The sequence below is a fragment of the Occallatibacter gabretensis genome (assembly GCF_001449115.1).
GTDB lineage: Bacteria > Acidobacteriota > Terriglobia > Terriglobales > Acidobacteriaceae > Telmatobacter > Telmatobacter gabretensis.
The window spans coordinates 806,642-921,984 of sequence record NZ_LAIJ01000009.1; the positions used below are offsets into that span (position 1 = coordinate 806,642).

Sequence of the window (115,343 nt, forward strand, 5' to 3'; positions counted from 1 at the left end):
GCCATGCTGCACCAGCCCCGGCTTCTCGTGCTTGACGAACCGACAAATGGCCTCGACGTGGAATCGACTCATCTCTTTTACAGCCTCATCCATGACACCGCCGCGCAGGGCGTGACTGTACTCTTTTCCACGCATCTCATGGACCACGTAGCGCGGCTCTGCACCCACGCCGTCGTCATTCAGGGTGGTCAACTGGCCGCAAAGGGAACCCTCGACGAGCTGCGCGCGCTCACCGGCAAAGACGACCTCGAAGAGATCTTCCTCGCACTCACCGCAAGGCCCGCGCAGGCATGAGCGCATCCGGCAAAACGCAGCCGAGTTGGTGGGGCACGGTCGGATTGCTGCTGCGCAACGCGCGAAGCCGCGCCGTAGGCCGTCGGCTGCGCGCGCAGCAGCTCCTGAATCAGCGCACCGGCAAATCAGCAACCAACTGGGGCGGGTTCGGCTACTTTTTCGCAGTTGTGCTCTATCTTTTCGTGAACGGTCTTAGCGCATTCATGATGATTACGGCTGTCGAAAGCGGGCAGCGCGCCGAAGTCGAGCAGCAGGGAAAGATCGTCGTCAGCAGCGGTTTCTATAGCTACGTGCGGGAGATGAGCACGCGCGGCCGCGACAACAATGCTGAAGTCTTCGGACAGCCACTCAATTCCGCTGCCCCGAACCAGCGAGTGGTTTCCAGCGAAGCCAAAGAAATATCAGAAAAGGAAGGCGGCTCGCAACCCGAGATTGAAGCGCATTTGCGCAGCGTGATAGCAGAAAAAGGAATCACAGGTCTGGTGGAACGGCAAGCCGCCGCTCCCGGCATCCGCTCTCTCGCCTTCACCGGCCGTCTCCCGCAAATGCTCGGCTCACTCGCCCTACTCTTCTGGCTCATGATGCTCATCTTTCAGGGCGAAGGCATGGAGGTCGATGTCCAGCGCCGCCGTTACCCCATGTGGGAGTGGCTCTTCAGCCATCCCGTCCAGCCCGGCGCGGTCTTCCTCGCGGAAATGCTCGCTCCCATCGCGGCCAATCCCATCTACTGGGCCGCGCCGCTCTTCGTCGCATTTGCCTATGGTTTCGTGTACGGCATTCCCGGCGGCATCATCTCGGCCTTTGCCGTCGGCCTGCCCGCAGCCGTCGCCTGTGCCTGCATGGGCAAAGCGCTCGAAGTAGGCGTGCTGCTGAGGTTTTCGCCTCGCACCCGCGGAGCGGTCATCGGCCTTATGGGATGGATCGGTTACACCGCCATGATGCTGCCGATTATCGGCATCTACATCGTTCCCCGCTTCGTGCATGCCGCAGCCGGCCTGCTGCAGATCTTCACCGTCATTCCCTGGCCGTGGCTGGGCCTGTTCCTCGGCTTGCTGCCGGACGGCAAGTTCTCCTTCATCACCGGCATAATCACATGCGATGTGCTCGCGGTAGCGGCCACCGCCCTCGCCGTATGGATCAGTGTGTGGGGCACGCAGCGCGGACTAGCCGGCAACTCCTCAATGGAGCGCCCAAAATCGGCAGCCGCCGCCAACCGCGCCGCGCGCTTCAGCAATACAGGAGTCTTCAAAGACCCGCTCTATCGCAAGGAGTTCCTCTGGTTCACGCGCGACCGCAGCGCCATCGTGCAATCGCTGCTCGTGCCCCTCACCGTGGCCGGCTTTCAGCTCGTCAATCTGCGTGGCCTGCTGGCCAAAGCCGACGGAAGCTGGAACTACCTCTGCGGCGTAGCCATCTTCTTCGGTACATATTTTCTCTGGATTCTGGGCCCCAAATCGCTGCAGTCCGAAGGTCAGGCGCTGTGGATTACGCTCACATGGCCGCGCGGCCTTGAAAGCCTACTCAAGGCCAAGGCCTGGCTCTGGTCCATGATCTCCACCGGCCTCGTAGCGCTGATCCTCGCCTATGCCGCGCTGGAATTTCATGCCGACATCTGGAAGATCGCTCTCGTGGGCATCGGATGGTACTTCTTCGCGCGTAGCATGGCCGAGAAATCCGTCACGCTGGTCACCGTTACATCGGAGTCCGGCGAAACCCAGAGGCCCCCTAAGGGGAGAATGTGGGCCGCGCAGCTCGGCATGCTCACCTTCGCGATAGGCATCGTCACGCAGCAGTGGCATCTGGCCGTCATCGGCATCGTGTATTCGTTTGTCACCGCCGCAGCCATGTGGCAGAACTTCCGCGCGCGTCTTCCCTATCTCTACGATCCCTGGTCAGAGCAGCTTCCACCCGCGCCCACGCTCATGCACGCCATGATCTCCATCAGCATTCTCGTGGAGCTGGCTGCAGTACTCACTCTTCCAGTGCTGGCCATCGGCGGGCGTGACAGCCTGGGACCAGCGCGCGCCTTTGGATATGGGGTTTCGGCCATCGTAGTCTCCCTCTTCGTTGCAAACTTTATGGGCAATCGCAACGTGCGCCCGCAGGAGATATGGAACTGGGTTCCAGCCGGCGCAATCGAAGAGAACGAGCCGCTTTTGAAGCGTTACGGCATCGGCGACCTCGGCATCATAGTCCCGCTGCTCATGGGCGCATGCGGCGGCCTCGCCCTCGGCCTGGGTGCCAAGGGCTATGAGGCATTGCTGCTCCACATTCCCTCCACCGCCGATCTCATCCGCCAGGCACAGCAGCAGATGACCTCCGTTCCAAACCTGCACTTCTGGTACATGGTCACGGCCGTCGGCTTTGCGCCCTTCGCAGAGGAGTATCTCTTTCGCGGCTTGCTCTTCCGCGCGCTGGACCGTGAATGGGGAGGCTGGAAAGCCGTCCTCGGCGCAGCCGCCTTCTTTGCCGTTTACCACCCTTTGCTTTCCTGGCCGCCCGTCTTTCTCCTCGGCGCAATCAACTGCCTGCTCTTCCGCAAAACGGGCCGCCTCGCTCCCGCCGTGCTCCTCCACATGATCTATAACGCCGTGGTGCTTAATTAGGCCTGACCATCCCGAATCTTCATTACACGCCATGGGAGATTGTGGTATTCCTCCTGTGGGCATACAAACGTGATTTCCATGCAGTAAAGATCTGGGGGAAGATATTGCACGCCTGTATTTTCCGCAAGCGGTCTTCGCATAACTGGTTTTCAAGTAACCGGTTCAATGCGTCGCGTCCTTGTTTTACTCTTTCGCATCTGGCGTGCCTGCTTGTCTTCGCGCTCGCAGCGCTGGCCTCGGCTCAGACCACCATCCACGTCCCCGCCGACCAGCTCACCATCCAGGCCGGAATCAACGCCGCCAACAACGGCGACACAGTCCTCGTAGCCCCCGGCACTTATTTCGAAAATATCGACTTCAAAGGCAAGGCCATCACCGTCATCAGCGCCGCCGGCTCAACCCAAACCATCATCGACGGCAGCAAGGGCAACACCCAGACGGTCTCCTTCATCAGCAAAGAACCGCGAACAGCTATATTGAGCGGCTTCACCATTCAAGGCGGGGGCGCGGAGCCGTACATAGGCAACAACGACGGCGGCATTGTCATTCTGAACAACTCGCAGCCCAGCTTGGTGAATAACATCATCACGCACAACCACTGCGACAGCATTTATGTAGATAACAGTTCGCCACTCATTCAGAACAACAACATCAACAACACTCTGGACAACAAGGGCGATTGCTCGTTTGGCGGCGGCGCTGCCATCTATCTAGCGGGCTCGGCTGAAGACAGCAGCGGTAACCAGATCCCCATCATTATCAGCGGCAACACCATTGAGGACAACACGCAATCAGGCCTGGAAGACGCTGGCGGCAATGGCGGCGCAGGGATTGCCATTTGGGGTGGCAATCCCATTATCGAAAACAACATTATCCGCAACAACCTCACGGGCGGCGCAGGCGGCGCCATTAACTTTGCGAGCTATGACCCGGTCAACAATAAAATTTTGATCGTTCAGAACCTGATTTATGGCAATCAGGCCGCAGGTGGCGGTGGCGCGATCGGATTGAATGCATTCAGTTATCTGGTCAACATCTACATCGCCAATAACACCATCGTAGATAACACTCCTTATTCTCAGGACGGCGGAGGAGGCTCTGCTCAGATCTACGCAGCTGCCAGTGGCCAGGATGGCCCGAATGTAGCCTTCGTAAATAACATCATCGCCGGAAACACAACCCAGCCATCTATCCAATGCGACTGGCAGACGAATCCGCCGATTGTTCCAGACGAGTCGATCCAGCCCATTTTCGACCACAATCTATTCCTGAACAGGGGCGGAGCCGTCCTCGACTCGTCCTGCGTTGATGTCACTGCAAAATACGGAAACATCGTCGCCGACCCCATGTTTGTGAACTGGACCGGGATGGATTACCACCTTCAGACCGGTTCGCCAGCCATCGATGCCGGCAACACCAGCGTTCTGCAATCATTGGCCGACAACGCTCTGAACCTGACTACTGACTATGACGGCAATCCACGAGTGGCAGACACGACAGCAGTGGGGTACCCCATCATCGACATGGGCGCATACGAATTCGCCGGGGCACAGGATGCTCAGCCGACAACAATTGTCCTCACACCATCGGAATTTGTCGTTCAGGGAGAAACCAATTTCACGCTGACCGCGCAGGTTGTCTCTGCCGCCGGTACGCCCACTGGCTCAGTCGCGTTTCTTGAGGATGGAACCCAGATCGGAACAGCACCAATTGATTCATCCGGCCAGGCCGTGTTTCCTTCGCCGCCGCTCGTTACGGGCACACATAACTTCATTGCCATCTATCCCGCTCCGGGCGTTACAAATTCCACGCTGCCCCCCGCCAGATCCGTGGTCGCGATCGTCGTCGCACAGGCAGATTCGTCCGTCTTGACGTTGAGCTCCACACCAAACCCGTCGCAGGCTGCGGCAAACGTAACGTTCACGCTCAATCTTTCTGCTCCGAACGGCCTCCCATCCGGACAAATCACACTAGCGGATCAATTGACAAACACCACTCTCGCCACTCTCACGCCAGACGCAAAAGGCAACGCCAGCTTTGCCACCGCAGCGCTGGCAGCCGGAATTCACAACATCACAGCGTCATATCCGGGCGATTCGACTCATACAAGTGCGTCGGCATCAGTGGAGCAACAAGTCGGCAATGGTATTGCCACCACCATCTCACTCACCTCTTTACTCAACCCTTCCAATGTCGGTCAGACCGTTACCATCAATGCAATCGTCTCCTCCTCAAATGGAACTCCGACTGGCTCGCTGCAATTTCTGGACGGGTCAACCAACGTAGGGATCATCACTCTAATTGATGCCAGCGCCTCGTTGGTCACCTCAATCCTCACCCCCGGCAAGCACAACATCTCGGCAATCTTCACGCCAAGCGGAAACTACCTGGCAAGTTCCGCGTCTATCACGCAAATAGTCAACGGCCTCACCACCGCCACCGCCCTCACTGCTTCGCCTAACCCCGCTTACGCGCTTCAGACCGTCACACTCGCCGCAAAGATAACCACCACCGCAAACGGCACGCCCACCGGCACAGTCACCTTCAATGACGGCGCCATACTTCTCGGCACTGCAAATCTGGCCGCAAACGGCACAGCCATGCTGCCCGCAACATTCCCCGCCGTATCCGCAACCCCGCACCAGCTCACAGCCACCTACAGCGGTGACTCGACTTTCAGCTCCGGCACATCCGCTCCATACCCGGAAACAATCCAGTTCAACCCAACCACCACTCTGATCACCACAATGCTGCCGAACCCGGTAAGCGCGTACAGTACTGTGACGCTCTCGGCCACAGTCAGCTCGTCGACCAGCACCGGCAATTTCCCCACCGGCTCCGTCACCTTCACCACCGCTGGAATGACGCTCGGCACGGGTGTTCTGGTCAACGGCTCAGTCTCCATTCCGGTCATCGCGCCTGCTGTACCTGGTGGTTACCGGATCGTCGCCAACTACAGCGGCGATACTGCATTCTTCCCTAGCGCCTCACCCTCCCAAGTCCTCCAGGTGATCCGCTCCACGGCCTCGGTAACGATCACCAGCAGCGAAAACCCCTCCGTCTTTGGCGATTCCGTCACTTTTGCGGGCGTGGTCTCTTCTGCCAATCCCGCACCGATCTCAGGCCACCTGCAATTCTTTGACGGCACAAAGGCCATCGGTCCTAACTTCACCCTAGACGAAACCGGCACGGCAGCCTTCAGCATCAGCACCCTCGCCGTGGGCAGGCACTCCATCACCGCGGTCTACTCAGGCAACCCCTACATCCTCAATACCACCTCGTCTGTGTTGAGTCAGGTCGTGACGCCCTACTTAGGCGACTTCACGCTGAACATCACTCCAGACAACGGGATCGTCTACACCGGCGGTGCGGCGCACTTCACCCTGGTCGCAACGCCCGTGAACGGATTCGACCTCGCGCTGCTGCTGACCTGCTCAGGATTGCCGGCAAACTCGAGATGCGGCGCCTCACCGGCCAGGATCCTCGCCAACCCAGAGCCGGGCACTGAATTCTTCGTGCCCTACACCTCTCTGATGACGATTCAAACCTCCTCTCCCAGGCCAGAGTCCGCGGCGCACTTGAAACAAGCCAGCTGGACCGGCGGAGCTGCCGCGCTTGCCTGCCTCTGCGGGATTCTCATCATCCCGCGACGCATCCGCCGCGCGCTCTCTATCCGATCCCTTCTCATCGGAGCCATTCTCGTCGGAACCTTTGCTGCCATCTCCGGCTGCGGCAATCACGGCTCGCTCACCGGAGCCACGCCGATCGGAACTTATGAAGTCACCATCACCGCAAAAACCCCTTCCGGCGGCCCGCAGGTAAGTCATTCCATCCAGTTCAAACTCGTAGTGAAATCGCTTTTTTAATTGATTGAGACAAAGGAATGCGACAAATCTTGACTCATCTCGGAAAGAAGCTGGTCTGGCTTAGCCTTTGCCTTACGCTGCCCATCATGGCCGCCATGTGCACAAAGCCGCTCCGCGCGCAGGCCGTCTACGCTGGCCACCTGAGCCACACTGCCCTGTGGGCTGGCGGCGAGTGCAGCGGCTTCTCCGCGTCCTTTCCATATCAGAGCGGAGAGCGTATCTACGGATGTGGCCTCACAGCCAATCTCCGCTGGGCATTTCACTGGGACGTTGAAGGCAGCGCACGCTGGCTCTCTTTTAATACCTACGCTGGCGCCACGGAACGCACATTGCTCATCGGACCGCGCTACACGATTGTTCGCTACCACGGAATTGAGCCTTACGGAAAGTTCCTCGTAGGCGACGGCACAATCCACTATCCGTATTCCGTTGGCACCGACAGCTACCTCACGCTCGCTCCAGGCGGCGGCGTCAAACTTCGCTTCTCGCCGTGGCTCAACGTACACGCGGAGTACGAGTATCAGTTCTGGCTCAACTCGCCCGGCTTTACCAATGAGCCCAAGCACTCGCTGCATCCCAACGGCATAAACATCGGCGTCACCTTCAAAGTCTGGCCAATTAAGTCCGAGTAGCGCGCTGAGTGCCTTCTGCGGAAGCAGAACTTTGCGAGTTCCAAAAGCGGCAAGCAAAGCATGCTTCCATATCTCAAGCTTCTCACCGCGCTTCCCCTCGTAGGGTGCCAGCCCTTATTCTCCATCCGAGGTCACCTCACATGAAAATGCGTCCCGGCGCTCAGACCGGCTTTCTGCTCTGCGGCAAGGAATGGAGCGATGGTGAAGCGCTCGAAGTACGCTCGCCCTGGGATCAGGGTCTCGTAGGCCGCACAACTCAAGCCACTCGTGCTGACGCGCGCCAGGCCGTGCAACATGCCGTTGCCTCCATACGTCGCACCCGCGCGCTGCCCCGCTGGAAGCGCCGCGAAATTCTTGAGGACGTGGCCTCCTCACTCATCGAGCAGAAGGAGCGCTTCGCGCAGCTCATCGCCGCTGAAGCCGGCAAACCCATCCGTCAGGCGCGTACGGAAGTCGATCGCTCCATCCTCACCTTCAAAACCGCATCGGAAGAAGCCACACGCATCGGCGGCGAAACCATCCCCCTCGACCTGACCGAAGGCAATGAAGGCCGCTGGGGCCTTGTACAACGCTTTCCAGTGGGCCCGGTTCTCGCTATCACGCCATTCAATTTTCCGCTCAATCTCGTCGCCCACAAGGCTGCTCCGGCTCTCGCCGCCGGCTGCCCGCTGATTCTCAAGCCCGCGCCGCAAACGCCCTTTACAGCGCTCGCGCTGGGCGAAGTGATCCTCAAAGCCGGATGGCCTGAAGAAGCCCTCGCCGTGCTTCCGCTCTCGAACGCTGACACCGCATGGCTCGCCGAAAAAGAAGACCGCATCAAGCTCATCAGCTTTACCGGCTCGGCAAAAGTCGGTTGGGATCTCAAGGCGCGCTCCAGCCGCAAGAAGGTGCTCCTGGAACTCGGCGGCAACTCCGCGCTCATCGTCCACAATGACTGGCCTGACCTCGAAGAAGCAGCGCAGCGTACCGCAGCCGCGGCCTTCTCCTACGCCGGCCAGTCCTGCATCAGCGTGCAGCGTGTCTATGTACACCGCGCCGTCTTCCAGACCTTTCTCTGGAAGGTCGTCGACGCCGCAAAAAAGCTCGTCGTCGGTAATCCGCTCGACGAAAAAACCGACATCGGCCCCATCATCCGTCTCTCGGATGCCGAGCGCATCGAGAGCTGGATTCAGGAGGCCGTTACCGCCGGCGCAAAACTGCTTGAAGGCGGCCAGCGCACAGGATCGATGATCACCCCGACCATCCTCACCGGCACCAAACCCGGCATGAAACTCCGCGATGAAGAGGTCTTCGGCCCGGTGGTAGCCATTGAGCCCTATGACGACTTCGAGGACGCGCTCGCAGAAGTGAATCACTCAAAATACGGCCTGCAGGCCGGCCTGCTCACCCGCGACGCTGGACGCATTCTCACCGCCTACCGCGAGCTCGAAGTCGGCGCGCTCATCGTCGGCGACACGCCCAGCTGGCGGCTCGATCCCATGCCCTACGGCGGCGTCAAAGACTCCGGCCTCGGCCGCGAGGGTCTCCGCTATGCCATCGAAGAGATGACCGAACCTCGCATGCTCGTCATGGCCGGTTTGCACTAGAGCGGGAGCGTCGAATGAGAGAAGATCATTCGATATGACCTCGCCCCAACCATCGGAAATTCCGGAAAGCGCGCGGATACCTTCTACCCTCCGCCATCCGCGCGCGCTCCACTTTTGGTTGGCCGTCGTCCTCACCGGCGTTGCCACAGGCATCGGAGCTGCTCTGCTCACCAAGCTCCTTGAGCTCGTGCAACACCTCGTATGGCGTGGCTCGCCAACAGACATTCTCAGCGCCGCTCAGCACGCCGGGCTGCCGCGGCATGTGCTCATCCTCCTCGGAGCGGCCCTGCTCATCGGCGCAGGCCAGTTGCTGCTCAACCGGCTTTCCAGCGGCAACGGCATCGACACCACCCAGGCGATATGGTTCAATGCTGGCCGTATGCCCACGCTGCGAACGCTAGGGAGCGCGGTGCTCTCGGTCCTCATCGTCGGCATGGGAGTCTCCCTCGGACGAGAAGGCGCTCCAAAGCAAGCCGGAGCCGTCTTCGCAAATCTCTTCTCGGATAAGGAACGGCTCTCCGACGAGCAGCGGCAGTTACTCGTCGCCTGCGGAGCCGGAGCCGGCATGGGAGCAGCCTACGGAGTTCCGCTCGGAGGAGCCCTCTTTGCCATCGAAGTCATGCGCGGCAAGCTTGCCCTTCGCTACGTGCTGCCCGCGCTCGTCACATCGCTCATCGCCACGGCAGTCTCCTGGCTGTTCCTGCCGGATGCGCCAACCTACGTCATCCCTTCATTCACCGTGACCGCATCCGTCCTGGTATGGACCCTCGTTGCCGGTCCTCTTCTCGGCCTGGCCTCGGTCGGCTATGTCCGCATGATCACCTGGGCAGATCGCAACCGGCCACAGGGCTGGAGGCGTTTCACAGCCCCGCTGATTGTCATGGGGCTTCTGGGATTTACCTCGTATTGGTTCCCACAGATTCTCGGAAACGGAAAAGACCTCTCGCAACTTCTCTTCAGCAGCCAGGTAGCACCCCTGCTGATGCTGGCGCTTCTCTTTCTCAAGCCAGCAGCAGTCGCACTCTGCATGCGCTCCGGCGCACCCGGCGGAATGTTCACGCCGTCCCTCACGGCAGGCGCATTACTTGGCGGCGTCCTGGGGATTGCATGGTCCGCCATCTGGCCCGGCACTCCGCCGGGACTCTTCGCCCTGCTCGGCGCCGGCGCAATGATCGCCGCAACCACGCAAGGGCCAATCTCGGCCATCGTGCTCCTGATCGAACTCACCGGCCAGGACCGTGCCTTCATTCTTCCCTTACTGCTGATCGTCTGCAGCGCCACGCTCATAGCCCGCACCATCGAGCCACGATCCATCTACGACGCCCGCCTGACCAACGAACAAATCGCCGAGCGCCAACGCCTCCGAGACCTGCCTTCCCAATGACATTTAGGTGCCCCACCCTCGCGGCGCAGTTGTTTTTGCCGTTAGGGTGGGAAAGCACTCCCGCCCACACATTTCAGGCATGCGGCCAACTCGTCCCAACGGTTGAAATTGAGTCGGAGTGGACGTCGCGGCTCTGTGCCCAACTCATCGCGATAAAGCTGCATGAATGGGGCACAGATTTAGTTCTGGCGTCAGGAATAGATGGATGGCAGTATCCATGAATGGGCCACCTGCCGGAGTTTTTGTCGAGGGAGTTGAAGCCTTAGATTTAATTAAATATTTGAAAATAAAATAATTAGCATTGATTTATGATGTTTACTGTTTCGACAATAGGTTTCCCAAAAGTGGTTACTTTCTATAAAAAAAGCAAATTCTTTCCTTTTTTCTGTCACGGGAGGAAATGCGAAGGCCCGAATCCAGCTTGGATTCGGGCCTTTTTGCTGCTGATTATGAGTGTGGCATAAACGGTGGTTATTTTGTGCAAACTTTCTGAAAGCGGCATACGGTACGAAAGGACAATGGACGAAAGTAATGGGGCCACGGGACAAAAGGACAGCCTGCCGTGAATTTCAAATAAGATTTGCTTGGTAGGCTGCCGTTCGTGGATGACGCGGGCATTCCATATGTATTGGCAGGAAGTGCGATGAAGCTTTTAAGACCTGTGCCACCTGCCACCGTCTCATGGAACAATCAGCCTTTAGGTTTCTTTGGATAAAGCAACGCGATCTGAAGACGCATACCCCAGGAGGATGCCCCCGGAGGGTGCACCGCATTTCCGTAGAAGTTTGCCGAGAGATTCACAGGTTGAGGACCGAGACGCATCACGCGCCCGACGCCACCCCCGAAGGGTATTGTCCACCTGCCTCCCGGTGGCGTGTCGTCGCCATCAGCTGCATCGCCGCTCGCCTGATTGTGCCAGTTCGCCGTCATGAGCGGACCACTGTTGATGTTCCAACCCCTTTTCAGGTTGTAAGTGATGAAGTATTGGAGGAGCAGCTGGTTTACCGACGGGCGATGAGAAGAACCGACAACCGACCAGACGTTGTTGGTCAGGAACCCGAAGGTCCAATGGCCGGGTTGTACGAGAGCGACCATGGATGGGCCGAAGCTCAATTTGCCTTGGCCAAGCACGGCACTTGTAGCTGTTGGAATTACGATCGCGGGGCCGACACCCCAGATCAATTTCCCCGGCTTCGCGGGCGAGAGGAAGAATGTTGGATTCATATCTCCGAACCCATATTGGCCGCCAGTGTTAGCAGTAGTGGTTGGTTGCCAGATAATGGGTTGAATGATGCGTGAGATAAGCATCCAGTTTTCGCTGATGCGAGCTGGAATTACGGGCTGAATATTGAGTACATCCTGGGTTCGGTTGTAAGGTCCGACGGCAAAATTCGAGTTGTTCTGGATGGGAACGCTGATCAAGCTGGCGACGGGGTTTTGAGTGGCCTTAGCCAGGTCATCAGCGCTCTGACCTGCCTGCGCGCTGACTGCTGCAACACCGATCATGCACGCCACGATAGGACAAAGAACGACCGAGTACCTTCTCATACGATCCTCCGATTCGTGATCTATTGAACGAAAATGCAGTGGCCGATGATGCCGAAGCAGATGAAGATTCCGAAGATCAGCAATCCCAATCCCCAGCGGATAAACTTCACCCCAATCTGCACACCTGCATCTCCGCTGTTCATCAGTCCTCCTTTTGCACCGTCATGATTGTTCAAACAAACTTACGGGTGAAGCGACAGATCTCTCCTAGTTGGTTTTTTCGAAATCTCCGGGTTTCCAACTCTCAATTGATGGCGGCTTCGGTTGGACCGTATAGCCGAAGGATGGCGAAGAACCCTCTGCCCGGCAGTTCCATGAGGGATTGCAACTCAGATTGCAAATCTTAGCTACTGGCAGAAGTAACAGCAGCGAAGTGAAATGCTTTTGAAAAACGGCACGTAGGGAATTAAGCGGCTTCGATTGGAATATAGATAGAGGTACTGGCAAATCTTACAGTCTCTAAAGTAGCTGGCCTGCCCGATAATTCCGTTCTACCGGGCGTGAGAAGGTTCACGCCGGTCTGCTTCCCGTTTTTGAGATAGGCGTCTCTTGCGCAGAAAGCAAAGGGGGCTGGCCACGATGTGCTGCGTGCGCAGAGCCGCTGATGACCGGGGAAGCGTGCCGGCGTGGTTATGTGCCGTGGCCGGTTCGCATTACCTAGGAGTCAGGATGAGAGCGTTCATTGTATGCCTGATGTGGATGGTTGCGGCTGGGCAGGCATACGGTCAGCAGACGGGATCTGATTGGAACGCGCCGACTGCGGTGACTTCGCCCCATATTTTCCACGGACCCTGGTTCAACTCAACGATGCACCCGATGCCCGAATCTCGGATCATTCTCCTATAACGGTGGATCTGCCTCTGGACGTTCCGGCGCAATGACTTGTTTTAGTGGTCACAGAATCCAAAAGGAACGTGTGACAATGAGTCCTTTCGTCCTGTCATCACGCATTGTCTTTATAGGACTAAGTTGCCTTTCTCTGTCGGCCATATCTGCAGCTGGACAAGATTTGGAGCGAAGGGCATATTCAGCTTCACCCGTTGGGACCTCGTTTGCGGGGATAGGCAGGTGACCCACTCATCCCGATATATGGGGCTGTGCCCCGTGGCTGTTTTGAGGGACGGTACGGTACCCCTCCCCCACCCTTGCTGCACCATTAACAGTGCAAAATCGCAGCTGGAAAGAAATCAAGATCCGTGACTGTGTGGAATAAGGTGCATTTAGGCGACAATAAAGTGCCATTAAGGCACCCTCGATTTTCAATATAAGCTATTTAATATGAATTATTTAACGAGGAAAAATCGAAAACGTAAACTCCTCGGTACAGAATATTTATTTCTGTACTTCTGTACGCGGCAATACGTCGGCTTCAAGGATGACGTTTCCTGCCGAAGAGTGCCGATGTTCCCGCAATTTGCCCGCCTCAGCTTTGCCGTGCTTCACTGGTTGCCGAAAGCGGACTGACCCTAATGACCTTCATCCTGGCACTCGATCAGGGCACCACCAGCTCCCGCGCCATCGTTTTTAACCACGTCGGCGAAATCGCCGCCGTTGCTCAGCGCGAGTTTCAGCAGTTCTACCCGCAACCGGGCTGGGTCGAGCATGACCCGGAAGAAATCCTCGCCAGCCAGTTCGCCTGCGCCAAAGAAGCACTGACGAAGGCCGGCATCAGTGCAAAAGATATTGCCGCCATCGGCATCACCAACCAGCGCGAAACCGCCATCGTCTGGGACCGCGCCACCGGCAAAGCGATTCATCCCGCCATCGTCTGGCAGGACCGCCGCACAGCTTCGCTGTGTAACTCTTTGGAGGAGAGTGGTGCTGGGGAAGAAGTCGCCAACCGAACCGGCCTCGTAATCGACTCGTATTTCTCCGGCACCAAGGTCAAGTGGATCCTGGACAACGTGCCTGGAGCCCGCGACCGCGCCAACCGCGGCGAGCTCGCCTTCGGCACCGTGGATACCTGGCTCATCTGGCACCTCACCGGCGGCAAGCGTCACGTAACCGACGTGACAAACGCCTCCCGCACGCTGCTCTATAACGTCGTCGAAGGCAAATGGGATTCAGAGCTGCTCAAGCTGCTCGATGTCCCCGAATCGCTCCTGCCGGAGGTCGTGTGGTCCAGCGAGCGCATCGCGGAAACCACCGCCGACGGTCTCAGCGGCATTCCCATCGCAGGCATCGCCGGCGATCAGCAGGCCGCACTCTTCGGCCAGATGTGCTGGTCTCCTGGCGAAGCCAAGAACACCTACGGCACCGGCTGCTTCCTGCTTCAGAACATCGGCACAAAATTCGCCCGTTCCAAACACAAACTGGTCACAACCATCGCCGCCAGCCCGCGCAAGCGCCTGGAATACGCCCTGGAAGGCAGCATCTTCATCGGCGGCGCAGTGGTGCAGTGGCTGCGTGACAACCTCCGTCTCATCGGCTCATCCGCCGACGTGGAAGCTCTCGCCCGTGGCGTTCCTGATGCAGGCGGCGTAGTCTTCGTCCCCGCCTTCGTCGGCCTCGGCGCGCCATACTGGGACCCGCACGCAGGCGGCCTGCTCATCGGCCTGCGCCGCGATACCCGCACCGGCCACATCGCCCGCGCCGCGCTTGAAAGCATCGCCTTCCAGGTAGCCGACGTATTGGAAGCTGTAAAAAGCGAGACCTCCACGCCGCTAAGCGCGCTCCGTGTAGACGGCGGCGCAGCCGTCAATGATCTGCTGATGCAGTTCCAGGCTGATCTGCTCGGCGTTCCTGTCGTTCGCCCGCACGTAACCGAAACTACAGCCCTCGGCGCAGCGTATCTCGCAGGCCTGGCCGTAGGCTTTTGGGAAAGCCCCGAAGCTCTCCGCGCAGGCCAGCAAAACGACACGCACTTTGAGCCAAAGATGGACGCCGCTGACGCTTCCGCCCGCAGGGCACAATGGCACCGGGCAGTCGAGCGGTCCAGAAGCTGGACGGAGTAAGCGCATGAAACGCGAGGAAATGCTCCAAAAATTACGCAGCACGAAGTGCTTCGACATCGCCATCATCGGCGGCGGAGCCACCGGCATGGGAGTAGCCGTCGATGCCGCCGCACGCGGCTTTTCCGTCGCGCTCGTTGAAGCGTATGACTTCGGCAAAGGCACCAGTAGTCGCTCCACCAAGCTCGTCCACGGCGGCGTCCGTTATCTCGAACAGGGCAACGTGCCGCTGGTCATGTCCGCACTCAAGGAGCGCGGTTTGCTCCGCCGCAACGCGCCGCACCTCGTCCACGATCTAGCCTTCGTTGTGCCCAACTATTCCTGGTGGGAAGCGCCGTTCTACGGCATCGGCCTCAAGCTCTATGACCTGCTCGCCGGCAAATACGGCTTCGGCGCATCCAAGCTCCTCTCGCGCGAAGAAACGCTGGAGCGGCTGCCAAACCTGGAATCGGAAGGCCTCACCGGCGGCGTTGTCTATTACGACGGCCAGTTCGACGACGCCCGGTTGCTCATCCATCTCGCCATGACAGCAGCCGAACACGGCGCAGCCCTCGTCAACTACTGCCCCGCCACCGGCTTCACGCGCGACTTCGAAGGCTTCGTCAGCGGCCTCACCGCCCGCGACGCCGAAACCGGCGAAGAGTTCACCATCCCCGCGCGCATAGTCGTCAATGCCACCGGCGTCTTCACGGACACCGTCCGCCGCATGGCCGAACCCGACGCCGAAGATTTGCTCGTCACCAGCCAGGGAATTCATCTCGTCTTTGACCGCAGCTTCCTCAAAGCGGAGAGCGCACTCATGGTCCCCCGCACCAGCGATGGCCGCGTCCTCTTCGTCATCCCGTGGCACGGCCACGCCGTAGCCGGCACCACCGACACACCCGTCGAAAGTCCCTCTCTCGAACCACACGCACTCGAAGAAGAGATCGAATTCATTCTGGAGACCGCCGGGCGCTACCTCACCCGCCAGCCCACGCGCGCCGACGTCCTCAGCGTCTACGTCGGCCTGCGGCCACTGGTCAAGAGCGACGGCAAAACCTCCGCACTCTCCCGCGACCACCTCATCCACGTCGACCCCACCGGCCTGCTTACCATCACCGGCGGCAAATGGACCACCTATCGCCATATGGCCGAGGACTGCGTAGACCACGCCATTACCCTCGGCCGGCTGGACGAGCATCCATGCCCCACGAAGGCTCTTCACATCCACGGCTACATGGAAAACGCAGAGTCCCTTGGTGATTTGCAGGTCTACGGCGCAGACGCCGCAGCCATTCAGGCGCTCGCGGCAAGCGATGCAACACTGGCCAGCCAGTTGCATCCCAGTCTTCCTGTGATCGGCGCAGAAATTGTCTGGGCCGCACGCGAAGAAATGGCACGCACCGTGGAAGACTCACTCGCCCGCCGCACGCGAGCACTCTTCCTAAATTCGAAAGCAGCAATCGTGATGGCCCCTCGCGCAGCGGAATTACTGGCCCGCGAGCTGGGCCGCAATGAAGCATGGGCTCAGGAGCAGGCAGTTGTATTCTGCAAGCTGGCGGCTCAATATCAAGTCCAGTGAGAATCAGGAGACGAATCGATGGCAACCCAATGTACACACGTTGCGGATCATGTAAAGAAGGTCAAACCGAACACCAAGGGCTGCGAAGAATGCCTGAAGACCGGCGACACGTGGGTCCATCTCCGCATGTGCCTTGAGTGCGGGCACGTCGGCTGCTGCGACTCATCCAATGGCCGCCACGCGCGTGCGCACTTTCATGCCACGCAGCATCCCATCATCCAGTCCGCCGAACGAGGCGAAGACTGGCGCTGGTGCTACATTGACGACACCTACATCTAGGGAAAGTTGATCACCTTCGGCGTATTCCGCGGCTTGGTCGACGTCGGTCCGCCGGCGTCGTCAATCACATTCGAAATCTCACCCAGGTTGTCGAGCGCCACAGTAATCATGTCGTGAAACCGCACCTCCGGCGTGCGGGGAACTTCAATCGCGCGGGTGAGCGTCACATTCGGATGCCGGAAGACCGAATACACGCCCAGCCCCCACGCCTCATGCGATTTCACGTCATCGGCAACCTTATAGGAAGCCCACCCGTTCACGCCCGCACCCGAAGTAAAGCTCGCCTGGTCCGGCGGATCGTACGGAATTTCCGACTGATAGAAATACGTGCGCCCCGCTTCACCCTTCCACAGAACCTGAAACTGCTGATGATGTTCCACAAACAGACCGTATGCCGTCACGCGATCGCCATTCACCACCAGGCCATTCGCGCTCGTGTTCTGCGTCCATCCCGCGCCCTTGCCGTGATCCGCACGCCAGATCCACGTGTGATCAATCAGCGTGTCATTCGCATTCACCCGCAGATTCACCTGCGCACGCCCCAAACCTGCCCCGCCCACACGAAAGAAAATATCACTCAGCGTAATCGGATTCCGAGCATGATTAGTCTTTGAGCCCGGAACACCAACCTCCATCAACACCGGCGACTCCTTCTCGCCCGCATCAATCAGCAACCCGGCAACAATGACGCCATCTTCATCGGCCACCGTCACAGCCGCCGTGCCGTTCACAGGCTTCAGCGTCGCAAAGCCCAGCCCCAGCACAACGGCGTTGGCGCGCGTCACGCGCAGCGGTTCCGTCAGCTCGTAAATCCCGGGCGTCAACAACAGGTTCTTTCCTTTCGCAAGCTCCACATTCATCGCGGCCGCCGAGTCCGCAGGCTTCGCAATATAAAACTTGTCCAGCGGAATCACCTTACCCGGCGTTTGCCCACCATGCCAGGTAATGCCGCTCGTATTCATCTGCAACTCAGGCACGCGTACACCCCACCGCCCGCGCCCATCCACTTCCAGAAACGGCTTCTCCCGCGTCACCGGCGCACGCCCGATCGTCGTGTAAGGAGGCTGCGGCCATTGCCCCACCGGCGGATGGTCAATGCCAACAAAAACCATGTTCCAGTTCGAGCCTGTCCACGATTTCCATTCGGAATTCCTTGAAATCCATTGCTGCTGCGTCCCCGAATCCACATTTCCGTCAATCACCGAGTCCGCCATCCATCCGCCGCTTGCCCATCCGTGCTGCTGGTGCAGCACCAGGTTGCCAAGGATGTGCATCCGTCGGAAGGGCGCGGCCTGCGAAACAGCCCACTGCATGGTGCCTCCGGCCGGGACAACTGAAAAACCCTCCACTCCGCGCCAAAAGGTGCATGTCGCATTGTTGTGGGCCAAGCTAGCATCCGCATGCACATTACCGGTAATCCGTACGGCGTCTGGAGTCTCCCCCACACCCACCACCTGGGTATAAAACCCGATCGGAATATCTACGTGATACTCGCCCGGCAAAAACAGGAACGCATTTCGCTGCGCCCCAAACTCGCTATGCTGCTGCACCGAATACACTGCGTCGATCTTCTTCTGCATCTCCGCTGCATCGCTCTTCGAGCTGAAGACCTCAACATTCGGTCCGAAATCCGGAGCCTTAGCCTGCGCCATCGCCACTACGCCACACACGCCAAGCAACGCACTCACAATCCAACCGCGCATGGAAATCCCCTTAAACTAAGCTCTAAATCGAACTCATATACACGCAAAAGTCCCGCAAAAGAATCGCGCGCCTATCCTACCTATCCATACCTCTCTACGGCAACGCAATCCTTCTTGCGCAACTCCACCACCGCGCGTAAAAATGGCCTGCACGCAAATCGACAAGATCATCGAGGCCCAAATGACAGCATCCATTTCCCGCAGGCAGTTTGTGCAGCTCGGCGCAGCCGCTGCGGTTGCAACAGCAGGCGCACCATACCTTCATGCCGCTGAAATCAAGGCCCCGCTGGGCCTGCAGCTTTATTCCGTGCGTGCGCTGCTGCCCAAGGATTTCGACGGCACGCTAGCCAAAGTCGCATCTCTCGGATACAAAAACGTCGAGGCCGCCGGCTATTACAACAAGACTGCAGCCGAGTGGCGCAGCTCCATGGACAAGGCCGGTCTGCATTGCACCAGCGCGCACCACGCCCTGCCGCAGCTCAAGCAACATGAGGACGAGTACATCGACTTTGCCCACGCTGCCGGCCTCAGCTATCTCATTTGCTCCTCGCCCATGAAAAGGGACCCAGCCGTCCCGGGCCCTATGACACTCGACGACTGGCACTGGGTCGCCGATGAGTTCAATCGCATCGGCGCCAAGACAAAAGCCGCCGGAATCACTTTCGGTTATCACAATCACGTCGAAGTCTTCACTACCATCGACGGCACCATGGTCTACAACGAGCTAATCAGCCGCACAGACCCCAAGCTCCTCGTCTTCGAGATGGACTGCGGATGGGTCAAGGCTGCCGGCCAAGATCCACTGACATGGCTCACGAAGACCCCCGAGCGCTTTCCGCTTCTGCATGTAAAAGACATGGTGAAGGAAGCAAATGGCCAGTCGCACTCAACGATCATGGGCAAAGGCTACATCGACTACCGTCCGATCCTGCGCGCCGCAAAGGGGCTCAAGCAGTATTTCGTGGAACAAGAGGAGTTTCAGGGCGACATCTTCGACGAACTGCGACAGGACGCTGAGTACATGAAAAACTTCCGCTTTTGAGCGCTCGACGGGAGCATCCTTTACGCTGGAAGCATGACAATCTTTGACGAAAAGCGCCAGGAGCTGGAGCACCATGAGTTCATGATGGGCCGCGAGCGCGGGCGTCTCGCCGTGGCCCTCGACATGCTCACCGATTCGCTCATCCTTGTGGGCCAGCACGGCGTCTACTGCGCCTCCACCCGTAACCCATCCAAGCCCGCACTCGACCTGCAGGCCGTCCTCGCCGGCATGGAAGGCGCAAAAGAGCTCATCAAATCGGTCATGGAAGAGATTCGTAAGAACAGGGAAGAGGGACAAGGGAAAAGGGAATAGATATTCAGTTACCGCGCATCGAGCCAGGTCTTCTCAAAGCTCGTCACACAGGTTACACCGGCCTTTTTCTTGGAATCGTCGGTTTTCGTGCTGTAAAACGGCGTTTCCGATCCCTTCAAGTAGGCGCGCATATGCACCTCGGACGAAAAGCTCATCGTCGTCGACCATGAGGTACTACCTTTGTCGTCCGTCGACTGTTTGTTTTGCTTCTCGTGGTCCGTTTTTTTATCGAAGCGAAGAACAATATCCGCGCTGTCGGAATCGTCCACGACAGTAAAACGGCCCCAGCGCTTCAACTGCTCCAGCGCACCGTCCGAAACTTCGCCCGTCTTCGTGTCGTTGAGAATGGCGACGGTCTTCGCAGTAAAAGCAGCCCGCGGCATAGGCTCCTGTGCCGAGGCTGCAACCATGGCGAAGAAGGCGAGCGGGAACAGGAGAGCGCGGAGGAATAGCTTCAAGTGTGTCTCCTTAGAATTGCGAAGATTTCTCTCGACTGCGTCAGCATATCATCGGTATCGGGCACCATCCGTGGCATTGCTTCTCTTTGTGCCATGGGTGAGCTATCGAAGGACCTCTTGCGTTTCTGGGTTTTTGCCTTTTATTGATAAACCCGACTCCGTTTTCCCTCTGTCCATGCTTTTGCGGTATCCTTGATAGAGCGCGCCCGTAGCTCAGCTGGATAGAGCGAATGCCTCCGGAGCATTAGGTCGGGAGTTCGAATCTCTCCGGGCGCACCATCCCTTCTACAAATCTCGTCTAAAAGTTAAAGAATGAAATTCCATCTTCCTTTTTCCGCAAATGAAATTCTCTGGGCACTCACCTTTGCCGGCTACCTTGTACTGCTGGTAGTGCTCATGGGCCGCGACCGCGTGCGCCGTTTCCCCTGGTTTACGGCAAGCTCGGTATTGATCGCTTTCCGCCTGCTCACAGCCAAGATGCTTTACGGCCGCCTCGCGCAGATTCCCATGGCGGAGTTCTTCATCGGCCTCGCGCTGCTTGGCTCGCTGGTAAACGTGGGCATGCTGCTGGAGCTGGCGCGCAAGGGCTTTGCGGGAATCAAGCGTAACGCATGGGTTGCAGGCGCGCTCACGCTCATGGTCCTCGGTGCGATCGTGATGTACTTTTGGGGCGAGTGGCCCGCCCTGCAAACCATCACGGCCGGCGGTGGCCTCATCGGCAGCCTTCAATTGCTCCAGTTCATTGCGCTTAAGGCGAGCCTGTTACTCGATGTCGAAACTGTTCTGCTCGGCCTCGCGATTATTTTCTTCGGCTCGCGTTTCCATGCTGGATGGAAGACACATATCCAGCGCATCATGGTCGGCCTCTCCACCGTTTCACTGGCGCAGCTTGCCTCCGAAGCCATCGCACAGATTCTCGGGCGCAATGCTCATCCGAAGACGATGGCGGAAGCCCAGCACATCCTTGATCTGCGCGACCGTATCTTCTATGCGAACAGTGCCGTGCTCGTCTTGGCGCTCGTTTGGTGGATCTGGTGCCTATGGAAGAACGAACCTGGACAAGATGAACCTGTCGCATCCAGTCCAAATCCAGTCTCTTCCGGCCCTGGCGCTATCGTTTTGCACCCTGAGTAGTCCTACAATAGCCTTATGAAGCGGCTCTGGCTTGCGCTCACACTTGTTCTGCTGATGCTCGGCACACTCGTGCCTTGCGATGCGCTGTGCACCAGCGCGCATCAGCCGTCCACGCATGCCTGCTGCCGTCAAATCAGCCGCACGCCGGAAGTCAAAACCTGCTGCGCGCCGCGGCCTGCGCAGCAATCCGCGATTCCACAAGTGAGCCAGTTAGCCCCTGTGGCGGTCCATCTGCATGACTGCGCGCCGTCTATAGTCACGGCACTTCTTTCGCCCATCGTGCACCCCCGCCCACTCATGTTCCCCCCGGACGCCGCACCCGCACCACCTCTTGTTCTCCGAACCTGATACTCCGCAAACAGCACTCGAACTGCGCGGCCCATAGAGGTCCGTGCATGCGCTCATGTGCACGTTTCTCCGGAGGATTCCCTTGCGTTTGTTCTGTATTGCCGCACTTCTTGCAGCCTCGGTCTGCGTCCAAGGCCAGAATCAAGACCAGATGGGCATGAGCATGCCCATGAATATGCCTATGAACATGGGCGGACCTGCCAAATCTTTTACCGAAAATCTCCTGCGCCGCAACGCCGCCGGCACGGATCTTGAACCAGCGTCTTACTCGCCGCCCATGGTCATGCGCATGTCCGGCAACTGGATGCAGATGCTGCATGGCGAAGTCTCCGTCGTCGAACAGCAGCAGACAGGCCCGCGCGGCCATGACAAGCTCTTCAGCGTCAACTGGGCCATGCCCATGCTGCAACGCTCCTATGAGCACAGCGAGTTGACCCTGCGCGCCATGTTCAGCCTCGAACCAGCCACCATTAGCGGACGCTATTATCCAGAGCTCTTTCAGCAAGGGGAAACAGCCTTCGGCAAGCCGATCGTTGACGGCCAACACCCGCACAATCTCTTCATGGAGCTTGCCGCGTTGTACGACGCAAAGGCTGGCTCACACACCTTGCTCAGCCTGTACGGCGGCCCTGTTGGCGATCCAGCCCTCGGACCCGAGGCCTACCCGCATCGCGCCTCCATCGGCGACAATCCCCTAGCTCCTCTCGGTCACCACATGCAAGACTCCACGCACATTGCCTGGGATGTTCTCACGGGAGGCATCGCCATCGGCTCAGGATCCCGCGGCATCCGCATTGAAGCCAGCGGCTTTCATGGACGCGAACCAGGCGAAAATCGCTGGACCATCTATCAAGGCGCGCTCGACTCCTGGTCCACGCGGCTCAGTATCGCTCCGCACCGCGACTGGGCAGCACAATACTCCGTCGGCCATCTCCATTCGCCGGAGGCTGTTCATCCGGACGAAGACGTGCTGCGCCAGACCGCTTCCATCGCATGGCATCACACGCTCGGTCAGAACAATCTCAATGCAACCGCGGTCTGGGGACGTAATCACACCATCGGCACTCCCACAAACGAGAACAGTTATCTCCTCGAAGGCGCACTCAGCCTACGCGCAAAGCAAACCATCTGGATGCGCATCGAAAACGCCGACCGCACCTCTGACCTGCTTGGCGCAGATGCCCCATCTGAAGAGACCGTCATCGGTCGCGTGCAGGCCTATACCGGTGGATATGCGCATAGCATCTGGCACAATCACTGGAGCGCGGCTGAGCTTGGAGCACAAGGCACTGCATACGGCGTACCATCTTCGCTCACACCGATCTATAGCGCCCATCCCTTCGGCGTTGCCGCCGTGCTGCACTGGCGTATCGGCCATTAGCGGCCAGCCCTCCACCTTTCGATGGATATTGAGCAATAACAAATGGAATTTATACTTGCCGCCATGTTCAAGGGCACAACTCCAGCCGCATTGATGGCATTCCTTGGTCTGCTCACAGTCAGCCTCGCCGCCGCACAGTCAGAGGGCGCACAAGCCCCCGCCAAAAGCGGCCAGGAGACTGGCTCGCCGCACCCCGTGCAACTGGACGCGCAGCATCGGCCTATCACAGCAGGCGGTTTCGTCAAAGACGGCCCCGTCGTATTCGAAGACACCTCGGAAAAATCCGGCCTGACCAAATGGACCCATAAGATGGGTACGCCTGCAAAAGACTACATCGTCGAAACCAAAGGCTCCGGCGTGGCCCTGCTGGATTACGACAACGACGGCTGGATGGACATCTACATCGTGAATGGCTCGACATTTAAGGCCCTCGATGGCAAGGAGTCCGCACCTCACGCCGCGCTCTTCCACAACAATCACGACGGCACATTTACTGACGTTGCCTCCAAGGCCGGTGTAACCAATGACCGCTGGGGCTTTGGCGTAGCCATTGCCGACTATGACAACGACGGCTGGCCCGACATCTTTGTATCCAACTGGGGCGCTAACCGGCTCTTCCACAATAACCACAACGGAACATTTACCGACGTGGCAGGCAAGGCCGGCGTCGCGCTCAACGATCCTGCCGCGTGGCACTCAGGCGCAACCTGGGGCGATTATGACGGCGATGGTCGGCTCGACCTCTTCGTCGCCGGCTACCTTCACTACGACAAAAACAACCTGCCCGCCGCTGGCGGCGCAGGCGCGCCTAATGCATTCTGCACCTTCCGCGGCGAGCAGGTAAGCTGCGGCCCTCGCGGCCTCAAGGGCGAGGGCGATCATCTCTTCCATAACAACGGCGACGGCACATTCACAGACGTGAGTGAGAAAGCTGGCGTCTCTGACAAGCCCGGCTACTATGGCCTCGGCGCAGTCTTTGCCGATATCAACAATGACGGCAAACCCGACCTGCTCGTCGGCAACGACTCTACTCCGAACTATCTCTACCTCAACAAAGGCGACGACACATTTGAAGACGTAAGCTACGCCTCAGGCTTCGCTCTCAACTCAGCTGGCCGCGAAGTCGCATCCATGGGAATCGCCGTAGGCGACTACGAAAACAACGGCATGCTCGATGTCTTCGATACCTCATTTAGCGATGACTACAAGCCGCTTTATCACAATGAAGGCGACGCCAACCTCACTGACATCAGCTATCAGCTGGGCTTGGCCGAAATCTCCGTGCCTTTCCTTGGCTGGGGTGACGCTTTCTTCGACTACGACAATGACGGCTGGAAGGACCTGCTTTGGGCCAACGGTCACGTCTATCCGCAGGCCGATAAATACGCCTGGGGAACCACATGGGCGCAGCGGCCTATGCTCTTCCGCAACATCGGCGGAAAGAAGTTTGAGCCTGTGGCCGCCGTTGAAGGTTCTGGCCTTGCGCTCGTTATAGCCGGACGCGGCATGGCAGTAGGCGATCTCTTCAATGACGGCAAGATCGACGCCGTCATCAACGTGATGGATGGCCACCCAGTGCTGCTGCGCAACGTAAGCGCGGACAAAAATCACTGGATCGAGTTCAAGCTCATCGGTGGATCCAAAAGCCCACGCGATGCGGTCGGCGCAACCATCTACGTCAGCACGAGCGGTATCAAGCAGCGTAGCGATGTCATCAGCGGCGGAAGCTACCTTTCATCGAACGATCCGCGCCCGCACTTCGGCCTTGGCTCGGCCACCAGCATCGACTCCATCGAAGTTCACTGGCCCAGCAGTAAGGTCGAGCAGTTCTCCTCACCCAGCGTGGACCGCATTATCACACTGACTGAGGGTGGCGGCAAATAATCCCGTTTACTGCGATGAATGACTGTTTTCAGGGCTTTGATTTATCGAGCGGCTCTTCACCTTTTCATGCATAGAAAATGCTGCGTTGTTATATCCGCCGCGGACTCCGCAATCGGTCAGCCTGCAAGCTCCAGTAGGGTCGCCGAGTTGCACACCCTTGCTGCTGGGAATGATCTCAAAGACACATAGCTTGCCTTCATCGCCCTTCTCTTGTTCGGCGAAGAGCCCTGCGCGGCGATAGATTGCCGTACCCTCGCGATTGCATTCGTGTCCGTTATAAAACTCCAAGTGAACATCGAAATGGATGGATGTATCGGAGATGCGGCGGATATCGAGTGTGTCGGTCGATTGGTATTTATCGCCGGAAACATCGCCATTTTGAAATGTGTGTTCGTAACTTCCTTGAATCGCATCTATCGCTCGCTTTGCTTCTTCTGAATCCCCCGGTTCCGTAACAGAAGCGATCCAGGCATTCTTGCGCGCCAGTAAGTTCGCGGTGGATTGCGAAAAAGTTGTTCCGATGCATGCTCCAATATCCGACGCTGCATCGCAGGATTTTAGAATCTTCTGTTCTTCCACGCTCTTATCCAGGCGCGGTTCCCCAAGGTCTGCCACCTCCCAAACCAGTGCCCCCCACGTGTGCTCCTGCTCAGACAAGGTCTTGCTCGCGCACAGCGCTTCGGCAGCGCGGCTGTCGCCCACAAAACAGCGCGGAATATCATCGCCCCAAAAAGTTGCCTTTGATCGCAAGGCATAACTGTGTTCGAAGCTGGCTCCCGGCGTTTCGAAATAGGAACAATCCCCAGACCTTAGGCTCACGTTGATTTCCGAGACACTTGCGCTTGTCTTTTTCAAGGTTAGGGTGCATTTCTCTTCTTCTTTGTAGCCAAGGCGGACAATCGCCTGGGTTTCGCCTTCAATCAGAAGATCGCCTTTTGCATCACCATGAAATGTCCTGCCAAGCACTTCAAATGAGGCCTGGCATTGTGATCCTGCACAATCCGTCACGCTCAGCCCCGCACCCTCATAGCGCTCAGCGACACGTAGAGTAGGTGGCATTCGAACAAATCTTCCCCACTCGCCAGCCTATCCGCTGCTGGGCTCCTGCCCTGCCGCGGAAATGGACCATAGAATCACGCACGCGAGTCCAGCCGCTAAGCGATTCGTAAGAATCATGGGGTTGCCTCTACCAAACTTTCGGTAATCTTAGAAAATACTATCGAACCAGCATCGAACTGCCTTCTATTCTCGCCTTTGCCGAAGCACAAGTTCGCAAAAATAAGACACCCTATTTGCCCTCCGCCCACAAAAGTGTTTCAATCTTGTTATTGAAACAGGGGTGCTTCGCTATGAGCGGGGCTGAGAAATACCCTAGAACCCGATCCGGATAATACCGGCGTGGGAAGTTTCGGCCAAGCCTTTCAGGCAAGTCCACCGTTCCTTCTTAGCGGCATTCCAGCATGGGCGCTCTTGTTTCAGCAGAAACAAGAGGTGTCCACATGGGACGAAATCAGACCCGTAACCAGACCCAGGCCGCTCTCCGGCATACAATTCGTGGACTCGTCCTTGCCGCGCTCGCCGTTTGCCTTGCCCCGTCGCAAACTCCCGCTCCGCCACAGCAGCCCCAACAGCAAAAGCCACTGCCCCCCGTCACCACCACCGTTGAAGTCCACGCCGAAATCAAGGAAACCTACCGCCCCGACGCCGTCACCGTCGGCACGCTCAACGGAGCGCCTCTGCGCGAAACACCCCTCTCAGCCCTTATCGTCACGCAGCAGCTTCTCGCCGACCAGGACGCGCGCCTGCTCTCGGACGTGATCAAGAATGACGCTTCCATCGGCGAGGATTACGCGCCCGTCGGTTACTACGGCGATTATGAGATTCGCGGCTTCCCCATCGATCTAGCCACCGGCCTCCAGATCAATGGAATGACCATCGCTGGCGAACAGGATGTGCCGCTTGAAAACAAGGAACGCGTCGAGTTCCTCAAAGGCATCGCAGGCGTAGAGAGCGGCGTCACCACCGCAGGCGGCCTCATCAACTTTGTCACCAAGCGCCCCTCGCCCATCAAAGCCATAGACCTCGCCACGGATCATCGCGGCAGCGCCTTCGGAGACACCGATCTCGGCTGGCTCTTCGGCAGCGCTAAGCAAGTCGGCACGCGCTTCAATCTCGCTGGGGAGCGCATCGCCAGCTACGTCAACGGCGCCAACGGCTGGCGCGGCATGGGCGCGGGTGCGGCGGACTGGCATATCACTCCACTCATGAGCCTCAAGTCTGACTTTGAATATCAGCACAAGGTCGAGCGCTCCGTCTGCGGCTATCAGCTTCTCGGCGGCGACACCGTTCCCGACATCGACAACATTTCTCCATCGACGATGCTCGGCTATCAGCCCTGGGCCAAGCCCAACACCTTTGACACTTACAACACCAGCGTCCGGCTCGACCGCGATCTACCCCGCACCTGGCACGCCTTTGGTCAGGCCAGCTTCAGCCACTCGCTCATCGATGACAACGTGATCTATGCTTACGGCTGCGCTTATGAGACCGCTTGCTACTCGAGCGGCGGCAACTCGCCCGACTACTTCTTTGCGCCCGACGGCGGCTACGACATCTACGATTACCGCGATCCCGGTGAGCTCCGCATCGACGCACAGGCCGAGGGATTAGCCGTCGGCAAAGTACGCACCGGCCCCGTCACAAATGATCTCGCCTTCGGCGGCGAAATCTTCCGTCGCAGCGTACAGCAGCCCGGCTATTTCACACCGCAGAATCTCTCCTCGCCCGATGGCATCATTCAGGATGGCTCAGTCTACTCTTACATCGGCTCGGAAAATATCTATCAGCCTCTTGCATCGTTTCCAATCGAATCACCTGTGCAATCCGCCGGCCCGCGTCGCCTGTGGGAGGATGACCACCAGTCCGCACTCATCTTGCAGGATCGTCTTCATCTCCCCGGACACATCGATCTTCTCGCCGGAGGCCGCCTCGACTCTCTTCGCGATAACAACTATTCGCTCAACGCCACCGATCCCATCGACTATCCAACTCCCATCATCACCAATAAGCTCCTCTGGCTGCCCATTTACGCCGTCACATACACGCCAGTCAGCAGCCTCATGCTTTACGGCAACTACAGCGTCATGCTTTCGCTTGGCCCGCAGGCACCCTGGTGGGCCGGCAATTATTTTCTCGGGCCATACTTCACGCGCCAGGCGGAAATCGGCGCAAAATATGAGGCCGGCCAACGCCTGCTGCTTACCGGCGCACTCTTCCGCATGCGCGCGCCATTCTTTTATCCCAAAGGTAGCGACAACGGCGATGACCTCACCTTCGTCTCAGAAGGCCATGAAACGCACAGCGGTATCGAGGTCAACGCACAGGGCCGCGCCACGCGCTGGCTGCAGCTTACTGCATCCGCAGCCGCCATGCATGCCATGTCCAGTGACACCGGAACGCCCACCTTCGACAACAAGCAGGTCATTAATGCGCCGCGCGTTCGCACCGCGATCTTTGCTGACATGCTCATTCCACATATGAGGAATCTCCATCTAATGCCAGGTTGGAGTTATACCGCGCGCAAGGAGGCCACGCGAGACGATCTGGTCAGCGTGCCCGGCTATAACCTCTTCAACCTGGGCGCGCGCTACACACCCCATGGAGAGCAAGGCCATGTTACCCTTCGGCTTTATGCTGACAACATCACGGATAAACGCTACTGGAAGGACACTGGCGCAAGCCTCGGAGACACCTTCATCCATCTCGGCGCGCCAACAACCGTGCGCCTCTCCGCGCATTACACCTTTTAAGGAGCGCAATCGACATACATGAGCGCCACTGCAAATGCGCACGGACTTGACGGCAAGCTTGTTGCTCCCGACTGGCCTCCGCTCACACGCGATGAGGTACGCGATGTGCTGCGCCGTTTTGATTCGCTTGCCGGATCTGTGGAGCTGCTCAGCGTCAGCCCGCGCCCCTTCTCCGCCGCCAGCGTCGTACGTGTAGGCTCGCGTCGTGTCTTCGTAAAGCGCCATGCGCGCCAGGTGCGTGACGCCGCCTCTCTCGGCGTTGAGCATGCCTTCATGGCGCATCTCCGTGCCCAGAGAGCCAGCGTGCCGCTTGTGCTCGCAGATCGCAATGGCACAACCGCAATCGAGATCGATAACTGGACTTATGAAGTCCACGAGCTTCCCCGCGGCATCGATCTCTACGAGGAAGCCATCTCCTGGACTCCCTTCTTTTACACCGGTCATGCCCATTCCGCGGGTCGCGCGCTCGCGCAGTTGCACCTGGCCTCAGAGGGCTTTAGCGCGCCAGCTCGCGTGCACAGCCCACTCGTTGCAGGCTTCAGCATCTTCGCCGCTCACAATCCACTCACTGCATTGCAGTCGTACTTATCCACGCGACCCACTCTGAACGCATACCTGCAACACACATCCTGGATTGCCGAAGCAATGGATCTGCTCGCGCCCTTCTACTCCGAATTGCTGCCGCTGTTACCCGCGCTCACACCACTCTGGACGCATAACGATCTTCACCCCTCAAACCTCTTCTGGTCCGGACCCAGCTCAACCGCGCGCGCTACCGCCATTATTGATTTCGGCCTCTCCGATCGCACCACCGCTGTGCACGACCTGGCTCATGCCATCGAACGCAGCATGATTGGGTGGCTCGCACTTCTGCAGTCGCCCCACGTACCGCACCGCGTGCCCGTTCATCTCGATGATCTCTCCGCGCTGCTCGATGGATACAACTCCGTGCGGCCTCTCAGTCACGAGGAGCGCGCCGCACTTGCGCCACTCACCGCGCTCTGTCATGTCGAGTTCGCACTTTCAGAAGCCGATTATTTCCTCACCGTTCTGTACTCGGAAGATAAGGCCCGAATCGCCTGCGAGAGCTACCTGCTTGGCCACGCTCGCTGGTGGCGAGAAGCCGGCACAGCTCTACTGAACAAAATTCGTGCATGGGCTGAGGCTAAATCCGCATGATCGCTTATCTTCTCGCACACTGGCTTGAGTGGTTAGGCGTCATTACCACATGCCTCGGAATCTGGCTCACCACGCGACGCAATCTTCTCTGCTGGCCCATCACGCTTGCCGCGGACATCATTTATCTCGTCGTTTACTACCGTACCTTCCTCTTATCGGACACACTGCTGCAGGTTTTCTTCGTCGCCTTCACACTTTACGGGTGGTGGAACTGGCGTCGCGGAGTTCGCACCGATGGCGAAGTCCGCATCCAAAAGCTCATGCCATCCAGCGCCGTCATTGCCATCATTGTCGGAGCCATTGGCAGCGTTGTGCTCGGCTTCATCACGCAGCATCTGCACGCGGCCCTGCCCTGGCTCGACGCCCCCCTCGCCAGCTATAGCCTCGTCGCCAGCTATTGGCAGGCGCGCAAATATATCGCTAACTGGTGGCTCTGGATTGTGATTGATGTTCTTTACGTCGGCGAATACATCTACAAGAATCTGTGGCCCACAGCGCTGCTTTACGCACTTCTCGTCGCACTCGCTATCTTCGGCCTGCGCAGCTGGCGTCAGGCTCCCATCGCAGGAGCAGCTTAAATCGCCGCCTGCACCACGTTCTCGAGCGGCTCTCCCTGGATGTAGCGTTCCAGCTCCCCTGCAACCACCTTCAGAGCCCGCTGCATAAACCGCGGGCTCGACCCGCCAATATGCGGCGTAATGTACAGGTTTGGGCACTTCCATAGCGGATGTCCCTCAGGCAACGGCTCCGGATCAGTCACATCGATCGCCGCACGAATCCTGCCCGCATTCAGCGCCCCGACTAAAGCATCTGTCTGTACCACCGGTCCGCGCGCCGCATTCACCAGCAGCGCTCCCTGCTTCATCAGGCTCATCTCCCGCGCACCAATCAAACCATGCGACTCCGGAGTCAGCGGCAGAATCAGAATCACAATATCGGCATCCGGCAGAAGCGCGTCCAGCTCACTCACAGATTGCACCATCGGTTCCGTTCGCGCCGTCCGCGCCACACGCATCAGCTCTACATCGAACGGTGCGAGCATCCGCTCAATATCTTTGCCAATGGACCCATATCCAACCATCAGCACTTTTCTGCCCGCCAGTTCTTCCTGCATCACCGGCGGATAGATCGCTCCTTCGTCCGGATGCAGCCGCGCAAATAGCTCAGCCGCCTCTTTCCGCCGTTTCCAATTGCCGGAGGCCTGAATCTCGCAGTACAGCGGAACATACTTCAGCGATGTAAAGATCGCCGCTACCGTCCACTCGGCGGTTGCAACATTATGCGCTCCGCGTGCATTGCAGATCGTAACGTGTGGCCCAACAGTCTCCGGAATCCATTCCGTTCCCGCCATTAGCGAGAGCACCAGCTTCACACCGCGCAGATGCTGCCATATCTCCTTCGCGCGCGGTGTCAGCGCATCGGGAATCCACACATCTAGATTCACGTCGTGGTCCAGCCCCGCTTCAAGCGGAACCATCTCCGCGCCCACTGGCATCCCACTCAGCAGGCTCGCATCAATTCTCGCTGGATAGCCAACTCTCACCATCGATCCGTGCAGCTCCCTCTGCGGGTCTATCGAAGAAACTTCCGAAGCACATCCACGCACGCTTCAATCTCCGTCACCGGAATTGCATAGCCGAACCGCAAGTGCCCTTCGCCTTGTGCGCCAAAGACTGATCCCGGAATAGTGGCGATGTGCGCCTTTTCAAGCAGTATCTGCGCGGCCACTCGGCTATTCTTGTCAATCTTTTCCGCACTCGGAAAAGCATAAAAAGCCCCTGCCGGTGGCGCGCACTCAAGGCCTACTTCATTCAGCGCTCCCACCAGCAGATCGCGCCGCTTACGATATTCTTCGCGCGTCGCTGCAATTCTTTCCTCTGGCGTCTTCAGCGCCTCTACCATTGCGTACTGAACAAACGTCGTCACGCCATTCGTAGAATAAAGCACGATCTTCTTGAGCGCCGACATGAACGGTTCCTTCGCAACCGCGTATCCGCCACGCCAGCCCGTCATGCCATACGATTTCGAAAATGTGTAACAGGTAATCGTGCGCTCGGCCATGCCTGGCAGCGACGCAATCGAAAAATGCTCGCCATCGTACACCAGGTCCTCGTATGCCTCGTCTGCAATCACAACCAGATCGCGCTCAATGGCAAACGCTGCAACTTCTTCCGCCTCCGCACGCGTAAACACCAGCCCGCTCGGATTCTGCGGCGTGTTGTAGTAAACCGCCCGCGTCTTCTCCGTGGCAAACTGCTCCAGCGTCTCGCGAATCCCATTGCGCCGCGCCGTCACGGAAGGCACAAGCAGAGGCCGCGCCTGCGTTCCTGTGATCAGATCAGCGATCGGCGTCCAGTACGGCGAAAACACAAGACAGTCGTCGCCGGGGTCCAGCACGCTCTGAAATGTTGCATACAGCGCCTGTGATCCGCCCACCGTGGCAATCACTTCATCTTCCGTCGCCTGAATTTTGTTCTTGCGCGACAGCTTTTCCACCAGCGCGCGTCGCAGCGGCGCAATCCCGGAAGATGGCGCATAATGCGTCTGATTCTCTACCAGCGCGCGTACCGCAGCAAACTTGATCTCGTCCGGCGTTTCAAAGAAAGGCTCGCCTCCGTGCAGCGAATACACCGTTTGTCCTTCAGCGCGTATCGCTATCACCTTGTTGCGAATTTGCACAATATCCGAGAAACCCACTTCATCCAGCCGGCGTGCAAGCCGAATTCCGCTTTGCCTGGTAGTAGTCATCGCCCCGCCTTTCTATCTATTTCTTGTACTTTCAGAATAGCCGACAGATCGTCTTCACACGCACTCGCCGTGGTGCACGCTGTCACACCGCAAGCAGCTCTGTGTATACCGCCATGCCCACCACCGCGTCCACTCCCAATGCATCCAGCGCATCCACTTCCTGCTGCGACCGGATTCCACCCGCTACAATCAGCTGCCGCTCAGTCAGCTTACGCAGCCGCTCTGCCACATCGTACGGGAAGCCTTGCATCATCCCTTCGCCATCCACATGCGTATACAGAAACGCCGACGCATATTTCTCGAGTGCGGGAATCGCCGCATCCGGCGTCAGATCCACATTTGCCTTCCAGCCCTTCACCGCAATGCGCCCATTCTTCGTGTCAATGCCTGCCACAATTCGCTCCGCACCCAGCACATCTGCCAATTCCGCGCCAAACGCTGCATTCACAGATCCCTCCTCTGTGAACAGCGCCGATCCTACGATGACGCGTCTTGCGCCTGCATTGAGAAGCTGCTTCCCGCGCTCTGCACTTCGCACTCCGCCGCCCACCTGGCACGGCAGCCGCTTGCATATCTGCTCAACCAGCTCCGCATTCTCGCCCTGCCGCATCGCTGCATCCAGATCGATGAGCTGCACCAGTGGAAAGCGCGAAAATTTCTCGATCCAATATTCAAAATCATCAAAGGCAAGGCGCAACTTTTCGCCCCGCACAAGCTGAACAATGCGCCCACCCAGCAAATCAATCGAAGGAATCAGCATGGCAGCCTCATGGAAATCCCCGCCTGTGCAAGCTCTTCTTTAAGCGATCGCGCACTCTTGACACCAAAGTGAAAGATGCTCGCAGCCAGTGCCGCATCCGCTTTGCCATGTGTAAACACATCCGCAAAGTGCCCAACGGTTCCCGCTCCGCCTGAAGCGATCACGGGAATCCGCACCGCCTCGCTCACTGCGGCTGTCAGCTCACAGTCAAAGCCTGCGCGCGTGCCGTCTGAATCCATTGAGGTCAGCAGAATCTCGCCTGCTCCGCGCGCCTCGGCCTCGCGCGCCCACTCCACAACCTTGCGCCCGGCAGCCTTGCGGCCGCCCTGCACATACACCTGGGCTTCGCGCACAGGATCAGCAGCCTCTGGATCACGCCTGGCGTCAATCGCCACAACCACCGCCTGTGATCCAAAGCTGCGCCCAATCGCCGTAATCAACTCAGGGTTTGCCAGAGCCGCGGAGTTGATACTGACCTTGTCCGCGCCCGCCTCAAAAACCTGTTCCGCATCCTGCACAGTGCGGATACCCCCGCCAACGGTGAACGGAACAAATAACTCTCGCGCAGTACGGCTCACCGTATCGAGCAATGTCTGCCGTCCCTCATGCGTCGCCGTAATATCCAGCAGCACAATCTCGTCTGCACCCTCACGCGCATGGCGCGCGGCAAGCTGCGCTGGATCACCCGCGTCCACCAGATCCACAAACTGCACACCCTTCACCACGCGGCCCGCGTGCACATCGAGACACGCAATAATGCGCCTCGTAATCATCGCGCTATCTCCAGGAAATTACGCAAAATTTTCAACCCCGCCTCGCCTGATTTCTCCGGATGAAACTGCACACCCATCACACTGCCGCGTTCCACCGCCGCAGCAAACGGCTCCATATATTCCGTCGTAGCTGCGGTATTCGCAGTTACAGGTGCTTTGTACGCATGTGTAAAGTACACAAACTCGCCCGGCGTGATTCCCTCCAGAAGACGTGACCCCACTCGCGGAACAATTGAGTTCCATCCAACGTGCGGCACCTTCTCAGCGCCATCCGAAAACCGCGTGCACGATTCCGAAAAGTGCCCCAGACCCGCATGGTCCGGCGCTTCCGTCGACCCCGCATAAAGCCACTGCATTCCCACACAGATGCCAAGAAATGGTATGCCGCGCGCAATCGCCGCGCGAACAGCATCTGTCATTCCCATCGCATCCAGCCGCTCCGTCGCCGCAAAGTGCCCCACGCCTGGCATCACAATTCGTTCCGCATTTTCGATCGAGGCCGTGTCGCCATCAGTAATAATCACTTCTGCGCCGAGGTGCTTAAGCGCCTTCAGCGCAGAGGTCAGATTTCCCGCCTTGTAATCAATAACCGTTGCGCGCATCACAGCAAACCCTTCGTGCTCGGCAGCATCTCGCCTAACTGCTTGTCCCTGCTGCACGCTACGCGCAGCGCTCGCGCAAAAGCCTTGAAGATCGCCTCGATCTTGTGATGATTCGATCGCCCGTACATTGTCTTCACATGCACATTCGCACGAGCGCCCCGCGCAAAGCCTTCAAAGAAATCCGTCACCAGCTCGCTCTGCAGATCTCCCACCATACGCGTCCGAACCTTCGTATCAACGGCAAATGCGGTTCGCCCGCTCAGATCGACAGCCGCAATCGCCAGCGTTTCATCCATCGGCATCACAAAGTAGCCCGCGCGCAGAATTCCGCGCTTGTCACCCAGCGCGCGGTCAAATGCCTCGCCCAGTGCAATACCCACATCTTCCACCGTGTGATGCTGATCCACATCCAGATCGCCGTCACACTTCAGGTCGAGATCGAACGCTCCATGCCGTGTAAACAGCTCCATCATGTGATCGAAGAAGCGAATCCCCGTAGCCACCTTGTATTGCCCTGAACCTTCAATCACCAGCCGGATCGCTATCTTCGTCTCTGTCGTGTTGCGCGCAAACTCCGCAGTGCGCTTCTTATCGCTCATCGCGTCACTCCACCCAATTTGATCGTCTCCTTTGCTTCTTCGATCGCTACAACTGCACGCCGCATCTGCTCGCGCGTGCCCATCGTAATGCGCACGCATCCATCGCATCCCGGATCGCTTGACCTGTCACGCACCAGAACGCCTTCTGCATTCATGCGTTGCACAAACTCCTCATGCCGCGCGCCAATCTCAACCAGAACAAAATTTGCCCAACTCGGCCAGCGCCGAACCCCCATCGCATCCAGCACGGCTTCGAACTCAGCACGCGCTGCCAGAACTTCTGCAACGTAGTTATCGAGATATTCCCTATCATCCAATGCAGCAGGCAGGCACGCCAGCGCCACCTGATTCACGCTGTAGGGCGAAAGCACCCGTCGAATCCAGCGCATATTCTCCACACCGCTCGCCAGCAACCCCACGCGCAGCCCGGCCAACCCGTAGGCCTTCGAAAATGTGCGTGCCACCACCAGATTCGGCAGCTCACCAAGCATATCCATCACCGTCTCGCCATAGAAGTGGAAATAGGCTTCATCCACAAGCACGATTGCATGCCGCGCGCGCTCGGCGATCGCCACAATCTGTTCGCGCGTCGCCACCGATCCAGCTGGACTATTCGGATTCGCAATGGCGATCATCTTCGTCCGCGGCGTAATCGCCGCAACCAGCCGTTCGAATGGAAATGCAAGATCACCTTCCGCCTGCACCGCCACAATCTTCGCGTCAGTCGCGGATGCGTACACCTCATACATCGTGTACGTCGGCACAGGAAGCAGCAATTCGTCTCCGGCATCGAGGAACGCCTCAAAGAGCACATGAATCGCCTCATCCACGCCATTCGTCAGCGCAACATTTTCCGGATCCAAACCAAGGTGCCCCGCAACAATCGCCTCAACCGGCCCACGCTCCGGATACCGGGTCAGATTCTCAGTCGAGATGCGCGCCAGCACCTCACGCACAGCAGGCGAACAGGCCACCGTGTTCTCGTTGAAATCCAACCGCAGCCTGTCACGGCTGCCCAGCGGCGGATGATACTCCTTCATCGCCTGCACACGCGCACGCGCCTTCGGAAATACATGCGCCTCTGCGGATATAGAAGCAGGGAACTCAGCCATTCGTCTTCCTCCCGCGCGACACGTTCTTCAATCTCACCCGCACAGCCTCAGCATGCGCCGTCAATCCCTCAGCCTCCGCCAGCAACACAGCCTTAGGTCCCAGTTCGCGAATCGCATCACCGTCGTACTCCTGCACCGTGATCAACTTCACAAAATCATTCACGCTCAGTCCACCACGCACACGCGCCTGCCCGCCGGTAGGCAGCGTATGGTTCGGTCCGGAGATGTAATCTCCCATCGGCTGCGCACTCCATCGCCCCACAAACACTGATCCAGCATTCCGCACCCAAGCAAGATCTTCCACCGAATCCACGGTCAGGTGCTCCGGCGCAATGCGATTCGTAAGCCCACGTGCTTCTTCAAGCGACGCGGCAACAATCACCACACCATTCCGCTTCAGTGCCTCACGCGCAACTGTATTCGTTCGCGTCCGCACCTTCGTCTCCGCAATCACGTCTTTTGCAAGAGCCTTGCGCGTTGTAATAAAAACCGCCAACGCCTCCGGATCATGCTCCGCCTGCGCCACAAGATCGGAAGCAATCTCCACCGCCGTCCCGTGTTCGCTTGTCACCAAAATCTCTGTGGGCCCCGCAAGCATATCAATCGCGCAATCAAACGCAACCTCACGCTTGGCCGCGGTGACATACAAATTTCCAGGCCCCACAATCTTGTCGACACGCGCAATGCTTTCCGTACCATATGCAAGCGAAGCAATCGCATGTGCGCCGCCCACGCGATAGAATTCGGTGATACCCAGCAGATGTGCCGCAGCCAGCGTCTCTCGCGCAGGCTTCGCCGATACCGCCACAATCCGCGTCACACCCGCCACCTGTGCCGGAATTGCCGTCATCAGCAAAGTGGACGGCAGCGGATGCCTTCCGCTCGGCACATAACATCCCACCGCTTCCAGCGGACGCACAAGCTGCCCGGTCGTCAGCCCTGCAATTGACGTGTTCTTCCACGACTGCGGCATCTGTCTCTCTGCAAATCCGCGAATCTGCCCCGCAGCCGTAGTCAACGCCGCACGCATTTCCGCGTCGCAAGCCTCCCACGCAGCAGCCATCTCATCCTGGCCGATGCGGAGCTCGTCAGCATCGACAAGCCCATCCAATTTCTTCGCATATCGCAGCAGCGCGTGGTCGCCATCGCGCCGTACATCAGCCACAATGCGGCGCACCGCGGGCAAGACACCATCCAGCGATGTCCCGCCCCGCCTCTCAAGCGCCGCAATCGTATCCCCGGCCTTGCGTGCGCCGCGCCCGGTTGTTTGTATCAGCTTCATCACAGCACAACCCCTAAAGCACAACTTTATTCAGCGGATACTCTACAATCCCCGTAGCCTGCGCCGCCTTCAATCGCGGAATCACATCGCGCGCCACGCGGTCTTCCAGAATCGTGTTCACCGCCACCCACTCCGCATCGTTCAACTGCGAAACCGTCGGAGAGTTTAACGATGGCAGCACTGCAAGTACCGCGTTCAGGTTGTCCTTCTTTACATTCAGCATCAGGCCCACCTGCGACTGAGCATCAATTGCCCCGCGCAGCATCAGCGCCAGCGACTCTAGCTTTTCCTTCTTCCACGCATCGGTCAGCGCTGCCTTGCTCGCAATGAAATGCGTTTCGCTCTCCATCACCGTATCAATAATCTTTAGATGGTTTGCCTTGAGCGAGCTGCCCGTCTCCGTCACTTCCACAATCGCATCAGCCAGCATGGGCGGCTTCACTTCCGTCGCGCCCCAGCTGAACTCTACCTTCACATTTACGCCCTTGCTTGCAAAGTACCGCTTGCTCACTTCGACCAGTTCTGTCGCAATGATCTTGCCTTCCAGGTCTTCAGCCTTTTCAAAGCCTGAGTTCTCTGGAACCGCCAGCACCCAGCGCACCTTGCGCCTGCTCTGCTTCGCATAAGTCAGCGTGGTCACGCTCGTTACATTCAGGCCGCTCTCCACCACCCAGTCAATACCCGTCAGCCCCGCATCCAGTACGCCGTGATCCACATAGCGCGCCATCTCCTGCGCGCGAATCAACATGCACTCAATCTCGCTGTCGTCAATCGTAGGAAAATACGACCGCCCATCCGCATAGATATTCCAGCCCGCGCGCTTGAACAGCGCAATCGTCGCATCCTGCAAGCTTCCCTTGGGAATTCCGAGTCTCAGCTTATTTGCCACTTGCGGCCTCCGTCTTCTCTGCATCCAGTGCAATCGATCGTGTAAAGCAGCTCACCGTGCCCTCGTGGCACACAAGGCCGTCGCCTTCCACCTCCACGCGAAAAAGCAGCGTGTCGTTGTCGCAATCGGTCGAAGCCGAGATGATCCGCAGCCTGTTCCCGCTCGTCTCACCCTTCATCCACAGCTTCTGGCGCGTCCTGCTCCAGAAGGTTACAAAACCTGTCTCCAGTGTCTTTGCATAACTTGTGGGATTCAGAAATCCCAGCATAAGCACTTCACCCGTCTGCGCGTCCTGCACAATGCCGGGCGCCAGTCCATCCATCTTCTCGAAATCGATCATGACCCTGTCTCTATCGTGGTTTGAGTTGCGTGGACAAAAGAAAAAGCCCGTCGGCGTTTTGCCGGCGGGCTTGCTGGTCTTACTTGAATCTCTGGCGCTTTACTTCAGGCCATAGCAGTCCGCCGACATGGAGTGTCCATGATGATGATGGCGGTGATGGTTGAAGCTCTGCATCTGTCAGTTACAGTACGATGGGTTCGCGGGGCATGTCAACTCATCTGGCCCGCTTTACCAAATCTTCAAACTACTGCGGAGGCCCCTGCGCGGGCGGGCCGCCTGCTGGCCCCGGCCCACCGCCTGGCCCCTGACCCATGACAGACACTGCCGTGGCCACAAACGCGCCGCCCTTCACAGCACCTTCCACGCGGACTGTGTCGCCCACCTGCACATCGGCCAGCGTAATCGGATCGCGCCGTTTGCGGAAAGTCGTGTTCTCATCGGCCATAAACGCATGTGAGGCATGGTCCACGCCACTCTCAATCGTCACCTTCGTCTCATTCACTGCGGTCACGCGCCCCGCCAACCATGTCTTGCCAAAGTTGGCTTCCATCTCGCGCATCTGCTTCACGCGCTCCGGGTCCAGCTGCATCACCATCACGGCGCCCACGGATTTGGCCGCGTCATCAATCTCGCCGCCGGCCACAATAATGTCGCCTACCTTGATGTCCGTAGCTTTGATCGCAATCGGTGGATCCATCTGCCGTCCACCCGAGCCGTCGCGTCCGCCATTGCCGCCGCCGCGTGTAGCTCCTGCGCCTGGCTGCCCATCACTCGCCGCGCCAGCGGGTCGCGGAACACTCTTCACGATCCGCGTATTTGCGCTGAAATGTACGGTATAAATCTCGCCCGCTTCGTTCTTCACCAGGAAATGGTCAGCCGCAACTCCCGTGACGGTTCCCGTCACGCCGCGGCCCATCTGGCCCATGCCTCTGCCACGCCCCTGCCCATAGCCCCCACCCTGACCTTGCTGGGGGGAAGCGCCCGCATCCTGCTGAGCCACTGCAGCAGCGCCGGTAGCAAGCGCCAACGCCACTATTCCAAACGCAAAAACGGGCACACTACACAAACGGAATCTCATCGTCTTTCTCCTACATGAGAATAGACGCGCAAATCCGATTCGCAGACGACGCCTACCTCTGGCTTTGGTTCTGTTCCATCATCATTGCCTGAAAAGCCGGCATGTCGCGCAACCCAGTAAACTGTTCATCCTCAGAAATCTTCTTCGGGTTTGTGAATCCCTCGTTCAGGGCCATCCGCAGATACTCAATCGCCTGCACCTTCGCGCCCGTCAACATGCAGCCTCTGGCCATGTAGTAGTTCATCGCCCCACGATCCTGCGTAGCGGTCGGATTCTCAATCCGCACTCCCGCCGCGTGAGAAAAGACCGTCGGATCGATCGCCAGCGCGGCCCGGTATTCCTCCCACCCCTTCTTGTACTTATGGTCGGAAAGATACGCCGTTCCCAGATTTTTATGGAAGAGCGGCGAGGTCGGATCCAGCTTCACCGCCTTGCGGTACTCCTTTTCCGCATCGTTAAACCGCCGTGCCGATACCGCTATGGATCCGATGTTATTTACAACGGAAGCATTCTTCGGCTCCAGATGGTGCGCAACGTCATAGCAGCGCAGCGCCTCCGCGTTGATGTAAAGCAACTGATAGGCGATTCCCATCTTGTTCCACACCGCGGCTGAGTCCTGCGGCGCATGCTTAAATGCCTCAATCGCCGCTTGATACCGCTGATGTGCCATCAGCGCGTCGCCCTCGCTCTCAGCCGGGCTCTGCACCGGCGTGGCCGCGCGCGCGGCCACACCAGTGCCGCTGCTCTGCTGCGTTGAGGTTGCGTAGGAAATGGTAGCCATCGCAGCGCCCGCGCCGCTCGCCGTCTCTTCTTCTGGCGGCTGGCTCCAGGCCGTCAGGGACACCACACCAAGCACTGCCAACGCCGGCAGCGCCACCCTGCAAAGAAAAACCCGTGATTTTGCCATGGCTTCCTCCTGGCTTCTGAAGGAACGCGAGAAATTATAGTCCTATTCACATTCCATTCGCACGGAGCATCTGAATATTTCCTTCGATAGCAGAATTCACAATTTGGTGAGCCAAATCCATAAATCAGCATCTAAACGGTGGGTACATTTGTTTTCGGTTATGCCGATGTACTTAATTAGCAGGGGAGACGCACTGCCATCGCCACCGTTATTGACACCTCCGCCGCGCCTCACACGGCATTTGCCGACTCCTTGCGTGACCGCTTCCGCGTTACACGTCGCCGCACTTTGGATCTGACCGCACCTCTCACTCCGGAAGACATGATGGTGCAATCCTGTCCGGAGGCTTCGCCCGTTAAGTGGCACTTGGCCCACACCGCCTGGTTCTTTGAATCCTTCATCCTGCGCGAATTTCTTCCTGGCTACAAAGCCTTTCATCCCGACTTCGTCTGGCTCTTCAATAGCTACTACCAGACATTCGCCGCATTTCCCGAAAAGCGCCTACGTTCCTCCTTTTCCCGCCCTGCACTCAATGAAATCCTTCGCTTCCGCGCTTACGTGGACGAACACATCCTCCGGCTCCTAGAAAGCAATCCGCCCGCGGAAGTTCTCGCCCGCATTGAGCTCGGCCTCTACCACGAAGAGCAGCATCAGGAGCTGATCCTCACCGACATCCTCCACGCCTTCTTCACCAATCCGCTGCGGCCCGTCTATCTGCCCACACCGCATGAACTGGCTCAGCAGTCTGCTGAGCTACATACAGATCCAATCCGCTTCATCCCGCACAAAGGCGGTCTGCACGACATCGGCCACTCCGGCGCGGGCTTCTGCTTCGATAACGAACTGCCCCGTCATCGCGTATGGCTTGAACCGTACGCTCTCGCCGATCGCCTCGTCACTTGTACAGAATTTGCGGAATTCATCGCCGACGGAGGCTACAGCCGTCCCGAACTCTGGCTCTCGGACGGCTGGAACGCCGTACAGGAGCAGAAATGGCGCGCCCCGCTCTACTGGGATAGAAACGATAGCGGCGCGAGCGCCACAACGGAATGGAGCGTCTTTACCCTGCACGGTGCCATGAGCTTTCACGAAGTTGCCAACTCGCCCGTCAGCCACATCAGCTTCTATGAAGCCGATGCCTACGCCCGCTGGGCCGGCTACCGTCTGCCCACGGAATTCGAGTGGGAGGCCGCCGTCGAATCTTCCACCTCGCTAGCCCAGGACGAGAACAGCGCGAAGCTCCGGTGGGAGTGGACCGCAAGTGCCTATTTGCCGTATCCCGGCTTTCACCCTCTTCCCGGCTCGCTAGGCGAATATAACGGCAAGTTCATGAGCGGGCAGATGGTTCTCCGTGGAGGTTCCTGTTGTACCCCGCCTGGACACACCCGCTCCAGTTACCGAAATTTTTTTACCCCTGCAACGCGCTGGCAATTTTCCGGAATCAGGCTGGCCCGAAAGAGTGAATAGCTTGTGCGTCTCTTTTGCTATCGTCTCCGCTGCACCACCTGTTGTAGGATGCGATGGCTCGAAGTCTGAAGTTTGTATTGTGGCATTTTTTAACGTCAATGCGATCATCCCTAACCGGAAAATTCGCATCACATAGGTCGGCATGACAACTCTTTCGCTTCCTCTCAACTCAGTTGCCGCACAGCATGTTTTCGCGGCCGTAAACGAAGGCCTTCTTTCCTCCCCCAAAGCCCTCCCCGCGTGGCTCTTCTACGACGAAACCGGTTCTCGTCTCTTTGACCGCATCACAGAATTGCCCGAGTACTACCCCACCCGCACCGAGCGCGCCATCTTCGCTGCCAATGCTGCTGAAATCATCGCCCTTGCTGCTGACTCCCATGCTCTCCAGATCATCGAGCTTGGCGCCGGGTCGTGCGACAAAACACGCATCCTGCTTCAGGCCGCGGTCGAGCGTCAGGACACTGTTCTCTACGAACCCGTCGACGTCTCCCCTGCGCCCCTCGAAGAGGCCCGGGAGCGGATCGAGCGCGAAATTCCCGGCGTCCTCGTATCGCCTCGCGTGCAGGACTACACTCGCTCGCTCGCTCTCGATCCGCCACTTAGTGGCGAGCGCCGTCTCGTCCTCTACATTGGTTCCAGCATCGGCAACTTCGAACCCGCAGAGGCTCACGCCCTGCTCGCGGAGATTCGCTCCACTCTCGATCCTGGCGATACTCTCCTCGTCGGTGTGGATCTCGTCAAAGAGGAAGCGCTCTTGCACGCCGCCTACAATGACGAAGCCGGCGTCACTGAAGCCTTTAATCGCAACCTCCTTCACCGGCTCAATCGCGAGCTGGGAGCAAACTTCAAGCCCGATCTCTTCGCCCATCGTGCCATCTGGAACCCTCAGCACTCGCGCATCGAAATGCATCTAGAAAGCTTGCTCCGCCAGATCGTCACCATACCCGGCTGTCACACAGAATCCGGGACGGGTCGGGACATGCAAATCGAGTTCGCTCGCGGCGAGACCATCCATACCGAAAACAGCTACAAATATCGCCCCGGTCAGACAGAATCCATGCTGGAGTCCGTCGGCTTCACCCCGCTGAAGACCTGGACCGACAAGCGCGGTTGGTTTGCAGTCTCCCTCGCTCGCGCCGCATAACCTTTTTACCGCTCATGTCTCACCTTTGCGCCTTTTCACGGGTGCAAGGGTGGACATCATTTTTTCGCCCTCATAATTACAAACACCGCCACCAGCACCAACACAGCCCCAGCCACCGTGCGAATCGTAATCGCCTCCCCGGCGAGAAAATATCCCAGCACCACGGCCACAATCGGATTCACATACGCATAGCTTGCCACGCGCGTCGCCGGCATATGCCCCAGCAGCCATACATATGCAGTAAAAGCCAGCAGCGACCCAACCACGATCAGGTAAACAATCGCAGTCAGCCCACGCAGGCTTATATGCGGCAGCGGATTCAGCTCGCCACACACCGCCGAGACACCCAGAAGCATGGCTCCGCCCAGCATCATCGTGCAGGCCGAGGTCATCGTCCTGCTCGTAGGCAATTTCATGGACCGGCTCAGGACCCCGCCCACCGCCCAAGTGCTGCTTCCGGCAAGAATCGCGACCGCAGGCCATAACGGAACAGCTGCAGGAATGCCCAACCCACTCGCAGGAAGCATCAGCGCCGCAACGCCGCCAAAGCCAATCATCGTAGCTGCCGCAATCGCTGCGCTCCATCGCTGTTGTCGAAGGACAACAATCTCCGCAAGGAAGGTAAAGATTGGAATCGTCGCCGCCAGCACCGCCGCAATCCCCGAAGGAACATACTTCTCCGCCCAGAACAATGCCGCATACTCGGCGGTAAACATCAGCAGTCCCAGCACAAACAGGTTCCGCCACTCCACCTGCGCCGGCATAGGCTCGCCCTTCGCGCGCATAAAGAGAAACAGAATCACCCCTGCAGTAAAGAAGCGCGCAAACGCCGCAAAAACCGGCGGCATCTCTTCGACCGCCACGCGAATGCCGAGAAATGTCGTCCCCCACAAGATGTAAATCGCAAAAAATGAGGCCAGCACGCGCAGCCGGTAGCCTGCCGTATGCGGATTCTGTTCTGTGGTCGGCGCTGTGCTCATGGATGCTTCTACTTTATCCCCTGCGTGAATGCAGTCCGGTAGACTGAAAAGCGATGAATCGCATAGCGCGATGGCTTATCGGCTCAGTGGCGTTTTGCGCCCTCGGGGCTTCTATCTCGAATCTCGCCGGTTGCGGCATGGAAGCCGCGCCGCAGCCGCCTTCACTCAAGCTGCCGGACCGTGTAACGGATCTCGCCGCTGTCCGCGCGGGTAATCAGGTCACGCTCACCTGGACCACTCCAAAACACGACACCGACAAGGTCATCCTCAACGGCGATGTGACCGTTGCCATCTGCCGCCAGGAGAACGGTAACGGCTGCCTTCCCGCCGGAACCATCCAGATTGCTCCCGGCACAAAGGGCACATTTACAGAAGCGCTTCCGCCTCAGCTCATCAGCGGGCCGCCGCGCAGCCTCGCTTATTTCGTCGAGCTTAAAAACCACCGCGGCCGTTCCGCCGGTCCATCCAACGCAACCATCGTTCTCGCCGGACAAGCCCCAGCCCCGGTCGCAGAACTCGCCGCTGTGCTTCACAAGCAAGGCGTCGCGCTTCACTGGACCCCAGGCTCAAGCAGCCAGTCCATCCGCCTCTACCGCAAACTGCTTTCGGTCCCGCAGAAAAAACAGGACAACGGTCCGCTCGCTGCACCAAAGCAAGCCGCGGAAATCACCCTGCTCGTCGATTCCGACTCTGGCCGCGCCCTCGACTCAGCCGTCGAATTCACTTCAGACTATGAGTACCGTGCCCAGCGCGTCGCCCGCCTCGAGATCGGTGGTCAAACTCTGGAGCTAAGCGGCGAAATCTCCGCCCCCGTTCGCATCACTGTCGAAGACACATTCCCGCCCACCGTCCCCACCGGGCTCGCAGCCGTCGCCACAGCAGCAAATGCTGCCACGCCCACATCCCCCGCAACCCCGGCTGCAGTCGACCTGAGCTGGCTTCCCGTCACCGATCGCAATCTCGCCGACTATATCGTCTACCGCCGCGAGGGCGAAGGCGCCTGGCAGCGCATCTCTCCCGCGCAGCCGCCGGTCATCGGCCCTGCCTTCCACGATGCCCAGGTCCAGCCCGGCCATACCTACCGTTATGCTGTTGCGTCCATCAGCCCAACCGGCCATGAAAGCGCCCGCAGCGCCGAAGCCGAAGAGACCGTTCCCTCGCAATAAAAGGACCATCCATGCGCTATTCCCGCTTCCGCCTCAACAACACCACCCTCTACGGCGCCGTTGAAGACCGCAATAACGAGCCTTGGATTACTCACCTCATCGACGCTCCAGAAGAAGATCTCGCCTTCCGCCTCGAGCACGGCAGCCGAACCCCCTCCGCACCGCTCTTCGCTCCTCTTCCGCTACGCGAAGCCGAACTCCTCCCGCCTGTCACGCCCTCCAAAATCATCTGCGTCGGCCGCAATTACCGCGACCACGCCAAAGAGCTGGGCAATGAAGTCCCCGCCGAGCCGCTTCTCTTCTTCAAGCCGCCGTCATCTCTGCTCGCTCCCGGTGGCGTAGTCCGCATGCCCCGCGTCGCCGAGCGCATCGACTTCGAAGGCGAGCTCGCCTTCATCCTGGCTCGCCGTGTCCACAAGCTCCATGCCGGCCTGCACCCCGGTGAAGACTGGCGCTCCTGCATCCGTGGTTACCTCCTCGCCAACGACGTTACCGCCCGCGATCTGCAGAAAAAAGACGGCCAATGGACCCGCGCCAAGGGCTTCGACACTTTCTGCCCGGTCGGTCCCTGGGTCTCGGATGAAATCGACCCTCATGTGGGCGTCACCCTCGAAACTCGCGTCAACGGCGAGGTGCGCCAGCACGGCTCTACCAGCGACTTCATCTTCTCCATCCCCCATCTGCTCATCTACATCTCCGCCGTCATCACGCTTGAGCCCGGCGATCTCATCCTCACCGGAACTCCCTCCGGCGTCGGCCCGCTCCAGCCCGGCGACCGCGTCGAAGTCTCCGTCCCCGGCCTCGGCGTCCTCTCGAACACCTTCGCCGCCGAAGTGGATTAATGCTTTCGCAAGCATCCGTCCGCAATGCTATGCTTTCCCTCCGTAAGCGTTTTCAATTCAGGAGAACCTTCCCAATGCGCCGTCTCGCTCTGTCCGTGCTCGCACTTGCCTCCTTCATCCTTCCTGCCACAACCCCCGCGCAATCCCCTGTCGCTCAAACGCCACCCATGGGCTGGAACTCCTGGAACTACTTCTTCGGCAAAGTCACCGACAAGGACATCCGCGACTCCGCCGACCAGATCGTCTCCACCGGCATGAAAGACGCCGGCTACGTCTACGTGAACATCGACGACACCTGGGAAGGCAAGCGTGACGCCAACGGCGTCCTCCAAACCAACGAGAAATTCCCCGACATGAAGGCTCTCGCCGACTATGTCCACTCCAAAGGCCTTAAGATCGGCATCTACTCTTCGCCTGGACCCAAGACCTGCGCCGGTTACGAAGGCTCTCTCGGTCACGAAGAACAGGACGCCAAAATGTACGCCGGATGGGGCATCGACTATCTCAAGTACGACCTCTGCAGCTTCATTCCGGCCGTCATGCAAAAGCAGGCGCCAAACGACAAGGCCGCGCAGATGCGCCTCATGATTGCCGCCTACGACAAGATGTCCAAAGCCCTCAAAGCCACAGGTCGCCCCATCGTCTTCTCACTCTGCCAGTACGGCTGGGATGCCGTCTGGGAGTGGGCTCCCGCACTCGGCGGCAACCTATGGCGCACCACCGGTGACATCCAGTCCAACTGGAACAGCATCTACACCATCCTCAGCCAGCAGGAAGGCCTGCAAAAGTACGCCGGACCGAATGGCCCCTACGGCGGCCACTGGAACGACCCCGACATGCTTGAAGTGGGCAACGGCAAGCTCTCACTCGCTGAAAACCGCTCTCATTTTTCCATGTGGGCCATGCTCTCTGCGGCTCTTCTCGCCGGCAATGACCTTCCTCACATGAAGCCGGAAATCAATGCCATCCTCACCAACCGTGACGTCATCGCCATCGATCAGGATCCTCTCGGCAAACAAGCTGATCGCGTCTACAGCGAAGGCGAAGTCGATGTGTGGAAGAAGCAGCTCTCCGGCGGAGCCATCGCCATCGCCGTCCTGAACGCCGGCAGTGATCGCCAGTCCACCCATCCCTTCCATCTCGACACCAAAAAGCTAGGCCTGCGCGGCACAGTCAAAGGAAAAGACCTCTGGACCGGCAAAGAAATCGAGATCAAGGACAACATGCCCATCGAGCTCAACAGCCGGGACATCCTCCTCGTCCGCATCGAGAAGCCCAAATAGCCCGTGATAACCGGATGTCCCAGGTCCCTGTTGTTGGGACCTGGGATAGCACTCCAGCTCGTTTTCCGACAGCTACGCTAAAAGCTAATTCCTGATCACTGATACAAGCCGTTCTTATGGATGTATCCAGCCACCGCCTCCGGCAGCGGCGAAGGCGCGCCTGCTCGCGTCTGCGCCCGAATCTGCGATGCGCTGATCGGCACATCGAGGCCTGGCAGTAGGTAAAACTCCGCCGTCTTCCCCGAGCCATTCCTCAGCGTATAGGCACGCAGCTCCCCGCGGATCGTCGCCTCAGAGAGGCTCAGGCCGGGCGGCAGAAACGCCGTCAGGTCGCCGATATCCTGTCCGGGCCGCGAAGCCACCACCAGCGAAGCCATAAACGGAATCTTCGCTGCGCCGCGCCAGTTCCTGAGCAGCGCAAATGAATCCGCCCCTAGCAGCAGAAACAGCTCCGCGCCGGGCAGATGCTCGCACAGCGCATGCATCGTGTCCAGCGTGTAATTCGGCGCTCCGTCGGCGTGCGGCGCATCCAGCAGGGAAATCTCAAACCCGCGATCGCCGGCAATCGCCAGCCGCGTCATCTCCAGCCGGTGCGCAAAGGATGCCGTCGCGCCCTTAGGCTTCAGCGGCTGCGAGCCTACCGGTGCAAACAGCACATGATCCAGCCGCAACGCCTCTTGTGCCGCTCGCGCGACAGCAAGGTGGCCAAGGTGCGGCGGATCGAAACTGCCTCCAAAAAATGCTATACGGGGGGAGGAAGGCATAGTTTAATCGTATCGTGATCCAGTGAAATGGTTGCTTTCATGGGCGCAAATGATGGCACTGATAAACTTGATTCAGAAGCATGTTAAGCAAATGGTACGCGCGCTGGATGTATCAGTGGGAAACGCGCCTCACAACCCGCGATGAGAACCGCGTAGTTCGTCCACTCGAATGGGGATTCGACTGGATCGCTCCCTTTCTCGAGTCACACGGCCTCGCTTCCGCTGAGCTTCGTCTCACGGAGACCGATCCCGAAGCCGCAATGACTCGCATCAGTGAACTCCTCATCCGCCATAGCGATCAGTTCTTCGGTTATCAGCGGCCCACTGACTTCCGTCTCGAAGAGCGCTATCCTCAGCTCTTTCCCACAAACGTTCGCCCTGAAACACTCGCCCAGGATGCCGAGCTCCGGCGCAAGGCCGAGAACGGCGAAATCCCGCGCGCGCAGTTCCTTCGCTTCACATCCCCGGAGCGCACGCCCTACCCGGAAAACGATCTCGTCAACGCCCGCTGGTATCCTGCTCCCGCGCACAAAGACCCCACGCGTCCCAAACAAGCCATCGTCATCCTGCCCCAGTGGAACGCCGACGCCTTCAGTCATAACGCCCTCGCCGGCATCTTCAATCGCATGGGCATCTCAGCCCTCCGGCTTTCAAAGCCCTATCACGATATCCGCCGGCCCACCGAGCTCGAACGCTCTGATTACGCCGTTTCTTCTAATGTCGGCCGCACGCTATCCGCCTGCCGCCAGGCCGTCGTCGATATCCGATGCTGCCTCGACTGGCTTGAAGATCAGGGCTATGAGCACTTCGGCGTTCTCGGCACCAGCCTCGGCTCCTGCTACGCATTCCTGGCCTCAGCCCACGATCCGCGCCTGCGCGTCAACGCCTTTAACCACGCCTCCACGTCCTTCGGCGACGTCGTATGGGCGGGCCAAAGCACACGCCACATCCGTCAGGGTCTTGCAAACGCCGGCCTCACGCAGGAGCGCCTGCGCAATCTTTGGGCCGCCGTCAGCCCTATCCACTACTACGACAAGTTCATGAGTAAAGGGTCCGCCGGTCCAGACAAAAAAGCCTTGCTGGTCTACGCCGACTACGATCTGACATTCCCTCGCGAATATTCGCTCCAGGTCGTCGACGCCTTTGAGCGTCACGGAGTCAACTTCGAGCCCCGCGTCCTTCCCTGTGGCCACTACACCACCGGCGAAACGCCCTTCAAATACATCGACGGCTGGTATATGGGCTCATTCGTCTATCGCGCCTTCAAACAACTACGCGAACAAGGACCTGCCGTCCAGGCACCCGCACCAACGGCGCAAAAGGCACACGAAGAAGCTCTCACTCGGTAAACGCCTTTGCCACCCGCAACACCGCCGCCTCGTTATACGGCGCCCCAATCACCTGCACCCCCAGCGGCAGCTTGCCGGGCTCCTTCACCGGAACCGTCACCACCGGCAGCCCCACATACGAGATCGGCTGCGTATACATCCCCAGGTTCGCCCGCGCCGGAATCTCCTGCCCACCAAACTCAATCGTTTTCTGCCCGATCCTGATCGCCGCGCACGGAGTCGCCGGAGCCAGCAGCACATCAAACCGTTCAAAAACCTTCCGCACCCGCTCCTGAAAAACCCTCCTGTACCGCTGCGCCTGCACGTACCACGCAGCCGGCACAAGCGCACCCGCCATCAGCCGCTCCACCACCGCCGGATCGAAATCCCCCGGCCTCGTCCGCAACCGGTCAAGGTGCAGATTCCCGCCCTCTACCGCCGTAATCAGAAATGCAGCCGTCCGCGCCAGCTCCACTCCATCCAATTCCACAATCCCGCTCGCACCAACAACCTTTGCCACCCGCTCTACCGCAGCAAATATCTCCGGCACACCACCCCGCGCAAAGTACCCGCCCAGCACGCCAATCCTGAGCCCCTTCACACCACGCTCCAACTCACCAAAAACCGGCTCTGCCACTCGTTTCGAACAAACCGGATCTCGCGGGTCATACCCCTGAAGTACATCGAAAGCCAGGGAAACATCTCTTACCGATCTCGCAAACGGCCCCACATGATCCAGGCTCGCCGCAAACAAAAACGCCCCCGCCCGCGACACGCGCCCATACGTCGGCTTCAATCCATACACTCCGCAAAACGCCGCCGGAACCCGAATCGACCCATTCGTATCCGATCCCAGCGCAAGCGGAACCATCCCCGCCGCAACCGCAGCAGCCGAACCACCCGATGAGCCTCCCGCCACGCGCTCCGTATCGTGCGGATTCCGCGTCACCCCGTAGTGCGCATTCTCCGTCACAAACCCATAGGCAAACTCATCCATGTTGGTCGCACCCACTAGCACCGCACCCGCGCGCCGCAGCCTCGCCACTACCGTCGCATCCCGCTCCGCAGGCGTATTGCCGGCCAGAATCTTCGATCCCGCCAGCGTCGTCACTTCCGCAATATCAAACAGATTTTTTGCTGCAAACGGAACCCCCGCCAGCGGCCCCGCATCCTCACCCGCCGCCACACGCCTGTCCACCGCATCGGCGTCAGCCAAAGCCTCAGCCTCCAGCACCTTCGTGAAGCAGTTCAACTCCCCATCCCGCGTTCGAATCGCAGCCAGCGAAGCCTCCACCGCCTCACGCGCGCGCAGTTTTCCATCGCGCACCGCCCCGGCAATCCCAACCGCATCCAGCGCCAGAATCTCTTCCCGCGTCATGGCTCAAACACCTTGGCCTCAAACACCTCAGGCTCAAAAACAGGCGCAGACTCCACATCATCCGGAATCACAACAGCCATCAGCGGCCTCGCCATCTCCCGCATCCGCTCCAGATGCGCCCGCACTCCCTCGATATTCTCCTCCGGAATCGCCAACCCCACCATCTCTGCCGCATGCTCCGCAAATGCGCTCATATCCAAATTTTCACCGCCCTTCGCAACGAGCCATCCTCATCGAATTTTGCCATTTTGGGTAATAAGACCTACATCGAGCCCGCAAGTGCCACGCTCAGACTCTGCCAATTGAGCGTTATGACTGTAATGTCGTCTTCCTGGCCAAACTGGCGTGCTCTCGCGGCGATTTCCGAGGCCGGTAGGCGGCTGATTTCACAGGTACGCTCAAAACCAAATAGCTCGCCGTCGGATGAGCGTGCTTCCACAACGCCATCCGATAGCAGAGTCAGGCGCGCCTGTTCAGGCAGGACAATGGTTTGCTGGGTATAGCTGACGCCGGAGACCAGGCCGAGCGGCAGGCCATCCTCAACATCGACCTCGACGCCATCCAGATACGGGGCCGGGTGCCCGGCATCGGCGATGACAGCTTCGCCACTCTCCTTGATCACAAGGCAAAGGCAAGTAACAAAGCCAGGGTGTTCTGTGCGGAGCAGCACCTGATTGAGGCGTTCGAGCGCGGCGGCTGGCTCAATGCCTTCGTCGGCCAGGGAGCGCAACGCACCCACCGCAACCGCTCCGAGCATCGCCGCTTGCAGTCCTTTTCCGCTTACATCGCCAATGGCAACGAAGATGGAGCCATCGGGCCGGGGAAGAATCTGGCAGAAGTCGCCTCCCACTTCTTCGGCGGCATGGTAGGCGATCTCCGTGTGCACTCCGCCAAGGGTGGGCACATGGGTTGGAACCAGACGGTTCTGGATGTCGTGCGCGGCCTTGAGCGCAGCCGCGAGCCGCTGCTGTTCCCGACTGGTGCGGGCAAAACGATAAACGAGCACTGCCAGCAGTCCAAACAGCGAGATTACATGGCCGATTTCCTGCAGGTTTACTTGAAAAGGCTGATGAAGGATGACGTAGTGTCGCGGAATGATCTTGAGAGCAAAGGGAACGTCCAGATCGTAGAGCGCGGCGCCGAGGTTGTTCAAAACCGTGGATAGACCGTCGATGATGAAAGGAAAGAAGAGAAGTCTTGCATAGAGATTTCCGGCGCGCCATCCGCGAATTAAATACGCGGCAAGGATCAGCGACAGCGTAATGTTCGAGAGGCAATAGCCGATATCGCCCCACTTCAGTGAAATGTGGTGCGTCAAAACCAGGATGATGGAGAGATCGGCCAGCATCACCATTGCGACTGGCGCGATGGTGAGCTTCCATCTGCGCGGGTAGATAGCGGCCACAATAAAAAATGCGTAGCTAACCCCTGTAAGCACATCTAGCAGAATCGAGAAATAGGTATAGAAGTAGAGGTCCCATGCCTGGTGCGCGGAGATGAGATCAAGAGGAAAGAAACAAGCATCCACAAGGAGAAAACAAGCGAACCAGAGATAGAAACGCTCACGCGTGAGCCAGAAGAGCAGAGCCGCTGCCGCGCCCACTATGAGAATCACGATGTCGGCTGTATAGAGATTGCCGGACGACAACAGATCGGCAGCTTTCCTGGTTTCAAAATGATTCAGCACCACCTCCGGAGTTCCGGCGTAGACCTCTCCATACAGAATGCTCGCGCGGGTGCCGGCAGTCGCCGGGTCCTGCCATAAGCGAATGGCAACGGAGATCTCTTTCGGGTTGGCGCCAGAATTAACTGGAAGAGTGAAGACGCGGGGTGCACCGATCACATTGCGAGCCGGGCCCGGCGGCAAAGTGCCCAGCTGAGCGACCTGTACTCCGTCACAGAAAAGCTGGAAGCTCTTTTCAACATCTGGAAGCTCCAGAACCAGCGATTGAGTATGAGCAGGAGCGACGAGATGAAAACGAAACCACGCGAGTTCTGCCCTCGCGGGGTAACCCTGCTTCGTCCAACCCTCTCCGGGGTGCAGGATCGGCCAACTTGAATCGTCCAGGCCCGGCTGCGCCCATTGTGGATCGTCACCCAGGTGGAAACGCCAGGCTGAATCAACTCTGGCGATCGGGAGCCGCGAAGCATCCAGATCGAATCTCTGCGCAAGCGCTTCTCGAGCGTATGCCCCTGTAAAGATGAAAACCGCAGCGAGCAAAAAAATGCCTGGCATACGGATTGCAATGCGCATGGCGATCTCCGGTCTTGGGAATCTCAGAATTGTAGCTGTCCGACGCGGTCACCTCTCAGTCAAATCGACAGACAAACAAGGCCACGCACTCTTCCAGTGAGCTCTGAGCGCATCGAGCAGTAAATTGGAGAGCTAGATGGTCTATCGGAGAATCTTACGAAGCGCGCTCGCCCGCGTGAAGCTGGCGCAGGCGCGTTTACAATCATGAAAGTGCAGGGGCGCCCGAGCATCGCCGGGCCTGTAGCTCAACGGTTAGAGCAGGGGACTCATAATCCCTTGGTTGGGGGTTCAAATCCCTCCGGGCCCACCAATTTCCGCAGAATCAACCAGCATAAAAGCAAGAGGGCGAGGCCAAAGCCTCGCCCTCTTTCACTGCCTCTGCTTTTCCCTACTTAGCCAATGGCGCAGGCGTATCAATGCGCGGCAGCATCTCTGCGCGCGTAGCAGCGTTGTAAGCAAACCATGCTTCAATCAAAGCTCCCTGCATCACATCACCCTTCTGTACGCGGTCATACAGGTCCATGTTGGAATGATGCGTCCGCGTCCCATACTCCAACGGATCCTGCATGAAGCCAATGCCATTCAGTCCGATGTAAGAAAAGCTGGTAGAGTCCGTGCCTCCGGGTTGCAAGGTAGGCCCAGCCGTCAGGCCCACCACCCCGTCGATGCCTAGATCCTTGATCGGCGCAATCCACGACTGGAAGATCGCCGCCATCTGTGCATTACCCAGCGCCGACACAGCCCGAAACTTTCCCGAGCCCGAATCATCATTGAAGTACACATCCAGCTTGTCGTACTCCGGAGTCTTCTTCATCGTGTCGCGCGGAGCAAAATGCTGCTGCACATACGCCAGTGAGCCGTAAAGTCCCTCTTCTTCGCCGCCCCACAGGGCCACGCGAACAGTGCGAGCCATCGGCTTATGCAGCGTGGCCAGAACGCGCACCGCTTCCATCGCCACAGCCGAGCCCGTGCCATTATCCGTAGCTCCCGTGCCGCCCTGCCAGCTGTCAAAGTGGCCACCAACCATCACAACCTCATCCGCTTTGCTCGTGCCGGGAATCTCACCCACCACATTGAATCCCATCTCGTCATCCTTCTGATATTCCGTTTCGATATCAAAAGTCAGCTTCGGCGTAATACCGTGTTGCAACAAGCGGCAAATGCGGTTGTACTGCTCTGGCGTAATCGCTGCCATCGGCGGCCCAACCGGATCCTTAGGGTCCTGTGATCCCCCAAAACTCGCAAAGACCGTACCGCCGTCGCCGTTGTAGCCCGGTGTCAGCGCCACTGCAACACCCTCTTCTTTCAAAAACGCATTCACCTTATTGCGCAGAATGCGCCCACTGGGTGCCGCAGTGGTAAGTGTCATCGGCGTAAACTCACCCGGCAGCGGCGCAGGCGCAGCCCCCGGCCTGGGACCAAATCCCATACGCGACGGATCAGGCGTCTTGGCGCGTTCTTCAATCTCCGCATCCGTCAGCCGATGCGCCTCTGCTTCCGTATGCATCGCAAGCTCGCGCGGATCAAATATCAGCACAATCTTGCCCTTCAACTTGCCCTTGTATTTCGCAAAGTCCGCCTCAGAGTGCAGCGGCGCCAGCACAGCCTCAGCCGTGACAGGTCCATTCGTCCCCGGCGTCCAGGCCAGCGGAAACCCAATCAGCGAAGCATAGGCAGGCGATTCCAGCGCACCATAGTATTTCTTGATCTGCCACCCATCGCCAAACGGACCCCACTTCTCCAGATGCACATTCTGCAACCCCCACGTCTTCAACTGCTGCATGGCCCATTCCGCCGCAGCACGATGATTCCGGCTGCTGGTGATGCGCGGCCCATACACCTCAGAGATATAGAAGAGATTCTCCATCACCTGCGAATGCTGGAAAGCCTCATTCTTTATCTGTGTCAGCGCGCCAAGATCGACCTTGTCGCCATCCTGTTGCTGTGCAGTCACGGCGGAGGTAAATAAAAGGCTCATAGCGCAAGCGGCAGCAGCCAGCCTGAAGTGGAGCAGATTCACGATATTCTCCCTCTCAAAATAAAGTTGGATCGGAAACTCATTGCAGATAAGCAACGACCTGACCAGCTCTTCGCAGAGCAGGCGATTCAAAGACACTTTCAATCTGCGAGATGGAACAACACTATTGAAATCGCGTTCCCAGCGCAACTCGAAGTATAGGAAGCCGTGATAATTACGCCCTTAAGCTAAACTATTTTTAAATCAGCAGATATGTTTCAGGCTGATTTCGGCTGATTTTTCTCGCCAGCCAACCAACGCTTCACATCTCACACATGACCCAACTCGACGCCATCCTCGCCACCACCCGCACCACAGTCGCCGCCGCCAAAGAGCGCGTCCCGGTCTCTAAGCTCGAGCGCCTCGCCGGTCTTCACACCCCGCGCGGCTGGGCCGCCGCACTACGCCGCGCCGCTGCCGAGAAACCAGCCGTCATCGCTGAAATCAAAAAAGCATCTCCCTCACGCGGCCTCATCCAGCCGGACTTCGACGTCGCCCGCATCGCCCGCCAGTATCTCGCCGGCGGCGCGGCGGCACTCTCCGTCCTCACCGACGAGCCATATTTCCAGGGCAGCCTCAGCAATCTCGAGATCGCCTCTGAAACCGTCCCGCTCCCCTGCCTCCGCAAGGACTTCACCGTAGACGAGTACCAGATCGTCGAGGCCCGCGCGCACCTCGCTGACGCCATCCTCCTCATCGCCGCCGCACTCACCGATTCCGAGCTGAAGCAGTTCGCCCACACCGCGCACTCGCTCTCCCTCGACGTCCTCGTCGAAGTCCACACCTCGGAAGAGCTCGACCGCGTCCTCCAATCGCTCGGTGAAAACGGTGCAGACGCTATCGGCGTCAACAACCGCAACCTCAAGACCTTCGAAGTGAGCCTGGAAACCTCTCTCGCCCTCATCGCAAACATTCCCGCAAGTACCATCCGCGTCGCCGAAAGCGGTATCAGCACGCCAGAGGACATCGCCCGCCTCCGCACCGCAGGCTTCGACGCCTTCCTCATCGGCGAAAGCCTGATGCGCCAACCCGACCCCGGCGCAGCCCTCGTGCAGCTGCTGGCGGGCTCTCCTGCCCATCACAAAACCGCAATCGAGATACAATAGACTTCACACCACACCGGTTCAGGAGGCGCCAATGGCTACCAATCCCATCAAATCCGACAAGCCGCAGCGCTCCGACTCCTTCAACCAAATCGGCCCCAACGTCTCACCCAAACACCGCGCCATCCTCGAAGCCGCTCTGGCAATGAATGATGAAGCTGAATTTCGCGAGCTCCTGATGGCTATGCCAAACGTCGGCGAAGACTCCGATTTTGCTCCGGGCCGTGACTGACGGTGTATCTGATCGATACCAATGTCGCGAGTGAATTGCGCCGGGACGTAAAAGCTGATACGGGTGTCATTCGCTTCTTCAAAGAGGCACATGGAAGTCTCTACATTCCTGTACAAGTTGTCGGTGAGCTGCGATACGGTGTCGAGAGCCTCCGCAGAAAGGGCGATCTGCTGCAGGCAGGCCGGTTAGACGCGTGGCTGAAGACAACTCTAAAAATCTTTGCTGGAAAAATCCTTAACTTTGATCTCGAATGCGCACAGATATGGGGGACAATGTCTGCTGCCACGCATCAAAGCGCAATCGATAAGCAGATTGCAGCAGTCGCGCTTTCTTACGGCTTAACCATTGCCACGCGAAACACAAACGATTTCGCCGGCACAGGTGCCCAGGTCCTGAACCCTTTTGAAGCCGACGCGCCCCAAACTGAATCCCTTCTCTGACATGAGCCTCTGGATCAAAATCTGCGGCAACACCAGCCTCGAAGACGCGCTCCTCGCCGTCAATGCGGGAGCCGACGCCGTCGGTTTCGTCTTCGCGCCTAGCCCCCGCCGCGTCACAGTGGATCAAGTCGCAGAAATCACCCCACACCTACCCACCACGCTGGAGAAGATCGGCGTATTCGTCGATGCCTCAATCGACGAGATCGTCTCCACCATCCGCGCCAGCTCGCTCACCGGAGTCCAGCTTCATTCGCGATCCGGACCACAAACACCCGCACAGCTCCGCGCAGAATTCGGCCCCGCCCTTCGCATTCTCCGCGTCGTCCACTTCGGCCCGCAAGCCGCCGAGCAGTCCTCAGCCTTCGCCTCCGACCCCAACACCGACGCCATCCTCGTCGATTCCCGCACCGCCACAGCCGTAGGCGGCACCGGCATCACCTTCGACTGGACCGAAGCCGCCACCACCCTCTTCCAAAACGCAAGGGACCGTAAGGTCGTCGTAGCCGGCGGCCTCAACCCCGCCAACGTGACCGAAGCCATCGCCACCCTCCGCCCCTGGGGCGTAGATGTGGTCAGCGGCGTAGAATCCGCACCCGGTCGCAAAGACCCCGCCAAAGTCCGCGACTTCATCACCAACGCCCGCGCAGCGAAATCGCATTGAGAGCATCGCTATCCCGCCCCTCGCATGACCTAAAATAGCTCGATGCTCGAAGTTCAGCGCGTGGATCTGGTCGGTGTGGGCCTCAATGCAACCGACACACTCATCCCATTGAAGCAATTCCCCGTCAGCGGCTCCAAGGTTGAGTACGAATGCGCAACCGTAATGGCTGGCGGCCAGGCTGCCACAACGGTAGCTGCATGCCAGACATGGGGCCTTCCCTCGCGGTACGTAGGAAAACTTGGCCGCGATGATGCCGCCCGCTTACACGAAAGAGAGTTTGAGCGGCTTGGAGTAGATGCCCGGCTGGTATATGCGCAGGAGGGAGCAAGCCCGCGCTCGATGATTCTCGTGGACGCTTCCGGAGAGCGCACGGTGATCTGTCAGCGTGACCCGCGTCTACGCCTGCAACCGCATGAGATCAAGCGCGAGTGGGTGACCGCTGCGCGCCTGCTCCACATCGACGGCTTCGATACAGAAGCCGCAATCCAGGCAGCCCGCTGGGCACATGAAGCAGGCGTTCTCGTCGTGGCCGACCTCGATGAGGATTACGAAGGAATCTATGACCTTCTACCTCTCATCGACTACCTGATCGTAAGCCGCGACTTCCCACTCAAGATCACCGGCGATCACGATCTGCACCGTTCACTAAAAGAGTTGCACACCCGGTTCAACTGTAAGTTGACCGCTGCAACTCTTGGGCCGGATGGCGTGCTCGCCTGGGATGGCAATGAGATCCATGACCGACGCGCCTACTGCGTTCCCACAGTGGATACAACAGGCGCGGGCGATATCTTTCACGCCGGATTCATCTACGGCCTGCTGAGCGGCTGGGAGCTCGATCGCGAGCTCGATTTTGCATGTGCAGCAGCCGCCATCAACTGCAAGTTTGCCGGCGCACGCGGAGGCATTCAAGACGTGGAAGCAATCGAACAGTTGATGCAAAGCGGCGAACGATACCGCTGATCCAGGCCATGATCCACAGTAGAGAATCTTAGTTTATGCAAAAGTAGGTAGCACCCTGCGATGGAAGCGGGAATCGCTCATCATGGCTGAATGATTGAGGAAATGATTAAGCTGCTGGATGCGCGGTCGATTCTCTATGGGTTAAGGTAAATAGCCTAATTAAGTATCGCATTATACACATTTTTCATCGCGGAATTGTGGAAAAGGTAGGCATAAAGTAGTAAACTATGCATACAGCGAGTTCGCCAAATGTTCGCCAATCGAGGTTATCCATGTCCTATCCGGCAACCGTAATTGCGAATGAAGTTGTCGTGCTTGCATTGCAGCGCAAGATCAGCCTCACTCCACTTAAGTTGCAAAAGCTTGTCTACTTCGCCCACGGTTGGTGCCTTGCCCTAACCGAAAAGCCGCTTGTTTCTGACTCGGTCGAGGCATGGCAATACGGACCCGTGATTCCGTCGATCTACCATGAATTCAAGAATTGTGGGAATAACCAAATTGAAGCACCGGCTGGCGGGGAGTTTCGCTACATTGGCAGGGGAAAATTTGTTAAGACCGCAAATACGTTGGAGCATTATCCCGACACTGAAGAACGGCAAGAAGCTAGAGAGATCATTACCAAGATTCTCGAAACCTACGGGCAATTCTCGGGAGCTAAGCTTTCTAATGCCACGCACATGGCCGACTCCCCATGGCAACAGGTTTATACCGAAGGAAGCCGACACCAGGTTATCTCAAACGACTTAATCAAAGAATATTTCAAGAGGCTTGCGAGTGCCTGAGAAAAATCAATCGCAAGCCCTTTTTAAACTCAAACTAGACACAATAAGTGCCTCCTCCCTTGAGCACGTTCCTGAAGACCCAGACGATTGTACGACCCAAGAGCAGCTCGAGATTTTAAGGCAAAGAGAAGTAGTGAAGTAGTAAGGAGCTTCGCTCAAGATACCGGGGAACGGAAAAAATACGCTAAGCGAATTTTCGGCTTAACTTGCATTTGGGTTGTCGGAATCTATGCTCTGCTTCTCTTACAAGGTTTTGGATATAAAGGGTTTCATTTATCTGACCAAATATTATTAGCAGCCATCGGAAGCACTACCGCAAATATCATTGGCGTTTTCCTGATTGTCACTCGCTACTTCTTCCCAAAGAAATAATTCCTTATGTATTCAAACTGACCCACTACCCAAAAGTGCGCCAAGAATAAGGCACCAGCCTCCGGCGATACACTGGAGATTCGTTCCCTTCGGGCAGAAGCGAGGAGGCGCAGCTCATGGCATCGGTTATTCTTCCATCCGCACCATCCGAATCGCGCCCCGGCCGCTTCGGCATCTACGGCGGCCGCTACGTGCCGGAGACGCTCATGGCCGCACTCGTCGAACTTGAGCGCGAATACGAATCCGCCAAAGCCGACGCCGCCTTCCAAACCGAGCTAGCCGACCTGCTCCGCGACTTCGCCGGCCGCCCCACGCCGCTTTATTTCTGCAAGCGCCTCACGGAACAGCTCGGCGGCGCAAAAATCTACCTTAAGCGCGAAGACCTGCTCCACACCGGCGCGCACAAAATCAACAACTCGCTCGCCCAGGGCCTACTCGCCAAACGCATGGGCAAGCAGCGCATTATCGCGGAAACCGGCGCAGGCCAGCACGGCGTCGCCACAGCCTCCGTCTGCGCGCATCTTGGCCTCGAATGCATCATCTACATGGGCGAAGTCGACATGGAGCGCCAACACCTCAACGTGCTCCGCATGAAGCTCCTCGGCGCGGAAGTCCGCGGCGTCTCCTCCGGATCAAAGACCCTCAAGGACGCCATCAGTGAAGCCATGCGCGACTGGGTCACCAACGTCCGCACCACGTACTATATTCTCGGCTCGGCCCTGGGCGCGCACCCTTACCCCACCATGGTCCGCGACTTCCAGCGCTGCATCAGCCGCGAAATGAAGCAGCAGATCATCGAGAAGGAAGGCCGCCTGCCCACCGCCATCATCGCCTGCGTCGGCGGCGGCTCCAACGCCATCGGCGCATTCTACGAGTTCATCCCGGACCGCGACGTCCGCCTCATCGGCGTAGAAGCCGGCGGCCGCGGCTCGGCTCTCGGCGAACACGCCGCCCGCTTCTCCGGCGGCAATCCCGGCGTATTGCAAGGAACCTTCTCCTACGTCCTCCAGGATGAAAACGGCCAGATCGCGCTGACCCATTCCGTCTCCGCCGGCCTCGATTACGCCTCTATCGGCCCGGAGCACGCCATGCTCCATGACACCAAACGCGCCGAGTACACCTCCCGCACCGACGCAGAAGCTCTCGACGCCCTCGTCAAGCTCTCTCGCACAGAAGGCATCCTGCCCGCACTCGAATCCGCCCACGCCGTGGCCGAAGCTCTCGTGCTAGCTCCCAGGCTCACCCCGCGTGACATACTGGTGGTGAACCTCTCCGGACGCGGCGACAAGGACATGGGCATCATCGCTCAGGAACTGCATCTGGACTCGCACCCGGGGGAGGCCTAGTTCTCAGCCGATGCCGATCAAGTTCCAATCTAAGCCGGGCCTCGTCATCTATCTCACCGCTGGCGACCCATCGTTAGAAGCCACCCACGCCATTGCTCTCGAAGCCATTGACGCCGGCGCTGACGTCATCGAGCTCGGCGTCCCTTTCAGCGATCCTCTCGCCGACGGCCCCGTAATTCAGCGTGCTTCTGAGCGCGCCCTCGCACGTGGCACCACGCTTAAAGATGTCCTCGTCCTGGCCAAACAAATCCGCACCGCCCGCCCGCAAGCTGGCCTCGTCATCTTCACGTATCTCAATCCCATCCTGCGCTACGGCCTCGCGAAATTCGCGGACGATGCCAAAGCCGCCGGAGCTGACGGCGTCCTCGTCACCGACATCATCGTGGAAGAAGCCTCAGACGCAACCTCGAATCTGCTCGCCGAGCTCGACCGCGTCTCGCTCGCGCCCATCTTTCTCGCCGCGCCCACCAGCCCCGACGACCGCCTCGAAGCTATCGCCGCACACAGCAAGGGTTTCATCTACGCCATCTCCCGCACCGGCATCACCGGCAAGCAACAGAGTCTCACCGGCGACGCGCAGTCTCTCGTCGCCCGTATCCGTCGATGGAGCACGCTGCCTGTGGCCGTAGGATTTGGCATCTCAAACGCCACGCATGTGGCGCAGGTAGCAGAGTTCGCCGATGCGGCGGTCATTGGCAGCGCGATTGTGGAGCTGATCGAGCGGTCCGCTCCGGAAGATAAATCCGGCCACGCGCAAGCAGCTGCCGTTGCCCGATTTATCAAGGGTCTGCGCCAACCCGAAGCGGCGCTGACCCGGTAAAAACAATCAACGCTCACGCTGAACTGTATTTCAACTTCCGTTCCGCGCCTATGTGCGAAGCATCGCGCATAGGCGCTTATTGAGGACAAGCATGACGCTCGAAGAACTGCGGAAACGCATCGATGAACTGGATCAGCAACTCGTAGCCGCGCTCAATGAGCGCGCCAAGGCCGCCATTCTCGTTGGCCATCTCAAAGCCGCCACTTCGCTGCCGGTCTATGAGCCGGCACGCGAGAAACTGGTCCTCCAGAATGTGCGTTCGCACAACAACGGCCCGTTACCGGACGTTGAGCTCACGCACATCTACGAGCGCATCATCGACGTTATGCGCGCCCTCCAGCGGAACGAGTTGGCTTCCGAAAGAAATGCCCAGGCACAAAAGGGAACTGGGCCCGCCACCGGCGCACAGGCGCCTGAGACAGGGAACAAGCAATGATCGTAGCAATGCAGGAAAGCGCAACCGAAGAGCAGATCGACAATGTCATCGAGGTTATGACAGAAGCCGGCGTGGGCGTCCATCGCACCACCGGCTCCTCGCAAACCATCCTCGCCGGCGTCGGCCCCACCGCCAAGGTCGATCTCGCCCAGTTTGAAAACATGCCGGGCGTCGAGCACGTCCATCGCATCAGCTCGCCTTACAAGCTCGCTGGCCGCGGCTTCCGCCCGGAAGGCACCATCGTCGAGTTCCGCAACGGCGTCAAAATCGGCGGCGAGCAGGTCGCCGTCATGGCCGGGCCTTGCTCGATTGAAAATAGGGACCAGATATTCGAAACCGCCCGCCGCGTCAAACTCGCCGGCGGCAGCTTCCTTCGCGGCGGAGCCTTCAAGCCCCGCTCCTCACCCTATGCCTTCCAGGGCCTCGGCATCCCCGGCCTTCGGCTCATGCGCGAAGCCGCAGACGCGCACGGCCTGCTCGTCGTCAGTGAAGTCATGGAAATCTCGCAGATCGAACCCATGTTTTCACTCGTCGATCTCTTCCAGGTCGGCGCGCGCAACATGCAGAACTTCAATCTGCTCCGCGAACTCGGCCAGTTCCGCAAGCCTGTTCTGCTCAAGCGTGGCCACGCCGCCACCATCGAAGAGCTTCTCCTCGCCAGCGAGTACATTCTCTCCGGCGGCAACTACGACGTGATCCTCTGCGAGCGCGGCATCCGCACCTTCGAGACAGCCACGCGCAACACCATGGACATCTCAGCCATTCCCGTCGTCAAAAAGCTCTCGCACCTGCCCATGGTCGGCGACCCCTCGCACGGCACAGGCCGCCGCGATATGGTGGCTCCACTGGCACGCGCCGCCGTAGCCGCTGGGGCCGACGCCATCATCGTTGAAGTCCACCCCAACGCCGACAAGGCCGCATCCGACGCCGCACAAACGCTCTTCCCCGATCAGTTCGACAAGCTCATGAGTGAGCTCAAGATCATCGCAGCCGCCGTCGGCCGCACGATGTAAACAAAATCCAGGTACCCCACCCTCGGCGCGTCCTTGTTTTTGCGCCCAGGGTGGGATTTCTTATCTTCCGTTCTTCTTCATTCGCCTTCCGCTATCATTAACCCACCCATGATCTCCCGCATAGCCATCCTTGGCACCGGCCTTTTAGGCGCATCCACAGGCCTCGCCCTGCGCGCCTCCGGCTTTTCCGGCTCCATCACCGGCTGGAACCGCAGCAAAGAAGGCGGACAAACAGCACTCGATCTCGGCGCCATCGACTCCATCGCGTCTGACGCCATCGCCGCCGCGCTTGAGGCGCAGGTCATCGTCCTCGCCCCGCCCATCTTCGCCACGCTCGATCTCATGGAACAGCTCGCCCCCGCGCTCACACCCGACCATCTCATCACCGATGTCGGCAGCACCAAAGCGCAGATCGCAGCAGCCGCAGCCCGCCTCTATAACGCACCCGGCAAACCGGCATTCCTTCCCGGTCATCCCATGGCCGGCAAAGAGCGAGGCGGAGCCGAGTACGCCGACGGCGCTCTCTTCCGCAATGCCGTCTGGATCTTCACCGACGACCCAGCCGCGCAGCGCACACCACAGGCCACCGAGCATGTTGAAGACTGGCGCAACCTCGTGGTCGCCATGGGCTCACGCATCCTCGATCTCGACCCCGTCCGCCACGACGATCTCGTCGCCTGGGTCAGCCATCTGCCGCAATTCACAGCCACGGCTCTCAGCGCATTGCTGGAAGAGGAAGTCGGCGACGCACCCGAGCTCAAAGACGTCGGCGGCCGCGGCCTGCGTGAGATGACGCGTCTCGGCGCAAGTCCCTTCTCCATGTGGCGCGACATCGCTCACACAAACTCCGCCGCCATCGAGCGCGCCCTCCTCAAGCTCGAGCAGCACCTCGCCCACATCCGCGAAAATCTCCGCACTCCCGGACTCCGCGACGAATTCGACCAGGCCAACAACTTCCGCAGAGAGTAATTCCAGCTGCAATGTTTTCGTTTTTAGACGAATATGACTATGTACGAAATCCAACGCTACCAAACTGAAGAGGGGAAAATCCTCTTCACGGAGTGGCTTCGCAATTTACGCAATTTTGTCGCACGAGCAGCCATTGACCGTCGAATCCTACGCACGCGCCGTGCAATGTTGGCGCGATTGGCAAAGGAGGAAAGCAGAATGAGAAGTCAGAGTAATGACGACGCCATGGCCGAAATCTTTATAAAAGAACCCGAATATGCTCTGTATCTCCTCAATGACATCCTCAAGGACGGCGATCAGGCCGAGTTGCTTATCATGCTTCGCATCATGGCCAAGGCCTTCGGCGGCATCCAGAAAATCGCCGAAGAGACCGGCTTGAACCCGACTCAGCTCTATCGCACGCTTTCCAGCCACGGCAATCCGGAGTTTCGCAGCCTCGCGGCCATTCTCAAAGCCATGGGTCTGCGGCTCGCTGTGGAGCGCGTAGAAGCCGCCTGACGCAACCATCATCGCGTCTACCCCTTCTGCGCCTGCAGCTCCAGCAGAATCGCCGCCCCATGCGGATCCAGGTTCACCGCGGAAGCCCGCCCGTTGTTTTCCTTCAGAATCGAGGCACACAGGCTCAGTCCAAGACTCGCTGCATCCCCGTTCTGCCCCAGCATCGGGCGCATATCCGCAAAGGGATCAAAAGCCCGCGCCGGATCCTCAAAGCTCGCGCCGCTATGCGCCACCAGAATCTGCACATGGCTGCCTTCCGCCGTCGCTTCCAGCCGAACGCTGCGTCCGTTGTTTGTGCTTGCCTCCACCGCCGCAATGGCAAACTGCAGGCTATGCAGCACCACCTGCCGCAGCGGCTGCGGCTGGCACATCACGCGTGGCAAATCTGCCGCCACATCACACCGGAACTCGATCGACCGCCGCTGAAACTCCGGTCGATACAGCCGCTCCATATCGGTCAGCAACTCCGTCACGGAAACCGCCGCAAGCTGCGCGCCCGGCGGACGAACCACCCGCTGCAGGCTTTCAAGCGTTGAGCGCATCGTCCGCGCCCCGGAGAGAATCGCATCCATGCCCTTCCGCTCCGATTGATCCAGATGCTTCGAATCCGCAAGCAGCGAGGCATAGCCAAGAATCACCGTCAGTGGATTGTGCAGCTGCTGTGACACGCTTCCGGCAAGCTGTCCCACCACGGCAAACTTCTCCGCATCAATCAGTTGCTCCTGCATGTTCGTCATTCCACGCACCGCCTGCAGCCGTGCTGTCAACAGCTCCACAGGTAGCAGATCATCGGCTGCCAGGGGCTCGCCGCGCCGCATCCCGGCCAGCAGCAGCGCGCCCTCTGCGCCGGAAGATCCCCGCATCGGAACAGCCAGGGCAGAAGTAAAGTGCAGGCGGCGAAGTTCGTCGCCGGGGCTGAGCAACGGCCCCAGATCCAGCTGAACCGTCTGTGCGCCTTCTACCGCCAGGGGATTCGCTCCAACAGCCAGAAAACCATCTGGCGGAATCCGCCGCGCCAACGCATCCAGTGCCGCTATAGTCGCTCGGTCCAGGCCCACTGAGCCATTGATCCGGTAGGCTCCGCTCGGCTGCTGCCACAGCATAGCCACCTGGGCAAACCGGCTGTTTTCGGCCACCTGCTCGCAGATGAGTACAGCATCGTGATCCAGCTCCTCCACCCGCCTGCGCGAGAACGCCAGCGTGGAGTAGGCCTCCATCTCTCGCCTTGCGCGCCGCTCGCGTTCCGCAGCAGTACGATTCATCGCGAGCTGATCCTCCAGCGCCAGCAGAATCAAGCCCAGCGCGGCCACTACCTTACCCATCACCACGCATTGGTTAATCACCAGCACCAGCTCCGGATGCCGGGCAATGAACGGATAATGAATCGTCAGGCTCAGCGACCAGGCCGCGAAACCCAGTGCGCCAAGCACCACGCTGGGAGAAAACCGCCGGCCCAGCAGAATCAGCAGCAGCGCGGTCATGAAGTGCGCCGCGCACTCAGAAAAGGTCAGCAGCGTCCCCGGCCCAAGTTGGACGTAAATGAAGGCGGCGCGCACGACCATAAAGCCACAGATCAGCGGAATAACCGCGCGTGGAACCGGGCGTTTCTCGTCCAGTTTTAGAGCCCACACCAGCGCAATCGCAGAGGAACACACCGCAAGTGCTGGAAGTACGAATATGTAGGAGCCATACGGTGGCTGCTGGCGCAGTACCCCGTCATAGATCACCGCATAAATCACCACCGGCAGCAGGAACAGAATCGCCAGTGGCAGCCGAAAGCGGCCTATGTATACATGTGCCGGAGCCAGGGACATGACAAAGAGCACCGCGCCCACCTGGATCGACACCATTCCCGCTGCCGCCAGCCACGGATGCAGGTGCTCGTTCGAGAAGTTCCAGAGAATAAGCCCGTCGTAATGCTGAGCCATGCGCACCAGTGCCAGCAAAAACCCGAAAAACCATAGCAGCGTGCGCCGGTCATGAAAGCGCGCTGCAAGGTACGCGAGGCTCGGCAGGAGCAGAAGCGTCAGTGCAAATGCCGGGATCTGGTAATGTTCGTGCATGGGGACGAGAACAACTCCATTGTGTCATCCGAGGGGCTTGAATCACGCGATCTTCCATGGACGCGGTCCCGTGCGTCTAACAATATAGGGACAGACTGCAACTGCTCCCGAAATGAGGAATCAGCCAGGAATGACTCAGATCAAATCATGGTCGGCAGCAATGCTCGCTGGCATGCTGATGATCGGCGCATCTTCGGTGCGCTGTGCCGCACAGGAAAAAGACAGCTTTACACCCATGGCGCTCGATGCCGGCTTTGGCCCCATGGACATCACGGCGCCCACCACGCCTGCCGACGAAATCATTAAAAAATTCGCCGCCAGGGAATCCGAGTTCCAGCAGGCTCTCAATCACTATACCTATCGCCGCGTCGCCCGCGTACAGGAGGTCGATGACGACAACAAGGTCTCCGGCGAATACTACCAGGTAGATGACGTCATCTTCACCGACGATGGACGCCGTACCGAGCACACCATCTTCGCGCCCGAGAGCTCCCTCAAGCAGGTCATCATGTCCCCCTCTGACATGCAGGACATCCAGAAGGGCTATCCCTTCGTCCTCACCGCTGAGGAGATCGGCCAATACGACATCAAGTACGTCGGCCGCCAGAAGGTCGACGACATCAGCTGTTACGTCTTTGAAGTGAGCCCGAAGCAGATCGTCAAAGGTCACCGCTACCTGCTCGGCCGCATCTGGGTCGACGCCGATGAACTTCAGATCGTCGTCACCAACGGCCGCATGGTTCCCGACGACACCCGCAAGGGCAGCGAAGACTTACACCCGCCCTTCATGACCTGGCGTCAGCAAATCGACGGCCATTACTGGTTCCCCGTTTATACCCGGGCTGAAGGCATCCTGCACTTCGCCGGGGGTCACGGCGCCATGGCTCAGGACGTCCACATCCGCGACATCATCAAATACACCGACTACAAGCGCTTCGGCTCAACCATCCGTATCATCTCAGGCGGCGAAGCCCCCGACCCCAACCAGAACCAGCAGCAACAGCAACCGAAAAAGCCGCAATAAATATTGCCACGCATTTGTGAACGTGTTGGCACGTGGCTGCGTCCTTTTTCCTGTTGGGATCAATTTCGACACTGGAATGTAAAGAAACCATGCGCCAGATTCTTCTTTCCGCCTGCCTTCTGCTGACATTCGCGGCTCCGGCTGCGATTGCAGCGCAAAGCCCTCCGCCTGCCTCGCAACTGCTCAACAAAATACCGCAGAATATTCTCGACGGCCTCGATGCCTTGCGGCATGACCAGCCCGATCAAGTGGAATCATCGTGGAAGAAGGGAGCACTGGCGAATCTGGACGGGATCAGCTTTAGCTTACGCAATACCAAAGATGAGCTTGGGGAATATCACGGCTTTGATTTGGTTTCCCTGCAGGACATTTCTCCGCGCATTCGTGTGATTTACATTGCGCTGAACTATGAGCGCGGACCGCAGTTCAAGAAATTTGTGACGTACAGAAACAGCACAGGTTGGGTTGTGCTGGAGCCAATAATCAATTTGAACACTGCAGACATGGCATCCGTGCTCGCAGCCAGGCCGACGAACTGACGCCTGTCTAGCCGTTTGCTCCTAATAAAACAAATACTTCCTCCACCGGTCATCCCCGCGCCCCAGCATCCGCATAATCTGCCTGCTCGTGTGCAGTGAAAACGCCCTGGGCTCTCGCATCAGCTTCATATCGTCCAACTCATGCAGCATCCGGTTGCCCTTGCGCCGATTACATCCATGGCAGCACGCCACCAGATTCTCCCAGGTCGAATTCCCCCCGCGCGAACGCGGAATCACATGATCCAGCGTCAATTCATTCGACGGCAGCACCACGGCGCAGTACTGGCATGCATTGCGATCCCGCAGCAGAATATTCTTCCGTGAAAGCGCCCGTGTCTGGTGCGGAATCCGGCGATATTCAAGCAGGCGAATCACGGATGGCATCGCCACGCGGCTGCGCTGCGCATGCAGCATGAGCCCGTGTTCCTCTTCCGTGCGCGCAATACCCTTCAGCACCAGCACCAGCGCGCGCCGTGCCCCACAAATATTGATCGGCTCATACGATGCATTCAGCACCAGCACCGGCATCTGCAGCATGTGGTTGGACTGCGCGGAGGTCACAACCTCGCCTACATGCGCCGCAGCCGCCACTCTGGCGATCGACTTCTGCTTCCGTGCATGAATCATGGCTTTTCCCAGCGACATCGGATGGCCCCTTCTCAGGTGGTGGATGAGGTACTGGATAAGAACATGTCGTCGGTGCGCAGCGGCTCACCCTCATCTCGCAAAACGGGTTCGCCGGTTAAACGGTTTGCTTCCTGGGGATAATGAATCAAATCTTTCGCATCACGCCGCGCGCGAGCCAGCGTGGCAATCCACACCGTCTCCGCTCCGGCTTCCTTCAACGCCAGCGCCGCCGCGCGCGCCGTCGCGCCGGTGGTCAAAATATCGTCCACCACCAGCACATGCCTGCCGCGCACCGCCTCTGGCTCTGATACGCCAAACGCGCCCTTCAAATTCACGCGCCGCTCATCCGCTGTAAGCCCCGCCTGGCTCTCAGTATTGCGCGTCCGCAGCAGCGACCTCTCGGCCAGCGCCAGCTTCCAATCCGGCCTTCTCCTGCCAAGCTCTTTCAGCGCCTGCCGCGCCAGCAGCCGCGTCTGATTAAACCCGCGCGTAGCGGCCCTGCGCCTGTGCAGCGGAACTGGAACCACCAGCATCTCCCGCGGCGCAACCCCATAAAGCTCTTCAATCGCCGCGGCCAGCATCTTCCCCAGCCCACGCGCTGCCGGAGTCAGCCGTTCGTACTTCAGCTTGTGAATCGCCTCTCGCATCCGCTTGCGGTAAAGGCCATAAAAAACGGCCTTCTCAAAGGCCGGCTTCTCACGCAAACACGCACTGCAATGAGCCTGCTCCGGACTTTGGCTCTCAATTTCCGCATGGTCGCCGCACCGCACGCACAGGTCCGTGCATGGATCACTCGCATCAGCGGCAATCTCCACCCAGCAGACATCACAAATTGGCGCGTAAGAATACTGCGGCATAGGGTTGCCGCATAAAGAACAGGAGGTGGGATAAATCGTGGTAAGAACAATATCCAGAGGACTTCGCAGCACACGAGCCACTGCGCGCCACCGGGTCGTCTCCGATGGGGGAACGTCGATCGTCAGTGAACCGTAGTTCCTGCTGAAGACGCACCTCACTCTCTGGGCAGCGTGTCATACTGCCCCTTCCCCTTCATCCTACACCTGCTGCTGCCCTTCAACACAAGCCTCACCGCCCCCTGGCGGAACCCTTTCCATCACCTCTTTCACAAAAATTTACGCAGTTTCGCCTTTGAGCGATACACTTCCCCAGTGATTTGTAAGATCAAGATCCGCAAGACCTCATCCCTCGCGCGCTGCCTGGTAGCAGCATCTCTCGCATACACCCTCTCCGCCGCATCGCAGACCCCGCAACCACCCACTCAGGGTCAGTCATCCGGCGTTTCCGGCGGCCTCGGCGCCGCAGCCATCTATGACAGCAACCACCGCCCCATCACCGCCGGCGGATTCGTCGATTCCGGCCCCATCGTCTTTCAGGACGTCGCCAAAGCCGCCGGTCTCTCCACCTGGACACACAAGATGGGCACGCCCGAGAAGAGCTTCATCGTCGAAACCAACGGCTCCGGCGTCGCCCTCTTCGATTACGACAACGACGGCTGGCTCGACATCTATCTCGTCAACGGCGCAACCTTTGATTCTCTCGACGGCAAGGAAACCCCACCCCACGCCGCGCTCTTCCACAACAATCACGACGGCACATTCACGGACGTCGCAGAAAAAGCCGGCGTCACCAATGACCGCTGGGGCTTCGGCGTCAGCATCGCCGACTTCGACAACGACGGCTGGCCCGACATCTACGTCGGTAACTACGGCAAAAACCGCCTCTATCGCAATAACCACGACGGCACATTCACCGATGTCGCAGACAAAGCCGGCGTCACCCTCGGCAACTGGTCCCCCGGCTCCTCATGGGGCGACTACGACGGTGACGGCCTCCTCGATCTCTACGTCACCGGCTACATACACTTCGATCGCAACAACCTTCCCGTCGGCGGCTCCAAAGCCACCAACTACACGCCATGCCTCTATCGCGGCATCACCGTCAACTGCGGCCCGCGCGGCCTCCAGGGCGAGCCCGACCACCTCTTTCACAACAACGGCGACGGCACATTTACAGACGTCACCCAGAAAGCCGGCGTCGAAGACAAAGGCAGGGCCTACGGCTTTACCGCCATATTCGTTTCACTCAACGCCAACGGACGCCCCGATCTCCTCGTCGGCAACGACTCCACCCCAAACTTCCTCTACGTCAACAAAGGCGACGGTACCTTCGACGACCAGGGCTATCCCTCCGGCTTCGCGCTCAATGACGCCGGCCGCGAAATCGCCTCCATGGGCATCGCAGCAGGCGACTACGAGAACAACGGCCAGGTCGACTTCTTCGTCTCCGATTTCGGCGACGACTACAAAGTCCTCTATCGCAACGACGGCAACGCCAGTTTTACTGACGTCAGCTACCGCACCGGCGTCGCCCAGCCCGCCATTCCCTTCGTCGGCTGGGGAACCGGCTTCCTCGACTACGACAACGACGGCTGGCTCGACCTCTTCATGGTCAACGGCCACGTCTACCCGCAAGTCGATCAGCACGAGTGGGGCACCAGCTGGGCCGAGCGCCCACTGCTCTTCCACAACATCCCCGGAAAATCAGCCCCCGGCTCGAAGACTTCCGCAGGCCGCCGCTTTGAGCTCATTCCTCCCGTCAAAAACACCGGCCTCGCCATGGTTTTACCCGCCCGCGGCGCAGCATTCGGCGATCTATTCAACGACGGCAAAATCGACGTCGTCATCAACCCCGTAGATGGCCCTCCCGTCCTGCTCAAAAACGTCAACCCAGACCGTCACCACTGGGTCGAGATGAACCTCATTGGCGGCACAGACCCCAAAACCGGCAAAAAGAGCCCCCGCGACGCCACCTGCGCCACCGTCTTCCTCACCGCCTACGGCATGAAGCAACGCCAGGACGTGCTCTCCAGCGGCAGCTACATCAGCGCCAATGACCGCCGTCCGCACTTCGGCCTCGGCGATGCCACCGACCCCGGCTCCGCAGAAATCCACTGGCCCAATGGCCACATCGAAACCCTCAAGCTCCCCGCCATCGACCGCATTTACACCATCGAAGAAAACAAAGGCATCACCAGCTCCCTCTGCACCGGCAAACCCTGCCCAGCCCAATAAAAACTCAACTAAATTGGTAAATGTCTGATGAGCAACTAAGAACGGAATCGGAGGGAGCAGGGGCCTTCAGGCCCCTGAAAAATAAGCGAGAAGAACAGGGGCTTTAGCCCCGGATCTCTTGGTCCATGCAGAAAGGCCGCTTGCTTGCTTTTGGACAAAATTGGCACAAACTTTTCCAGGTCAGAAACAGGACACAATCGCTTTTTTCATCCTCTCGGCTTCTCCTGCATCTCTTAAATGGAGACACCTTGCCGAAGACTGAGAACCCATCTTTGTCCGCTGTTGCTAGTACGCAAAAACGCACCACCCATCCAAATCTGATTCTCGCCATCTGCTGCACCAGCCTGCTCATCGTCGGCATGGACGTGACCATCGTCAACGTCGCTCTGCCCGCAATCCAGACTGATCTGCATGCGCGCCTCGCCGGCCTGCAATGGATCCTCGACGCCTACACCCTCGTAGTAGCCAGCTTCCTCATGCTCTCCGGTTCAATCTCTGACCGCTTCGGTCGCCGCAGAGTCTTCCAGATCGGCCTCGCTGTCTTCATCCTCGGCTCGCTGCTCTGCAGCCGCGCAGCCACCATCGAGCAGCTCATCGCCTTTCGCGCACTCCAGGGCTTCGGCGCATCCATGCTCAACCCGGTCGCGCTCTCCATCATCGCAAACGCCTTTCCGGCACCGAAGGACCGCGCTCGCGCAGTCGGCGTCTGGGGCGCAGTAGCAGGCTTGTCGCTCGGCATCGGCCCACTCATCGGCGGCGCGTTGACAGAGACCATCGGCTGGCGCGCCATCTTCTGGATAAACATCCCCATCGGAATCACCGCAGCAATCCTCGCCGCACTGTTCGTTCCGGAATCCAAAGCCGCCCGAGCCCGCGCCTTCGATCCCGTAGGACAATCCCTCGTTCTCACCGGCCTCGCGACCCTCACCTATGGCGTCATCGAAGGGCCACACGCAGGCTGGACATCACCGGAAATCCTGGGAATCTTCGCCGTCACAGCAGCAGCGTTTCTATCCTTCGTCCTCTACGAGCCACGCCGCCGCGATCCATTACTCGACCTGCGCTTCTTCCGCAGCATCCCATTCTCCAGCGCCACAGGCTTAGCCCTGTGCGCCTTCTCATGCTTCGCAGGCTTTCTATTTCTCAATGCGCTTTACCTGCAACAAGTGCGCGGCTTTTCGGCCTTTCACACAGGCTTGTTCACACTCCCACTGGCGCTCACCATGATCGTAGCCTCGCCTTTATCAGGCCGCCTCGTCGCAAGCCACGGAACCCGGCCTTCGCTGCTCATTGCAGGCATAGCATTCCTGGCAAGCACATTCATACTCACCCAGCTGGACCGGCAGACGCCCATAGTCTGGCTCCTGGCCGTTTACGCCTTCTTCGGCATTGGTCTCGGAATGGTCAATCCCGCCATTACCAACAGCGCAGTAGCCGGAATGCCCTTGTCGCAGGCCGGCGTAGCCGCCGCCATCGCATCCACCAGCCGCCAGGTCGGCGCAGCTTTAGGAGTAGCCATCTCCGGAACCGTCGTCGCATCCAGCCGCGCCCTCGGCGGCGATTTCACCTCTGCCACGCACGCCATCTGGTGGACCATGACAGGCTGCGCCGCAGCCATGCTTATCATCGGCTTCGCATCAAGCACCGCCTGGGCCCGCGCCAGCACAGAACAGGTAGCTCACCTGCTCGAAGAGCGGCATTAACCTTCCGCAAACGAAATCGTCCGTCGCTCAGCACAAAATGGAACCCCACCCGCCCGCTGAATTAGATTGGTTTCGGCAATCTCGGAGGCTATCTCATGCGCCGGAACAACAGAATCATCTCGCAGTCGATCCGGATTCTTCTCGCGGCTGCGGTCCTCTGCGCCATCAGCGCCTTCTTCGCCTGCCGCCCCGGCCCTTCGGCAGCGGCTGCGGCTGCCACTGACGACTCCAACTGGTCCACCTACGCCAACTCGCGCTTCGCATACTCCATCTGCTACCCGAAGAATCTGTTCGAGCCGCAGGGAGAATCTCCCAATGGCGATGGCCAGAAGTTCCTTGCAAAGGACGGAGCGCAGCTCCTCGTCTACGGCAGCAACAACGCGCTCAACGAATCCATCAACGATGTTTTCAACCGCACAGCATCACGTCTCGCAGGTGCATCCGGAAAAGTCAGCTACAAAGCCGTCAAACCGGCCTGGTTCGTCCTCTCAGGCCAGCACGGCAGCACCATCTTTTACGCAAAAACCCTCTACGCAAAAGACCTCATCGTATCTTTTGAATTGACCTACGATAGCGCGCAATCAAACGTCTACAATCCCGTCGCAGCCAAGCTTGCCTCCTGCTTCGCAAAAGCGCCGTAGATCCCGCAGTGCATCGCCTTATCGAGATAATCAGGGCAGCCGTATCGGCTTCCCATCCGATGCATTGTCATATTTGTAGAGATCATGCGCCTTCATTGTCCGCTTCAGCTTCCCGCCGTAATCAGGGTCAGTCGCATACACACCTGTCAACGCATCGGCAAAGGCATTCGGATCGTCCAGATGCTCGCGGGCATTCGCGTAAGCCTTCTTCGTCGCCAGCAGTTGCCCATGCTCGTCAAAGGCGTCATCCAGCGAATCAAACTTCCGAAACTTCGCCTGAATCGTAATCCACTTTCCGCCTTCAAATTCCTTGGTCGACGCCGTGACAGACGGCTGATTGCCCACGGCTTTAATTCCGAATGGATTATTGCTTCCCGTAGGCATCGATCTTCCCCAGTTGCTTTCAAGCGCCCACTGGGAAATCGTCACAGCCGCCGGAATCTTCCATGCCTTCTCTGCTGCCTGCGCCGCCGAAATCACACTCTCGGGGATTTGTACCGATACTCCATGCTTTTTCCCGGCCTGAGGCTTCAGAAACTTCCACGTCGCGCCACCCGGATCGATGCGCCCATCGGGATGAGCCAGATGCAGAAATCGCGCCTGCACCTGCATAATTGCGTTGATCGTCATCTGACCGCAGGAGCCGTCCTCGGTCAGAGGCCGAAGCGGAATGGGCAGCTTCTGATTAATCAGCTGTTGTACTAACCGAACATCTTTGGTGAGATTCGTCCCACCCTGACCCACGGAAGACGAAAGAGAATTGCCGGCCATCGATCATACCCCTGACTCCTGCAAGCGTTTGTCTAGCATTTTCTGCTTCGATCAACACTATAACGCGACACAGAATCGGACGGAAATTTGTTGGCCGGCCCTCTCTTAGGAATCGGAATTTTATTTCTTTCTGACTGCCTTATAAAACACGCCTTCGAAAGAGATCAATATCTCGTTTTTGCTCTTGATGTAAACATCCTGTCCGGGAAGGGGAAAAACCTGGAAACAGCTTCCGGCCTGCCGATTGTTCATAATCACTTCCGTGACACTGGGCGAATGAATCTCCACTTCGCTGAAACGCGCCCGCGTATTTGTCAGGAACTCGTCAGACGATACTTGATGCACTTCAATCGACTTGATGGGTACGGACTGACCGCAGGCATGGAGAGATTGAGCACTGACTGCCACTTGAGTTCCCACCAGCTTTTTTTGTTGAGATGGATCTGGGCCTTCAACATTTTGAGTCGTATATATGGACTTGATCACCCATGATCCTTGGATGATATGTTTTGCGTCGCCTGAAGAGCTTTGGCTGTGACAAGCAGATGATATCGGCGCGATCAGCAACAGGAAAGCACACGGTCCTATCCATCTCCACCGTGGTTGTCCAAAGTCCGTGCCTCGCATCGTAAATCCCTTCATTAAATATCTTCCATTCGGTAGTTTTGGGGCGTTCAAGCTATTTCATTTTCCTAACCAGACCAACACTATAACGCGAAGACCCCGCAGCCGAGGTTTTCGAGCTGCGAGGTCTTCAATCGTAGTTTGCGGAGTCTAGAAATCCTCGTGGAAGCCAACCTCTCCCTGCACCGCGCTCTGATACGCCGAGACCCGCCGCTCAAAAAAGTTCGTCAGCTCCTGCACATCTTGCAGGTCCATAAACGAAAAGGGATTCTTCGAGTGAAATGCCGGAGCAATCCCCAGCCGCCCCAACCGCTGATCCGCAACATAGCCCAGGTACTGCCGCATATCGCGCACGGAAAGACCCGCCACGCCGCCGCTCAGCAGGTCCTCGGCAAACTGCGTCTCCGCATCCACCGCCTCATGCAGCATCGTCACAATCTCGCGCTCCAGCTCCGCATCCCACAGGTCCGGCTCCTGGCTGCGAACCACCTTCACCACCTCAAACGCAAACTCCAGGTGGCAGCTCTCATCGCGAAAGACCCAGTTCGTCCCCGCCGCAAGCCCATGCAGCAATCCCTTCGAGCGCAGAAAGTACACATATGCAAACGCCGCAAAGAAGAACAGTCCCTCAATGCACGCCGCAAAGCAGATCAGGTTCAGCAGAAACTGTCTGCGATGATCGCGCGTCGTCAGATGATCCAGCTCCTGAATCGAATCCATCCACTTCATGCAGAAGTCGGCCTTCTTTGAAATCGAAGGAATATTCTCAACCGCCGCAAACGCCGCCGCCCGCTCGTCGGGATCAGTCACATAGTTATCCAGCAGCGTCAGGTAGAACTGCACATGCACAGCCTCTTCGAACAACTGCCGCGAAAGATACAGCCGCGCTTCCGGCGAGTTCACATGCTTGTACAAATTCAGCACCAGATTGTTCGACACAATCGAGTCGCCCGTAGCAAAAAACGCCACCAGCCGCTGAATCAGATGAACTTCAGCAGGGCTCAGCCGCTGCTTCAGGTCCGTAAGATCAGTTTGGAAATCAACCTCTTCCACCGTCCATGTGTTCTTGATTCCATCGCGGAACATATCGTAGAAAACGGGATAACGCATTGGCCTCAGCGTGAGGCAAAGACCCGGATCAAGAATGGCTTCAGGCGCCTGAACAGATGACATATATAACTCCTTCGCTAACTTGCGAACTCGCCATCGCGCGAAGCGCAGCTAACTCGCCAAAAAACAAACTAAACTCTCAATGCACCTACGGAAACACAGTCTTGCACCCACGAACCATCGAAGGAGTTATGCCTCTATTATTGGCAAGCTTCGCACGAGCCCGGATTCTCAAGCGAGCAAGCCACAGCCGAAGCCGCCGAAACAGCAGGCACACTCGCCTGAGCCGGCGAAGCATTCACCGTAGTCTTGGCAATCTTCGTAGCCGGCCGCGAGCGCAGATAATACGTAGTCTTCAGCCCGCTCTTCCACGCATACATATACATCGAGCTCAGCTTCCCGATATTCGGCGACTCCATAAACAAATTCAGCGACTGGCTCTGATCGATATAAGCATTCCGTCCGCGCGCCATGTCGATCAGCGACCGCATCGGAACCTCCCACACCGTCCGGAACCGCGCCTTCAGCTCCGCCGGCAGCTCATCCATATGCTGTACCGAGCCCTCCGACAGCTTCAGCCGCATCCGCATCTCTTCATTCCACAGCCCGCGCTCCTTCAACTCCGTCACCAGGTAGCGATTCACCTGCAGAAACTCGCCGCTCAGCGTCTCGCGCTTGAACAAATTCGAAATCTGCGGCTCAATGCACTCATAGCAGCCCACAATCGAAGCAATCGTCGCCGTCGGCGCAATCGCAATCAGCAGCGAGTTCCTCACGCCGCACTTCGCAATCCGCTCCCGCAACGCATTCCACCGCTCCGCATCCGCAGGCGTCACTCCCCACAAATCAAACTGCAGCTTCCCATCCGCCAACCGCGTCTCCGCAAACGACGGATGCGCCCCACTCTTCTCCGCAAGTTCGCAGCTCGCCACCAGCGCGCTGTAATAAATCTCTTCCTGAATCTTCGCCGACAAATACATCGCCTCAGGCGAATCAAACGGCATCCTCAGCTGAAAGAACACATCCTGCAGCCCCATGATGCCCAGCCCCACCGGCCGCCAGCGCTCGTTAGCGCTCGCCGCCTGCGCAATCGGGTAGTAATTAATGTCAATCACGCGATCCAGCATGGGCACCGCAACCTTCACCGTTGCGGCAAGCTTCGCAAAATCAAACGCGCCATCCGTCACATGCTTCGCCAGGTTGATCGACCCCAGATTGCACACCGCCGTCTCTGAGCGCGAAGTCACCTCCGTGATCTCCGTGCACAAATTCGACAGATGCACCACATTGCCATCCTTGCCCGTCTGGTTGCACTTCAGGTTGCACGCGTCCTTGAACGTCATCCAACCGTTGCCCGTCTCCGCCAGGCTTCTCATCATGCGCGCATACAGCTCCCGCGCCTTCACCTGCCCCGAGTACAGCTTCTCTTCCTCAGCCTTCTCATACGCCGCGGCAAACTCGTCGCCATACAGGTCCGGCAAATGCGGAACATTCTTCGGATCAAACAGCGACCACACGCCATCCGCATCCACGCGCTTCATAAACAAATCCGGAATCCAGTTCGCCAGATTCAGGTTGTACGTTCTCCGCGAAAGATCGCCCGTATTCTCCCGCAGCTCCAGAAACTGCTCCACATCCGCATGCCACGGCTCGAGATAAACGCAGCACGCGCCCTTCCTCTTGCCACCCTGGTTCACGGCAGCCACAGAGCTATCCAGCGTCCGCAGCCACGGCACAATCCCATTCGACAACCCATTCGTCGCCCGAATCAGCGATCCCTCAGACCGCACGCGATGAAACGCCAGCCCAATGCCGCCTGAAAACTTCGACAGCAGTGCCACATCCTTATACGTGTCGTAAATCGACTCCAGCGAATCCCCCGGCGAGTCATGCAGATAGCACGACGACATCTGCGGATGCTTCGTCCCTGAGTTAAACAGCGTCGGCGAGCTCGGCATGTAATCATGCGCCGCAATCATGCGATAAAACTCAATCGCCTCATGCGGCGTCCCCGCCAGCCCGCACGCCACGCGCAAAAAAAAGTACTGTGGCGTCTCCATCACCTTGCGCGAAATAGGATCGCGCAGCAGGTACCGGTCATACACCGTCCTCAGCCCAAAGTACTCAAAGTTGTCTGAGAACTCCTCATCAATCGCATGGTTCAGCTTGCGCGCATGAACCTTCACAAACTCCGCCGTCGCGCCATTCACCACGCCTTCCTGAAAGGCATGCTCCACTGACTGCGAAAACGAATGCAGGTTCTGGTTCGCCACTTCCTTCAGAATCGTGGCCAGCAGCAGCCTCGCCGCCAGCTTCGAGTACTGCGGCTCCTCGGCAATCAGCGACGCCGCCGTATCAATCGACATCGCATCCAGCTCGCGCGTCGTCGCCCCGTCATACAGCCCGCCAATCGTCTTGCTCGCCACGCGAATCGCGTCCACCGCGCCAAGCCCATGCGCGCACCGCTGCACCGCGCGCACAATCTTGTTCACATCCACCGGCTCCAGCACCCCATTGCGCTTGTACACATGCATCGTCGGCGTCTCATCCGGAACCGGAAATCCCGGCAGCACCGGCGTCTGCCCCGCATAGGAGCCTGCATTCAATCCCGCGCTCAATGTGGTGGAAAGATTTTTCTGCGTCTCAATCGTGGCCATCGGCTGCTCTCCCTAATCGCTCGGCCCGTTCTCTTGAAAGGAAAGGAAGCAACAGCAGCGCCGAAAAAAGCTCCATCCCCAAATATCGGAGCTAGAGCCGACACTACCATCACCTCGCCTTCCCCTCGGAGGCGTAGCAAATGTCTTCGTGGCAGGTCTTCGGACTCACAGGCCGCCTACTGGCTCCAGCTTCCCAGTCCGTCTTCAGACTTGCGCCTGTCCAGACCAGTGCCTTGCGTTCAGAGCGTTCGTTCCTGTTCACCGCTGCGGGGCAGTTCCGGCCTCACACCGGATTCCCTTTTCACCCGAAATTGATCTCTCGGGAACCGCGAAGTAAAGTAACTATCGCATGGGGGCACAATCGAGTCAACGTCCACATCTTGTGGTTCCTGTGCAAAAGCCTACCAGTACCTAAACGGGCAACAGCCAACCCAAAACGACCCAGACACTTACCAATTTGCCTCAAAATCAGCACAAAAAATATTCCCACCATTTGAGAATTGAGGGAGATGCCCCACGTCTAGAAATGCCAGTTCTACCACAACAAGTGGGTGCCCCAGGTCTCGCTTCTGAGACCTGGGAATGTACGATGTCACCATGCCAAAAGGGCTTGTCCGTTTTCAAAACACAGACTCCTTTCACTTCATCACCTTCAGTTGTTTTCATCGTCTTCCGTATCTAAACACCCCATCCGCCCGCAGGCTTTTCGAGCACTCCCTTGAGACCATGCGTGCCCGGTACGATTTTGTCGTTTCCGGCTACGTCGTCATGCCTGAACACGTTCATCTGCTTGTCAGCGAGCCCAGGATTGGAATCCTTTCCAAAGCGATTCAGGCCTTGAAGCTGTCCGTATCCGTTCAGCAGCGCCAACGCCCATTCTGGCAGGCGCGCTACTACGATTTCAATGTCCACAATGAGTTGAAACGCACTGAGAAGCTGCGGTATATGCACCGCAACCCGGTCAAACGTGGTTTGGCGTTAAAACCAGAAGATTGGGAATGGTCAAGCTTTCGTCACTATGCCAAAGGGAAATCGGCATTGTGGAAATCGAATCATTCTGCACCGCTACACGGAAAGAAGCCCTGCAAAATCCCAGGTCTCAAAAGCGAGACCTGGGCACCTATCCATATGGCAGACGATTGAGATATGGGCCACCCGCCCAAAATACGCAAGATTACTTTAGTCCATCGTAACATTGCATACGACACTATCTAGGTGCATATTTAGCTCCTGTACTGAGATTTACCACTGGGCCGCCACGCTTATTTCTGGCGTCAATGATTGGAGATTACGCCACAAATCTCGGTAGCGATTCCCAATGCAACGTAGGCGCTGAGGCTAGAAATTGACCGGTGAATCCTAGACTCTTACCCAACCTATGCAGATTGTATCTGCTGAAGGAGTTGACCTATGCGAAGAATTCCAAACATTGCCCTGATGATGGGTATGGCCTTGATGCTGAGTTCATCCAGCCTTTCCGCACAATGTGGAAGCTCAGTTAAAGGATCAACTGTCTACTGTTGCGGTACAGCAGTATACGTGAGCGATGAATGGATGCCCGGTGGGGGTTCGAAAATGCAAACGCTTGTAAACTGCGCCTATGCCGTGAATAACTGCCAGGAGTACATAGTATTCGCAGACGGAAATTGTGCCATCGCTTCGCTTTCAACTCCTGAAATACGTAAGCAACTGGACCAAATCTCTCAGCAAATGCCATTATTGATTGCTTCGTGTACAAGTGGCCTCGTACCGTATCAACCTCATCTAGCCGAAGTTTCGGGTCACAAGGAACTCACTTTGCGAACGCCCAAGCTGGACTTAACCTGGAAAAGTAGCGAATGAAGCCATTACAGAATCCTGTGATTTTCTGTCTCTTCTATGCATCGGTATTCTGTGCGCTCGCGCAGAATGCCGATAAAACCGCATCCAAAGCGGAAACACCAATCCCCAGCTACACCCTGGAATTTGGTAAACCCCAGAAAACCGCGTTGGGTGGAAGCGGCACAGTGATGAGTGCAATGCATACCTGTGGGGAAGACGGCACTATTTTTCTGGAGGTCAGAGACAACCAGAGCGATGGCATGGGGTTGATGGCATTGCATTCACTTGATAGTACAGGTCAGTCGATCCGATTCAGCCCAGGTCATCTGCAGGGCTACACAGACACCATCAGCCAGCCCGTCCGCTTCTTCGCCAGTGAGGCGCGGGTTGTGGCGCTGGTATACGCCACTCCGGTCAAAACACATATCTCAGATTCAACGCCTGATCAGGTCAAGCTCGCATTGATCTATGACCGCAAAGGCACGCTCCAAAAGGCTGTGCGTCTACCCGAAGAAGACCTGGAAGTGATCACAGTGGGCCTTTATGACTCCGGAAATCTGCTGGCTATTGGCGCTGATAATCGTGATCATTCTGCGCGGCTGCTGGTCGTCGACGAAAATGGAGAGACGATACGCGAGATTAGGCTCTTCGATGAAGACTATAACCTTCGCAAGAACGCCAAAGAAGATCAGATGTTATCCACGGTCATACAGAATAAGTCTGGGGCGTTGCAAATGATCCAGATAATTCCTCACGGGCAAAATTTACTGCTCATTCCAGTTTATACCAGGCAGCCGATCATTGAAGTCAACGAGCATGGCATTGTGCGCACATATCCGTTGCAGATGCCCGACGGCTTTTTCCTGGGTGAGCCGCTCTCCATCGGCAGGCAAGGCTGGAGTTTCGAAACATCGGGAGGCGGCTTCAAGGAGCCTAAAGAAAACGAGCCGCCACCGAAAATGTTTGCCATCAAGCCCGGACCGGTTCTGGTTTTCAATCCGTACGATGGCGTTGTCTTGCGCAAAATTGATAAGCCAGCGGACAGCCCCAAGGCGGTGTTGGTTTGCGAACAAGACGGGGAATACACGGCGGTAACCACCGACCATACAGATGGCAGTCTAGAGCTACTGAAGGCGAGCATTCCGCGATGACCTCCGGATGCATAACTTGAACGCTGGCTCAACGTATCCTGTCAACAGAGGTGGTCCAGGTCTTGAGGAAGCAGGTTCTTCCACCGAAATTGGGTGCCCCATGTCCCCCTTTTTGGGAGACATGGGATACCGCAACCGCCGACTTCATTTCTGTAACCCGTCACCTCTCCTATTACTAAAGTCCACTGTCCTTTCGTACCGTCCCACCCCTTCAGATAGTTTGCATACAATTAACCCCAAATATGCTTTACTCATAATGAGCAGAAAAAAACGGCCCGAACCTTAACCGGTTCGGGCCGTGGCTGTTTCGGGGAGGGGAGGGGACCCCTCCCCCATCCCCTCCGCACCAGAATCAGTGCAATCTCGTCGTCGAGGATATCTATGGCTTCTATGCTTTTTATTTTTATCTATAACCCTTGTCCCCTTTGTCCCTCATCCCTCGAAACTGCAGCATGCACAGTTTCGCCATAAAGATCGCATGAAGATTTCACGCACAAATCCGGCCACTTTCCGCAACCCGCAGAAACAGAACCACTTCCAAACCATGCAGCTTGCACAGTCTCAGAATGAAGATCGCATAAAGATTTCTATAGGGACTGTGCCTTTCGCCCCAACCCGCACAATCCAAACCACTTCAAAAACTGTGCAGCACAGGATAACTAAAAATCAATCTACGGCCCTTCCATCGCCCGCATCTTCGGCTCAATGCAAGGATGCTCATCCGGATTCCCAATCGCCTCCTGCAGCGCCTCAGCCCCCGCAGCCGGAGGTATATAGCCAGGGCCAAATTTCTGCACGCACGCTGCATATTCCTTCTGCTTTCGCGCGAACTCCACATCCGCAGCCTCAAAAAGACGAATGGAATACGTAACCCGCTTGGACACCTTCAGTTTGTCCGTCTTGTTGAACTTCTCATCGAGCTCCGTCACGTCATTATTCGAAAGCTTCAAATCGATAAACTTCACGTCTTCAAGATAAAGCGGAAGATCTCTCGAATCATCCGCCACCACCTTGTAATCCAGCTCCACCGTCACGTTGCTGTAAAGAGTTGTCTCAGGCGCATTGTCAATCATCTTTTGAATCGTCGGGTCCAGCTTGTTCAGTCGATCCTGAATCGGCGGATAGAGCTTCTTCTCGCTTAACTCCTCCAGCTTCTCGTTGTGAGCATTGACACCCGGAAAAACCACAAGCATGATCGCCACCTGCAGCAACTCAAATGGAACCTCCCTGGCAAGAAATCGTCCCGCGGCTCTGAGTCCAGCGCCTTCAATTTTGGAGCCCGCCGCAATCCCGCCAGCAACCTCTTCTCCCAGCTTGGCCCCAGTTCCAACCTTGGCGGCATCGCCGAGTCCGGTAGTAGTCCTGGCAGCGTCGCCCACAGCAGGAGCAGCCGCAACATCGGCTGCCGGAGCACTGGCAACATCCCCCGCAGCCGGCGCGTTCGCAACATCACCAGCAGCAGGTGTATTCGCCGCATCGGGCGCAGCAGGTTGGTTCGCAGTATTAGCTCCCGCGGGTTGGTTCGCAGCATTGCCCCCAGCAGCCTGATTCGCACGGGCCTGAGCCATGGCAGCATCCCGGTCGTAAGTAATATTACCGGCCTTTTCGATGTACCATTTCGGCTTGCCACGCCTCGACGACCGGCGCCACATCGATAGCTTAGCTTCCACCTGCCCCGGGGTCATCAGGTCTACTGGGATGCTGCTCGACGGCGTTTCAATGCGCCAGTCCGGCTTGCCTACGCCTCTCGCAACGCGGCCAGTAGGCCCTCTCACCACATGTTGGTTCAGGAGCGGATTGGCCCGAATAGCTGCCTCAAGTGAAGTCTCCGCCGCATTTCCAAACGTCATCGAGAATTGCGCGTCATGATTCAGCAGGCTGGTCACCTGCTTGGAGCTCAATCCCAGCCCGCTCAGATATGCCTGATCCCCGCGAACAATCGCATCTGCCAGATCAGCAACCGCAGTTCTCTTAGCCGCCTCAAGCGTGTCCATGATACTTACCCGTAGCGAGGCCTCACTTGGCGGAGGAGGAGGTGTGCCCCCCGCAGGCGCGCGTCGCAGTGTAGCGCCACCCGTCCCGCCTCCGGCCTGGACCACATGAGCCAGCTCATGCGCCAGCAGTTGCGTCCCCGCCCCGCTTCGTGGTGCGAACAGCCCGCCGGCAAAAACCAGGTGATCGCCCACCGCATAGGCTCGTGCGTTCACCTGTTCAGCAGATCGCGCCGCCTCGGCGTCGGTATGCACGCGCACCCGGCTAAAGTCATATCCGAAACGTGGCTCCATGAAAGCGCGCGTCGTTCTATCTAGCGGCTGGCCGGGCGAGCTCAGTACCTGATGCACACTGGCAGGCGCTTCCATGCTTCCCGCGATAGAACTTTCCGGCCCCGCCGCTTTTCTCCTGAGGGAAGCGGATTCGCCATCCTCAGTCCTTTTTCTGCATTCGGAGCATGTGCCCCCACAAGAGCATTTGCGCCGAAGAACGCCGCTTCCCCCACGCGTGCCGGCAGAATTTAGAGCCGATGGAGAGTGGATACTGATGCGGTTGAAATCATGCCCCGGACCGGACGAAGGTGGAGTCGAGCCAACACTCCCCACGCGCATGATCTGCGCAGCCATGCGGTCGGCCTCCCGCTCGTACGCATCGTCAGGCCGGTTAACCTCAAGCTTCCGCTCAGGAGCAGGAGACGGACGAGCTGTGCGAAGAGCTTGATGCATTGCCGTTCCGATCTCTGGGGCAGAGCGGTAGAAATAGAGCAACAGACTAGCACTAAATAAGAAAAGACGAGCGTATTTCTCGTCCCATCTCTGACGCTCTATCGCAGTTAGTGCGTCTGGCCAGCTATCTGTTTCGCCACTCACTCAAGAAATTTGCGCTCTTAAGCCGCGTTGCTTTTCCATCGGTCTAGTGCGATTCATTCCAGTGATCCGCGAAAATCTTCGCAATCGTATAGATGCTCTGCATCGGATTCGCACCCACAGAAGTGGGGAAAATGCTCCCGTCGACCACGTAGAGCCCCTTCGTGCCCCAGACATGGAAGTCCTGACCAACCACACTGTTCTGTGGAGTCGCGCCCATCTTGTCCGTCGCTTGCATATGCGCAGAGGTCACAATCGACTGGTTTGCGATAAAACGTAGGCGCTTCTCTACCAATGACGCCTGCTCCAGCGACGTAAATACCTGCGGCTGCATACCGCTCTTAGCGCTGGCCTGCATCTCTCTCGATCCATCGCCCAGAATATCTTCCGTAGTTGGCAAATAAACCTCTTTCGCTCCAGCCTTGAACATCACGCGAACCGCCTCGGCAAGGCCCTTTGCAAATCGCTTCTTATCCGCGTCAGAAAGTGTGTAATCAATCAGCGGCGATCCGCTTGCATCCAGCACAACACGGTTGTTTGCCTGCGGAGTATCGATCAACATCACTCCAAACCCGGCTAGATCTCGAAAAGACTCGATCATCTCAAGTGAATGCAGCGCCGGTCCCGGACTCATCAACGCAGCATAGAGAGGCTGATCCGCCATCGACTCCATCGCATATCCGCGATCAACCAGCCGGTCATCGACATACACCGAAGCCTCCGTCCCCGTCAGGGCGTCGATGTGATGATCAAAGCGTCCCATAATCGGCATCGAAGGATGCAGCACCACTCCGCGTCCAATCTGGTCATTCTTCACTCCGCTCCGCAACAACACAGTAGGCGACCCCAGAGCTCCCGCGGATAGAATCACGGTCTTCGCACGCACAGTGAAGGTTGTGCCAGGCGGCAGCTTCAGCCCATTCGGGTCCGCAATCACGCCATCTCCCGACATAGCCGCCCTCATCTGCACTTCCACTCCGACAGCGCGTTGCTCGCTCCCATTTTGCTCAAACAGTACGCGCCGCACATCCGCATCCGGAATCATGCCCAACGGATTGGTTGTATCTTCAAGAGCCGCAATTAGAAGCTGGCTCTCAGCCGAGCGCTTATCGGTCACCGGTGAAGGAGACAATCCCGGCCCATACGTATTCAGGCTGTATAGCTTCGGATGCAATCCCGACAATCTGGCCCCATCCCACAGCGCGCGATTGTTGAAATTGATCTCACTTTCGCTCAGCGTACGTGTCCCAATCGAACGCTTCACCCACTCGTACTCGCGTGCCAGTTCCGTCTGCGTAAATTGATCTGACCCAATCTGACCTGCGCTGCGCCATCCTTCAATCTTCGTGCGGATGGCCTCCGTCGTAGGCGCAAAGCACAAGTCCACGTTCACCTGCGAACCTCCTCCCACCGCCATCCCATTCCGTATGCGAATCGTCCCATCCATTGAAGTACGCGTGTCGATCAAGTCATCAATCAACCGTGTCTCCATCGCGCCCGGAACAACAAACGATCCACGCTCCACCAATAAAACTCGCGCTCCGTTTTTCCGCAACTCATGCGCAAGCACCGATCCCGCTGGACCGCTCCCTACAATCACCACATCAATTGCATGTCCGTCTTTCTCTGTAATCTCTTTCTTACTGCTGTCGTACGCCAATCGCGTCGGTGCAAGATGCGGCGTATGTGATGCCAGGTAGTCAGGCGGCGCATACAAGTTAACCTTCACGCCCGTGAGCGGCTCCTGAATCGCGCCATAGCCTTTAACGATGTAGAAATTCCGCGCCATCGCCGCCAGCCGTCGAGGCGCATCCTGTGGGCAGCGCTGCATCAAAAAAAGCACTTTCTGCTGTTCGTTTGCATTGAGCGCGGCAAACGACTTTTCGGCACTTCCTTGAATTTCCTGCGCTATCCCGCAAGCGTTCCCAAAACTGCTTAAGTCTGCAAAGGGCTGCAGCAGTCCCCGGAATGCCGGCGAGTTCTTCGCTTCCTGCCATATCCCGTCTCGGGCCGCCATCAGCAGTTGCGTCGTCTTGAGATCGTTTGGCAGTTCGTTGACCGGAAGAAACGAAGCAAATAACGCATCATGCACAGAGCGCAACGCAGTCTCGGGGGAATCACTCTGTCCCGCCTGCGCTCGGATATTGGAAGCGCCTGGCGCGCCGCATATCATCACAAACGCACATGAAATTACAAGCGAAATTCGATAAAGCTGACAGCAAATCTTCTGCATGTGGGGAAGTATATCCCCGCGGTTATATGTTCCTGCGTTAAGATGTGAGCCATGTCCCGACGCTTTACCACAATCCAGAAATGCAGCTTCGGTTTCGCCCTGCTCTTTCTGTTCGTGTACTCGCTGGACTATGTGCCGGGCGTCATGGACGCCAATGGCAAGATGTTCGGCCTCTTTTCCATGACAACTTTCGTCGACATCGGTCACCTGGGCCTCGGGCTGCTTGCGCTCATCTCCGGATTCATCGGCCCGCGAGCCTCACGTGTCTACTTCTGGTTCCTCGGTCTCTTCTATGCGGCAGATGTCATCATCTACGTCATCAGCCACCTGCATCTGATATCACCCGTGACTAACCTGCTGGTGAACCTGCCGCACGCGGTCATTTCTCTCGCGGCATTTCTAATCGCAATCAATGTAGGCAAAAACGTTGGGAACAAACCCGTCGCGCATGCGTAAGTTGATTCGCTGGGCAGTGCGCCTGCTAGCGTGCGTCTTCCTCTTTGCACTGACAGTGACCGTCATTTTCATCGTTCACTGCCGTCCCACAAGGCTGTCCTTCAGCCCCACTCCAGAAACGCTGCGCCATCCCGCCCAGGCCGCAGGCATTGATAATTACGCGCGCCCAGAGGTCGATACTTTCTATACCTATCCCGAGTGGTACATCGTATGGAGCTACCAGTCAAAGGCAGACTTTCAGCGCAATCATCTTCCCTCCGGCTACTCATACTTCGGCGACATAGGCCAGTTCTGGCAGGCATACTGCTGCGTCTATGCCGCCAGCCGCACCAGCTATCCATTCCCCGCAGGCGATCACATCATGCTCGCCGTCATCGGCTCATCCTTCTCAGTGGAGTACTTCCTCAAAGGTCTGTATGAGGAAACGATAGGACGGCTTAGCGAAATGACCAGCCATCATCAGCAAGTGGCGGAGGATATTTACGCAGCCCAGGTTGCAGAGAACTATGCCGAGTTCGTTCACATCCGCCCGTTCTATGAGTTTTCCTTCGCTCATGCGCTGCACGGTCTGTGGAAGGAAACGCCATTCCTCACCACCCACCTTGCGCGCACCATCGAACGCCGCGCATGGCTCACTCTCGACTACTCAGTAGAAGCTTTTTACTGCGAAATCATTGAGCTCGGAACCCATGCAACATACGGCTTCGAAGATACAACCACCGATGCGTGGATCGAGTTTCCACCTTCAGACACCCCACTGACCTCCACATCGCCGGCTTCTTTTAAGCTTCTCCGCGATCTCGGAAACCGTCAGGCGATCGTTCAGATTCCCCGCTACCAGGAGTTCACCTCCGTGGCGCAGAATCTCATCCATAATGGAGTTCGCTTCCATCAGATCGCAGGTAACGAGCTCATCGTCATCTCAGCCATCGCTCCGGCTTCCTGGGCAAACCACGTTCTCAATCTTCAGCTGCTGATCTCTCAGCCACTGATCGTTAACCCAGACAACACGCGTAGTGTTCTTCTGTGCAGAGTCTCTGACCTCCCCACCATTCTGCCCCTGCTGGAAAGCCAGGGACTCAAGATAGAGCACTTGTACGATTACTGACGCGGATCTCCATTACGAAAGTCCATTGTCCTTTCGTGCAAAATCCCTTTCAGATAATTTGCGTGCAATTAACCCCAAATATGCTTTACTCATAATGAGCAGAAAAAAGCCACGGCCCGAACCTTTACCGGTTCGGGCCGTTCTCTTTTCCGCACTATCATGCCGCGATGCACGAAGGGTAGGCCGGGGATTTATCCCCGGCAATAAATTCAGCTGAATGGCTGGGGGCTTTAGCCCCTGAGGTATGCTTTTCCTCCTCGAGGTCGAATATAAATTTTGTCGAACTTCGGTAACCAAGTCACATAAATATATAAAAATAATTGAGTTAAACCCATGAAACATGTTACATTCACTTTTCCAAACCCGACCGTTCTGCCTCAATACCGGTGCGAAACCGCCTTTCATTCACCCCAAAACCACCCCGCTACGCAGCAGCACAGTCCAGGAATAAAGATCGCATGAAGATTTCAGACCCAAATCGGGCCACTCCCCGCAACCCGCAGAAACAGAACCACTTCCAAACCATGCAGCCTGCACAGTCTCAGAATGAAGATCGCATAAAGATTTCTATAAAGACTGTGCTCTTCGCCCCAACCCGCACAATCCAAACCACTTCGGAATCAAGCCTGCACAGGGTAGCTCGAATCTCGCCAACTCAAACTAAGCCAGCTCAAATCACCCCAGCCAGATATGTCTCCGTCAGCTCAACCACCCTGGCCCCGCCAGTTTCGAGCACCGCCGGCGAGAGCGCCAGCACCGGGCATTGCGCCTCAGCCATCACGCGATACACCACCCCATGCCGTGAAATCGCAGAAAAAGCCGACGCCCCATACGCCCCCATCACGATCAGGTCCGCATTCAGCGCCCGGCTCTGGTCAATCAGCTTCTGAGCCGGCTCACCCGGCGTCACCACCGGCTGTGGATGCACCTTCTGCCTCAGCCGCATCGGCACCATATCCAGCATCAGGGCTTCGATCTCTCCAACGCACCGGTTCGCCAGCACATCCTTGCACTCCTGTGCACGAATCACATGCTGCAGTATCAACCGCGCATGCAGCCGATCAGCAATCTCAGCAGCAAACGCCACCACCGGCGCCCCTGTCGCCACATGGCTCACCGCGCACAGCACCATCCGCGGCCCAAACCCCTGCGGCGGATGACCCGTAACCTCGGGCCCGACAATCAAAACCGGGACATGCGCCCGCCGCAGCACGGACTCCGCCACCGAACCAATCAGCAGCTTTCCAATATGTCCCGGCGCATGAGTCCCAACAACAATCCGCCCCGCACCAGTCTCCCGCGCCGCCTCAAGAATTTCATCCGCAGCATTGCCCTGCCGCACCACCACACGGCAAGAAACTCCAGCAGCCCGCGCCCGACGCGCCAGTGGAGCCAATGCCCGAGCCTCAGCCCGCTGCACCGAGCCCGGCTCAATATATCCAAGGCTAGCCACCAAATCCGCGCCCACGCCACCATCCCCTCCGGCGCTCAAAGCCCCAGGAATCGACGGTGCCTCCCACGCATGGAAAAGGATCAAAGAAGCGCGGCTATCCACAGCCTGAGCTAAGGCATAAGAAAACGCTTCTTCGTTAGCTGGAACTTCTGCTGCAAAGAGAATGACGCCGGGCTTACTCCACTCCGGCCTGAGGATAGCTGCCATGGAGAACCTCCTCGCAATGCGAGTAGTTGGCTGAATTGTGAAAGTGAACACTGACGGGCGGCTTTGGGGGAAACCGCTCCCGGCAAATCACGCTTATCTGCGCGATAGGACGCAAACTGCAGAAAAAGGTTGCCTGAAAATAGAAATAAAGCGCAGCGGCAAAAGCAAAGCGAGTCCTAATCCCCGCTTCGTATAATCGGAGAACAGATTTTTCCCTGCATTTTCACTGGAGGTTTGCTGCGTGTTTTCTTTCCGCTCTATATGTGTGTCTGCGGCGCTGGTATGCGCTGCTTTGTCCCTGCCCGCTCCGGCCGCTGCGCAGACGCCAGACCTGCACAGCCAGCTAGACGCGCTGTTTAACAAAGGTGGTTACGGCCCCCATGGCGTGCAAATGGAGTGGCAGGCGGATGGAGAAAGCTACGCCATTCTGGAGCCGGCAGCGAACGGCAAGGGAATCGATATCGCCGCCTATGACCCGGCCACAGGTAAAAGGAGCGTGCTCGTTTCCGCCGCGCAGCTTATACCGCAGGGGGCAAGCGCACCGCTACAGATTCACGGCTACTCATGGTCAGCAGACCGCAAGAAGATGCTCATCTTTACCAACTCCAAGCGCGTGTGGCGGCAAAACACTCGCGGCGACTATTGGGTTTACGACCCCGGCGCAGGGAAACTTTTTAAGCTGGGCGGTGATGCGCCCGAGTCTTCATTGATGTTTGCCACCTTCTCCCCAGATGGCTCGAAAGTAGCCTGGGTGCAGAAAAGCAATCTGTACGTGGAGGACCTGGCCACGGAGAAGATCACGCAGCTCACGACCGATGGCTCGGAGGACATCATCAACGGCACCTCCGATTGGGTAAGCGAAGAAGAGCTGGACCTGCGCAACTGCTTCCGCTGGAGCCCCGATGGGCAGTCGATCGCGTACTGGCAATTCGACCAGAGCGGCGTAGGCGAATACACGTTAATCAACGACACCGCAGCCGAGTACCCGTCGACCTTCAAGTACAAGTATCCGCAGCCGGGAACCACAAACTCCGCGGTACGCGCGGGCGTAGTAAGCGTAGGCGGCGGCCCAACAACATGGATCAAGCTCGAAGGCGACCCACGCCAGAATTACATCGTTCGCATGGAGTGGGCCGGCAACTCGCAGCAGGTCATGCTGGAATACCTCAACCGCCTGCAGCAGGACGGAAAAGTCATGCTGGCTGAAGCAAAGACGGGCACAGCAAAGCTCTTCTTTGAAGATACAGACAAGGCATGGGTTGATATTGTTCCGCTGGATTGGATTCATAACGGCTCCGGCAAGGAAGCGGACCTGCTGTGGATCAGCGAGCGCGATGGCTGGCGGCACGCGTGGCGCGTGGATCGCAAAACCGGCCAGGCAAAAAAGATCACGAACTTTGATGGCGACGTGATCTCTGTGCAGGCCATCGATAATGCCGGCGGGTGGCTTTACTTCATGGCCTCACCGGATGATCCGATTCGCGAGTACCTGTACCGCGCCAAACTGGACGGGACAGGCAAACCGGAGCGCGTAACCCCAGCAGATCAGCCGGGTGCGCACAGGTACGAAATCTCGCCGAATGCCAAGTGGGCGGTGCATACCTACAGCACCTTCACGCAGCCCAATCGGATTGAGATTGTGAGCCTGCCCGACCACAAATCTGCCCGCGTGCTGGAGTCGAACGAGGCGCTGGCAAAGAAGGTCAAGCCGCTGCTGCCCAATCCGCCAGAGTTCTTCAAGGTTCCCGTGGCGAACGGCGTGGTGCTGGACGGCTACATGCTCAAACCGCCGGACTTTGACCCCACAAAGAAGTACCCCGTGCTGACCTATATTTACGGTGAACCGGCGGGAGCCACAGTGCGCGACGGCTGGCAGGGAACGCGCGGACTCTTTCATGCAGCGCTCGCGCAGCAGGGCTACATCATCGTAAGTTTTGACAACGAGGGCACACCTTCTCCCAAAGGTAGAGAGTGGCGCAAGTCGATCTACGGTGCGGTAGGCGTGCTGGCTTCCGCACAGCAGGCAGAAGCGATTCAGTGGCTGGCGAAGCAGCACAGCTATATCGACTCGTCCCGGATGGCAATCTGGGGCTGGAGCGGCGGCGGATCGCAAACCCTCGGGATCATGTTCCGCAACCCTGGCGTCTACGCAGCAGGCATCGCCGTCGCACCGGTGGCCGATGAAGCTCATTACGACACGATTTATCAGGAGCGCTACATGGGCCTGCCGGAGCAGAATGTGAAGGGCTACCATGATGGCTCACCCATCAACTTTGCCGACGGACTCCAGGGACATTTGCTGGTGATACACGGCTCCGGCGATGACAACGTTCATTACCAGGGTACGGAGCTGCTCATCAATAAATTCATCGAGCTGGGCAAACCCTTCGACTTCATGGATTATCCCAACCGCTCACATGGGATCTTTGAGGGACGCGGCACCAGCTACCACCTCATGAGCCTGATTGCGCGCTACCTCGAAGACCACGTACCTCCCGGACCCAGATAAGGAGCAAGATAAGATGACAGCCTCACGACGGGAATTTCTTGCACTCAGCTCCATGGGAGCGCTCGTAGCGGCGCTTCCTGAGAGCCTTGCCGCGCAAGCGGCTGGACAGGTTCCAGGCCAGCAACCACAGAATCAGGTCACACCCGGTGCGCCAACGGCCTTTGGAACTTCGCCCGCCACGGGCCCACAGGTTTCAACTGAAACATTCGTCCAAGCGGAAAAGCTCGTCCGTGTGGAAATGACGGCAGCCGATCGTGCGCAGGCCGCTGGCAATTGGCGCGAGGCGATGGCGGGGCTCTATGAGCTGCGTACAGGACCGCGCAAATTGGCGCTCGAAGACTCACTCTCGCCTGCGACGGTGTGGAACCCCGCCATCCCCGGCATCACGCTGAAACCGCGGCCGAAACTCTTTGTTCGCAGCGCGGACTCTAACACCCCGTTGCCCACAAGCGAAGAAGCCATTGCCTATGCGCCCGTCGCGCAGCTCTCGCGCTGGATCGAAGCACGCAAGCTGACTTCTACGCAGCTGACAGAGATTTATCTCAGGCGCATCGACCGCTTCGATCCCAAGCTGCACTGCATGATTACCGTAACGCGCGATCATGCGCTGGAGCAGGCCCGCAAAGCCGACGCTGAGATTGCAGCAGGACATTATCGTGGGCCGCTGCACGGAATTCCCTGGGGAGCGAAGGATCTGCTCGACACTGCTGGAATCCCGACGACCTATGGCGCAGAGCCCTTCCGCAACCGCGTCCCGAAGAAAAATGCAGCCGTCGCGCAGCGCCTGAATGACGCTGGTGCGGTGCTGATTGCCAAGCTCAGCATGGGAGCGCTGGCGCTGAACGACATCTGGTTCGGTGGCCAGACAATGAACCCGTGGTTGCTGGAAGAGGGCGCGTCGGGCTCAAGCGCAGGGCCGGGAGCATCGACAGCTGCAGGCCTTGTGGCATTCGCGATCGGCTCGGAGACAGGCGGATCAATTGTCAGCCCTTCCATGCGTTGCGGCGTGACCGGCCTGCGTCCCACGTATGGCCGCGTGCCGCGCACCGGAGCCATGACGCTTTGCTGGTCTCTGGACAAGCTCGGGCCAATGGCGCGCAGCGTAGAAGACACAATTCTGGTGCTGAATGCCATCAGTGGACCCGATGCGGGTGACACTGCCAGCGTGCCGAGCGGACTGAGCTTCAACGCAGAGGCCAACGTGAAAGGCTTGCGGCTGGGATACCTTCCGACATGGATGAAAGAAACACCGGCGACAGATGTGGACCGCGCCGCATTGGAAACAGCAAAGAAGCTCGGCATGGAGCTGGTAGAGATCTCGATTCCCGACTGGCCTTACGACTCGCTGAACCTCATCCTCTTTGCAGAGGCCGCAGCAGCTTTTGAAGAGCTGACACTTTCGCACAAAGTCGACGAGTTGAAAGCGCAGGTGCCGGATGCATGGCCCAACACCTTCCGTCAGGCGCGCTTTTTATCGGCGGTCGATTTCGTCCAGACGGACCGCTTCCGCCGCAAGGTAGCGGAAGAGATGGCCAGGGTCTTCGAGAAGGTAGACCTGCTGCTCGTGCCTTCGCTGCGCGACGAGATGCTGGTAATTACGAACAACACCGGGCATCCTTCGCTGACGTTGCGCGCTGGATGGGTAAAGGTCTCCGAGGCACGCAGCGACTGGGCGCCGGACCCAAAGCATCCATTGCCGAAGTTCTCCCCGCCGCGCCGCGTTCCGCATGGGATCACGCTCATCGGCAGGCTCTTCGATGAGGGGACTCTGGCACAGGCAGGCATGGCACTTGAGGCAGCATTTGGCGTAGCTGGCGCGCATCCGCCGGGCTTCTAAGCACCGTACCCGGCAGCATAGGAACGTGGTATGCTGCGGTCACTGCAAGCTGAACCTCACCTGGAGAAATTAGCTTGACCGGACGTCCGCATGGACGGGGTATTCGACATATCGATCTGACAGACGTACAGCCCGCGTCCAGCGAGACTGCCCGTCGGATCAATCGCGATATTGTTCTTGAAATCATCCGCGAAAATCAGCCAATCTCCCGCGCGGATCTCGCGCGTCGCTCCGGCCTTCAGCGCAGCACAGTCTCACAAATCGTGGAACAGCTCATCCGCGAAAGATGGGTGCGAGAAGGCGCGCAGGCAACCGCGGCACGTGGGCGGAGACCTACGTTGCTCGGGCTGAACGAGGATATCCTTGTCATTGCCGTCGATATTCATCCCCGGCGCGCGACCGTTGCCGCCGTGGATCTAAATGGGCGGCTGTTGGCCCAGTCCAGGGCAACACTCACGCGCGACCCGCAGGCCTCCACCCAGCTCATCGTGCAGGCCATGCAGCGGCTCCGCGGCATGATTCCCGATAAGACAATTGAAGGCATTGGCGTAAGCACGCCGGGGCGCGTTGACCCGGCCACGGAACGGCTGATCTTTGCGCCAAACCTGCACTGGCCGCAATTTGACCTGAAGAATGCAATTGAATCCGCCATGCAGCTGCCTGTGTGGATGGAAAACGCCGCCGCCGCCTGCCTGTTGGCCGAGCTGATCTTTGGAAACCTCGACGGCAATCGCGATGTCGTCCTGGTTACCGTATCCGAAGGCGTAGGCACCGGAGTCTTTGCCAACGGGCGAATGGTCACCGGACATCACGGCATGGCCGGTGAGTTCGGCCACATCGTCCTGGATGCCTCCGGTCCAAAATGCGCCTGCGGACGGACCGGCTGCTGGGAGGTCTTCGCCTCCACGAGAGCGGCGCTGCGCTATTACCACGAGTTGGAACCGGAGGCCCGCGCCACGACATTTGCCGAGCTCCTCCATCTGGCCGAAAGCGGAAACGACCATGCCGCGCAGGCAGTTGAAAAGCAGGCGCGATACATCGGTGACGGCCTGCGAATCATCATGGCAGCACTCGCGCCGGGAACCATCCTGATTGCCGGAGACATTACCTCTGCCTGGCACCGCTACGGACCGGTCATCGAGCGAGCTGCCGGCAAGCAGACCCTGGCAGGCTCAGCTCCGCGCATCCTTCCCGCCCATGATGGAGACCTGGCCAGACTCAAAGGCGCAGCCGCACTGGTATTCCAGCGGCGGCAGAGATAAGCTGAAACAAATCCTTAAAAATTCTTCCTGAAAGTTTGCATAAAATTATGCCCGTTTGTGCCATGCTCATAAATCAGACAGAAAATTGGTTTTCCCAATCGAGATTAAGCCGGATCTGCCTTGGCGAAGAAAAAGAGAATACACCCCCCTCCCAACAGTGAAGAGCGTGATCTGACGTAAACCGACCTAAACGGTTGAATAAAATAATTTTAACGAAGGAGCCCGAACTGTCTCCGTCTCATTTCTTTTCCAGCAAAAACGCTTGAGATCCGCCTCGGCTGTCCATCCTCTCGCATTTCTGGCCCACCCTACATCCCCCAAACGACATCTCTTCTCAGGGTCGGCTTCTAAAACCTGTAACGCCGCTTGTAGCGGTAACCAAAGCAGCCGTATACTAAAACAGGGACCTTAGCAGTCGCATATTTGACGACTGGAATTCATGCTGAAGCTCACTAAAAAAGCAGATTACGGGCTGATGGCTCTCAAGTACCTGGCCGAGCGTCCAGAGACGCTTGCGTTGAGTGCAAAAGAGATAGCAGACGCTTACGGCATTCCGGCGCAGCTTCTGGCCAAGGTTCTGCAGCGGCTCACAAAGACAGGAATTCTCAGGTCTCACGCCGGAATGAACGGCGGCTATGCACTGGCGCGCGAAGCAAGCCATATCTCGGCCTTCGAGGTAATTCACTCGATCGACGGGCCATTTTTTATCACATCGTGCACTAAAGGCGCTCATGGTTGCGACCTGACGCCAAGCTGCACCATCAAAGAACCGTTGGCCAGGGTCAATGAGACGATTGCCGGAGTGCTGAAGAGCATCAGCATTGGCGATCTAGCCGACGACCCGGCGAAGGCTCCAGCACTGGCGGTAAACCACGGACTGGTTACCCTGACGCTGTCGTAAGGTTGTTTCACAAGAATTTTCGTTGCCCGGCCAGATGAGCACAGGTGGCGGCGAACAGGACAGAAAGGCCGAAGCGGCCAAGGGATTTTGAGGATATAAGCGATGAGCACCACCGTTACAAGCCAGATCGAGGTTCCAGCGGGCGTAAGTTTGCCCATCTACATGGACAATCATGCCACTAGCCCGCTGGACCCGCGGGTTCTGGAGGCAATGATGCCGTTCTTTACGTCGAAGTTCGGCAATGCGGCCAGCCGCAATCACTCCTTTGGCTGGGAGGCCGAGCAGGCGGTTGAAATTGCTCGCCAGCAAATCGCGAAGTTGATCGGTGCGACATCGAAGGAGATCATCTTCACCAGCGGCGCTACTGAAAGTGACAACCTGGCCCTCAAGGGCATTGCCGAGATGTACCGTGAGCGTGGCAACCACATCATTACGCAGGTGACGGAGCACAAGGCCATTCTCGATACCTGCAAGCGGCTGGAGAAGAACGGCTATCGCGTAACATATCTGCCGGTCAAGGCCGACGGACTCATCGATCTCGACGACCTGAAGCGCGCCATCGACGAGAAGACGATTCTCGTCTCCATCATGGCAGCGAATAACGAGATCGGCGTGCTGCAGCCCATTCGCGAGATCGGCAAAATCTGCCGCGAAAAGGGTGTGCTCTTCCATACAGATGCGGTGCAGTCTGTTGGCAAGGTTCCGGTGGATGTGAACGCGGACTTTATCGATGTGCTCTCGCTCAGCGGACACAAGATTTACGGCCCCAAGGGCGTGGGCGCGCTCTATGTACGCCGCCGCAATCCCCGCGTGCAGATTGCCGCACAGATTGACGGTGGGGGCCATGAGCGCGGCATGCGGTCCGGCACGTTGAATGTTCCCGGCATCGTGGGACTTGGCAAGGCGTGCGAAATCGCCCAGACGGAGATGGATTCTGAAGCCGCGTACTTGCGCAACCTGCGCGACCGGCTCAAAGCAAGGCTGGAGTCGGCGCTCGACTATGTCCACGTGAACGGATCGTGGGAGCACCGCCTGCCCGGCAACCTCAATATGAGCTTCGTCTACGTGGAAGGCGAGTCGCTGCTGATGGGCATTAACGACATCGCCGTTTCGTCGGGATCGGCCTGCACCTCGGCAACACTGGAACCGAGCTATGTGCTGAAGGCTCTGGGGCTTGGCGATGACGTTGCGCACAGCTCCATCCGCTTTGGCCTGGGACGCTTTAACACTGAGGCTGAAGTGGATTACGTGGCCGACAAGGTGATTGACATCGTGCTGAAGCTGCGAGAACTATCGCCGCTGTACGAGATGGTAAAGGAAGGCATTGACCTGACCAAGATCGAGTGGCAGGCGCACTAAAGGACTTGCCGTCCAGCCAACTGCGCCTTAGGCGCGTAAGATTTGGGTAGCATTAGCATCGGCAGGCGGTTGTGCCGAATCAAATAGTAGGACACGCGGCTTCCCCCCGCGGGAGGAGATACGAACATGGCATATAGCGATAAGGTAGTGGACCACTACAACAATCCCCGTAACGTGGGCACGCTGGACAAGAGCTCGGCCGAAGTAGGCACGGGACTTGTCGGAGCTCCCGAGTGCGGCGACGTGATGCGCTTGCAGATCCGCGTGAATCCAGAAACCCAGGTAATCGAAGAAGCCAAGTTCAAGACCTTCGGTTGCGGCTCGGCGATTGCCAGCTCTTCGCTGGCCACTGAGTGGATCAAGGGTCGCAAGATCGAGGACGCACTGGAGATCAAAAACACCGACATCGTGAAGGAGCTTTCGCTTCCTCCGGTGAAGATTCACTGTTCCGTGCTGGCCGAAGACGCGATTCGCGCAGCCATTGGCGACTGGAAGAAGAAGAACGGCGTAGCAGAAACAGCTCCAGTGGCAGTTGCAACTGCGGCGAACTAAGGCAGAGTGAAGCTGACTCGGCCCGGACGCCACGCGTTCGGGCCGAATAGTCTATTTGAAGGGAAGTATGTCGAATTTCGTAAGTATCGAGAGCAAACCTGCCGAGGGCGTTTCTGTAGCACTGCCGAAGCCTGCAGTGCCGCAGGGGCCGAGCCAGGGCCTGCAGGTGACACCCAAAGCCGTGGTCCGCATCAAGAGCGCGATGGCCAAGGAAGGCATCTCGCCGGAGGAGGGTGGTCTGCGGCTTGGAGTGCTGGGCGGCGGCTGCTCCGGGCTCTCGTACTCAATCAAGTTCGACACGCGGCCCCGTGAACGCGACAGAATTTACGAATTCGACGGCGTGCGTGTCTTTGTTGATCCCAAGAGCTTCCTCTACCTGCACGGCATGACGCTGGATTACGAAGAAACGCTGATGCGCCAGGGATTCAACTTCGTCAACCCGAACTCATCACGGTCCTGCGGCTGCGGGTCTTCTTTCTCTTCGTAACCCGCATCCGGTCAGGCAAGGTTGACGATGACGATGTCGAATGCTGCAAATATTCCCCAAAGTGCAACCGCAGCAGCAACCGTCTGCTGGTCCTGTTCGGCCTCACTGAAGGAAAGCGCGCTTTTCTGCGAGCAATGTGGAAAGATTCAGCCGCCTTCGGGCGGTTATTTTTCTGTCTTCGGGCTTGAGCCGCGACTGAACCTTGATCTCGGCATGTTGGAGCATCAGTTCCACAAGCTCAGCCGCAAGCTGCATCCGGATCGATTCGGCCGTGCATCGGAGCAGGAGAAGGAATGGAGTCTGGCCAGCTCCTCGCTGCTGAACGACGCGTATCGTACCCTTAAGGATCCGATTTCACGCACGCGGCACTTGCTGCGGATGCATGGCGCAGAGATCGGTGAGGAGTTTGCGGGCAAGGATAAGAAAGACCCCTCGCGCGCACCAGCCGATCTGCTGGAAGAGGTCTTCGAGTTGAACATGCAGCTTGAAGAGCTTCGCATGGGCGATGAGGATGCCGGCCTCAAACAGAGTCTCTCGGAGGCAAGAAAGAAATTTGTCGCATTACAGGACGAGGTAGATGACCAGCTCCGTGCCGAATGGGCAAAATGGGATGAGGGCGCAGAATTTGGAAATGACGCGGCGCGAGAGGCAGCGCAAAAGACAATGGTCGCCTTGCTCGATCGCAGGCGCTATCTGAGCAACCTGGTCCGCGAAGTGACCGAGACATTGGGAGATTCCTAAGCAGCAATGGCAGCGAATAACGAAAACGGCCGCGTAGTCGGCATCGATCTGGGGACGACGAACTCCCTCGTCGCATATATGGAGGGCTCTACACCGGTGGTGATTCCCGGCGTGGACGGCTCGAATCTTGTGCCCAGCGTAGTCGCACTCGATCCGGTACAGGCAGACGGTGGACGACCCACGGTGACAGTTGGCAATAGTGCGCGGCAGGCGCTGATTGAGACCCCCGAACGCGTGATCTATTCCGTGAAGCGGCTCATGGGCCGCAGTCTCGCAGAGGCGCGCAATGAACAGAAGTTCTTCGCCTTCCGCATCGCAGAGGATTCCGAGGAAGGCCCAGATTCTAACGAGGTTCCGCGCGTCCAGCTTGGAGAGCTCCGCTTTACGCCACCGGAGATTTCGGCGTATGTGCTGCGGCAGTTGAAGCGCAACGCGGAGCGGTTCTTTGGTGCACCGGTTACGCAGGCAGTGATCACGGTCCCCGCATACTTTAACGACGCGCAGCGGCAGGCAACAAAGGACGCAGGCCGCATGGCAGGCCTCGATGTCCTTCGGTTGGTAAATGAGCCGACCGCCGCAGCATTGGCGTATGGTCTTGACCGTGCGAAGGAAGGCACGATTGCGGTTTATGACCTGGGCGGCGGCACGTTTGATATTTCGATTTTGAAGCTGCGCGACGGCATCTTTGAGGTGCGGTCGACCAATGGCGACACGCACCTGGGTGGCGACGACATTGACAATCTCCTGCTGACCATTGCGCTGGACGAGATTTTCGCTGAGCACGGCGTGGATCTGCGCCAGCATCCCAGTGCGGTGCAGGCGATGCGGAAAGCCGCGATTGATGCAAAGATTCAGCTCTCGTATCAGCCCGCAGCTAGTTTCGACATTGAGCTGCCAAATGGCGACCGCTACCAGCGCGAGATTCCGCGCGAAGTCTATGAGGACCTGATTCAACCAATTCTGGAGCGCACGGCCGGACCATGCAAACAGGCGATGCTGGATGCAGGCGTGCTGCCGGAGCAGATTGATGAAGTGGTTCTCGTAGGCGGTTCCACACGCATTCCCGCAGTGCAACAGCTTGTGGAGAATCTCTTCCATCTGAGCGCGCGCGGAAAGAAGCCTCACACCGAACTGAATCCGGACGAGGTGGTTGCGCTTGGTGCTGCGGTGCAGGCGGACATTCTGGCCGGCTCTTCCAAGGCGACAGAAGAACTCCTGCTACTCGACGTGACGCCGTTGTCATTGGGCATTGAGGCGCTGGGCGGAACAGTCGCGAAGATCATTCAGCGCAATTCGACGATCCCAGCATCCGCTACAGAGCACTTCACCACGGGCGTAGACGGACAAGCAAACGTGGCGATCCATGTGGTGCAGGGCGAACGCGAGCTGGCTGCGGATTGCCGGTCTTTGGCGCGATTCGATCTCAAGGGCATTCCGCCGATGAGTGCGGGACTGCCGCGCATTGAAGTAAAGTTCCTCATTGATGCGGACGGCATTCTGCAGGTCTCCGCACGCGAACAACGCAGCGGCAAGCAGGCGCAGATTGAGGTGAAGCCGACGTACGGACTTACCGACGAGCAGGTTGAGAATATGATCCTCGACTCCTTTGATCATGCCGAAGAGGACTTTTCCAAACGGCTCCTGATTGAGGCTCGGAACGAGGCGGATACGATTCTTTCGGCTGTAGAACGCGCACCGCGGAATCCTGCGTGGGCGCAACTTACGGCTGAAGAGAAGGAAAACATTGAGACTGCACAGACGTATCTGGTCAGTATCAAAGCCGGCGAAGATCAGAATGCCATCCGCGAAGCAACAGTCGCGCTGGATCAAGCTACGCGCCGTTTTGCAGAGCTGATGATGGAAGCCGCGGTGTCTACAGCAATCCGCGGCAAAACGATGGAGACTGCGGGTGAGGAGATGGGCGATGAAATTCAAGCGCCGCACCCGATGGCCCGCGCGGAATTCAAGTGAAGGATTAGCGGTCTTGGCCGCGCTCCGCGCGTGTTAGCGGAGTGAGTGAGCGCGCCCGCGTACGATAGATGAAGGACAAGATATGAGTGGAGCAAATACAACGAATATTCCCGCCGACAAGCTGGTGCGCGTGACCTTTGAGCCGGAGGGCAAGACCGTGGAGTTTGAGTATGGCACCATGCCGTACGATCACCACGGCAAGCCGATGTCGTTCCTGGACGTGGCGGAGAACTTCGAGATTTTTCTGGATCATGCGTGCGGTGGATCATGCGCCTGCACCACATGTCATGTGTGGGTGAAGGAAGGCACAAACGGTATTAGCGAAGCTGACGACGATGAACTGGATCGGATGGATATGGCCGCCGATCAGCAGCTCAACTCGCGGCTGGGCTGCCAGGCGGTGATTACGAAGCCGGGCAACTATGTTGTGGAGATTCCCAAGTGGAATCGCAATTATGTTTCCGAAGGCAAACCGCTGACTCTAGCCGAAGACAAATAAAGCTCAGGAGATCCTTCGTGAGTCTTGCAACGATCGAGCGCAAGCAGTTGCTGGCTGCAGTGCTGGGCAATCGTAATGTGAGCACGGTAGACGTAGGGGAAATCACTCTCGGAGCAAGTCAGAGAGCCGGGCGTCATCTGCATCCATGTGCGGTTGTCGGCTATATTGCAAGTGGAACAGCGATCTACCAGATTGAAGGCGAGCCGATACAGACGCTGCCTGTAGGTTCCGCATTTTATGAACCTGCGAATACTGTGATTGCCGAATTCGGAAATGCCTCCGAGGACGCGCAGCTAACTTTTATTGCGTTTTATCTGCTCGATGGCGAGCAGGAACTGATTACGATGCTTGAGACCCGCTAAGGAGCTACGATGCCGCGCGAAATCCATTGGGCCGATTCCGAAGAGATAGGCATTCAGCTGCAGGAGAAGTATCCCGATATTGATCCCTTGACTGTGCGGTTCACCGACCTGCACAAATATGTCACCGAGCTTGATGGTTTTGCCGATGACCCAACAAAGTCAAATGAATCAAAGCTTGAAGCCATCCAGATGGCGTGGCATGAAGAGCACGAGGACGCGAAGGGTTAAATCTCTGCAACAAGGTTCCGGACGACAGTGATTCAGGTCCTCCAATACACGTGTTCGCTATCCCATGCATCCCTTGTACTTGTAATCTGCCGTTGCGGAGCGCAGTTCCACACATTACTTTCGTGCTGGGACTCCCTCCAGATTGTTTGCACAAAATTAACTTCATCTGTGCCAGACTCATAATCAGCAGTAGACAAAGGCCCGGTCCCTAATGACCCGGGCCTTTGTCTTTCCGCCCCAAATACGTGTTCCGACGGTATGGCAGTCACATTGGAGCTCAAGAAATGCGCTTTTCACCGCATTTTGGCCGCATTTTCGCACCCTTTTCTAAGCAAAAAATCATCTGCAAGTATTTGAAAAAGAGCAACTTGACTCTGGTTATGATAGAGAAAACACAAAATTTTCTCCCCGTACAAATTCTGTAAATCTGTATTTCCTTACGTCGTAGGGTACGTCCTTCCCACAGTCTCTGTAATTCTGTAAGTGCGACCCCAGAACAGCCTGCTGGGCTTTTGCCAAATGCAAACGCTGAGAGCACACGCGATCGGACACGGGGTCAGTTTTCGTGCCAATCCCGCCGATCACTCCACCCGAAGGAATTTTCAAAGTGTTCGATCTCCGGATCGCGTCCGGGAATGAGATACACGCCGATCACATCGAAACGTACGTTTGGGCGAGTGACCGTGGAAGCATTTCGAGGCAGTTGCCGCAGATAGGCGCGCGCCAGACGGCGCAGCACGCGGCGCTTATGCTGATCGACCGCTACGTGAGCCGGCGTCAGGTCACGCTTTGTTCGGGTTTTTACTTCAAAAATGCAGAGAAGCTGGCCCTGCCACGCAATGAGATCCACATCCCCAGGTAGTTTGCGCGCTGACCAACGCCGCGCAACCACCTTGTAGCCCTTGCTGAGTAGATGGAAGAAGGCGGCATCTTCGCCCTGCACACCCACAACCAAATGTGCGGGCACCTTTTCGCGGCCGCGAATGCGAACCAGCGTACTGAGCATGGAGAATGCGCGCTGAACGAGCGCGGCACGCATACTTTGAGGGGACATTGCCCTTCATTGTAAGCGTGCCACTACGGAATGCAAGAGTTAAGCGTTTGCCGTAGCCAGTTCGCCTTGGTGCGCGTGCTGCTTCTCTACTTCGGTCAGCACCTCTTCGAGAATGTCCAACGCAACGGTGGCCTCTTCTTCCTTGACCACTAGCGGTGGGCAGAGCCGAATGGAAGTTTCTCCGCAACCGAGAATGATGAGGCCGCGCTCAAAGGCAAGCTCCTCGATCTTATTGCGGAGCGCAGTGACCGGCTCGCGTGTGGCTTTGTCTTTGACCAGCTCAATGCCGATCATGAGGCCGCGGCCACGCACATCGCCTACGAGCGGGTGCGTCTCCTTCCAGCCCTCCAGCCGCTTCATGATCAAACCGCCGATGTGCGCGGCATTGGCAATGCCTTCGCGTTCGAGCACATCCATGGTGGCGAGTGCCGCAGCGAGCGAGACTGGATTACCGCCAAAGGTGGAGGCGTGCGACCCGGGCAGCCAGTCCATGATCTCGGCTTTGGCAATGCAGACGCCGAGGGGCATTCCGCTGGCAATGCCCTTGGCGCTGGTGAGGATATCGGGCTCGACGCCAGAGTGCTCGATGGCCCACCACTTACCGGTGCGCCCGGCTCCGGACTGCACTTCGTCGGCGACCAGCAAGATGCCATGGCGATCGCAGATGGCGCGCAGTTCGTGGAGGAAGTTGGCGGGAGCCGGCACATAGCCGCCTTCGCCCTGGATGGGCTCGACGAAGATGGCCGCTACCTCTTCTGGCGCGATATTGGTCTTGAAGAGCTTCTCTTCGATGTATCGCGCACAGTTTAGGGCCCACTGCTCCCGCTCGGCAGGTGTGCCGTTGCAGCCGCGATATACATATGGATATGGAATATGCGTCACGCCGGGAACAAGTGGAGCGAAGCGGCGGCGCTGCTGGGGCTTGGACGCGGTGAGCGAGAGCGCGCCCATGGTGCGCCCGTGGAAAGCACCGTAAAACGCAATCACCTGCTGACGCTTTGTGTGATACCGGGCCAGCTTCAACGCGCACTCCACAGCCTCTGCGCCGGAGTTGCCGTAGAAGACTTTATGCGGCCCTTTCATGGGCGCAACCGCGCTCAAGCGGGCGGCAAAATCGGTCAGATGCTCGTCATAAAAGTCGGTGCCAGAGATGTGAATCAACTCAGCGGCCTGCTTCTGAATGGCCGCCACCACTTCAGGATGGCAATGCCCCGTGGAAGTGACGGCGATGCCGGCGGCAAAGTCGAGAAACTCATTGCCGTCCACATCTGTGATGCGCAGGCCGCGGCCGCTTTTGACCACCAGCGGATACGAGCGGGTGTAACTGGGAGAGATCAACCGTGTATCGGCATCCACAGCGGCGCGAGCCCTGGGGCCCGGAAGAGCAGTAATAAGCTTTGGGCCAAATTGTGCGTGTAGCTCCTGTTGAGTCATGTAGCTATCCTCTCGTTGGCGGACAACGTATTTGCCCACCGGTTTGTGCGGATTCGGGACCACCACCGGCAGCACCATCTGGCGCTATGCAGGCCGTTCAGGTCTGAAAGGGAAACGCAGACGAGGATCTTCGACGGTCCTGTAGCTTAATCGCCGCCGAAGAGACTAGGTCGGGTGCTGGTGGGCAGCACACGCAGATGCAGATGACGAAGTGGGCAAATGCCACGCAGCCGAGCACGCGACCAGCGCCGGGTGGCGGGCAGTAGCGGCAAAGCGGGATGTGCGTGGATACGCATGGATCGTACCAGCCTTTGGGGGCAAGGATACCATACGGCTTCTTTATGGAAACGGCACGGCTTCTTTATGGGCTAATCGACCGTGCTGCTGTATGCGTATTCGGGTCAGATGGGAGAGGGATTGTGGGAGGAAATAAACGAGTAATCCACAATTTATGGGATATGAAGCCTCTAATCTATGAAATCTCGTAGGCCCTTCAAAAATAAAGAAATTTTCACACTCTAGAAATCGTTTGTTTTCTATAGAAAAGGTGCAATATGCATCCGGAAAAGATTTGGCACTTCTCATGCAATACAAACGATGCCATGTGTAATTTTGTCGTCCTCGGGGGCGTGAGCATTAACGCAAGCACGGACCAAAAGAAACATAGGCAAACAACAGATAAGAGTAAGACCCATAGCTCCTTCTGTCTGGGAGCTACTTTGTAGTGATTGTTCGTTTTGGCGGTCTTTACCGGCAAAGCGATGAGGATGACCCACGGAGCGAAGATCTTTTAAGGACTTCGTTCCCTTAGATTTGGAGGAGTTTCCATGCGATTTATCAAATTGCAGGGCGCGGCACTGGCTCTGAGCCTGCTTACTTTCGCCGGTCTGGCGATGGTGGTATCCGCTCCGGTCGCCCATGCTCAAACGGCAGTCACGGGCGCCATCAGCGGCGTGGTTGCCGACGCAAGCGGCGCGGTAGTGCCCAATGCTACGGTGACTATCATCAATACCGGCACCAATGCCAAACAGGTCATTACGACAAACGCGGAAGGACGCTACACTGCGTCTCAGCTTTCGCCGGGCACGTACAAGGTTTCGGCGACTTCGGCAGGCCTCCAGTCGGAGACCACGGTGATAACGGTTCTGGTCGGCACCACGCTGCCTGCGGATATCAAGGTGACCCCGACGGCGGATAAAACCATTGTTGAGGTAAGCGCCACCACACTACCTCTGGTAGATACGCAGAACGTTGCACTTGCGACCACTTTTAACGAAGAGCAGATCCAGGCTCTGCCCACCCCGGGCGGCGACGTCACGACGGTTGCGTTCACGCTTCCCGGTGTTGTGGTCAATGTCGGGGGCTCTTACGGCAATTTCAGCTCCGACGGCCTGCCGGGCATATCGAACCTCTTTGTACTGAATGGCTTTGACAACCAGGACCCGTTCCTCAACCTGAATAACTCCGGCAGCTCCAATCTGACGCTGGGACAGGGCGAACTGGCCGAAGCGACGGTTGTCCAGAACGGTTACAACTCGCAGTATGGCCGTGCTGCCGGCGCCACCATCAACTACACCACCAAGTCCGGTACCAACAAATTCCATGGCATGGCAGACTATAACTGGAACGGCACGGCGCTGAACGCCAACGGCTGGTTCAACCAGTATGACAACCTTGTCAGTGGACTTCCCTCGGACAGGCCTCATGCTGTTTCCAACGAGTGGGCGGCCAACGTGGGCGGACCTATCGTCAGGGATAAAGTCTTCTTCTTCGCTGACTACGAAGGTCTGCGCTATGTTCTGCCTGGTTCCAGCGGCTTCCTGACGTTCCCGTCTCCTGAGATGGCCTCCTATATCCAGTCAAATGTCCCAGCCGCGGCGCAGTCGCTGTATGCGCTTGCTCTCGCGTCGTTTAAGAAATCGCCGGCATATGCCAATGCTCAGCCGGTAACCAACGGCTCGGCATCGAACCAGGATGGAAATGGCGCGCTCGGTTGCGGTCTTGCGGATGCTGGCGGCATGCAGGGGACCCCAGCTCCTGGCGGCGGCACCTTTGGTGTAGACACGCCTTGCATGCTCGTGGGTACCGGAACTGCAAACAACATCAACAAGGAATGGCTCTTCACTGGCCGCGGCGACTGGAATATCAGCGACAAGCACAAGATTTATGGCCGCTACAAGATGGACCGCGGTTCGCAGCCGACCAGTACCAGCTTCGTCGATCCGCTCTTCAGCGCACTTTCGATTCAGCCGGAATACGAAGGTCAGTTCAATGACAGCTATGTCTTCAGCAACACCAAGACCAACTCACTAACAGTGGCGGCCAACTGGTACACGGCCTACTTCGGACCTGCAAATCCTGCCGCTTCGCTGGCAGAGTTGCCCGTGAACTTCTACTATACGGACGCTGGCGTAGATGGAAGCGGCGTGAACGCCGCGCCCGGACTTCCGTCTTTAGGTGTGCCGTTTTATTTGACTCAAGGCCGCAATGTAACGCAGTACCAGATCTCAGATGACTACAGCTGGATCGTAGGCAAGAACACCCTCAAATTTGGTGCCAATTTCCGTCGTGACCTGGTTTCAGACTACGATTCGCAAGAGGCAGTCGTCTTCCCGTACGCCATTCTGTACGGACTCGGCGACTTTGCCAGCGGCGATCTGACCAATGCGCCCTACCATGGCAATGACCAGTACAACCAGGCCTATACGGCGACCAACACCGCCCATCTGGCGCTCTACAATCTGGGCGTCTACTTCCAGGACGAGTGGCAGGCTTCTCCCAAGCTCAAGCTGACAATTGGCGCACGTATTGATCGCACGGGCAATCCGCTGTGCCATGATGGCTGCTTCTCCCGTTACGTGGGTTCATTTCCGGCTTCGGGTGTTACGGCAGATACGCCGTATAACCATGCGGAAGGCGGTCAGATTCAGGCACAGAGCTGGAATGCTTTCCCCAGCGTTCAGGCTTTCAATTTCCAGCCGCGCTTTGGCTTTAACTACTCCATCGATGAAAAGACTGAAGTTCGTGGCGGCGTGGGCTGGTTCAGCGATCTTTACCCGGCGGGATTTATCGACGGTGTGATTCAGAACTTCCCGAATTACAACTTGATCACTACCTTTGACGGAGCACTGAATACGACTGGCACCGGCACATCAGGTGCATTTACGACAGCCGGCAACGCTGCCATCCTGCAAGGTTTCGGCAGCGGCTCTGGCCTGACCCAGATTGAGAATTCGCTATCCGCTCAGGGAATTCCGTTCGTTCCGCCGGCCATGGGCGCTACCTTTCCTGGCCAGTTCAATGTTCCCGAGTACGTGGAGTACAGCCTGCAGGTGCAGCGCCAGCTGGACCGCAGCACGGCCGTGATCCTGACCTATGCCGGCAACTACGGCTACGACGGTGTTCTCATCAATCCGTACCTGAACGCAACCAACAGCCGCTCCCTTGCTACTGCTTCTACCCAGCTGGATCCACGGTTTGAGCGCGTGCAGGCTTACACCAACGACAGCCATTCGAACTACAACGGCCTGATGGTACAACTGAAGCACAACAGCCATGGGTTTACCGGCCAAATTTCCTATACGTACAGCCATGCACTCGATATGGTGTCGAACGGCGGAGAAGGCGAATACTTCAACAGCGGAGCGGTTACAAATCAGCTGACCCCGAGCCTCGGTGCCGGCAACCTCAACTACTCAAACGCGGACTATGATATCCGTAATAACCTGGTGGGCGACCTGGTTTACACCGAACCGCACATCCGTGGTCACAAATTTGTGGACGCGGTGGCTGGCGGGTGGACCCTCGGAGGCAAGACGTACTACCGCAGCGGTGAGCCGTTCAATGTTACCAACGGCGCACTCCTCAGCGGCTTCCCCAACCTGGGCTCCACTCTCATGGCGGACAGCACGGTTCCGACAAGACAAATCACGAATATATCGGGCTCAGATCCCCACAAGTGCGTCACCGGCTCCTGCTTTGACCCGTCGCAATTTGTTGTATTCGGCAATCAGGCTGATTTCGGCAACATTCGCCGGAACTCGCTCTTTGGTCCGCACTATGTAAACAGCGACCTGAACCTGATGAAAAAGCTGGTTAACTTTGAGCGCTTTAACTTCCAGCTCGGAATTAACGCTTACAACATCTTCAACCACGCGAACTTTGCTTCTCCAACAAGCGATGTCAGTTCAGGAGCGTTCGGCATCATCAGCAGCACAGTTGCTCCTCCGACAAGCCCCTACGGTTCGTTCCAGGGCGCGGCTGTCACGCAGCGCCTGTTCGTTCTTCACGGCAAGTTCGTCTTCTAACCGCGGGTGCCAAGTAATTCCGGCGCTTGCATAAACAAAAATGGCGTCCGCTATGCGGACGCCATTTTTATTGCTCGAAGCTTCTAGCCGGAAGTCTACTTCTTCTTTGCGGACTTCTTTGCGGCGGACTTCTTCACCGCGACTTTCTTTGCTGCCGGCTTGGCCGGAGTTTTCTTTGCGGACTTCGCAGGGGTCTTTTTAGCTGCAGCTTTTTTTGCAGCCTTTGCCGGGGCTGTTTTCTTCGCCGCGGGCTTTGTTGCCGGAGGCTTTGCTTTTACTTTGTCGGATTTGGCGCGGGTGGCACGGGTCTTTTCGGCGAGTGCGGCCTTTAACTCTTCATCAAACTCCGCAGGCGTCAGCGGGCGGGCAGACTTCCGCAACCGCTCAATGTCGTAGAAGGCGCGCTTCTCGGCAAGAAAAACGTGCACGACGAAGTCGATGTAATCGAGCAGGATCCACTCGCCCTGGCGGCGGCCTTCGACCGAGTTCGGGTAGATGCCGTACTGGCGCTTGATCCGCAGCTCGATCTCGTCGGCAATGGCAAGCGTCTGGCGGTTGTTGGTGGCGGAGGTGATAAGGAAGAAGTCCGCGAGGCCGGAGTCTGCGGCGTCAAGTGCGAGAATGCGGGTGTCTTCGCCCTTTTTGTCTTCAGCCGCTTGTGCGGCGACCTGAACCAGAATGCGGGAGTCGATATTGGCCTGAGGGGCGGGGATATTGGACATGCGTGCTACATTTCCTTTGCTCGGATTATCGTAAAGCATTTTCGGAATACGTGTAGACCTTTCCAGTGCGAATGCGGGGTGAGACCGTTCGCGGCATCTGGCCATTTACAATAACCAAGACACTATGTCCTGGTTCAAGCGCGAAAACGCAGATTTGACCTCCGCTCCGGCACCTGAAGGTGAAGATGCAGAGCGGCGGGTTAGAACAGACGGCCTGTGGGTAAAATGCCTGGGCTGCAGGCAGGCTATTTGGAAGGCCGATCTGGAGGCTAACCTTAATGTCTGCCCAAAATGCGGATACCATTTCGGTATGGACGCACAGGAGCGTGTAGCTTCGCTGCTGGAACCCGGCTATGAACTGGTAGATCAGGGGCTTCGCTCTACGGACCCGCTGAACTTTACGGATATCAAGCCCTATAAGCTGCGGCTGGAGCAGGGACGCAGGCAGACGGGCCTCGATGACGCCATATTGAATGCTGTGGGTGACCTTGGACCGATCCCGGTTGTGCTGAGCGTGATGGAGTACGCCTTTGCGGGCGGCTCAATGGGCGCGGTTGTGGGCGAAACGATTGCACGCGCGGTGGATCGATCGCTGGCAGGACGCAAGCCGCTTATTATTGTTACGGCTTCGGGCGGAGCGCGTATGCAGGAGGGCATTGTGAGCCTGCTGCAGATGGCAAAGATTTCGTCCGGGCTGGCGCAGATGGATGATAAGCGCATTCCTTATATCTGCGTTCTTACGCATCCTACGTACGGTGGCGTAACGGCCAGCTTTGCCATGCTGGGCGATCTGAATGTTGCCGAGCCGGGTGCGCTGATCGGTTTTGCCGGGCCGCGGGTGATTGAACAGACGATCCGTCAGAAGCTGCCGGAGGGTTTTCAGCGGTCAGAGTTTCTGCTCGAAAAGGGATTTCTGGATGCCGTGATGTCGCGCAAGGAACTGAAGCAGTATCTGATCCGGGCGCTCGAATTTATGCAGGTGCCGGCGTAGGATTTCTTGCTTTAGCGCGAGTTATCCTGTGCAGGGCTGATTCCGAAGTGATTTTATTTGTGCGAGTTGGGGACGACTGCACAGCTTCTATATAAATCTTTATGCGATCTTCATTCTGAGACTGTGCAAGTGCACAGCAGTAAAAACAGAAGGCCCGAATCCGGTGGGATTCGGGCCTTTTCTTCTGGCTATTATGAGTGTGCCACAAATGGGCCTAATTCTACGCAAACTTTCCGAGGATGGAATGCGTTACTAAAGGATAATGGACAAAAGTAACTCAGGGATCCTGGCAAATTTTGAGGCACAAGAAAGCAGTTGCCATACGTCCTTTTCTCCCCACACAGGCCCGAAAAGCGATTGGAATTCGTCTGCTCGAACAATATGGCAGGCGGCAGTTACTACGAATTATCATATTCTTAATAACTTATTTACGAATTTTCGCAGCTTTTCTCGTTAAAGACATTTCCATGACATTTGTTTTATTAATAACTATATTAAAATCATAGACTTAATAAATCAACTATTAATCCCAAGTTTGGCACATCAATTGCTGTTACAAGGATGCCTAATCCACAATCGTACCCCACGAATGGTTCCTGGCTGATTTGTATTCTCGCGCGTGTCGGTCCTAGATAAGAATCAGGGGCCGGGATTTCTGTCAAATCTGATCCACCTGTTTCTTAGGGAGGTATTCTTGGCTGCTCTTAAGCGAACACTCTTTGTTGTCATGCTATTCGTTGCTGGTCTGGCTATCGGCAATGCACAAACTTCAAATGGCACGATCATCGGCGTCATTACCGACCAAGCGGGCCAGGTAGTGACCGGGGCTACTGTTACAGCTACTTCGATCGATACAGGCGCTGTAAAAACCACGACGACAAATGCCGAAGGCGAATACCGCATCGAGTCAGTGCAGCCCGGCTTTTATGACATTCCCGCCTCAGCAAAAGGTTTTGAGACTACCCTTCAGAAGGGCCTTCAGGTCCCCGCCGCCATCGTGACGGCCAGCGTAGTCCTGAAGGTCGGCCAGGCAAGCGACAAGATTGAAGTTACTGCCGACAATGCGGTACTTAACACAGATAACGGCCAGATCAGCGGCACCATCGGCGAACTTGAAATCAGCAACCTTCCTATCGCCAGCCTGAACCCTTACGAGCTTGCACTTACCCTTCCCGGTGTGATCAACACGCAGCAGGGCGGGTTCTCGAATGGTGTGAACTTCAATGTGGGCGGCGGCCGTCCTCGCGCCAACAACTTCCTGATTGAAGGCCAGGACAACAATGATGCCGGCATTCAGGGCCAGGGCCTTCAGCCGGGCAATGACGAAGCGGTCAAGGAAGTTGTCATTATCGAGAACGCCTATACCGCTGAGTACGGACATGGGGCAGGCTCGGTTTCGAACCTGATTTACAAGAGCGGAACCAACCAGTTCCACGGCGCAGTCTACGAGCGCCTTAGGAACTCTTCGCTCGATGCCATCGACCATAACAACAACTATTATCAGGATCCGGTCAAGACGAAGTACCGCGAAAACCTGCCTGGCTTCCGCATCGGCGGACCCATTCTTCGCAATAAGCTCTTCGGCTTCGCCTCCTATCAGTGGGACATCTATCGTTCCACAGCCAATCTCTCTCAGCTTTCGATCCCTACCGCCGCTGGCCTTGCTACGCTTCAGCCCTATGCTGCAAGCAGCCCGACCCTTGCCAAGCTGCTTGCAGCCTATGGCACTCTCGTCGGCCAGATTCCTCAAGCGGGCGCCACATACATTGACCTTGGTCCTGATCCGGTCACTGGCGTAGAGCGCGGCATTGTGGAGGTGGGAACCGTAGCACGCAATCTTGGCGCGGACACCTCAGCCCCTGAAATCGACCTCAAGGGCGATTACATTGCCTCCGGCAAGGACTCGCTGGGTCTTCGGTTCATCCGCAGCCGGTTTACGGCTCCTTATGACGTGTTCAATTTTCCGGGTCAACTGCCGGGCTTTGATACGGACCAGGATGGTACGTCGTACAACGCCGGCATCGCGGAGACACATACCTTCACGCCAAACCTCCTGAATGAATTCCGTCTCTCGTACGGCCGCATCGGCTTCAGCTTCGGTCTGCCTTCCAGCACCACTTCCAACCCGCTCTTCGGCGGCCCCGGAGTTTCTGTTGCAGGCCTTACCGGTTACGGTATTCCCACCAGCATTCCGCAAGGCCGCTTCCACAATACCTACCAGGTGCAAGACACCATTACCTGGATCAAGGGCAAGCACACCTGGAAGTTCGGTGAGGATATTGCCGACATCCGCGTCCGCGACGGGATTCCCTTCAACTTTTATGGCTCTGTTGGCTATGCCAACTCCGGCGGTCCGGTCACGGTCGGCGAGCAGTCAGTGAAGTACACCGGCCTGGCCAACCTGATCGACGACTTTGGCGGAAATGCAGCCACCATCAGCCAGAACTTCGGCAGCCCAACTGCTCAACCGCGCCTTTTCAGCCAGAACTACTTTGCCACTGACACATGGCGTCTTATGCCGACGCTCAGCTTAGATCTTGGCTTCCGCTATGAATACAACGGAGCTCCCTTCAATGCTCCCGGCACTCCTTATCCCGGCATCGATCAGAAGGACATCGCTTGCTTCCCGCTGGACCCAGGCGCCAGCTGCAATACGAAACAAACCGGCGACTTTGGCGAATGGG

General features: G+C 57.8%; 96 protein-coding genes, 2 tRNA genes and 2 riboswitches (2 of these 100 running past the window's edge). Of the genes, 62 read left to right on the forward strand and 36 right to left on the reverse strand.

Features of this window, described 5'->3' with window-relative positions:
• From VO84_RS09625 to VO84_RS09650, 6 genes are all read left to right on the forward strand, one after another.
• On the forward strand, positions 1-294 hold the final stretch of the coding sequence (locus tag VO84_RS09625) for an ABC transporter ATP-binding protein (protein WP_082661865.1). Its footprint begins 495 nt before the window's first position; the window shows 294 of its 789 coding nt (coding positions 496-789); its start codon lies off the left edge, out of view; it ends in the stop codon at positions 292-294.
• Complete coding sequence (locus VO84_RS09630; protein WP_058187430.1) at positions 291-2,900, forward strand: CPBP family intramembrane glutamic endopeptidase; 2,610 nt, start codon at positions 291-293, stop codon at positions 2,898-2,900. Before VO84_RS09625 ends, VO84_RS09630 begins: the two co-directional genes overlap by 4 nt.
• Positions 2,901-3,004: 104 nt before the next feature.
• Positions 3,005-6,766, forward strand: a complete 3,762-nt coding sequence (locus tag VO84_RS09635) for an Ig-like domain-containing protein (RefSeq protein ID WP_058187431.1) — start codon at positions 3,005-3,007, stop codon at positions 6,764-6,766.
• A gap of 17 nt (positions 6,767-6,783) precedes the next feature.
• Positions 6,784-7,398, forward strand: coding sequence for an outer membrane beta-barrel protein (locus VO84_RS09640; protein ID WP_058187432.1), 615 nt, complete (start codon positions 6,784-6,786; stop codon positions 7,396-7,398).
• A gap of 140 nt (positions 7,399-7,538) precedes the next feature.
• Positions 7,539-8,984 carry an aldehyde dehydrogenase family protein gene (locus VO84_RS09645; RefSeq protein ID WP_157439814.1) on the forward strand — a complete coding sequence of 482 codons (1,446 nt, stop codon included), beginning with the start codon at positions 7,539-7,541 and terminating at the stop codon, positions 8,982-8,984.
• Between the two features lie 34 nt (positions 8,985-9,018).
• The gene (locus tag VO84_RS09650) at positions 9,019-10,368 is read left to right on the forward strand and encodes a chloride channel protein (protein ID WP_058187433.1); all 1,350 of its coding nucleotides are present in this window, start codon (positions 9,019-9,021) and stop codon (positions 10,366-10,368) included.
• A 690-nt stretch (positions 10,369-11,058) separates the two neighbouring features.
• Here VO84_RS09650 and VO84_RS09655 read toward each other — a convergent pair.
• Together VO84_RS09655 and VO84_RS23150 are read right to left on the reverse strand one after the other, a co-directional pair.
• Positions 11,059-11,916, reverse strand: coding sequence for a neuromedin U (locus VO84_RS09655; RefSeq protein ID WP_082661866.1), 858 nt, complete (start codon positions 11,914-11,916; stop codon positions 11,059-11,061).
• 20 nt (positions 11,917-11,936) lie between these two features.
• Complete coding sequence (locus tag VO84_RS23150) at positions 11,937-12,059, reverse strand: hypothetical protein (RefSeq protein WP_269431408.1); 123 nt, start codon at positions 12,057-12,059, stop codon at positions 11,937-11,939.
• Positions 12,060-13,385: 1,326 nt separating this feature from the next.
• Here VO84_RS23150 and glpK point away from each other — a divergent pair.
• The 3 genes from glpK to VO84_RS09670 are packed head-to-tail and all read left to right on the forward strand — an operon-like array spanning position 13,386 to position 16,707.
• The gene (gene glpK, locus VO84_RS09660) at positions 13,386-14,870 is read left to right on the forward strand and encodes a glycerol kinase GlpK (RefSeq protein WP_058187435.1); all 1,485 of its coding nucleotides are present in this window, start codon (positions 13,386-13,388) and stop codon (positions 14,868-14,870) included.
• A 4-nt stretch (positions 14,871-14,874) separates the two neighbouring features.
• Positions 14,875-16,428: a glycerol-3-phosphate dehydrogenase/oxidase gene (locus VO84_RS09665; RefSeq protein WP_058187436.1), complete on the forward strand. Its 1,554-nt coding sequence runs from the start codon at positions 14,875-14,877 to the stop codon at positions 16,426-16,428.
• Positions 16,429-16,446: 18 nt separating this feature from the next.
• A complete protein-coding gene (locus VO84_RS09670) occupies positions 16,447-16,707 on the forward strand; it encodes a UBP-type zinc finger domain-containing protein (RefSeq protein WP_058187437.1) in 261 nt (86 codons plus the stop codon).
• Here VO84_RS09670 and VO84_RS09675 read toward each other — a convergent pair.
• The gene (locus VO84_RS09675; RefSeq protein ID WP_058187438.1) at positions 16,704-18,410 is read right to left on the reverse strand and encodes a hypothetical protein; all 1,707 of its coding nucleotides are present in this window, start codon (positions 18,408-18,410) and stop codon (positions 16,704-16,706) included. The two genes, VO84_RS09670 and VO84_RS09675, sit on opposite strands and share 4 nt — an antisense overlap.
• A gap of 181 nt (positions 18,411-18,591) precedes the next feature.
• Here VO84_RS09675 and VO84_RS09680 point away from each other — a divergent pair, with 181 nt between their 5' ends.
• Together VO84_RS09680 and VO84_RS09685 are read left to right on the forward strand one after the other, a co-directional pair.
• Positions 18,592-19,452 (forward strand): sugar phosphate isomerase/epimerase family protein, encoded by an 861-nt coding sequence (locus VO84_RS09680; protein WP_082662055.1) that lies wholly within the window; start codon positions 18,592-18,594, stop codon positions 19,450-19,452.
• 33 nt (positions 19,453-19,485) lie between these two features.
• Complete coding sequence (locus VO84_RS09685) at positions 19,486-19,764, forward strand: hypothetical protein (protein ID WP_058187440.1); 279 nt, start codon at positions 19,486-19,488, stop codon at positions 19,762-19,764.
• Positions 19,765-19,772: 8 nt separating this feature from the next.
• Here the strand turns inward: VO84_RS09685 and VO84_RS09690 are convergent, their stop codons facing one another.
• Positions 19,773-20,222: a DUF2059 domain-containing protein gene (locus VO84_RS09690; protein ID WP_058187441.1), complete on the reverse strand. Its 450-nt coding sequence runs from the start codon at positions 20,220-20,222 to the stop codon at positions 19,773-19,775.
• 202 nt (positions 20,223-20,424) lie between these two features.
• On the opposite strand from VO84_RS09690, the gene VO84_RS09695 reads away from it, so the two are divergent.
• The 5 genes from VO84_RS09695 (at position 20,425) to VO84_RS09715 (ending at position 24,969) form a co-directional block, all read left to right on the forward strand.
• A tRNA-Arg gene (locus tag VO84_RS09695) sits at positions 20,425-20,501 on the forward strand.
• Between the two features lie 33 nt (positions 20,502-20,534).
• Positions 20,535-21,356 (forward strand): hypothetical protein, encoded by an 822-nt coding sequence (locus tag VO84_RS09700; protein ID WP_058187442.1) that lies wholly within the window; start codon positions 20,535-20,537, stop codon positions 21,354-21,356.
• A 15-nt stretch (positions 21,357-21,371) separates the two neighbouring features.
• A complete protein-coding gene (locus VO84_RS09705; RefSeq protein ID WP_058187443.1) occupies positions 21,372-21,704 on the forward strand; it encodes a hypothetical protein in 333 nt (110 codons plus the stop codon).
• Between the two features lie 82 nt (positions 21,705-21,786).
• Positions 21,787-23,085 (forward strand): hypothetical protein, encoded by a 1,299-nt coding sequence (locus VO84_RS09710; protein WP_231737863.1) that lies wholly within the window; start codon positions 21,787-21,789, stop codon positions 23,083-23,085.
• A gap of 93 nt (positions 23,086-23,178) precedes the next feature.
• Entirely contained in the window at positions 23,179-24,969 is a 1,791-nt protein-coding gene (locus tag VO84_RS09715) for a CRTAC1 family protein (RefSeq protein WP_408033311.1), read from the forward strand.
• A 6-nt stretch (positions 24,970-24,975) separates the two neighbouring features.
• Here the strand turns inward: VO84_RS09715 and VO84_RS09720 are convergent, their stop codons facing one another.
• The gene (locus VO84_RS09720; protein WP_058187444.1) at positions 24,976-26,028 is read right to left on the reverse strand and encodes a hypothetical protein; all 1,053 of its coding nucleotides are present in this window, start codon (positions 26,026-26,028) and stop codon (positions 24,976-24,978) included.
• A 266-nt stretch (positions 26,029-26,294) separates the two neighbouring features.
• Positions 26,295-26,391: riboswitch (TPP riboswitch) on the forward strand.
• Between the two features lie 77 nt (positions 26,392-26,468).
• On the opposite strand from VO84_RS09720, the gene VO84_RS09725 reads away from it, so the two are divergent.
• The 3 genes from VO84_RS09725 to pnuC are packed head-to-tail and all read left to right on the forward strand — an operon-like array spanning position 26,469 to position 30,535.
• Positions 26,469-28,778, forward strand: a complete 2,310-nt coding sequence (locus VO84_RS09725; protein ID WP_058187445.1) for a TonB-dependent siderophore receptor — start codon at positions 26,469-26,471, stop codon at positions 28,776-28,778.
• 18 nt (positions 28,779-28,796) lie between these two features.
• On the forward strand, positions 28,797-29,957 hold the full coding sequence (locus tag VO84_RS09730) for a phosphotransferase enzyme family protein (RefSeq protein WP_058187446.1): 1,161 nt from the start codon (positions 28,797-28,799) through the stop codon (positions 29,955-29,957).
• Positions 29,954-30,535 (forward strand): nicotinamide riboside transporter PnuC, encoded by a 582-nt coding sequence (gene pnuC / locus VO84_RS09735; protein WP_058187447.1) that lies wholly within the window; start codon positions 29,954-29,956, stop codon positions 30,533-30,535. Before VO84_RS09730 ends, pnuC begins: the two co-directional genes overlap by 4 nt.
• Here the strand turns inward: pnuC and VO84_RS09740 are convergent.
• The 12 genes from VO84_RS09740 to VO84_RS09795 all read right to left on the reverse strand — a co-directional run bounded on the left by VO84_RS09740 (position 30,532) and on the right by VO84_RS09795 (position 41,047).
• Positions 30,532-31,563, reverse strand: a complete 1,032-nt coding sequence (locus VO84_RS09740) for a 2-hydroxyacid dehydrogenase (RefSeq protein WP_231737865.1) — start codon at positions 31,561-31,563, stop codon at positions 30,532-30,534. The two genes, pnuC and VO84_RS09740, sit on opposite strands and share 4 nt — an antisense overlap.
• On the reverse strand, positions 31,530-32,705 hold the full coding sequence (locus tag VO84_RS09745) for a pyridoxal phosphate-dependent aminotransferase (protein ID WP_058187449.1): 1,176 nt from the start codon (positions 32,703-32,705) through the stop codon (positions 31,530-31,532). Before VO84_RS09745 ends, VO84_RS09740 begins: the two co-directional genes overlap by 34 nt.
• Positions 32,706-32,787: 82 nt before the next feature.
• Positions 32,788-33,465: a 1-(5-phosphoribosyl)-5-[(5-phosphoribosylamino)methylideneamino]imidazole-4-carboxamide isomerase gene (locus VO84_RS09750; RefSeq protein ID WP_058187450.1), complete on the reverse strand. Its 678-nt coding sequence runs from the start codon at positions 33,463-33,465 to the stop codon at positions 32,788-32,790.
• Positions 33,459-34,238, reverse strand: coding sequence for an imidazole glycerol phosphate synthase subunit HisF (gene hisF, locus VO84_RS09755; protein WP_058187451.1), 780 nt, complete (start codon positions 34,236-34,238; stop codon positions 33,459-33,461). Before hisF ends, VO84_RS09750 begins: the two co-directional genes overlap by 7 nt.
• Entirely contained in the window at positions 34,235-34,840 is a 606-nt protein-coding gene (gene hisH / locus VO84_RS09760; protein WP_058187452.1) for an imidazole glycerol phosphate synthase subunit HisH, read from the reverse strand. Before hisH ends, hisF begins: the two co-directional genes overlap by 4 nt.
• On the reverse strand, positions 34,840-35,439 hold the full coding sequence (gene hisB, locus VO84_RS09765; RefSeq protein WP_058187453.1) for an imidazoleglycerol-phosphate dehydratase HisB: 600 nt from the start codon (positions 35,437-35,439) through the stop codon (positions 34,840-34,842). Before hisB ends, hisH begins: the two co-directional genes overlap by 1 nt.
• Positions 35,436-36,551 (reverse strand): histidinol-phosphate transaminase, encoded by a 1,116-nt coding sequence (gene hisC, locus VO84_RS09770; protein ID WP_058187454.1) that lies wholly within the window; start codon positions 36,549-36,551, stop codon positions 35,436-35,438. Before hisC ends, hisB begins: the two co-directional genes overlap by 4 nt.
• Entirely contained in the window at positions 36,544-37,833 is a 1,290-nt protein-coding gene (hisD, locus tag VO84_RS09775; protein WP_058187455.1) for a histidinol dehydrogenase, read from the reverse strand. Before hisD ends, hisC begins: the two co-directional genes overlap by 8 nt.
• Before the next feature lie 13 nt (positions 37,834-37,846).
• The gene (gene hisG / locus VO84_RS09780) at positions 37,847-38,722 is read right to left on the reverse strand and encodes an ATP phosphoribosyltransferase (RefSeq protein ID WP_231737866.1); all 876 of its coding nucleotides are present in this window, start codon (positions 38,720-38,722) and stop codon (positions 37,847-37,849) included.
• Positions 38,712-39,062, reverse strand: a complete 351-nt coding sequence (gene hisI / locus VO84_RS09785) for a phosphoribosyl-AMP cyclohydrolase (RefSeq protein WP_058187457.1) — start codon at positions 39,060-39,062, stop codon at positions 38,712-38,714. The genes hisG and hisI overlap by 11 nt, the downstream gene beginning before the upstream one ends.
• Positions 39,063-39,306: 244 nt before the next feature.
• Positions 39,307-40,140, reverse strand: a complete 834-nt coding sequence (locus VO84_RS09790) for a DUF5666 domain-containing protein (RefSeq protein ID WP_157439815.1) — start codon at positions 40,138-40,140, stop codon at positions 39,307-39,309.
• A 52-nt stretch (positions 40,141-40,192) separates the two neighbouring features.
• Complete coding sequence (locus VO84_RS09795) at positions 40,193-41,047, reverse strand: tetratricopeptide repeat protein (protein WP_058187459.1); 855 nt, start codon at positions 41,045-41,047, stop codon at positions 40,193-40,195.
• A 288-nt stretch (positions 41,048-41,335) separates the two neighbouring features.
• Here VO84_RS09795 and egtB point away from each other — a divergent pair, with 288 nt between their 5' ends.
• Both egtB and egtD read left to right on the forward strand, forming a co-directional pair.
• Complete coding sequence (gene egtB / locus VO84_RS09800; protein ID WP_231737867.1) at positions 41,336-42,514, forward strand: ergothioneine biosynthesis protein EgtB; 1,179 nt, start codon at positions 41,336-41,338, stop codon at positions 42,512-42,514.
• A 142-nt stretch (positions 42,515-42,656) separates the two neighbouring features.
• Complete coding sequence (gene egtD, locus VO84_RS09805) at positions 42,657-43,658, forward strand: L-histidine N(alpha)-methyltransferase (protein WP_058187461.1); 1,002 nt, start codon at positions 42,657-42,659, stop codon at positions 43,656-43,658.
• A 56-nt stretch (positions 43,659-43,714) separates the two neighbouring features.
• Here egtD and VO84_RS09810 read toward each other — a convergent pair whose 3' ends face one another.
• On the reverse strand, positions 43,715-44,638 hold the full coding sequence (locus tag VO84_RS09810) for an EamA family transporter (protein WP_058187462.1): 924 nt from the start codon (positions 44,636-44,638) through the stop codon (positions 43,715-43,717).
• A gap of 53 nt (positions 44,639-44,691) precedes the next feature.
• Between VO84_RS09810 and VO84_RS09815 the strand changes: the two genes are divergently transcribed.
• The 3 genes from VO84_RS09815 (at position 44,692) to VO84_RS09825 (ending at position 47,929) form a co-directional block, all read left to right on the forward strand.
• Positions 44,692-45,804, forward strand: a complete 1,113-nt coding sequence (locus tag VO84_RS09815; protein WP_058187463.1) for a fibronectin type III domain-containing protein — start codon at positions 44,692-44,694, stop codon at positions 45,802-45,804.
• Positions 45,805-45,815: 11 nt separating this feature from the next.
• On the forward strand, positions 45,816-46,646 hold the full coding sequence (locus tag VO84_RS09820; RefSeq protein WP_058187464.1) for a fumarylacetoacetate hydrolase family protein: 831 nt from the start codon (positions 45,816-45,818) through the stop codon (positions 46,644-46,646).
• 74 nt (positions 46,647-46,720) lie between these two features.
• Entirely contained in the window at positions 46,721-47,929 is a 1,209-nt protein-coding gene (locus VO84_RS09825; protein WP_058187465.1) for a glycoside hydrolase family 27 protein, read from the forward strand.
• A 95-nt stretch (positions 47,930-48,024) separates the two neighbouring features.
• Here the strand turns inward: VO84_RS09825 and nadD are convergent, their stop codons facing one another.
• Positions 48,025-48,693, reverse strand: a complete 669-nt coding sequence (nadD, locus tag VO84_RS09830) for a nicotinate (nicotinamide) nucleotide adenylyltransferase (protein ID WP_058187466.1) — start codon at positions 48,691-48,693, stop codon at positions 48,025-48,027.
• Between the two features lie 80 nt (positions 48,694-48,773).
• Between nadD and VO84_RS09835 the strand changes: the two genes are divergently transcribed.
• The gene (locus VO84_RS09835) at positions 48,774-50,042 is read left to right on the forward strand and encodes an alpha/beta hydrolase family protein (RefSeq protein WP_058187467.1); all 1,269 of its coding nucleotides are present in this window, start codon (positions 48,774-48,776) and stop codon (positions 50,040-50,042) included.
• On the opposite strand, the gene VO84_RS09840 is transcribed toward VO84_RS09835, so the two are convergent.
• The 3 genes from VO84_RS09840 to VO84_RS09850 form a co-directional block, all read right to left on the reverse strand.
• Positions 50,032-51,399 (reverse strand): AtzE family amidohydrolase, encoded by a 1,368-nt coding sequence (locus VO84_RS09840; RefSeq protein ID WP_058187468.1) that lies wholly within the window; start codon positions 51,397-51,399, stop codon positions 50,032-50,034. The genes VO84_RS09835 and VO84_RS09840 overlap by 11 nt on opposite strands.
• Positions 51,396-51,593 (reverse strand): DUF4089 domain-containing protein, encoded by a 198-nt coding sequence (locus VO84_RS09845; RefSeq protein ID WP_058187469.1) that lies wholly within the window; start codon positions 51,591-51,593, stop codon positions 51,396-51,398. Before VO84_RS09845 ends, VO84_RS09840 begins: the two co-directional genes overlap by 4 nt.
• A gap of 68 nt (positions 51,594-51,661) precedes the next feature.
• Complete coding sequence (locus VO84_RS09850) at positions 51,662-53,653, reverse strand: PP2C family protein-serine/threonine phosphatase (protein WP_058187470.1); 1,992 nt, start codon at positions 53,651-53,653, stop codon at positions 51,662-51,664.
• Between the two features lie 234 nt (positions 53,654-53,887).
• On the opposite strand from VO84_RS09850, the gene VO84_RS09855 reads away from it, so the two are divergent.
• Positions 53,888-53,963 (forward strand) — tRNA-Ile (locus VO84_RS09855).
• A gap of 78 nt (positions 53,964-54,041) precedes the next feature.
• Here the strand turns inward: VO84_RS09855 and VO84_RS09860 are convergent.
• A complete protein-coding gene (locus VO84_RS09860) occupies positions 54,042-55,631 on the reverse strand; it encodes a M28 family peptidase (RefSeq protein WP_058188688.1) in 1,590 nt (529 codons plus the stop codon).
• Between the two features lie 314 nt (positions 55,632-55,945).
• On the opposite strand from VO84_RS09860, the gene trpC reads away from it, so the two are divergent.
• From trpC to VO84_RS09920, 12 genes are all read left to right on the forward strand, one after another.
• Positions 55,946-56,776 carry an indole-3-glycerol phosphate synthase TrpC gene (trpC, locus tag VO84_RS09865; protein WP_058187471.1) on the forward strand — a complete coding sequence of 277 codons (831 nt, stop codon included), beginning with the start codon at positions 55,946-55,948 and terminating at the stop codon, positions 56,774-56,776.
• Positions 56,777-56,807: 31 nt separating this feature from the next.
• A complete protein-coding gene (locus tag VO84_RS09870) occupies positions 56,808-57,005 on the forward strand; it encodes a hypothetical protein (protein ID WP_058187472.1) in 198 nt (65 codons plus the stop codon).
• A gap of 2 nt (positions 57,006-57,007) precedes the next feature.
• Entirely contained in the window at positions 57,008-57,445 is a 438-nt protein-coding gene (locus VO84_RS09875; protein ID WP_058187473.1) for a type II toxin-antitoxin system VapC family toxin, read from the forward strand.
• Position 57,446: 1 nt separating this feature from the next.
• Complete coding sequence (locus tag VO84_RS09880; protein WP_058187474.1) at positions 57,447-58,106, forward strand: phosphoribosylanthranilate isomerase; 660 nt, start codon at positions 57,447-57,449, stop codon at positions 58,104-58,106.
• Between the two features lie 42 nt (positions 58,107-58,148).
• The gene (locus VO84_RS09885) at positions 58,149-59,069 is read left to right on the forward strand and encodes a carbohydrate kinase family protein (RefSeq protein WP_058187475.1); all 921 of its coding nucleotides are present in this window, start codon (positions 58,149-58,151) and stop codon (positions 59,067-59,069) included.
• Positions 59,070-59,341: 272 nt separating this feature from the next.
• On the forward strand, positions 59,342-59,851 hold the full coding sequence (locus VO84_RS09890; protein WP_058187476.1) for a Panacea domain-containing protein: 510 nt from the start codon (positions 59,342-59,344) through the stop codon (positions 59,849-59,851).
• Positions 59,852-60,339: 488 nt separating this feature from the next.
• Complete coding sequence (trpB, locus tag VO84_RS09895) at positions 60,340-61,569, forward strand: tryptophan synthase subunit beta (protein ID WP_058187477.1); 1,230 nt, start codon at positions 60,340-60,342, stop codon at positions 61,567-61,569.
• A gap of 10 nt (positions 61,570-61,579) precedes the next feature.
• Entirely contained in the window at positions 61,580-62,389 is an 810-nt protein-coding gene (trpA, locus tag VO84_RS09900) for a tryptophan synthase subunit alpha (RefSeq protein WP_058187478.1), read from the forward strand.
• 91 nt (positions 62,390-62,480) lie between these two features.
• Positions 62,481-62,825 carry a chorismate mutase gene (locus tag VO84_RS09905; RefSeq protein ID WP_058187479.1) on the forward strand — a complete coding sequence of 115 codons (345 nt, stop codon included), beginning with the start codon at positions 62,481-62,483 and terminating at the stop codon, positions 62,823-62,825.
• The gene (gene aroF, locus VO84_RS09910) at positions 62,822-63,838 is read left to right on the forward strand and encodes a 3-deoxy-7-phosphoheptulonate synthase (protein ID WP_058187480.1); all 1,017 of its coding nucleotides are present in this window, start codon (positions 62,822-62,824) and stop codon (positions 63,836-63,838) included. The genes VO84_RS09905 and aroF overlap by 4 nt, the downstream gene beginning before the upstream one ends.
• Before the next feature lie 108 nt (positions 63,839-63,946).
• On the forward strand, positions 63,947-64,807 hold the full coding sequence (locus VO84_RS09915; RefSeq protein WP_058187481.1) for a prephenate dehydrogenase: 861 nt from the start codon (positions 63,947-63,949) through the stop codon (positions 64,805-64,807).
• 198 nt (positions 64,808-65,005) lie between these two features.
• The gene (locus tag VO84_RS09920; protein ID WP_058187482.1) at positions 65,006-65,305 is read left to right on the forward strand and encodes an addiction module antidote protein; all 300 of its coding nucleotides are present in this window, start codon (positions 65,006-65,008) and stop codon (positions 65,303-65,305) included.
• Positions 65,306-65,322: 17 nt separating this feature from the next.
• Here the strand turns inward: VO84_RS09920 and VO84_RS09925 are convergent, their stop codons facing one another.
• Entirely contained in the window at positions 65,323-67,368 is a 2,046-nt protein-coding gene (locus VO84_RS09925) for a sensor histidine kinase (protein ID WP_058187483.1), read from the reverse strand.
• A 130-nt stretch (positions 67,369-67,498) separates the two neighbouring features.
• On the opposite strand from VO84_RS09925, the gene VO84_RS09930 reads away from it, so the two are divergent.
• Both VO84_RS09930 and VO84_RS09935 read left to right on the forward strand, forming a co-directional pair.
• On the forward strand, positions 67,499-68,392 hold the full coding sequence (locus VO84_RS09930) for a LolA-like protein (protein WP_058187484.1): 894 nt from the start codon (positions 67,499-67,501) through the stop codon (positions 68,390-68,392).
• Between the two features lie 89 nt (positions 68,393-68,481).
• Positions 68,482-68,931: a hypothetical protein gene (locus VO84_RS09935; RefSeq protein ID WP_058187485.1), complete on the forward strand. Its 450-nt coding sequence runs from the start codon at positions 68,482-68,484 to the stop codon at positions 68,929-68,931.
• A gap of 21 nt (positions 68,932-68,952) precedes the next feature.
• On the opposite strand, the gene VO84_RS09940 is transcribed toward VO84_RS09935, so the two are convergent.
• Positions 68,953-69,576 (reverse strand): HNH endonuclease, encoded by a 624-nt coding sequence (locus VO84_RS09940; protein WP_082661869.1) that lies wholly within the window; start codon positions 69,574-69,576, stop codon positions 68,953-68,955.
• Positions 69,577-69,590: 14 nt separating this feature from the next.
• The gene (locus VO84_RS09945; RefSeq protein ID WP_058187486.1) at positions 69,591-70,415 is read right to left on the reverse strand and encodes a ComF family protein; all 825 of its coding nucleotides are present in this window, start codon (positions 70,413-70,415) and stop codon (positions 69,591-69,593) included.
• A 312-nt stretch (positions 70,416-70,727) separates the two neighbouring features.
• Here VO84_RS09945 and VO84_RS09950 point away from each other — a divergent pair, with 312 nt between their 5' ends.
• The 3 genes from VO84_RS09950 (at position 70,728) to VO84_RS09960 (ending at position 74,994) form a co-directional block, all read left to right on the forward strand.
• On the forward strand, positions 70,728-72,650 hold the full coding sequence (locus tag VO84_RS09950) for a CRTAC1 family protein (protein ID WP_231737868.1): 1,923 nt from the start codon (positions 70,728-70,730) through the stop codon (positions 72,648-72,650).
• Positions 72,651-72,898: 248 nt separating this feature from the next.
• On the forward strand, positions 72,899-74,353 hold the full coding sequence (locus tag VO84_RS09955) for an MFS transporter (RefSeq protein WP_231737869.1): 1,455 nt from the start codon (positions 72,899-72,901) through the stop codon (positions 74,351-74,353).
• Positions 74,354-74,448: 95 nt separating this feature from the next.
• A complete protein-coding gene (locus VO84_RS09960; protein WP_058187487.1) occupies positions 74,449-74,994 on the forward strand; it encodes a hypothetical protein in 546 nt (181 codons plus the stop codon).
• A gap of 30 nt (positions 74,995-75,024) precedes the next feature.
• On the opposite strand, the gene VO84_RS09965 is transcribed toward VO84_RS09960, so the two are convergent.
• From VO84_RS09965 to VO84_RS09980, 4 genes are all read right to left on the reverse strand, one after another.
• Positions 75,025-75,765, reverse strand: coding sequence for a glycoside hydrolase family 73 protein (locus VO84_RS09965; protein ID WP_058187488.1), 741 nt, complete (start codon positions 75,763-75,765; stop codon positions 75,025-75,027).
• Between the two features lie 120 nt (positions 75,766-75,885).
• Entirely contained in the window at positions 75,886-76,332 is a 447-nt protein-coding gene (locus tag VO84_RS22505) for a hypothetical protein (protein ID WP_231737870.1), read from the reverse strand.
• Between the two features lie 207 nt (positions 76,333-76,539).
• Positions 76,540-77,562, reverse strand: a complete 1,023-nt coding sequence (locus VO84_RS09975; protein WP_058187490.1) for a ribonucleotide-diphosphate reductase subunit beta — start codon at positions 77,560-77,562, stop codon at positions 76,540-76,542.
• A 137-nt stretch (positions 77,563-77,699) separates the two neighbouring features.
• A complete protein-coding gene (locus VO84_RS09980) occupies positions 77,700-80,156 on the reverse strand; it encodes a ribonucleoside-diphosphate reductase subunit alpha (RefSeq protein ID WP_058187491.1) in 2,457 nt (818 codons plus the stop codon).
• Positions 80,157-80,289: 133 nt separating this feature from the next.
• Positions 80,290-80,502: riboswitch (cobalamin riboswitch) on the reverse strand.
• A gap of 236 nt (positions 80,503-80,738) precedes the next feature.
• On the opposite strand from VO84_RS09980, the gene VO84_RS22140 reads away from it, so the two are divergent.
• Both VO84_RS22140 and VO84_RS09990 read left to right on the forward strand, forming a co-directional pair.
• Complete coding sequence (locus tag VO84_RS22140; RefSeq protein ID WP_231737871.1) at positions 80,739-81,299, forward strand: REP-associated tyrosine transposase; 561 nt, start codon at positions 80,739-80,741, stop codon at positions 81,297-81,299.
• A gap of 695 nt (positions 81,300-81,994) precedes the next feature.
• A complete protein-coding gene (locus tag VO84_RS09990) occupies positions 81,995-83,128 on the forward strand; it encodes a hypothetical protein (RefSeq protein WP_058187493.1) in 1,134 nt (377 codons plus the stop codon).
• A gap of 671 nt (positions 83,129-83,799) precedes the next feature.
• Here the strand turns inward: VO84_RS09990 and VO84_RS09995 are convergent.
• Together VO84_RS09995 and VO84_RS10000 are read right to left on the reverse strand one after the other, a co-directional pair.
• Positions 83,800-85,488, reverse strand: a complete 1,689-nt coding sequence (locus tag VO84_RS09995) for an eCIS core domain-containing protein (protein WP_058187494.1) — start codon at positions 85,486-85,488, stop codon at positions 83,800-83,802.
• Between the two features lie 544 nt (positions 85,489-86,032).
• A complete protein-coding gene (locus VO84_RS10000) occupies positions 86,033-88,219 on the reverse strand; it encodes a GMC oxidoreductase (RefSeq protein ID WP_058187495.1) in 2,187 nt (728 codons plus the stop codon).
• A gap of 51 nt (positions 88,220-88,270) precedes the next feature.
• Here VO84_RS10000 and VO84_RS10005 point away from each other — a divergent pair, with 51 nt between their 5' ends.
• Together VO84_RS10005 and VO84_RS10010 are read left to right on the forward strand one after the other, a co-directional pair.
• Positions 88,271-88,675 carry a hypothetical protein gene (locus VO84_RS10005; RefSeq protein ID WP_058187496.1) on the forward strand — a complete coding sequence of 135 codons (405 nt, stop codon included), beginning with the start codon at positions 88,271-88,273 and terminating at the stop codon, positions 88,673-88,675.
• Positions 88,668-89,783 (forward strand): hypothetical protein, encoded by a 1,116-nt coding sequence (locus VO84_RS10010; RefSeq protein WP_058187497.1) that lies wholly within the window; start codon positions 88,668-88,670, stop codon positions 89,781-89,783. Before VO84_RS10005 ends, VO84_RS10010 begins: the two co-directional genes overlap by 8 nt.
• A 670-nt stretch (positions 89,784-90,453) precedes the next feature.
• Here VO84_RS10010 and VO84_RS10015 read toward each other — a convergent pair.
• On the reverse strand, positions 90,454-91,443 hold the full coding sequence (locus VO84_RS10015; RefSeq protein WP_058187498.1) for a universal stress protein: 990 nt from the start codon (positions 91,441-91,443) through the stop codon (positions 90,454-90,456).
• Positions 91,444-91,684: 241 nt separating this feature from the next.
• Here VO84_RS10015 and VO84_RS10020 point away from each other — a divergent pair, with 241 nt between their 5' ends.
• The 12 genes from VO84_RS10020 (at position 91,685) to iscX (ending at position 104,151) form a co-directional block, all read left to right on the forward strand.
• A complete protein-coding gene (locus VO84_RS10020) occupies positions 91,685-93,952 on the forward strand; it encodes a S9 family peptidase (RefSeq protein WP_157439817.1) in 2,268 nt (755 codons plus the stop codon).
• Between the two features lie 13 nt (positions 93,953-93,965).
• Positions 93,966-95,789, forward strand: coding sequence for an amidase (locus VO84_RS10025; RefSeq protein ID WP_058187500.1), 1,824 nt, complete (start codon positions 93,966-93,968; stop codon positions 95,787-95,789).
• 74 nt (positions 95,790-95,863) lie between these two features.
• Complete coding sequence (locus VO84_RS10030; protein WP_231737872.1) at positions 95,864-97,051, forward strand: ROK family transcriptional regulator; 1,188 nt, start codon at positions 95,864-95,866, stop codon at positions 97,049-97,051.
• Between the two features lie 439 nt (positions 97,052-97,490).
• Positions 97,491-97,952, forward strand: coding sequence for an RrF2 family transcriptional regulator (locus VO84_RS10035; RefSeq protein ID WP_058187501.1), 462 nt, complete (start codon positions 97,491-97,493; stop codon positions 97,950-97,952).
• A gap of 102 nt (positions 97,953-98,054) precedes the next feature.
• Positions 98,055-99,311 (forward strand): IscS subfamily cysteine desulfurase, encoded by a 1,257-nt coding sequence (locus VO84_RS10040; RefSeq protein WP_058187502.1) that lies wholly within the window; start codon positions 98,055-98,057, stop codon positions 99,309-99,311.
• A gap of 126 nt (positions 99,312-99,437) precedes the next feature.
• Positions 99,438-99,863 carry a Fe-S cluster assembly scaffold IscU gene (iscU, locus tag VO84_RS10045; RefSeq protein ID WP_058187503.1) on the forward strand — a complete coding sequence of 142 codons (426 nt, stop codon included), beginning with the start codon at positions 99,438-99,440 and terminating at the stop codon, positions 99,861-99,863.
• Between the two features lie 67 nt (positions 99,864-99,930).
• Positions 99,931-100,350, forward strand: coding sequence for a HesB/IscA family protein (locus VO84_RS10050; protein ID WP_082661872.1), 420 nt, complete (start codon positions 99,931-99,933; stop codon positions 100,348-100,350).
• 33 nt (positions 100,351-100,383) lie between these two features.
• Positions 100,384-101,091 (forward strand): Fe-S protein assembly co-chaperone HscB, encoded by a 708-nt coding sequence (gene hscB / locus VO84_RS10055; protein ID WP_082662057.1) that lies wholly within the window; start codon positions 100,384-100,386, stop codon positions 101,089-101,091.
• Between the two features lie 6 nt (positions 101,092-101,097).
• Positions 101,098-103,062 (forward strand): Fe-S protein assembly chaperone HscA, encoded by a 1,965-nt coding sequence (gene hscA, locus VO84_RS10060; protein ID WP_058187504.1) that lies wholly within the window; start codon positions 101,098-101,100, stop codon positions 103,060-103,062.
• Positions 103,063-103,144: 82 nt separating this feature from the next.
• Complete coding sequence (locus tag VO84_RS10065; RefSeq protein ID WP_058187505.1) at positions 103,145-103,561, forward strand: 2Fe-2S iron-sulfur cluster-binding protein; 417 nt, start codon at positions 103,145-103,147, stop codon at positions 103,559-103,561.
• A gap of 17 nt (positions 103,562-103,578) precedes the next feature.
• Positions 103,579-103,923, forward strand: a complete 345-nt coding sequence (locus tag VO84_RS10070; RefSeq protein WP_058187506.1) for a cupin domain-containing protein — start codon at positions 103,579-103,581, stop codon at positions 103,921-103,923.
• Between the two features lie 9 nt (positions 103,924-103,932).
• Positions 103,933-104,151: a Fe-S cluster assembly protein IscX gene (gene iscX / locus VO84_RS10075; protein WP_058187507.1), complete on the forward strand. Its 219-nt coding sequence runs from the start codon at positions 103,933-103,935 to the stop codon at positions 104,149-104,151.
• A 556-nt stretch (positions 104,152-104,707) separates the two neighbouring features.
• Here the strand turns inward: iscX and VO84_RS10080 are convergent.
• Together VO84_RS10080 and VO84_RS10085 are read right to left on the reverse strand one after the other, a co-directional pair.
• The gene (locus VO84_RS10080; RefSeq protein ID WP_082661873.1) at positions 104,708-105,205 is read right to left on the reverse strand and encodes a YraN family protein; all 498 of its coding nucleotides are present in this window, start codon (positions 105,203-105,205) and stop codon (positions 104,708-104,710) included.
• Between the two features lie 39 nt (positions 105,206-105,244).
• On the reverse strand, positions 105,245-106,639 hold the full coding sequence (locus VO84_RS10085) for an acetyl ornithine aminotransferase family protein (RefSeq protein WP_058188695.1): 1,395 nt from the start codon (positions 106,637-106,639) through the stop codon (positions 105,245-105,247).
• Between the two features lie 827 nt (positions 106,640-107,466).
• Here VO84_RS10085 and VO84_RS10090 point away from each other — a divergent pair.
• A complete protein-coding gene (locus VO84_RS10090) occupies positions 107,467-110,946 on the forward strand; it encodes a TonB-dependent receptor (protein WP_058187509.1) in 3,480 nt (1,159 codons plus the stop codon).
• Positions 110,947-111,041: 95 nt separating this feature from the next.
• Here VO84_RS10090 and rsfS read toward each other — a convergent pair whose 3' ends face one another.
• Entirely contained in the window at positions 111,042-111,668 is a 627-nt protein-coding gene (gene rsfS / locus VO84_RS10095) for a ribosome silencing factor (RefSeq protein WP_058188696.1), read from the reverse strand.
• A gap of 124 nt (positions 111,669-111,792) precedes the next feature.
• Here rsfS and accD point away from each other — a divergent pair, with 124 nt between their 5' ends.
• Together accD and VO84_RS10105 are read left to right on the forward strand one after the other, a co-directional pair.
• Positions 111,793-112,659, forward strand: a complete 867-nt coding sequence (gene accD, locus VO84_RS10100) for an acetyl-CoA carboxylase, carboxyltransferase subunit beta (protein ID WP_058187510.1) — start codon at positions 111,793-111,795, stop codon at positions 112,657-112,659.
• Positions 112,660-113,353: 694 nt separating this feature from the next.
• A protein-coding gene (locus tag VO84_RS10105) for a TonB-dependent receptor (protein ID WP_058187511.1) crosses the window boundary here: on the forward strand, positions 113,354-115,343 show its 5' portion. Its footprint extends 1,310 nt past the window's final position; only the first 1,990 of its 3,300 coding nucleotides appear in the window; the start codon lies at positions 113,354-113,356; its stop codon lies beyond the right edge, outside the window.

What these genes read in the sequence shown, in the direction of transcription:
- VO84_RS09630 (WP_058187430.1), top strand. Translation starts at nt 291, where the DNA reads ATGAGCGCATCCGGCAAAACGCAGCCGAGTTGGTGGGGCACGGTCGGA.
- VO84_RS09640 (WP_058187432.1), top strand. Translation starts at nt 6,784, where the DNA reads ATGCGACAAATCTTGACTCATCTCGGAAAGAAGCTGGTCTGGCTTAGC.
- VO84_RS09645 (WP_157439814.1), top strand. Translation starts at nt 7,539, where the DNA reads ATGAAAATGCGTCCCGGCGCTCAGACCGGCTTTCTGCTCTGCGGCAAG.
- VO84_RS09650 (WP_058187433.1), top strand. Translation starts at nt 9,019, where the DNA reads ATGACCTCGCCCCAACCATCGGAAATTCCGGAAAGCGCGCGGATACCT.
- VO84_RS09655 (WP_082661866.1), bottom strand. Translation starts at nt 11,916, where the DNA reads ATGAGAAGGTACTCGGTCGTTCTTTGTCCTATCGTGGCGTGCATGATC.
- VO84_RS23150 (WP_269431408.1), bottom strand. Translation starts at nt 12,059, where the DNA reads ATGAACAGCGGAGATGCAGGTGTGCAGATTGGGGTGAAGTTTATCCGC.
- glpK (WP_058187435.1), top strand. Translation starts at nt 13,386, where the DNA reads ATGACCTTCATCCTGGCACTCGATCAGGGCACCACCAGCTCCCGCGCC.
- VO84_RS09665 (WP_058187436.1), top strand. Translation starts at nt 14,875, where the DNA reads ATGAAACGCGAGGAAATGCTCCAAAAATTACGCAGCACGAAGTGCTTC.
- VO84_RS09670 (WP_058187437.1), top strand. Translation starts at nt 16,447, where the DNA reads ATGGCAACCCAATGTACACACGTTGCGGATCATGTAAAGAAGGTCAAA.
- VO84_RS09675 (WP_058187438.1), bottom strand. Translation starts at nt 18,410, where the DNA reads ATGCGCGGTTGGATTGTGAGTGCGTTGCTTGGCGTGTGTGGCGTAGTG.
- VO84_RS09680 (WP_082662055.1), top strand. Translation starts at nt 18,592, where the DNA reads ATGACAGCATCCATTTCCCGCAGGCAGTTTGTGCAGCTCGGCGCAGCC.
- VO84_RS09685 (WP_058187440.1), top strand. Translation starts at nt 19,486, where the DNA reads ATGACAATCTTTGACGAAAAGCGCCAGGAGCTGGAGCACCATGAGTTC.
- VO84_RS09700 (WP_058187442.1), top strand. Translation starts at nt 20,535, where the DNA reads ATGAAATTCCATCTTCCTTTTTCCGCAAATGAAATTCTCTGGGCACTC.
- VO84_RS09705 (WP_058187443.1), top strand. Translation starts at nt 21,372, where the DNA reads ATGAAGCGGCTCTGGCTTGCGCTCACACTTGTTCTGCTGATGCTCGGC.
- VO84_RS09715 (WP_408033311.1), top strand. Translation starts at nt 23,179, where the DNA reads ATGGCATTCCTTGGTCTGCTCACAGTCAGCCTCGCCGCCGCACAGTCA.
- VO84_RS09720 (WP_058187444.1), bottom strand. Translation starts at nt 26,028, where the DNA reads ATGCCACCTACTCTACGTGTCGCTGAGCGCTATGAGGGTGCGGGGCTG.
- VO84_RS09725 (WP_058187445.1), top strand. Translation starts at nt 26,469, where the DNA reads ATGGGACGAAATCAGACCCGTAACCAGACCCAGGCCGCTCTCCGGCAT.
- VO84_RS09730 (WP_058187446.1), top strand. Translation starts at nt 28,797, where the DNA reads ATGAGCGCCACTGCAAATGCGCACGGACTTGACGGCAAGCTTGTTGCT.
- pnuC (WP_058187447.1), top strand. Translation starts at nt 29,954, where the DNA reads ATGATCGCTTATCTTCTCGCACACTGGCTTGAGTGGTTAGGCGTCATT.
- VO84_RS09745 (WP_058187449.1), bottom strand. Translation starts at nt 32,705, where the DNA reads ATGACTACTACCAGGCAAAGCGGAATTCGGCTTGCACGCCGGCTGGAT.
- VO84_RS09750 (WP_058187450.1), bottom strand. Translation starts at nt 33,465, where the DNA reads ATGCTGATTCCTTCGATTGATTTGCTGGGTGGGCGCATTGTTCAGCTT.
- hisF (WP_058187451.1), bottom strand. Translation starts at nt 34,238, where the DNA reads ATGATTACGAGGCGCATTATTGCGTGTCTCGATGTGCACGCGGGCCGC.
- hisH (WP_058187452.1), bottom strand. Translation starts at nt 34,840, where the DNA reads ATGCGCGCAACGGTTATTGATTACAAGGCGGGAAATCTGACCTCTGCG.
- hisB (WP_058187453.1), bottom strand. Translation starts at nt 35,439, where the DNA reads ATGAGCGATAAGAAGCGCACTGCGGAGTTTGCGCGCAACACGACAGAG.
- hisC (WP_058187454.1), bottom strand. Translation starts at nt 36,551, where the DNA reads ATGGCTGAGTTCCCTGCTTCTATATCCGCAGAGGCGCATGTATTTCCG.
- hisD (WP_058187455.1), bottom strand. Translation starts at nt 37,833, where the DNA reads ATGAAGCTGATACAAACAACCGGGCGCGGCGCACGCAAGGCCGGGGAT.
- hisI (WP_058187457.1), bottom strand. Translation starts at nt 39,062, where the DNA reads ATGATCGATTTCGAGAAGATGGATGGACTGGCGCCCGGCATTGTGCAG.
- VO84_RS09790 (WP_157439815.1), bottom strand. Translation starts at nt 40,140, where the DNA reads ATGAGATTCCGTTTGTGTAGTGTGCCCGTTTTTGCGTTTGGAATAGTG.
- VO84_RS09795 (WP_058187459.1), bottom strand. Translation starts at nt 41,047, where the DNA reads ATGGCAAAATCACGGGTTTTTCTTTGCAGGGTGGCGCTGCCGGCGTTG.
- egtD (WP_058187461.1), top strand. Translation starts at nt 42,657, where the DNA reads ATGACAACTCTTTCGCTTCCTCTCAACTCAGTTGCCGCACAGCATGTT.
- VO84_RS09810 (WP_058187462.1), bottom strand. Translation starts at nt 44,638, where the DNA reads ATGAGCACAGCGCCGACCACAGAACAGAATCCGCATACGGCAGGCTAC.
- VO84_RS09815 (WP_058187463.1), top strand. Translation starts at nt 44,692, where the DNA reads ATGAATCGCATAGCGCGATGGCTTATCGGCTCAGTGGCGTTTTGCGCC.
- VO84_RS09820 (WP_058187464.1), top strand. Translation starts at nt 45,816, where the DNA reads ATGCGCTATTCCCGCTTCCGCCTCAACAACACCACCCTCTACGGCGCC.
- VO84_RS09825 (WP_058187465.1), top strand. Translation starts at nt 46,721, where the DNA reads ATGCGCCGTCTCGCTCTGTCCGTGCTCGCACTTGCCTCCTTCATCCTT.
- nadD (WP_058187466.1), bottom strand. Translation starts at nt 48,693, where the DNA reads ATGCCTTCCTCCCCCCGTATAGCATTTTTTGGAGGCAGTTTCGATCCG.
- VO84_RS09835 (WP_058187467.1), top strand. Translation starts at nt 48,774, where the DNA reads ATGTTAAGCAAATGGTACGCGCGCTGGATGTATCAGTGGGAAACGCGC.
- VO84_RS09840 (WP_058187468.1), bottom strand. Translation starts at nt 51,399, where the DNA reads ATGACGCGGGAAGAGATTCTGGCGCTGGATGCGGTTGGGATTGCCGGG.
- VO84_RS09845 (WP_058187469.1), bottom strand. Translation starts at nt 51,593, where the DNA reads ATGAGCGCATTTGCGGAGCATGCGGCAGAGATGGTGGGGTTGGCGATT.
- VO84_RS09850 (WP_058187470.1), bottom strand. Translation starts at nt 53,653, where the DNA reads ATGCGCATTGCAATCCGTATGCCAGGCATTTTTTTGCTCGCTGCGGTT.
- VO84_RS09860 (WP_058188688.1), bottom strand. Translation starts at nt 55,631, where the DNA reads ATGAGCCTTTTATTTACCTCCGCCGTGACTGCACAGCAACAGGATGGC.
- trpC (WP_058187471.1), top strand. Translation starts at nt 55,946, where the DNA reads ATGACCCAACTCGACGCCATCCTCGCCACCACCCGCACCACAGTCGCC.
- VO84_RS09870 (WP_058187472.1), top strand. Translation starts at nt 56,808, where the DNA reads ATGGCTACCAATCCCATCAAATCCGACAAGCCGCAGCGCTCCGACTCC.
- VO84_RS09880 (WP_058187474.1), top strand. Translation starts at nt 57,447, where the DNA reads ATGAGCCTCTGGATCAAAATCTGCGGCAACACCAGCCTCGAAGACGCG.
- VO84_RS09885 (WP_058187475.1), top strand. Translation starts at nt 58,149, where the DNA reads ATGCTCGAAGTTCAGCGCGTGGATCTGGTCGGTGTGGGCCTCAATGCA.
- VO84_RS09890 (WP_058187476.1), top strand. Translation starts at nt 59,342, where the DNA reads ATGTCCTATCCGGCAACCGTAATTGCGAATGAAGTTGTCGTGCTTGCA.
- trpB (WP_058187477.1), top strand. Translation starts at nt 60,340, where the DNA reads ATGGCATCGGTTATTCTTCCATCCGCACCATCCGAATCGCGCCCCGGC.
- trpA (WP_058187478.1), top strand. Translation starts at nt 61,580, where the DNA reads ATGCCGATCAAGTTCCAATCTAAGCCGGGCCTCGTCATCTATCTCACC.
- VO84_RS09905 (WP_058187479.1), top strand. Translation starts at nt 62,481, where the DNA reads ATGACGCTCGAAGAACTGCGGAAACGCATCGATGAACTGGATCAGCAA.
- aroF (WP_058187480.1), top strand. Translation starts at nt 62,822, where the DNA reads ATGATCGTAGCAATGCAGGAAAGCGCAACCGAAGAGCAGATCGACAAT.
- VO84_RS09915 (WP_058187481.1), top strand. Translation starts at nt 63,947, where the DNA reads ATGATCTCCCGCATAGCCATCCTTGGCACCGGCCTTTTAGGCGCATCC.
- VO84_RS09920 (WP_058187482.1), top strand. Translation starts at nt 65,006, where the DNA reads ATGAGAAGTCAGAGTAATGACGACGCCATGGCCGAAATCTTTATAAAA.
- VO84_RS09925 (WP_058187483.1), bottom strand. Translation starts at nt 67,368, where the DNA reads ATGCACGAACATTACCAGATCCCGGCATTTGCACTGACGCTTCTGCTC.
- VO84_RS09930 (WP_058187484.1), top strand. Translation starts at nt 67,499, where the DNA reads ATGACTCAGATCAAATCATGGTCGGCAGCAATGCTCGCTGGCATGCTG.
- VO84_RS09935 (WP_058187485.1), top strand. Translation starts at nt 68,482, where the DNA reads ATGCGCCAGATTCTTCTTTCCGCCTGCCTTCTGCTGACATTCGCGGCT.
- VO84_RS09940 (WP_082661869.1), bottom strand. Translation starts at nt 69,576, where the DNA reads ATGTCGCTGGGAAAAGCCATGATTCATGCACGGAAGCAGAAGTCGATC.
- VO84_RS09945 (WP_058187486.1), bottom strand. Translation starts at nt 70,415, where the DNA reads ATGCCGCAGTATTCTTACGCGCCAATTTGTGATGTCTGCTGGGTGGAG.
- VO84_RS09960 (WP_058187487.1), top strand. Translation starts at nt 74,449, where the DNA reads ATGCGCCGGAACAACAGAATCATCTCGCAGTCGATCCGGATTCTTCTC.
- VO84_RS09965 (WP_058187488.1), bottom strand. Translation starts at nt 75,765, where the DNA reads ATGGCCGGCAATTCTCTTTCGTCTTCCGTGGGTCAGGGTGGGACGAAT.
- VO84_RS09975 (WP_058187490.1), bottom strand. Translation starts at nt 77,562, where the DNA reads ATGTCATCTGTTCAGGCGCCTGAAGCCATTCTTGATCCGGGTCTTTGC.
- VO84_RS09980 (WP_058187491.1), bottom strand. Translation starts at nt 80,156, where the DNA reads ATGGCCACGATTGAGACGCAGAAAAATCTTTCCACCACATTGAGCGCG.
- VO84_RS22140 (WP_231737871.1), top strand. Translation starts at nt 80,739, where the DNA reads ATGTACGATGTCACCATGCCAAAAGGGCTTGTCCGTTTTCAAAACACA.
- VO84_RS09990 (WP_058187493.1), top strand. Translation starts at nt 81,995, where the DNA reads ATGAAGCCATTACAGAATCCTGTGATTTTCTGTCTCTTCTATGCATCG.
- VO84_RS09995 (WP_058187494.1), bottom strand. Translation starts at nt 85,488, where the DNA reads ATGGAAGCGCCTGCCAGTGTGCATCAGGTACTGAGCTCGCCCGGCCAG.
- VO84_RS10000 (WP_058187495.1), bottom strand. Translation starts at nt 88,219, where the DNA reads ATGCAGAAGATTTGCTGTCAGCTTTATCGAATTTCGCTTGTAATTTCA.
- VO84_RS10005 (WP_058187496.1), top strand. Translation starts at nt 88,271, where the DNA reads ATGTCCCGACGCTTTACCACAATCCAGAAATGCAGCTTCGGTTTCGCC.
- VO84_RS10010 (WP_058187497.1), top strand. Translation starts at nt 88,668, where the DNA reads ATGCGTAAGTTGATTCGCTGGGCAGTGCGCCTGCTAGCGTGCGTCTTC.
- VO84_RS10015 (WP_058187498.1), bottom strand. Translation starts at nt 91,443, where the DNA reads ATGGCAGCTATCCTCAGGCCGGAGTGGAGTAAGCCCGGCGTCATTCTC.
- VO84_RS10025 (WP_058187500.1), top strand. Translation starts at nt 93,966, where the DNA reads ATGACAGCCTCACGACGGGAATTTCTTGCACTCAGCTCCATGGGAGCG.
- VO84_RS10035 (WP_058187501.1), top strand. Translation starts at nt 97,491, where the DNA reads ATGCTGAAGCTCACTAAAAAAGCAGATTACGGGCTGATGGCTCTCAAG.
- VO84_RS10040 (WP_058187502.1), top strand. Translation starts at nt 98,055, where the DNA reads ATGAGCACCACCGTTACAAGCCAGATCGAGGTTCCAGCGGGCGTAAGT.
- iscU (WP_058187503.1), top strand. Translation starts at nt 99,438, where the DNA reads ATGGCATATAGCGATAAGGTAGTGGACCACTACAACAATCCCCGTAAC.
- VO84_RS10050 (WP_082661872.1), top strand. Translation starts at nt 99,931, where the DNA reads ATGTCGAATTTCGTAAGTATCGAGAGCAAACCTGCCGAGGGCGTTTCT.
- hscB (WP_082662057.1), top strand. Translation starts at nt 100,384, where the DNA reads ATGTCGAATGCTGCAAATATTCCCCAAAGTGCAACCGCAGCAGCAACC.
- hscA (WP_058187504.1), top strand. Translation starts at nt 101,098, where the DNA reads ATGGCAGCGAATAACGAAAACGGCCGCGTAGTCGGCATCGATCTGGGG.
- VO84_RS10065 (WP_058187505.1), top strand. Translation starts at nt 103,145, where the DNA reads ATGAGTGGAGCAAATACAACGAATATTCCCGCCGACAAGCTGGTGCGC.
- iscX (WP_058187507.1), top strand. Translation starts at nt 103,933, where the DNA reads ATGCCGCGCGAAATCCATTGGGCCGATTCCGAAGAGATAGGCATTCAG.
- VO84_RS10080 (WP_082661873.1), bottom strand. Translation starts at nt 105,205, where the DNA reads ATGTCCCCTCAAAGTATGCGTGCCGCGCTCGTTCAGCGCGCATTCTCC.
- VO84_RS10085 (WP_058188695.1), bottom strand. Translation starts at nt 106,639, where the DNA reads ATGACTCAACAGGAGCTACACGCACAATTTGGCCCAAAGCTTATTACT.
- VO84_RS10090 (WP_058187509.1), top strand. Translation starts at nt 107,467, where the DNA reads ATGCGATTTATCAAATTGCAGGGCGCGGCACTGGCTCTGAGCCTGCTT.
- rsfS (WP_058188696.1), bottom strand. Translation starts at nt 111,668, where the DNA reads ATGTCCAATATCCCCGCCCCTCAGGCCAATATCGACTCCCGCATTCTG.
- accD (WP_058187510.1), top strand. Translation starts at nt 111,793, where the DNA reads ATGTCCTGGTTCAAGCGCGAAAACGCAGATTTGACCTCCGCTCCGGCA.